Origin of the sequence: Cupriavidus sp. UBA2010, assembly GCF_002335265.1 — a bacterium.
Classification (GTDB): Bacteria; Pseudomonadota; Gammaproteobacteria; order Burkholderiales; family Burkholderiaceae; genus Cupriavidus; species Cupriavidus metallidurans.
In genome coordinates this window covers 57,172-171,709 of the sequence record NZ_DDCI01000033.1, presented here as the reverse complement: position 1 = coordinate 171,709, position 114,538 = coordinate 57,172, and the positions used below count along the sequence as shown (strand labels likewise).

Here is a 114,538-nt window from a genome sequence, read left to right as displayed (position 1 = left end):
GCACGCCGGGCAGTTCGCACGCGGTCACCGCGTTGGCCAGCGCTTCCATCGCGGGAAGCCGCGTAAAGCTCTTGCGCCAGGCCAGCACCACGCGGCGGTCCGGCACGGGCTCGGCGAACGGCACGTAGGACAGCATGTCGTTGTGCGGCTTGAGATCGGGCACCGAGGTGCGCGGCAGCACGGTGATACCGACGCCGCTGGCCACCATATGGCGGATGGTCTCGAGCGACGAACCTTCGAACGTCTTCTGGATGCCGTCGGCCGCCTGCGAGAAGCGCGACAGTTCCGGACACACGCTCAGCACGTGATCGCGGAAACAATGGCCGCTGCCGAGCAGCAGCATGGTCTGCTGCTTCAGTTCGTCCGGATCCACCTTGGTCTGCTGGGAAAGCTGGTGTCCGCGCGGCACGGCCACCACGAACGGCTCGTCATACAGCGGACGCACCGTCAGGCCGGAGTCCGGGAACGGCTCGGCCATGATCGCGCAGTCGATTTCGCCCTGCTTGAGCAGTTCGATCAGCTTGTTCGTGTAGTTCTCCTGCAGCATCAGCGGCATCTGCGGCACGGTCTCGATCATCTGCTTGACCAGTGCCGGCAGCAGGTACGGCCCGATCGTGTAGATCACGCCCAAACGCAGCGGCCCGGCCAGCGGGTCCTTGCCCTGCTTGGCGATCTCACGAATCGCCATGGTCTGCTCAAGCACACGCTGCGCCTGCGCGACGATCTGCTCGCCGATGGCCGTCACCGACACCTCGGAGGTGCCCCGCTCAAAGATCTGCACGGTCAGCTCGTCCTCCAGCTTCTTGATGGCGACCGACAGGGTCGGCTGCGACACGAAGCAGGCCTCGGCAGCCCGGCCGAAATGGCGCTCGCGCGCCACGGCGACGATGTACTTGAGTTCGGTGAGCGTCATGATTAATCAATTCCGGTTAGGCGATAGATTTTAGCTTCGATTCCCGTCCTTGTCAGATCGACAGACAAAAGGAATTTATTCGCCACTTTCAGGCATCTCCAATATGGCGAAGGCACGACATCAGGCCTTCAGGAAGTGCTCCCGGCCACCCAGCCAGCGAGACAGATGCGCCTCCACCGCTTCCGGGTACCGCTCCAGCATCAGCTCGGCCGCCTCCTGGGCGTAGTCGACGAGCCAGGCATCGGTTTCGAGATCGGCGAATCGCAGCATCGCTTCGCCCGACTGCCGGGCACCCAGGAATTCACCAGGGCCGCGAATCTGCAGGTCGCGCCGTGCGATCTCGAAGCCGTCGGTGGTTTCGCGCATCGTCGCCAGCCGCTCGCGCGCCGTGGGCGACAGCGGCGCCTGGTACATCAGCAGGCAGACCGACTCGGCGCTTCCCCGACCAACGCGCCCCCTTAACTGGTGGAGTTGCGCCAGCCCGAAACGTTCGGCGTGTTCGATCACCATTAGCGATGCATTGGGAACATCGACGCCCACTTCGATCACGGTGGTGGCCACCAGCACCTGCAGCCGGTTGGTGGTGAAATCGTCCATCACGGCGGCCTTCTCGGCCGGTGGCAGCCGCCCGTGAACCAGCCCGACACGCAGATCTGGCAGCGCCGCAACCAGCGTTTCGTACGTCTCGACTGCCGTCTGGAGCTGCAGCGCCTCGCTTTCCTCGATCAGCGGACACACCCAGTAGACCTGGCGCCCTTCGGCGGCCGCATGGTGCACGCGCTCGATCACCTCGTCGCGGCGCGCGTCATTGACCAGCCGCGTGACGATTGGCGTGCGGCCGGGCGGCAATTCGTCGATCACCGACACATCGAGGTCGGCGTAGTAGGTCATCGCCAGCGTGCGCGGGATCGGCGTGGCCGACATCATGAGCTGGTGCGGCACCACTTTTTCCTCCGCCGGACGCGCCGGCTCGCCCGGCTGCTCCGCTTCTCCGGCCTTGCCGCGCAGCGCCAGCCGCTGGGCAACGCCGAAGCGATGCTGCTCATCGACCACGGCCAAGCCGAGCCGGGCGAACCGGACGGTGTCCTGGATCAGCGCATGGGTGCCGATCACTAGCTTCGCCTCGCCCGATTCGGCGCGCGCCACGGCCTCGCGCTTCTCCTTTGCCTTCAGACTGCCCGCCAACCAGACCACCGGCACGCCAAGCGGTTCGAGCCATGCGGACAACTTGCGGAAATGCTGCTCGGCCAGGATTTCGGTCGGCGCCATCAACGCGGCCTGATAGCCGGCGTCGATCGCCTGGCACGCGGCCAGCGCGGCCACGATCGTCTTGCCGCTGCCCACGTCGCCCTGAAGCAGACGATGCATGGGGTGCGGACGGGTCATGTCGGCGGCGATTTCCTCGACCACCCGCTGCTGCGCGCCCGTCAGGCGGAACGGCAGCGCACCAAGGAAGCTGGTCAACAAGCCCCCCGCACGACGCGGCATCGACGGCGCGTTCTTCTCCTTGCGCGCGGCCTGCGAGCGGCGCAGCGAAATCTGTTGCGCGAGCAGTTCATCGAACTTGATCCGCACCCACGCCGGATGCGAGCGATCGGCCAGCGCGGCCTCGCTTTCCTGCTGTGGCGGGTTGTGCAGCAGGCGCAGGCAATCGATCAGCGGCGGCAGCTTCAACTGCGCCAACGGCCCGCGCAGCACCGCCTGGGGCAGGGTTTCCGGCATCGGCGTGCGCTGCATCGCCCCGCCGATGGCCTTGCGCAGGTAGGCCTGCGAAATCCCGGCGGTGGCCGGATAGACCGGCGTCAGGCGGTCCGGCAACGGCTCGCCCGGCGCCACCGCCCGCACGGTTGGATGGACCATCTCGGCGCCGAAGAAGCCGCCGCGAATCTCGCCGCGCACGCGCAGGCGCGTGCCTTCGGCCATCTGCTTGGTCTGGCTGCCGTAGAAATTGAGGAAACGCAGCGTCAGTTCGCCGGTTTCATCGGCCACCTTCACCACAAGCTGGCGGCGCGGGCGGAACGTCACCTCGTTCGAGATCACTTCGCCCTCGATCTGCGCTGGCAGGCCAATGCCCGCGCGGTGGATCGCGTCCCGGATCGGCTCGAGCGTGGTTTCGTCCTCGTAGCGGAGCGGCAGGTGCAGCACCAGGTCGACGCTGCGTCGCAGGCCGAGCTTGGCCAGCCGCGCCGCGGCCGTAGACGGCTTGGCATCGGCAGCCTTGGCGGGTTTCCTGGCGGCGGAGGCGGGTTCGTCGATCGGTTCGGTGGCGGAGCCTGGCATCAGCGCGGGAATATGGGCGGCAACATGGGCAAGCAGGCGAAGCCTGGCGCCCAAGCCTTACAATGTCGGATTCGCCGATTTTACCCATGCCGTACCGATCACCGCGGTAGCACGCTCACAAAGCTTGCCGCCGTGCACGGTTTTGGCCGTTGTATCCAGCCATGTTGACCCTGTCCGATTTCGATTTTCCGCTGCCGCCCGAACTGATCGCGCAGTCCGCCCTGCCTGACCGCAGCGCCAGCCGCCTGCTGGTGGTGGAGCGGACCGCCCCGGAGGACACCGCCGAGGCGGTGCGGCTGGTCGACCGCGCCTTCAGCGACATCCTTGAATACCTGAATCCGGACGACCTGCTCGTGTTCAACGACACGCGCGTGATCAAGGCCCGTTTTTTCGGCCACAAGCCGAGCGGCGGCCGGATCGAAGTGCTGGTGGAACGGGTGGTCGATACCCACACGGTGCTGGCCCAGGTGCGCGCGTCGAAGACGCCTGCCGAGGGCAGCCTGCTGCACCTGGCGGATGACGCCTTCGCAGTGACCGTGGGCCCCCGCGTCGACCAGTTCTTCACCCTGCGCTTTCCCGAGCCCGCGCTCGACCTGATCGAACGTTTCGGCCGCCTGCCGCTGCCGCCGTACATTACGCACGACCCCGACGCCTACGACGAAACGCGCTACCAGACCGTCTACGCGCGCAACCCGGGCGCCGTGGCCGCGCCCACCGCCGGATTGCACTTCGACGACGCCCTGTTCGCCCGGCTGGACGCCGCCGGCATCCGCCGCGCCTTCCTGACGCTGCACGTTGGCGCGGGCACGTTCCAGCCCGTGCGTACCGAAAACCTGTCCGAGCACAAGATGCATTCGGAGTGGTATGCCATCTCGCCCGAACTGGCGGATGCCGTGCGCGAAACCCGCGCGCGTGGCGGACGCGTGATCGCCGTCGGCACCACGTCGCTGCGCGCGCTGGAATCGGCCGCCGCCGAAGATGGCACGCTGGAGGCGGGCAGCGGCGATACCGACATCTTTATCACGCCCGGCTACGCCTTCCGCATCGTCGACGCGCTGATTACCAACTTCCATCTGCCCAAGTCCACGCTGCTGATGCTGGTCTCCGCGCTGGCCGGCGTGGAGGCGATTCGCGACGCCTACCGCCATGCCGTGGACGCGCGCTACCGTTTCTTCAGCTACGGCGACGCCATGCTGCTCACCCGCCGCGACCGCCGCGACTGACCGCCCCCGAGAACACACCATGCTCAATTTCGAACTGCTGACCACTGATGGCAACGCCCGCCGTGGCCGCGTCACGCTGAACCACGGCGTCGTGGAAACGCCGATCTTCATGCCCGTGGGCACCTACGGGTCGGTCAAGGCGATGTCGCCGCTCGAACTCAACGAGATCGGCGCGCAAATCATCCTCGGCAATACGTTCCATCTGTGGCTGCGCCCGGGGCTCGACGTCGTTGACACCCACGCCGGCCTGCACAAGTTCATCGGCTGGGACAAGCCGATCCTGACCGATTCGGGCGGCTTTCAGGTGTTTTCGCTAGGAGAACTGCGCAAGATCACCGAGGAAGGCGTCACGTTCGCATCGCCGGTGAATGGCGACAAGCTGTTCCTGTCGCCCGAGATCTCGATGCAGATCCAGCGCACGCTGAACTCGGACATCGTGATGCAGTTCGACGAGTGCACGCCGTACGAGATCGACGGCCGCCCCGCCACGCACGACGAGGCCGCCCGCTCCATGCGGATGAGCCTGCGCTGGGCCAAGCGTTCGCGCGACGAGTTCGACCATCTGGCCAATCCCAACGCGCTGTTCGGCATCGTGCAGGGCGGCATGTTCGAGGACCTGCGCGACGAATCACTGGCGGGCCTGTCGGAACTGGACTTCCATGGTTACGCGATCGGCGGCCTGTCGGTTGGTGAGCCAAAGGAAGACATGATGCGGGTGCTGGAGCATGTGGGCCCCCGCTTGCCGGCGCACAAGCCGCACTATCTGATGGGCGTTGGCACGCCCGAGGACCTGGTGGCCGGTGTGGCGCACGGCGTCGACATGTTCGACTGCGTGATGCCGACCCGCAATGCCCGCAACGGCTGGCTGTTCACGCGCTTTGGTGACGTGAAGATCCGCAACGCGGCGCACCGCAACGACCCGCGCCCGCTGGACGAACAATGCGGCTGCTACACCTGCCGCAACTTCTCCCGGGCCTACCTGCACCACCTGCACCGTGTGGGCGAGATCCTTGGTGCGCGCCTGAACACGATCCACAACCTCTATTACTACCTGGAACTGATGCGCGAGATGCGCACGGCCATCGAGGAGCACCGCTTCGAGGCATTCCGCCGCCAGTTCGCCGAAAATCGCGCGCGCGGCACACGCTGAGTGTCTCTCTGGCCAGGCCGGCTGAGAACTTTCGGCGCGGCCAAGGTCGAATAGCTGGCCTGAAATCGGCCGCTTCGGGGTGGCTTTCCGCATCCTCCGCAAAGTACGCGGAACGCACCCCGAACAAACCCGCAATTCGCCCTAGAATGCCAAGGCGGGACAATGACCGGGTGATAGAATGCCCGATTCCCTGAATGAACTTTGTGACGGAGAAGTAACGTGTTTATCTCTAACGCTTTTGCCCAGACTGCTGGTATCGGCGGCGGCGCCGGTGGCCTGATGAGCTTTCTGCCGATCATCCTGATGTTCGCGGTGCTGTGGTTCATCATGATCCGCCCGCAGATGAAGCGCCAGAAGGAAGCCAAGGCGATGATGGAAGCGCTGGCCAAGAACGACGAAGTCGTGACGGCAGGCGGCATCCTGGGCCGTGTCACCAAGGTCAACGAGAACTATGTGACCCTGGAAGTGGCCGAAGGTACGGAAATCACCGTGCAGAAGAATGCGGTGACCAATGTGCTGCCGAAGGGCTCGCTGAAGTCGCTCTGATCCGGCACGTTTTCCGCCTGAATCAGGCATGGACGTGGCGCGCGACGCCTCCGACCATGCCCTGCGCAGCCGCCTGAATCCGCACAGGGGTCCCGTCCGGACCCTCCTACGGGTTGCCAGGCGGCTGTTTGCCAACCGGTCCGGCCGATCCGGCGCGCGATGCGCGCGATTATCGACCACGCCAACCGCAATGACTGGCCAACGATGAATCGTTATCCGATTTGGAAATACATCGTGATTCTGGTGGCTCTGGCCATCGGCATCACCTACACCCTGCCGAACTTCTTCGGCGAGGCGCCCGCCGTCCAGGTATCGTCGGCCAAGGCCACGGTCAAGGTCGACCTGTCCATGCAGAAGCATGTCGAGGAGATCCTGGCGCAGAACCAGTTGCAGCCTGATGGGGTGTTCTTCGACGTGTCCGGCCAGTCCGGCTCGGTCAAGGCGCGCTTCCGCACCACTGACGAGCAGCTCAAGGCCAAGGACGTGCTGTCGCGCTCGCTGAATCCCGACGCGAACGATGCGACCTACGTCGTGGCGCTGAACCTGTTGTCCGGTTCGCCGCACTGGCTGACCGCGCTGCACGCGCTGCCCATGTACCTGGGTCTGGATCTGCGCGGTGGCGTGCACTTCCTGCTGCAGGTGGACATGAAGGGCGCCGTCGACAAGAAGCTCGACAGCCTGGCCGGCGATGCGCGCACGCTGCTGCGCGACAAGAACATCCGCCACGGCGGCATTGACCGTGACGGCGAGCGCCTGACGGTGCGCTTCAGCAATGGTGACGACGCGGAACGCGCGCGCGGCATCCTGGCCGACAACCTGCGCGAGCTGGCCTTCACGATGGACGGCACGAACATCGTCGGCACGTTCACGGAAGCCGCCCGCAAGACCGTGCAGGACGGCGCCGTCAAGCAGAACATCACCACCCTGCACAATCGTGTGAACGAACTTGGCGTGGCAGAGCCGGTGATCCAGCAGCAAGGCTCCGACCGCATTGTGGTGCAGTTGCCGGGCGTGCAGGACACCGCCAAGGCCAAGGACATTATCGGCCGTACCGCCACGCTCGAAGCGCGCCTGGCCGACCCGGACGTGCGCAACCCGCGCCCGGGTGACCCCGTGCCGTTCGGCGACGAGCTGTTCACGCAAGGCAACAGCGCCCCGGTGCTGCTGCGCAAGCAGGTGATCTTCACCGGCGACCGCATCGAAAGCGCCTCGGCCGGTTTCGACCAGAACCAGCGCCCGTCCGTCAACATCAAGCTCGATGCCCAGGGCGGCCGCATGCTGCGTGACGTGTCGCGGGAGAACATTGGCAAGCCGATGGGCATCGTCCTGTTCGAAAAGGGCAAGGGCGAAGTGCTGACCGTGGCGACGATCCAGTCCGAGCTTGGCTCGAGCTTCCAGATCACCGGTTCTTACTCGACCGAAGCCGCCAACGACCTGGCCCTGCTGCTGCGCGCCGGCTCGCTGGCCGCCCCGATGGAAATCATCGAGGAGCGCACAATCGGCCCGTCGCTGGGTGCGGACAACATCCAGAAGGGCTTTGACTCGGTGGCCTACGGCTTCGCCGCAATCGCCGTCTTCATGGTGCTGTACTACATGCTGTTCGGCGTGTTCTCCGTGATCGCGCTGGGCGTGAACCTGCTGCTGCTGGTGGCGGTGCTGTCGATGCTGCAGGCCACGCTGACGCTACCTGGCATCGCCGCTATCGCGCTGGTGCTCGGCATGGCCATCGACGCGAACGTGCTGATCAACGAGCGGATCCGCGAGGAACTGCGCGCGGGCGCATCACCGCAGATGTCGATCGCCATTGGCTTTGAGCGTGCCTGGGCCACGATTCTCGACTCGAACGTGACCACGCTGATCGCTGGCCTGGCGCTGCTGGCCTTTGGCTCGGGCCCGGTGCGCGGCTTTGCCGTGGTGCACTGCCTGGGCATCCTGACCTCGATGTTCTCGGCGGTGTTCTTCAACCGCGGCCTGGTCAACCTTTGGTACGGCCGCAAGAAGAAGCTCCAGGGCCTGGCCATCGGTCAGATCTGGAAGCCGGACACCACCGACACCCCGGTCGCCAAGTAAGCCAGGACACATCAGGAACCCATCATGGAATTTTTCCGCATCAAGCGCGACATTCCGTTCATGAAGCACGCGTTGATCTTCAACGTGGTGTCCTTCCTGACGTTTGCCGCCGCTGTTTTCTTCCTCTGGCACAAGGGCCTGCACCTGTCGATCGAGTTCACCGGCGGCACGGTGATGGAGGTCAACTACCAGCAGGCCGTCGATCTCGAGAAGGTTCGTGGCCAGGTCAGCAAGCTCGGCTACTCCGATGTACAGGTGCAGAACTTCGGCACCTCGCGCGATGTGATGATCCGTCTGCCGCTCCAGAAGGGGCCGGACGGCAAGCAGGTGACCTCTGCGCAGCAGAGCGAGCAGGTCATGGGCGCGCTGACGGCGGCCTCGCCTGACGTCAAGCTGCAGCGCGTGGAGTTCGTCGGCCCGCAGGTGGGCAAGGAACTGGCCACGGACGGCCTGTTGGCGCTGCTATGCGTGGTGGCCGGTATCGTGATCTACCTGTCGTTCCGCTTCGAATGGAAGTTCGCGGTCGCCGGTATCATCGCCAACCTGCACGACGTGGTGATCATCCTGGGCTTCTTCGCCTTCTTCCAGTGGGAGTTCTCGCTCTCGGTGCTGGCGGCGATCCTGGCGGTGCTGGGCTACTCCGTGAACGAGTCCGTGGTGATTTTCGACCGGATCCGCGAAGCCTTCCGCAAGTACCGCAAGATGTCCACGCATGAAGTCATCGACCACGCGATCACCAGCACGATGTCGCGGACCATCATCACTCACGGCTCGACCGAAATGATGGTGCTGTCGATGTTCTTCTTCGGCGGCCCGACGCTGCACTACTTCGCCCTGGCCCTGACGGTGGGTATTCTGTTTGGTATCTACTCGTCGGTGTTCGTGGCCGCGGCGCTGGCGATGTGGCTCGGCGTGAAACGCGAAGACCTCGTCAAGGGCGACAAGAAAGGCGGCGACGCAACCGACCGCAATGACCCGAACTTCGGCGCGCAAGCTTGACGCGGCGCTTGGGTTGAAAGAAAAAGGCACCTTCGGGTGCCTTTTTCGTTTGACGAGAGATCCGGGACCGCAATCCCCATTGGTACCCTTGGCTGAAAGCGCTGCGCGGGGTAACGAATACGCCAGCAAACCCGCCCTTGGTTTAAGCACTGTCAAATCAGATTGGACATTGCGTCAATCACCATTGTGATTGTTCTAATTATTTATGCGGGCAAGAATGTCCGATTAACCACAAGCAGATGATCGCCACATCACGGCATCCGTGAATGGCGGAGGCAGGAGACAAGCCATGCAGCAGACCATTGAACCATCCAAGGACACCGAACTGCCTCTCGATGGCGTGCGGGTACTTGACCTGTCCCGCGTCTTCGCAGGTCCGTTGTGCGGGCAAGTCCTGGCCGATTTCGGTGCCGAGGTGGTCAAGGTGGAACATCCCGGCCGTGGCGATGACACCCGTGATTGGGGGATGCGCATCGGCAAGACGGAGACAACCTACTACAACAGCATGAACCGCAACAAGCGGTCCATCACGCTGGATCTGCAGAGGAAGGAAGGCGTGCAGATCGTCTACGAATTGCTGCCGAAGTTCGACGTCGTCATCCACAACTTCAAGACGGGCGGCGCCGAGAAGCTGGGCCTGGGCTACGAGCAGCTCAAGGCCATCAAGCCCGATCTCATCTACTGCGCCATTTCTGGATACGACACCAGCGGCCCGGAAGCGAAACGCCCCGGCTACGACCTCGTCATCCAGGGCGAGGCCGGCCTCATGGCGCTCAATGGCGAGGCCGATCAGCCGCCGCTGAAATTCGGCGTCGCGGTCGTCGACCTCATGACCGGCATGTATGCGGCGCAAGCCGTACTGGCCGCCCTCTTCCGCCGCGAGCGAAAGGGCCTTGGCCAGCTGATCGAGATGGCGCTGTACGACTGCGGCGTGATGGTGACGGGCTACTACGGCCTGGATGCCATGCTGCTGGGGCGCGACCCGGCACGCTATGGGAACGCCCATCCGTCCATCGTGCCCTATGGCATGTTCGAGGCTGCCGATGGTCCTCTGATCATCGCGGTCGGAAACAACAACCAGTTCGACAAGTTCTGCCGCCAGGTCATCGAGCGCCCCGATATCGTCGAGGATCCGCGCTACGCCACGAACGTCGAGCGCGCGAAGAACCGCGTCACTCTGACACCGCTGATCACGGGTCTGATCCATGAGTTTCCCCGCGACCTTCTGCTGGAACGCATGACCGCTTGCGGCATCCCGTGCGGCAGGGTGGCTGGGCTGCACGAGGCACTGACCAGCGAACGGACTCGCAGGGGTGGGCTGCTGCGTGAGATGCCGCATCCGGTGGCAGGCACGACGCATGTGTTTGCGCCGCCGTACCGTCTGGACGGAAAGCGCCCGCCGATTCGCAATGCACCGCCGACGCTTGGCGAGGGCACGCGCGCGGTATTGCAGAGTCTTCTGAATATGAGTGACGCGCAACTGCAGGAGCTGCAGGCGCTCGGCGTTCTCACGCTGCCCGAGGCACCTGCCAACTCCTGAGTCCTCTCCGCCCGCCGACATGGTCCGCGCAGGACCGCCCGGCGAGGGGGACAGGCTTTGGAAGCCGTTTCAAGACGATTCCGGCGTCGTTGCGGGGCCTTGCCGTACTACTTGTACCGTCTGCGGCCCCGCGCCTAGCCAGAACCGCTTCGCTTCATCTTGAAACAGCGTCTTGGCTAGAGACTTTCGATGACCGCGCCGGCCCGCGCGGCATCGGTTCAAGCCCCCTCCCCCGCGTTTGCGGAGAGGGAAGCCTTTACGCTCACGTGCGCTTAGGCTTCCGTCAGCTGCTCGATCCACACGGCCAGCCGGTCCTTGGCAAACGACTCCGTCCGCGTTGTCGCGCGTGCCGTGATCGCGTCGCCTTCGCGCTGCAGTTGCAGCGCCCCACCAGCCTCTTCCAGCCACAGCAGCGCCGCCAGCCATGCCGCGTGCTCGTCGGATACGGCATCGGCCACGGGCTTCGCCACGAACTCACCGAGCGCGTCCGGCGCAGACCAGGTGACGACATCGCCGTCACGGCGTACCGCTGCACCCAGCACTTCCGCCAGCACCGCCGTCGCGTCGGCAGCGCCACGACCAGCCAGGCGCGCGCGCAACTCCGCCAGCTTAGTGCCGACTGCATGGCCAAATACACCGCAGCGCTGGCTTTCCGCGCCGACCAGATCTGCATAGTCCAGACGCTGCCAGTCGGGCTCGGCATTGCGCGCACCCGCCAGCGATGTGCCAGCCAGATAGGTCTCCACCGGCTGGAAACGCCCCGGGCCGATCAGGCTGGCGCAGATCGCGTGGACCATGCCTACGCGCGTGGCCACGGTCTGCTTCTGCAGCACCATAAGCTTTTCACGCACCAGTTGATCACGCTCCCTGCGCAGGCCGGACAACTCCAGCGCCTGCTTCATCTCCATGCGCAGCGCGGTAATGTCCCACGGCTTCTTGATGTAGCGGTGGATCTGGCCCTGGTTCACGGCCTCGACGGTCTGGTCGAGTTCCGAGTACGCCGTGGTCAGAATCCGTACGATATGCGGATAGCGCTCGCGCGCGTAACGCAGCAGCTCGTTGCCATATTCGCCCGGCATGCGTTGGTCGGACACCAGCACGGCCAGGCTGTCGCCATGGGCGTCGAGCAACGCCTTGCCTTCTTCAACGGATCCCCCGGTTACCACCGGGGCAAGCTGGCCAATGGCGCGCTGGAAATACTTGACGGCCGTGGCCTCGTCATCGACGAACAGAATTGCCGGGGGTGCCTGCGTGGTATTCGGTTCGCTCATCGATCACTCCTGTTCATACGAGTCTTCATATTGGGGAAATCGAGGGTTACGGTGGTGCCTGCGCCCGAAGCCGAAGCGATCCGGATGCCGCCACCAAAAGATTGCATGACGCGGTTACAGAAGATCATGCCCATCCCGCTGCCGCCCGCCGAGGCGTGCGTGGTGACGGGGTCGACGAGCAGACGATCCATCACCTCCGGCGGAATGCCGGGCCCGTTGTCCGCGATGCGGATTTCCGGACGATCTCCAGCCACCACGACAAAGCGCAGCGACGGGTTGTCCACATCGGCCAGCGCGCGCAGCGCATTGCTCATGACCGACGACAGCACCAGCGCCACGCAGTTCGGCAGCGTTGGCACGGGAAAATCGTCGTGCAACTCGACTTGCACCCAGTTACGTTGGTTATCGGCAAAGGGATAGCTATCCAGCAGGGATGCCACCAATGCCCCCGCACTGACGTCATTGCCTGGACCCGGCTTCGGCTTGGCACCGCCCGCGCTGCTGCGCACGGACTGCAGGAACGACGACAGCACCGCAAGGCAGTACTGGGCGTTGTCATGCATGGCACCGGCCGCGCGGCCGATCTCGGCATTACGCTGCTGGTTGTACTCGCCAGCCACGCGCGCCTCGATCCCGCGCGCGAAATTGGCAATCGCCGCCAGCGGCGTATTCAGTTCATGGGCCAGAAAGGCCAGCGTCTCGTCGATCGCCATCAGCCTTTGCTGACGCACCGCGCGCTCGCGATAGCGCTCTCCGGCCAGGCGCAGCACCTCGCGCACGTCGGTCACGGTGATCGGCTTCTCGAGAATCTTGAAGACTTCGCCGCTATTGACGGTCTCGAGCAGCATGTCCTTGTCGGCATAGGCCGTGACCAGTATCCGCACGATCTGCGGATACTCCAGCGCCACCTGCCGCAGCAGGTCGCCACCATCGCGGCCCGGCATCCGGTAGTCGGTGACCAGCACCGAGATCTTCGCCTGATGCTCCCGCAGGATGGCTATCGCCTCATCCGCGCCAGTGGCGGACAGCACTTCGTGTTCGCTGCCGGCCGCGCGCGCGAAATACTTGCACGCCATCTCCTCGTCATCGACGTAGAGGATGGTCGCGCGCGGCTGGCTCGTATCGGTCGTCACGGCTTACTCCGCACGCGGCAGGTCGAAGCTGAAGGCGGCCCACTGGCCCACCTCGCTCTCGGCGTACAGCACGCCGCCGTGACGTTCGATCACGGCGTAGCTGATCGACAGGCCAAGACCCAGGCCCTGGCCCACTTCCCGCGTGGTGAAGAACGGTTCGAACACGCGGGCGAGATGCTCTTGCGCAATGCCAGGACCGTTGTCGCGCACAGTCACGCGCAGGCGCTTGTCCTCCCACCGCACCGTCGTATGGATCGCCGGATTCTGCGTACCCGCCTTGCGCATCGCCAGCGCGGCGTTCGAAAACAGGTTGATCAGCACGCCGATGATCGCGGCCTCGTCGCCAAGGACGAGGGTGTCGTCTGGCATCTCGCGCGTCATCTTGACCCCACGCAGTTCGTGCGCAGTCAGCCGTTGTGACGAATCAAGTGCCTTCTCGAACAGGAACGGCGTGCCTTCCACCTCGGCGCCCGGCTTGCGGTAGGCGAATGTCTTGAGGTCCGAGACGATATGCTGGATGCGCTGCATACCCTGCTTGGCATCGACCAGACACTCCTGGATGCCCGGTTCGGACTTCGCGGCCGGCTCCTCCATGGCCACTTCGATCGCCATCAGGCAGAAGTTGACCGGATTGTTCACCTCGTGCAGCAGGCCCGCCGCCAACGTGCCGATGGCCGCCATCTTCTCCTGCTGAAGCATCTGGCCCTTGATGTCGACCAGTTTGCGATTGATGACCTCGAGCTCCGCGTTCTTGTCCGCCACCTCGGCCTTCAAGCGGAACAGCATGAAGCGCGCGCGTTCATTGAAGAACGTGTACACGCCACTCGCTGCCGCAGCGAACAGCAGGAACAGCGAATTGACGATGAACGTCCCCACGGGCTCGATGCCACCCGGGTGCAGCAGGCACGCGGCGGCATAAAGCACATACGACAGGATGCCGAACACCAGGTTTTGCCACAGCCCGAACGGCAAGGCGATGCCCGAGGCGAAGATCGCGAGATTCAGCCCGACGTAGTACGGCGATTCGACGCCTTCGGTCTGCGAGATCATCCAGGCGATCATGATCTGCGGCAGCAGCAGCCACGTCATGGTGAGCCACGGCGCGAAGCGGCGGCCAGCCTGGCTGTAGAGCGCGACCACCACGCCCGCGATCAGCAGCGAAACGACGATGCGCGCCGCAGCGAATGGCACTTGCCACTGCGGATACTGGCCGTAGTCGAGCCCAACCCCGAGCAGCACCAGCACGATAGCCGTGTACGCGCCGCCCCGGCTGAATGCCAGGCGGAAATCGGCCAGTTCGGACTGGTATCCGGCGTATAGCTGGTTCGAACTCATCGCCTTCGCCGGTTGGGCGGCCGAATCCTCAACGGATAGCGGCTTCGGCGAAGACATTGACGCCGGTTTCATCGACATAGAGTCGGTGGGCATGCGAGTTCTCCGGCAACAGCGAAGCCATACCGGCCTCGTCGCGATAGATCAGGTACCACTCCAGCAGATGCTCCATCCCGAACTTCTCGGGGTTGTCGGAGTGGACGTTGGTGACGAGCAGATGACCGCCCGGCCTCGTGCGCGAGGCGAAGTACGACAGCAGGCGCGAGCAGACCTTGTCGGAGAGATAGTCGAACAGGCCGGCGCAATACACCGCGTCGAATTCGCGCACGCTCGGGTCGTCCGCAGTGATGCGACGCTTGAGCAGGTCGTGCACGGACTGGTGCACCATCTCGACCGATACCTTGTGCCCGGCCGACGCGGCGGACCGTTCGATCGAACCCCGCGTGTACTCGAGCGTCTCCGCGCTGAAGTCCACGAGTTGGAACGACAGCAGCTCCGGATTCGCATACTCCCGCACGAAGCGCTGGATCTCGAACGCGGGGCCGCAGCCGACGTTGAGCACGCGGAACGGGCGGCCCTCGGCACGTGCGCGTTCGGCCTGGCGCGTCAGGAAATCGACCAGCAGGTCGATCCGGTTGCGGTGCGCGGTGGCCACGGCCGCCTTCAGGAACGCCGTGTTGACGATCTGGAAGTAAGTGGTGGGCCCCTGCTGCGGATCGCTGAGGATCTGGTTCACCATTTCATAATCGCCGGCATAACCGAGCGGCTTGGTGAACGTGCGATAGACGAACGGCGCGCGCAGCAGCAGCGGGTGCAGCGCGGCCTGCGCATAGGTGCGGTGGACCGGCGCCAGTTCGGGATCGACGCGCTGCGCCTCGTCCTCGAGCCAGTCCAGATAGACCTTCACCTTGCCCATCAGCGGCGTGGCCAGTTCGTAGAACACGTCCTCGCGCAGGCGTCCTTCCCGCTTCGGCAGCGACTCGGTCAGGTCCACCTGTTCGACCCATCGGGAGACTTCCGAGAGATACGCGCGCATCTCGTTGACCACGATCTGGTAGTCGCGCCGGATGTTGAAACGTGTGTCCCAATCCTGCACGAACAGCTCAGCCTCGCGCGCCACCGATTTGGGCGCATCGTTGACGTCGGTGAGCTCGCGCCACTCGTCGATCAGCGTCAGGGACACCACCGCGGTCAGGCCGGTATTCACCAGACTCATGACCACGGCCTTGCCCAGGTACGCATTTTTCGCGCCCATGCGTACGCTCAGTTCGCTCAATACCTCGCTGACCTGAACGATGGAATAAGGATTGTAGATTTCCATCACCAGCGACTTGCGCTGGAGATTGATGATCGTGCCACGCACCTGCTCGCCCTGCGAGTTGCGGAAGCTAACTACCGGATCGATTTGGGTTTTGGAGTACACGGTATCGCGCCAGGGGAAATCCGAAAAACGCTGCGCACCGTGGCGCCAATGGGCACCGGCCGGGTACAGCTCAGGCAAGGGGCCTTGCGGCGGACAACCAACTCAGGGAATGCAGCCAATGCTCATAGCGATGCGCGTGACCTGTTGCGGGGACGGGCTCGAGCGGCGCAGGCCGATGCGAACGCCGTCCCGGGGGTGGGACTGCGGCGAACCATTGTACTGTGGCTGCCCGAAACCGTACAACTGTGCACCTGCGGTAATTGAGTAGGGTATGCAATCCCCAAAAAAAATGAGCCAGCACACGGCTGGCTCATTCAGATGGGGCCGGAAATGTCCCCTTGTACGTTCATCGCTACTGCAGCAGGCTCAGTCCGCCTTGACCGCTTCCACCTGGATGGCAAGCTTCACGTCCTGCTTGAAGCCGTACTTGACGCCGTAGTCGATGCCGAAATCGGCGCGGTTGATCTGGGCCACGGCATCGGCGCCGCAGGCTTCACGCTTGAGCATCGGGTGCTGCATGCACTTGAACTCGCGGATTTCCAGCTTGACCGGCTTCGACACGCCGTGCAGCGTCAGCACGCCGTCGACTTCGGTCGGGACGTCGCCCTTGAACTTGGAGAACTTGCCCTTGTACGTGGCTTCCGGGAAGGCCTGCACGTCGAACATTTCGGGGCCCTTTGCGTGCTCGTTGAGCTTGCCGTTGCCGAAATCGATCGACGACGCGTCGATCTTGATATCCACGGTGCCCGTCTTGCCGGCACGGTCCAGCGTCACGACGCCCGACGACTTCTCGAACTTGCCGCGCCACGTCGACAAACCGCCCATGTGATCAGCCTCGAAGCTCGGGTAGGTGTGGGTCGGATCGATGTTGTACGTCGACGCATTGGCCAGTGCGGAACCGGCGGCGAGCGTGGCGGAAGCGGCCGCGACAGCGGCGAAAAGGGTGCGCATCTTCATATAAGGTCTCCCGTCTGGGGGTTGGATAGGAAGGTCTGATGAAACCGGAAAAAGGATGACTTCAGGTGAACCGGGCGGTCCGGGGACCGCTGGCGCCTCACCCCTTCTTGACCGGGGTAACGATACGGAACTTGATCTGCACGTCGTCGGCTACCACGGAAGTGTCTTTCCATTCGCCGTCGCCGATGTTGAACACGGTGCGCTTGATCGGCAGCACGCCTTCGAAGACCTGGCCGCCGGCGTCCTGCTTGTACGAGGCCGGCACCACCACGTCCACGGTCTTGCCCTTGATGGTCAGCTTGCCGGCAACGTCATACTTGCCCGCTGCGCCGGCCTTGATGCTGGTGGACTGGAACACGGCCTTCGGAAATTTCGCAGCATCGAACCATTCGCGGCCCTTGACCTCCTTGGTCGTTTCCGCGTCGCCGATCTCGAAGCTCGACACGTCAATCTCGACCTTGGCCGCCGACGTTGCCAGCTTGGCGGGATCGAAGTCGACCGTGGCGTCGAACTTCTTGAACTTGCCTTCCATTGGCACGCCGATCTGGCGAGCGGTTGCGGTGACCGAGCTCTTGGCAGTGTCGATCTGGGCCCAGCCGATATTGGCGGCCAGTCCGGCGGTGACCAGTGCGGCCGACACGAGCATCACGCCAGGGCGAGACATGCGTTTCATCTTTGACTCCAGTGCGAATAGATGGATCAAGCGGTTAGCGCAGGAACGGGATCATGCGTCCGAGCGTGCCATCGCGGTCGATCAACTGGTGCTTGATCGCGGCGGCTGCGTGGACGACGACGATCGCCGCCATCAGGTAATTCAGCCAGATATGGGCAAATTTCAGAATCGGCTTGAGCGTGTCGCTGGCCTCGATCAGCGGCGGCAGCTTCCACAGGCCCAGGTACACCACGGGCACGCCCGCCGAAGAGCTGTAGAGATAGCCCGTAATCGGCACGATCAGGATCAGCAGGTACAGCAAATGATGCGCGCCAGCAGCAGCCTTGGCCTGCCAGGCCGGCGTGCCGGGCGCCACGGGCGGCGCGGCATGGGTGGCGCGCCAGATCACGCGCAGCACAGCCACGACGAAGATCGTCACGCCGATCCATTTGTGCCACGAGAACAACTTCAGCTTGGTCGGCGTCAGGCCGGGAATCCCGGTCATGTAGAGGCCCAGGCCGAACGCGGCGAAGATGCCGAAGGCGATCAGCCAGTGCAGACCGATGGCGGTGGCTGTGTATCCGGCGGGCCGGCCGGCCGGAATGGAGCCTTTGGAACTCATGTCTATCAATCCCTTCGTTGATGCATTCGTTGTGCGCGCGACGTGAATGTTGCAGATCCGGCCAGTCCCGTCGCAGCGAATCCTCGCATTATTGGGGCCCGCCCATAAGCTGGGAACGGCCGAACTTCATTAAGTTGTTCAAATCATTTGAAGCGACCAGATGTCGCACCCGCCGCAATGCCGGTGATCGTAACCCGTCATCCGGGTCACATGTGCCGGCAATTGACCGCACAGCGGTAATTACTGCCCCAACCCTGACGGCTGACAAGAACAAAAAGGGCTGGCACCAGGCCAGCCCTTTTTGTTTCTTAACGCGTCTCAGGCGTCAGATGCGATTCGCCAGTTCCACGGCGCGGCCGATGTAGCTGGCGGGCGTCATCGCCAACAGCAGCGCCTTGGCATCGTCAGGAATCGCCAGACCCTGCACGAACGTCTGGAGCGCCTCGCGCGAGATGCCCTTGCCGCGGGTCAGCTCCTTCAGTTGCTCGTACGGATTGGGCACGCCAAAGCGGCGCATCACGGTCTGCACCGGCTCCGCCAGCACTTCCCAGCAGTTGTCGAGGTCTTCGTTGAGGCGTTCGGGGTTGGTTTCCAGCTTGCCCAGGCCGCGTAGGCAGGCCTCGTAAGCCAGCAGGCTGTAACCGAACGCCACGCCCATGTTGCGCAGCACGGTCGAATCGGTCAGGTCACGCTGCCAGCGGGACACGGGCAGCTTCTCGGACAGGTGGCGCAGCACGGCGTTGGCCAGGCCGACATTGCCCTCCGAGTTCTCGAAGTCGATCGGGTTGACCTTGTGCGGCATGGTCGACGAGCCGATCTCGCCAGCCTTGGTCTTCTGCTTGAAGTAGCCCACCGAGATATAGCCCCAGACGTCGCGGTTCAGGTCCAGCAGGATCGTGTTGGCACGAGCGACGGCATCGAACAGCTCGGCCATGTAGTCGTGCGGTTCGATCTGGATCGTGTACGGATTGAACGTCAGGCCCAGGCGCGTCTCGATCACCTGCTTCGAGAACGACTCCCAGTCGAACGTCGGATAGGCGGACAGGTGCGCGTTGTAGTTGCCAACGGCGCCGTTCATCTTGCCGAGCAGTTCCACGCGTTCCACACGCTCGATGGCGCGGGCCAGACGCGCGGCCACGTTGGCCATTTCCTTGCCGAGCGTGGTCGGGCTGGCCGGCTGGCCGTGCGTACGCGACAGCATCGGCTGGGCGGCGTTCAGCTTCGCCAGTTCGACCAGACGCGCGTGCACGCGCTTGAGCGCCGGCACGATCACGCCGTCGCGGGCGCCCTTGAGCATCATGCCGTGCGACGTGTTGTTGATGTCTTCCGACGTGCAGGCGAAGTGAATGAACTCGCTGGCGGCCTCGAGCTCCGCGTTGCCCTTGACCTGCTCCTTGAGCCAGTACTCGACGGCCTTCACGTCATGGTTCGTGACGGCTTCGATTTCCTTGATCCGGGCGGCGTCGGCCTCGGTGAAATTCTCCACCAGTGACAGCAGCTTTGCCTCCGATGCGGCCGAGAACTTCGGCACGTCCGGCAGGCCGGCCTGGGCCAGCGCGATCAGCCAGTTGACCTCCACCTTGACGCGGTTGCGCATGAAGGCCGCCTCGGACAGCCACTCGCGCAATGCATCGGCCTTGGCGGCATAGCGGCCATCGATGGGAGACAGGGCGGTAAGCGGCGAAAGGGAAGACGTGGACATGCTGGCAACCAGAAGTAAGGGAGGTATGGGCGCGTTCCGCACATGGCGGGTGCGGGGGCGAGGCACGTGCGAAGCGATCAATGCGCCGCACGGCGCGATTTGTGCGATCACCGGGCAACATTGGCGTGCACGGGGCCGCGGAAAGCGTAACGCGCGATTTTATCATCGGACCATGGCGCTGTGCTGCACGCCATGACCAATGCCCCGTGATCCGTGCGCCAGGCCGCATTGGTGGCGCATCCGGCGCCCGGCGCGGGTATACTCGCGCTCGCTCATCCATTAGCCTGTTATGAAGTGCATCGGGCAAGCGGCCCGTCTGCCAGCGTGGAAATCCGCCTGCCAAGGAGCGCCGATGCACTTCATAACAAGCTCAAGGGGAGAACATGAAGCTGTATGCGTCCCAAACCAGTCCGTACGCGCGCAAAGTGCGCGTGGTGCTGGCGGAGAAGAAAATTGACTACGAGATGATCGAGGAGAACGTCTGGTCGCCAGACACCACGATCGGTCGGTTCAATCCGCTCGGCAAGGTGCCTTGCCTGGTCATGGAGGACGGCGGCGCGGTCTTCGATTCGCGCGTGATCGCCGAGTATGCCGACACGCTCTCGCCAGTCAGCCGCCTGATTCCGCAGGGCAGCCGTGAGAGGCTGGAAGTCCGCTGCTGGGAAGCCCTGGCCGATGGCCTGCTGGACGCCGCCCTGCTGGCGCGCCTGGAAGTCACGCAGCGCAAGGAAAGCGAACGCAGCGAAAGCTGGGTACAGCGCCAGCGCAGCAAGATCGACGCCGCGCTGACGGCGATGTCGACCGGCCTGGCCGACAAGACCTGGTGCACCGGCACCCACTACACGCTGGCCGACGTGGCCGTTGGCTGCGCGCTGGCCTACCTGGACTTCCGTTTCCCGGACATCGCATGGCGCGACCGCCATCCGAATCTGGTGGCGTTCCAGGAGAAGATCGAAAAGCGCCAGTCGTTTATCGACACCGAGCCGCCGCAAGGCTGATCGCTCACACGCGGCTGTCTGCGTGTGATCTTGCACGGCGCTTCACACTGGGTGTGAAGCGCCGTGTTGCATTCAGGTGCCGCCCAATCTGCCGGCCCCCTCCAGCCTTACTGGATAATCCCGCCACCCAGGCAGACATCCCCGTCATACAGCACGGCCGACTGCCCCGGCGTCACCGCCCACTGCGGCTCCGCGAACGACAGCTTCAACGCATCGCCTTCGGCTGCCACCACCTTGCAAGGGGCATCGCTCTGCCGATACCGCGTCTTGGCGGCCATCGTGGCACCCGCCGCAGGCGGCTCGCCGGCCACCCACGACAGATCCGCAGCGTTCAGTTCCGACGTCAGCAGCCACGGATGGTCGTGGCCCTGCACCACGTAGAGCGTGTTGCTGGCCATGTCCTTGCGCGCCACGTACCAGGCATCGCCACTGCCATCGCGGCTGCCGCCCAGGCCGATGCCCTTGCGCTGGCCCAGCGTGTAGAAGGCCAGGCCGATATGTTCGCCCACCACCTTGCCTTCGGGCGTCATCATCGGGCCCGGTTGGGTCGGCAGATAGCGGTTCAGGAAGTCGCGGAATGGACGTTCACCGATAAAGCAGATACCGGTGGAGTCCTTCTTCTTCGCGTTCGGCAGGCCGATTTCCGCGGCGATTTCGCGCACGCGTGTCTTCGGGATCTCGCCTAGCGGGAACAGCGTGCGCGAGAGCTGTGCCTGGTTCAGGCGGTGCAGGAAGTAGCTCTGGTCCTTGGTGTGATCGAACGCCTTGAGCAATTCGAACTTGCCGTTGGCCGCCTGCCGCACGCGCGCGTAGTGGCCCGTGGCGATCGTATCGGCGCCCAGCGACATCGCGTGATCGAGGAAGGCCTTGAACTTGATCTCGGCGTTGCACAGCACGTCCGGATTCGGCGTGCGGCCGGCAGAGTATTCGCGCAGGAAATCGGCGAACACGCGGTCCTTGTACTCCGCGGCGAAGTTGACGGCTTCCACGTCCACGCCGATCACGTCGGCCACGGACGCCACGTCGAGCCAGTCCTGGCGCGTCGAGCAGTATTCGCTGTCGTCATCGTCTTCCCAGTTCTTCATGAACAAGCCGATGACTTCATAACCCTGCTGCTTCAGCAACCATGCGGTGACCGACGAATCGACGCCACCGGACAAGCCCACCACCACGCGCTTGCCGCTCATGATGCCGCTCCTGCCTGCGCCGGCGGATTCGTCGGCGCGGCGGTGTCGCCCGGCGCGATCGACGCGGCCACGGTGCTCGGATGCGTATGGATCATGTCGAGCGCGAAACGCTTGCCGGCCAGATAGTCGTCGACGCAAGCCATCAGCAGCGGCGAGCGATGGCGCTCGGGGCAGCCACGCAGTTCCTCGGCGGTCATCCACACGGTACGGACGATGCCGGTATCCAGCTGGCGCCCGGCGTCGAGTGTGCCGATATCGCCGGTAAAGGCGAAGCGGATATAGGTGGTGTCGCCCTGGTCGCGCGACGAACGGCCGCGGCTCGTGTAAACGCCCAGCAGCGCGCGCGGTTCGAACGAATGCGCGGTTTCCTCGAGCGTTTCGCGCACGACGGCGCGAATCAGGCTCTCGCCCGCTTCCAGATGGCCGGCGGGCTGGTTCAGACGCAGACCATCCGCGGTTTCCTCTTCCACCAGCAGGAAGCGGCCACCCCGTTCGATAACGGCGGCTACCGTGACGCTGGCATTCCAATCACGTGACATGGTGCACATTTTTTAAGCAATCCGGCATTTTACCGGTTGCCGTGCGAACGTGCATCGCGCGATGGTTCTTTCGGGCCACCTCGGCCCAGGCGTCTGCCAGTTTCCCCCGCAGGTCAGCGCCCGCTCAGGCGGCTTCCCGCGCGACGACAGGCGGCAGCAGCGCAATCGCCGCGTCGAGTCTCGCCACAAGTGACTTCGACGCCGGCATCAACGGTCGACGCACCTCCGGGCGCGCCAGACCACACAGCGCCAGCGCCGCCTTCACCGGGGCGGGGTTGGGCTCGTCGAACAGCAGTCCGATCAGCGGCGACAGTTGCCGGAACAGCGCGCGCGCCGCTTCCTCACGCCCCGTGCGGGCAAGTTGAATAAGCCGCACGAACAGATCGGGCCGGATATGGGCCGAGGCCGGCACGATTCCCGCGCCGCCACGCAGCAGATGGTCGAGCATGGCCGCATCATCGCCACAGAACACGTCAAGACGATCCTGCCCTGCCAACGCGCGCATTCCCGCCGCATCGCACTCCTTGAGCGCCACGATCTGCGGATGCGCGGCCAAACGCCACGTGAGGTCGGGCGAGATCGCGCAGCCCGTGCGCTTCGGCACGTTGTACAACATCAGCGGTCTGGCCGTATGACTGGCGACGCTGCGCATATGCCACGCGATCCCCTCATCGGACACGCGCAGGTAGTACGGCGGCGGCACGAGATAGCCAGCAAGATCGATCCGTTCGAGCCGACGCACCTGCTCGCAGACCGCATGGGTTGCCACACCGCCAACCCCGGCGATCACGGGCACGGCGCCTTGCACGGCCTCGAGTGTAGCGGCGGCGACCTGAAGGCGTTCCACGTCGGTCAGCAGTCCACCCTCCCCGGTCGTGCCGAGCACGATCAAACCGTCGACGCCAGCATCCGCGTAGTGCGCGGCAAGCCGCTGCACGCCGTCTACATCGACCTGACCGTGATGCAGCGGCGTAACCATCGGCAGCCATAGCCCATCGACGATGCGCGGGCGAGCGAACTCAATGCGTGGCATGGTCGTCTCCGAGCATCGTCGTCACGCCAAACTCGGCGGCGGGCAGCGCGGCCATGATGGCGTGCATGGCTGCCTCGCGGTCTTCGCGCCCCACCTCCACGTGCAGCGTGGTCTCGCCGTGGCGATGATCCACCTCCACCACGTAGACACGCGCAAGATTACCGATAGCACGATGCAATGTCTGGCGCAGCATGAAGACCTGCGCCGATGACACGGCAAGCCGCAGGCGAATCCACTGCACGTTCGAAGCGATCCGGCGTCGGGGCACCGACGCATAGGCCACGGCGAGATTCGAAGACTGTCGCATGTCGCAATGATCCGCGTCTGGCGGATCGTCTGTTGAACATGACATCCATGCTAGGGATGGCGATCTCAATTTGGCGCAGCATTCCGCGAGCGGGTCATCAACATCGCGTAAAGATGATGGGCTCAAAATGTCTTGGTGATCGACGCCCACGCTGCTGCCTTGCCGAGATATCGCCCACGATTGGCGCTGGTGTAGAACGACGCCTTCGCGTTGGTATCCACATAGGCCACCGCCAGCGAGAAGCCCTTGCCCAGATCCTTGGTCAGGCCGAGTTTCCAGTCTGTGTACGACGCATCGCTGTGATGGGCCACGCCCTGATAGCCCACGTGCGCATTGAACGTGAGACCCCAGAAGTTCAGCGGGACATTCGCCGACAGGTCGACGTAGTAACTGTTCTTGCTGTCGTCGATACCGAACAGATTGGTCACCGCATGCGAGTACTTCAGGAACACCGGGCCATAGCCGATGCCGGCGTACAGCTCCGTGGTGTACGGGCGCGTAGTGGTGTACCCACCTGGGTAGTAGTACTCCAGCACGCCGACGTCGTAGTTGAACTCGAGGTCAGACAGCTTGAAGGTGTTCCTGAAGCCACCGTAGAAATCCATTTCCACGGGCGATGACACCGACGAATCGGCATCCTCGAGCCAGCTGATACTCGAGTTCCAGTTGCCGACGTAGAAGCCGCTGGCGTGGGAATAGTCGAATCCGCCCTGGATGGCCGGGCGCAGATTGGTCTGGCTGATGCCGCGATAGCGGTAGTCGGACACCAGCGACACATTGGCCGTGAACGTATGGGGCGTGGAAGGTTCGGCCACGGGCGCAGAGGCTTCCTGCGCAAAGGCCGACGAAAACGGCATGGCGAACAGCACGGCAGCGGCCAGTCCCGCCGGCGCCGAAGTGAGCAGACGTGTTGCGATCATGAGGAATCAGTTGTGCGTTTGGAGAGACGCCTCGAAAGAGACGTGAACGCCACGATACGCAGCCGCGCGTCAAATCGGCATCAAGAATGGACAGGCCACCGAAGCAAATCCATCAAGGTGAATTGCGAAGCAATCGCCGCCCGATGAAAGAAGTCATTTCATGAGGCGCAAGAATGAGTCTCTGTGACGCCACAAATCCCCGACCGCCCAGTCACCACCGAATGTAAGTTTCGGGTAAGCTGCGCAAAAAATGGTGCGCCGCACGCGGTACACCAGGGGCGAGGACGTCTGCCCAACCAATCAGATACGACGCCATCAAAAGGAGAAATGGACGATGCATATCGGCATCCCGCTCGAGACGCGGGCAGGTGAGGCGCGAGTCGCTGCCACCCCGGAGACCGTCAAGAAGTACGTTGCGCAGGGCCATCAGGTAACGGTGCAAGCCGGCGCCGGTGTCCGCGCCAGTGTTCCCGACGCAGCGTTCGAAGCGGCAGGCGCGCGCATCGGCTCCGCGGCCGACGCGCTCGGCGCGGAACTCGTGCTGAAGGTCCGCGCACCGGACGATGCCGAACGTGCCCAGATCAAGCCGGGTGCCGTGCTGGTCGGCATGCTCAATCCCTTCGATATCGAAAACAACGCGCGTATGGCCAGCGCCGCGATCACGGCGTTCGCGCTCGAAGCCGCGCCGCGTACCACGCGCGCGCAGAGCATGGACGTGCTGTCTTCGCAGGCCAACATCGCCGGCTACAAGGCCGTGCTGGAGGCCGCGCACCACTACCAGCGCTTCATGCCGATGCTGATGACGGCAGCGGGCACGGTCAAGGCCGCGCGCGTGCTGATCCTCGGCGCTGGCGTGGCGGGCCTGCAGGCCATCGCCACGGCCAAGCGACTGGGCGCCGTGATCGAAGCCTCCGATGTGCGCCCCGCCGTGAAGGAGCAGATCGAATCGCTCGGCGCGAAATTCCTCGACGTGCCGTTCCTGACTGACGAAGAGCGCGAGATCGCGCAAGGCGTGGGCGGCTATGCCCGCCCGATGCCCGCCGACTGGATGCGGCGCCAGGCCGAACTGGTGCACCAGCGCGCCACGCAGGCCGACATCGTCATCACCACCGCGCTGATCCCGGGCCGCCGCGCGCCGGTGCTGCTGCAGGAAGAAACCGTCAAGCAGATGAAGCCCGGCTCGGTCGTCGTCGACCTCGCCGCGGCACAAGGCGGCAACTGCCCGCTGACCGTCGCCGACGAAGTGGTCGAGCGCCACGGCGTCACCCTGATCGGTCACACGAACCTTGCCGGCATGGTTGCCGCCGATGCGTCCGCGCTGTACGCGCGTAACGTGCTGGACTTCCTCAAGCTAATCATCGACAAGGATGCCCGCTATACGCTGAATCTTGAGGACGACATCGTCGCCGCCTGCCTGATGTGCAAGGACGGCCAGGTCATCCGCGAGGCAGCCTGATCCGACACCGGCGCCAGGCCATCACGCCCTGGCGCCGGTCCGCCGATGACCTTGCAGCGGCGCGGGGAGCCATCCGCGCTGCAACCCGCCATCGGCGGACCCAGATCTCGCAGCCTCGATCCGACGCAACGCGAAGCGAAGCGCATCAGCAAGTATTCAAAAGCAACGGAGGAGAAGTCGATGGAGATGGTTAACCACACGGTGATCAACCTGATCATCTTTGTGCTGGCGATCTACGTGGGATACCACGTGGTCTGGACGGTGACGCCCGCGCTGCACACCCCGCTCATGGCCGTGACCAATGCGATCTCGGCCATCATCATCGTCGGCGCCATGCTGGCGGCCGGCCTCACCGAAGGCGGCGTCGGCCGCATCATGGGCACGGTGGCCGTGGCCCTGGCCGCGGTGAACGTGTTCGGTGGCTTCCTGGTGACCCAGCGCATGCTGGAGATGTTCAAGAAGAAGGAACCGAAGGCGAAGGCTGACAACAAGGGAGGTGCGTGATGGAAGCCATCAGCATGAACCTTGTGACGCTGCTGTATTTGGTGGCATCGGTCTGCTTCATCCAGGCACTGAAGGGCCTCTCGCACCCGGCATCGGCCCGCAAGGGCAATGCGTTCGGCATGATCGGCATGGCCATCGCCGTGGTGACCACGCTGGCGCTGATCGTCAAGATCAAGCACGAGTTCCTGGCGGTAGGTGCGGCGCAGTCGTCGGTTGGCACGGGTCTGGCGCTGATCTTCGGCGCGCTGGTGGTCGGCGGCGGCATCGGCGCCTATGTGGCGAAGAAGGTCGAAATGACCAAGATGCCCGAGCTGGTGGCCGCGATGCACTCGCTGATCGGTCTGGCCGCCGTGTTCATCGCCGTGGCCGCCGTGGCGGAGCCTGCCGCGTTCGGCATCACGCCGGCTGGCTCGCATCTGATTCCGCTCGGCAACCGCATCGAACTGTTCATCGGCTGCTTCGTCGGCGCGATTACGTTCTCCGGTTCGGTGATCGCATTCGGCAAGCTGTCGGGCCGCTACAAGTTCCGTCTGTTCCAGGGCGCGCCGGTGGTGTTCCCGGGCCAGCACTGGCTGAACCTGCTGCTGGCCATCGGCATGATCGGCTTCGGCGTGATCTTCTTCCTGTCGCAGTCGTGGCTGCCGTTCCTGATCATGCTGGCCATCGCGTTCGTGCTCGGCGTGCTGATCATCATTCCGATCGGCGGCGCTGACATGCCCGTGGTGGTGTCGATGCTGAACTCGTACTCGGGCTGGGCAGCGGCCGGCATCGGCTTCTCGCTGAACAACCCGATGCTGATCATCGCGGGCTCGCTGGTGGGCTCCTCCGGCGCGATCCTCTCGTACATCATGTGCAAGGCGATGAACCGCTCGTTCTTCAACGTGATCCTGGGCGGCTTCGGCGCAGATGCATCGGCCGGCGCAACGGCGGGCGCGCAGGCGCAGCGCAATGTGAAGTCCGGATCGGCGGATGACGCTGCCTTCGTGATGAGCAATGCGGAAACCGTGATCATCGTGCCCGGCTACGGCCTGGCCGTGGCCCGTGCCCAGCATGCGCTTAAAGAATTGACCGAGAAGCTGACCGAGCACGGCGTGACGGTGAAGTATGCGATCCACCCCGTGGCGGGCCGGATGCCAGGTCACATGAACGTGCTGCTGGCCGAAGCCGAGGTGCCGTACGATCAGGTCTTCGAGATGGAGGACATCAACAGCGAGTTCGGCCAGGCCGACGTGGTGCTGGTGCTAGGCGCCAACGACGTGGTCAATCCAGCCGCCAAGACCGATCCGAAATCGCCGATCGCCGGGATGCCGATCCTGGAGGCGTACAAGGCCAAGACGATCATTGTGAACAAGCGTTCGATGGCAGCCGGCTACGCGGGCCTGGACAACGAGCTGTTCTACATGGACAAGACGATGATGGTGTTCGGCGATGCCAAGAAGGTGGTCGAGGACATGTTCAAGGCGGTCGGATAATCTGCCGTTAATCTTCCGAGCGGCAGCAGGTCTGCGAAGTGAATAAAACAACTCGCAGACCTGAAATCAACGAAATCGAACGAGTGCGGCCGGCAACCAACGCCGGCCGTTTCGTTTTCCGGATTTCGATTCCTGCGCGCGGGTTCGGCGCTATACTCGCCTAGCCCCGGCCTCTCACGCACACCGTCCACCGCCGACGGCAGATTTGATCGCACCATGACATTCAGTTCGCATGACAGGAATCTGTCGGTCTTCCATCACCCCGTGCTGACGGTGCTGGTGGACGACAGCAAATCGTTCATCGACAGCCTGGCATTCCAGATGGATGCATCCCGCGCAGTGGTCAGCTTTACCGACCCGCGCGAGGCACTCGCGTGGATTCGAGAAGCGTATGCCACACGGCACCCGGCGTTCCTGCCGGTGCACGTTACCCATGATGACCTGACTTTCCTGTCCGAGCGCCGCACGGTGCAGCTCGACGTCGATCGCATTCATCGCCAGATTCACGATGTGAAGCGCTTCCTGCAGCCCGGCGTGATCGTGGTCGACTACTCGATGCCGCAGATGGACGGCCTCGAGTTCTGCCAGGCACTGGAAGGCCTGCCCTGCAAGACCATCCTGCTGACCGGCACGGCCGACGAAAGCATCGCCGTGCAGGGCTTCAACCACGGACTGATCGACCGCTACGTAAAGAAGCACGATCCAAACATGGTGGCGCGGCTCAACGAGGAAATCGACGCGCTGCAGCAGCAGTACTTCGCCTCGATCTCGCGCACGCTACGCGACCTGCTGACTCGCCATTCGTACTCGTTCCTGTCCGACCCGGCGATGGCCGACCGCGTGCGCCAGACGGCCGCGCGCTATGGCTTTGTCGAGTACTACCTGTATCCGAATCCGGTGGGCATGCTGCTGCTGACCGCCCAGGGCCATGCCACGCTGATGGTGATCGAAACGCGCGCGGGGCTGATGAGCCAGGTGGAATCCGCCGAGGCCTACGAGGCGCCAGCCGCGCTGATCGAAGGCCTGCGCGAGGGTCGCATCGTGCCGTTCTTCTGGCCCGGCAACGGCATGTACACGCCGGCCTGCGTGGACTGGGAACAGTACTGCCTGCCCGCCGAGCGTTGCGAAGGTCAAGAAGAGTACTTCTACGCGCTGTTCGACCTGCCCCGCCACATGCTGCAGGAACCCGTGGTCAGCCTGCAGAGCTTTCTGGCGGAATTCACGCGGAATCCGGAATTGATGACGGGGCGGAACAAGCGCGACTGATTCGACAACACTGGAAGCACCATTTGTTGTCACCCCTCCCCCTCACGCGGGAGAGAGGCGTAGAACCATCGCTCAATCCTTCTTCTGTTCCCGATTCCCGCCCCGCACCATATCGAACCGGAACAACCTGCATTCGATATTGCCGTTGTACAGCGGCGTGCGGCGCGATTCTTTCAGGCGTAGTCGCTTCGGCATCGTCAGATCGCCAGTGAATACCCACGCCTGCCAGCCCGAGAAGCTCTGCTTCAGCGTCGTCGCAAACGCCGCAGCGAACTGGTTGGCGGCGGCTTCCTCGGCCTCGTCGCGCGGCGCGTCCTGCATGGCACCCCGGCGATCGCCACGCACGGCAATCCGTTCGCCGTAAGGCGGGTTCATCAGCATCAGCCCTGCATCGGCAAAAGGCGGCTGGACGAAGCGCGCATCCACCTGTTTCAGTTGCACATCGCCCGGCAGGCCGGCGCGTTGCCAGTTGGCCTGGGTCATCGACAGCATGTCCGTGGAAATATCCGACCCGGCGATCTTCAGATTCGTGGCGCGACCGGCAGCTTGCTCGCGCGCGCGCTGTGCATCGGCACGCAGCGCCTGCCATGCCTTGGTGTCGCAGCCCTTCAGCCACTCGAACGCAAACGTGCGAGCGGCGCCCGGCGCGAGGCCCAGCGCCACCTGCGCGGCCTCGACGAGGAACGTGCCGCTGCCGCACATCGGATCGAAGAACGGACGATCGGTCTGACCCGCCGTCCAGCCGGCCAGACGCAGAATGCCGGCGGCCAGGTTCTCCTTGAGCGGTGCCTCGCCCTTTTCCATGCGCCAGCCGCGCTTGAACAGCGGCTCGCCGGTGGTGTCGAGGTAGACGGTGCAATCAGTTTCGGTCAGGTGCGCGTAGATGCGGACATCCGGGCTCACCGTATCGACGCTGGGACGCGCGCCCAGCCGCTCGCGCATTGCGTCGCAGACCCCGTCCTTGACGCGCAGTGCCGTGAAATTCAGGCTGCGCAGCGGCGACTTGTGCGCCGTGACATCGACACGCAGCGTCTCGTCTGGCGAGAACCACTGTTCCCAGCGCTGCTGGCGCACCAGCGAGTAGATGTCGTCCTCGTGCCGGTAGCCACGCTGCGCCACGCGCAGCAGCACACGGCTGGCGATGCGAGAGTGGAGGTTGACGGCATAGGCGGCCGCCATCTCCCCCGAGAACGTCACACCGCCCGGCACCTCCCGATGCACTTCGAACGGCGCGGCGGCCACCACGGCCGGATACCGCGCGATTTCGCGTAGTTCCTCGGCAAGGGCGGGTTCCAGGCCGCGCGGGCAAGGTACAAAGAAGGCTTGGGTCATGGCGTGAAAATCCTGCAAACAAAAACGTCCGCCATGGCGGACGGAAGGTATCGGTGACCGTCCCCCGATCAGCCCGCCGCGAGCGCGCGGTCGAGGAAATCGAGTCGGTCCTGGCCCCAGTATGGCTGGCCGTCATGAACGAACCACGGCGCGCCGAACACGTTGGCGGAGATGGCGTCCTGGGTGTTCTGCGCATACGCGGCCTGCACCGCCTGCCCCTCGCTGGCCTTGAGCAGGCTCGCGCCGTCGAGACCGCATTCCTCGGCGATCAGCGACAGCGTGGCGGCATCGGCGATATTGCGCTGGTCGGCCCACACCGCGCGCGAGATCGCGCCGGTCAGTTCCAGCGCGCGCGCCGTGCCGTTGGCCAGTTGAGCGGCGATGATCAGGCGTGCCGCGGCATCGCCTGAAACCGGGAAGAACGTTGGGTGCAGGTTGAGCGGGATGCCGAGGAACTTGCTCCAGCGTTCCAGTTCGACCAGCCGGTAGGCCTGACGCTGCGGCGGGCGCTGCGCCAGCGGCAAGCCGCCCGACACCGCGAACACCTTGCCGATATCGCAGGGCTTCAGCAGCACCTGGGCCTTGTGACGGTTGGCAATCTCGACAAAGCGCGCGTGTCCCAGATAGACAAACGGGGAAGGCGGCGCCAGAAAATACTCGACCTGCTTGCTCATCACGACCTCACGGTAGAACGAATTGGAACGTCAGCTTAAAACGGCTTTACGACAACCAGGATGACAACCGCCAGCAATACCAGCACCGGCAGTTCGTTGAACCAGCGGTAGAAGGTGTGCGAGCGCGTGTTGGCGCCGCGTTCGAACTTGCGCAGCAGCACGCCGCAGCCGTGGTGGTAGCCGATCAGCACCAGCACCAGCGCCAGCTTGGCATGCATCCACCCCTGCCCCGCGCCACGGCCAATGCCATAGCCCAGGAACAGCCAGAGGCCGAACACGATGGCCGGAACGGCCAGCATCGTCATGAAACGGAACAGCTTGCGCGCCATCAGCAGCAGGCGTTTCACGCTGGCCGCATCGGTCTCCATCGCCAGATTGACGAAGATGCGCGGCAGGTAGAACAACCCCGCGAACCACGAAGTCACGAACAGGATATGGAACGCCTTGACCCAAAGCATGTGCTGATCCGCCTCCGGTTACGTACGAATCTCGCCGTGACCGAACACGACGTACTTGAGCGAGGTCAGCCCTTCCAGGCCCACCGGGCCGCGAGCGTGGAGCTTGTCGTTGGAGATGCCGATCTCCGCGCCGAGGCCGTACTCGAAGCCGTCGGCAAAGCGCGTCGAGGCATTGATCATCACGCTGGCCGAATCGACTTCACGCAGGAAACGCATCCCGGTGGTGTAGTTCTCGGTGATGATCGAATCGGTATGCGCCGACCCGTAGGTGTTGATGTGTGCGATGGCGGCGTCCAGTCCGTCCACCGTGCGGATCGCCAGCACCGGCGCCAGGTACTCGAGACGCCAGTCCTCTTCGGTGGCGTCGACCAGACCCGAGAAGCCGGCGGCTTCCAGCGTGGCACGCGTTGCCGGGCAGACGCGCAACTCGACACCCTTTTCCTGGTAGATACGGCACAGCGGCGGCAGCGCCTTCGCAGCGATCTCGCGCGACACGAGCAGCGTTTCCATCGTGTTGCACGGCGCATAGCGCTGCGTCTTGGCGTTGTCGCACACACGCACGGCCTTTTCGAGGTCGGCGGCGTCATCGACATAGACGTGGCAGATGCCGTCCAGGTGCTTGATCATCGGCACGCGCGCCTCTTCCATCAAACGGGCGATCAGGCTCTTGCCGCCGCGCGGCACGATCACGTCGACATACTCGGTCATCGTGATCAGGCGACCAACCGCGGCGCGATCGGTGGTTTCGATCACCTGCACGGCTTCGGAGGGCAGCCCCGCCGCGGCCAGTCCCTCGGCCACGAGCGCGGCCAGGGCAGTATTCGATTCGATCGCCTCGGAGCCGCCACGCAAAATCGTAGCGTTGCCCGACTTCAGGCACAGCGCCGCCGCATCGATGGTCACGTTCGGACGCGATTCGTAAATGATGCCAATCACACCGAGCGGCACGCGCATCTGACCCACCTGAATGCCGGTGGGACGGAACTTCATGTTCGAGATTTCGCCGATCGGGTCCGCCAGCGCGGCGATCTGCTCGAGGCCGGCTGCCATCGTGGCGATCGCCTTGTCCGACAGTGTCAGGCGATCAATGAAGGCGGCGTCCTGGCCGTTAGTGCGGGCGCGTTCGACGTCGCGGGCATTGACGGCCTTGAGCTTGTCCGCATCGCGGCGGATGGCCGCGGCAATCGTCAGCAGCGCGCGGTTCTTGTCGGCCGTGGAAGCACGCGCCATGGCGCGCGATGCCGCGCGGGCCTGCTGGCCGACGCGGGTCATGTAAGCGTGGAGATCGAACTCGGTCATGATGGTGTCCGGGCCTGTGCCCGGTCTGCTATGAGTGCCGCGATGTCGATGCGCCGGCGCGGCTGCCGGCGATTGTTCTGGTTCGGTGGTCCGGTCACCTGTCCGGACCCTGGGGGCCCGGAGGCCTCATGCAGGTCTGGCGATCATCAGCGCAAGCTGCATCAGGCCGTCCCAGGGCTCGGCTGGCAACGCGCCGGCCGCTCCGCCGGCGCCTGGCAGGTCGGACAGGCCCTTGACCTGCCGGTCCAGTCGCGCGGCCATGGCAAGCGCGGCTTCCAGTTGCGGCATCGACAGCCGTTGCGCGGCCTGTGGTACGAGCCGCTCGCGCGGGCCCCAGACGCGCAGTTCGCGCATCAGCACGCCCGCCGGCTTGCCGCCCGCCAAGCCTTGCCGGACCTTGGATAATACGCGAATTTCCTCGGTCAGCGCCCACAGCACCAGCACCGTAGCCTCGCCCTCGCCACGCAGCCCTTCGAGCATACGCACCAGGCGCGGCACGTCGCCGCCGAGCATCGCTTCGGACAGTTTGAACACGTCGTAGCGGGCCACGTTCAGCACCGCGTCCTGAACCTGGTCGAAGGTCAGCGCGCCGGGCGGATAAAGCAGGCCGAGCTTCTGAATTTCCTGATGCGCGGCCAGCAGATTGCCCTCGACCTTCTCGGCGATGAACTGCAGCGCGCGCCGCCCTGGCTCGCCCGGCTCCACCCGCTGCTGCTGCAGGCCGAGTCGTTCGCCCACCCAGGCGGGCAGCCGTGTGCGGTCCACGGCATCGACCTTGATCGACACCCCCGCCGACTCCAGCGCCTGGAACCAGGCCGATTTCGTCGTGGCGAAATCCAGGCGCGGCAGCGTGACCAGCATCACCACATCGGGCGACGGCTGGGCGGCCGCGGCGCGCAATGCCTCGCCGCCGTCCTTGCCCGGCTTGCCCGATGGAATACGCAACTCGACGATCTTGCGGTCGCCGAACAGCGACATCGACTGCTGTGCCTCGATGACCTGGCCCCACTGGAAGCCACGTTCGGCCACCAGCACGTCGCGCTCGGAGAAACCGGCCTCGCGCGCCGCGCGGCGCAGGCGATCTACCGCCTCCAGCACCAGCAGGTGCTCGTCGCCGTGAACGACGTAAAGCGGCGCCAGGCCCTTGGCCTGCGCCTGCCTCAGATGTGCCTCGAGTCCGTCGAGCTTGAGCTGCATTGTCGCCCTATGTTTCCTGTGTCGGCCTGAGTCGCGCCGATACCCGGCGCGTCAGATCGTCTTGACCGAGGCCAGCCGGCGCATGAGCTGATTCACAACGTCGCGCTGCATGTCGCGATAGAGCTGCTGCTCTTCGTAGTCCTTGGCCAGCGTGTTGGCTTCGTTGTAAGTCAGGTCGCGCGTCAGCAGCAGCGTCGACGGCGGGATCAGCTCCTTGCCACTGGCATCGCGCAGGCGGAAGGTAAAGCGGTAGGTCAGACGGTATTCCCGCACCACACCCTCGGTGGTAATCGAGAGGATCGACTTGGCCCGCGTATCGGCCAGCACGTCGAGCAGTGCGTCCGCTTCCTTCGGGTCGGTAACGATCTGCGTGTCCGAGCCATTGCGGATGTTGCGGCGCAAATCCGCACCCATCAGCGAATTCGCGGGAATGCCGATGTAGAGCCGCTTGAACGCGAAATCGGCGTTACCGCGCATATGGAAGCCGCAGCCACCCAGCAATGCCGCCGCCGCTGCCGCGGCGCCGATGGCGAAGAAACCGCGGCGTCCCATGTTCGGTCGATCCATTCGTTATCCCTGTCTGCTGATTCCAGTCCGCGTGCTTCAGAGCACGACGTTGACGAGACGGCCCGGCACCACCACGATCTTCTTCGGTGCGGCACCGGCGGCGAACTTGGCCACGATCTCGCTGGCGGCCGCGGTGGCCTCGATCGCGGCACGGTCAGCATCGGCCGGCACCGTCAGGCTGCCACGCACCTTGCCGTTGACCTGCAGCACCAGTTCGATCTCGCTGCGCACCAGCGCGGCTTCGTCGACTTGCGGCCATGCGGCGTCGAGAATGTCGACCGTCTCGGCGGCGTAGCCGAGTTCCTGCCACAGCCCGTGGGCGATGTGCGGCACCACCGGGTACAGCACGCGCAGCAGCACGCTGAAGCCTTCACGGCGCCCGGCCGGCGAAGCGGTCTTCGCATCTTCCAGCGCGTTCAGCATCTTCATCGTGGCGGACACCACGGTGTTGTACTGGATGCGCTCGTAATCGTAGTTGGCCTGCTTGAGCACGGTGTGGATCTCGCGGCGCAGCGTGGCGTCATCGGCCGTGGGCGCGGTGCCGGCGCCATCGCGGATCGCCTGGGCGTTCGCATAGCCGTAGTTCCACACACGGCGCAGGAAGCGCGACGCGCCCTCCACACCCGAACCGCTCCATTCGAGTTGCTGCTCGGGCGGCGCGGCGAACATCACGAACAGGCGTGCGGTATCGGCGCCGTACTGGTCGATCAGCGCCTGCGGGTCAATGCCGTTGTTCTTCGACTTCGACATCTTCTCGATGCCGCCGATCACCACCGGCTGACCGTCGGCCTTCGCCGTGGCGCCAGCCGGGCGGCCGCGCTCATCGGTCTGCACGTCCACGTCGGCCGGGTTGTACCAGGTCTTCTTGCCGGAGGCGTCCTCGCGGTAGAACGTCTCGTTGAGCACCATACCCTGCGTGAGCAGGTTCGTGAACGGCTCGTCGAACTTGACCAGGCCCATGTCGCGCATGACCTTGGTCCAGAAGCGTGCGTACAACAGGTGCAGAATCGCGTGTTCGATGCCGCCGATGTACTGGTCCATCGGCATCCAGTAATCGTTGCGCGCATCGACCATCGTGCCAGCGTCGGGGCACGTATAGCGCATGTAATACCAGCACGAGTCGATGAACGTATCCATCGTGTCGGTCTCGCGGCGCGCCGGCTTGCCGCACGACGGGCAGGTGCACTCCAGGAATCGCGGGTCCTTGGCCAGCGGGTTGCCCGTGCCGTCCGGCACGAGGTCCTCGGGAAGCACCACCGGCAGATCCTTCTCTGGCACCGGCACCACACCGCAGCTGTCGCAGTGGATCAACGGGATCGGCGTGCCCCAGTAACGCTGGCGCGAAATGCCCCAGTCGCGCAGGCGCCAGGTCACCTTCTTCTCGCCCAGGCCCTTGGCGGCCAGATCGGCGGCGATGGCGTCGACGGCGGCCTTGTAGCCGAGACCGTCGTACTTGCCACTATGAATGCAGAGGCCGTGTTCCTTGTCGCCGTACCACTCGAGCCACGCGTCGGTCGAATAGGCCTGACCCTTGACGTCGATGACCTGCTTGATCGGCAGGTTGTACTTGAGCGCGAACGCGAAGTCGCGCTCGTCATGCGCCGGCACGCCCATCACGGCGCCGTCGCCATAGGTCATCAGCACGTAGTTGCCGACCCAGACGTCGACCTGCTCGCCGGTCAGCGGGTGCGTGACCTTGAGGCCGGTCGGCATCCCCTTCTTCTCCATGGTCGCCATGTCGGCTTCCATGACGGAACCGTGCTTGCATTCCTCGATGAACGCGGCCAGCGCCGGGTTGCTCTCGGCGGCGTGCGTGGCCAGCGGATGCTCGGCGGCCACGGCGCAGAACGTCACGCCCATGATCGTGTCGGCACGCGTGGTGAACACGTAAAGCTTGCCGTCATTGATCGGCTTGCCATCCGCGCCCTTGATCTCATGCGGGAAGGCGAATCGCACACCTTCACTGCGGCCGATCCAGTTCTGCTGCATGATCTTGACGCGCTCGGGCCAGCCGAGGCCTTCGAGGTCGCCAAGCAATTCCTGCGCGTAATCGGTGATGCGCAGGTAGTACATCGGGATTTCACGCTTTTCGACCACCGCGCCCGAACGCCAGCCACGGCCGTCGATGACCTGCTCGTTGGCCAGCACGGTCTGATCCACCGGATCCCAGTTCACGGTACCGGTCTTGCGATAGGCGATGCCCTTTTCCAGCATCTTCAGGAACAGCCACTGGTTCCAGCGGTAGTACTCGGGGCTGCAGGTCGCCACTTCGCGCGACCAGTCGATCGCCAGGCCCATCGACTGCATCTGCTTCTTCATGTAAGCGATGTTGTCGTAGGTCCAGGCGGCCGGTGCCACGCCGTTGTTCAGCGCGGCGTTCTCCGCCGGCATCCCGAACGCATCCCAGCCCATCGGCATCAGCACGTTACGGCCGTTCATGCGCAGGTAGCGCGCCATCACGTCGTTGATCGTGTAGTTGCGCACGTGGCCCATGTGGAGCTTGCCCGACGGGTAGGGCAGCATCGAGCAGGCGTAGAACTTGGACTTTTCCTTGCCGTCGGGCCCGACCGCGTGCTCCGACACCTTGTAGGCATCGATCGCTTGCCAGTGCTGCTGGGCGGCTTGTTCAACGGCGGACGGAAGATATTTGTCTTGCATGGTCGGGACGACGGTCTGGGCAGCGGTCCGCGGGCGACTGGCGCGCCGGGCGACCGGGGGGATCGGAAATGCGAAAGAGACGATTATAACCGTGGCGTATGTCCGCCACGGCTCGCACGGAAAGGCTGGAACGGCCCGCCTCTGGGCCGCGCCGGGCGTGCTTGCGGGCTTACTTCAGGCCCAGCACATCCTGCATGTCAAACATGCCGCTCGGCTTGTCGGCCAGGAAACGCGCCGCACGCACCGCACCATCGGCATACGACTGGCGGCTGGACGACTTGTGGCTGATCTCGATGCGCTCGCCAATGCCGGCGAACATCACCGTGTGATCGCCAACGATATCGCCGCCACGGACCGTCGCGAAGCCAATCGACTTCGCGTCACGCGGGCCGGTATGGCCTTCGCGCGCGTAGACCGCGCATTCGTCGAGATCGCGGCCGATGGCCTTGGCGATCACTTCGCCCATCGCCAGCGCCGTGCCCGACGGCGCGTCGACCTTGTGACGATGGTGCGCTTCGATGATCTCGATGTCGTAGCCCGTGGACAGCAGCTTGGCCGCCACTTCCAGCAGCTTGAACGTGGCGTTGACGCCGACGCTCATGTTCGCGGCAAACACCACGCCGATCGACTTGGCCGCATCGGCCAGTGCCTGCTTGCCGGCGGCATCGAAACCGGTGGTACCGATCACCATCTTCTTGCCCAGGCGCTTGGCCACCGCCAGGTGCGCCAGCGTGCCCTCGGGGCGGGTGAAGTCAATCAGGCAGTCGGAGGCCGAGAGCACGGCCTCGATGTCGGAGGAGATCTTGATGCCCGTCTCGCGGCCCAGAAACAGTCCGGCATCCTGGCCCAGCGCCGCAGCACCCGGCACGTCGAGCGCGCCGGCCAGCGTCACGCCGTCGGTATTGAGCACCGTTTCGATCAACATGCGACCCATGCGGCCGGAAGCCCCTGCAATGGCGATTTTCATGATTGGGTATGTCGGAATGAAAACCGTCCGGCATTCGACCGGACGGCTTGGGTGTCTGAAATGGACCCGCCGCCGCGTTTAGCTGGCAGGTTTGGCCGGAACGTCCGAAGCCGCGTTGGCTGGCGCCTCGGCCGGCTTTTGCTGAGCGGCCTCGGCGGCAGCAGGTGCCACGGCCGCCGGCGCGGCGGCCGGTTCGCTCGCTGCCGCGACGGGCATGGCAGCCGGCGCCGATGCCGGCATTGCCGCCGGCGCGGATGCTGGCGCTGCCTCGCCGCCAAAGATGAGCTTGCCTGGCGTCTGATTCTTCTGCGCCGCCTTCATGCCGTCAATTTCGGCAATAAGCTCGTATTCGGACGGCAACTCGTTGCCCACCCACCGCACAAGCTTGTCACCCTCGAAGTACACGGTGAACTGGCGCGATTGCACGACCGGCCGGCTGCCGCGACGGAAAGAGAAGTAATAGTCCCATCGATCCGCGTGAAAGACGTCCGTCAGCAGCGGAGTGCCGAGCAGGAAGCGCACCTGATCGCGCGTCATGCCTTCGCGCAATTGCGACACGGCCTCGCGCGACACGAAGTTGCCCTGGACGATGTTGATCCGATACGGCGTGATGGCATCGGCCACCTTGCGCGAGGTGCTGTCGTAGGCGGAACAGGCACCGGCCAGCAGTGCCGCCGCCAGCAGGGAAGACACCAGCGCGGGGCGCATGGCGGACGAACGGAATGAACGCATGTATCTCGCTTCCAGACGGGAATGGGTAGATACCGGCACCGGCACACCCCAAAGACTGCGGAGGCATCCGGCACGGCCAGGCGCATTCTGGTCACTCCGCGGAGAGCGGCGTGTACGCGTCATGGCACCGGGGCGACATTTGCCGCCAAAACCCTTATGATTCAACTATCCAGACATTGTACTCTAGGGAGTCACGCCCATGCCGAGTCCGGCGGACCTCAAAAATATCGGCCTCAAGGCGACCGTCCCCCGCCTGAAGATCCTTGAGATCTTCCAGACCAGTGAACAGCGCCATCTAAGCGCGGAAGATGTCTATCGCATCCTGCTCAACGAGCATATGGACATCGGCCTCGCCACGGTCTATCGCGTTCTCACGCAGTTCGAACAGGCTGGCCTGCTCTCGCGGAACAACTTCGAGTCGGGCAAGGCGATTTTCGAACTGAACGAAGGCAAACACCACGATCACCTGGTGTGCCTGGATTGCGGGCGCGTCGAGGAATTCTTCGATGCCGATATCGAGCAGCGGCAACAGAGCATCGCCCGCGAGCGCGGCTTTGCACTGCAGGAACACGCCCTGTCGCTCTATGGCAACTGCACCAAGGACGATTGCCCCCACAGACCAAGACGATAACCCCGCGGCGGTACCCGCCCAGCGGCAGGCAATAAAAAACCGGCGCCAAGGCGCCGGTTTTTTATTGGGTCGACACAGCGTTACTCCTGCGTCAGATCCTGCTCGGCCACGACGCGCAGGCTACGCGGCGCGGCGGCGGCTGCCGCAGGCAGGCCCAGAAACTCGCCAACCACCTGACGGAAGAGACCACGTGCCCAGACCAGCATCGGATGGGTATTGCGGCTGCGGTGCCAGAACATATTCAGGCCCAGCATCGTATTGAGCTCCGCTGGCAGCGGGTAGGCCTTCAGGCCATACGTTTCACAGGCCATGTCCTTGGTCAGCGCGTTGACCGTGAAGATCATGTCGGTCTGGGAAGCCAGTTCGGCCTGGGCACGCCACGAATGGACGGTCAGCGTGGCATTCCGCTTCAGGCCCCGCTGCTGCAGCGCGTAGTCGAGCGGAATCAGTGCCGGCGCCGGACGGCCCGCGCCACCGGAATGCGCCATGAAGATATGGCTGCAGTCGAGGTATTGCTCGAGCGTGCAATCGTTCTTCAGGAGCGGATGATTCTCGCGCGCGCAAACCCACAGGTTCAGCGACGTCACCACTTCCTCGACGATTTCGGGATGGCGGGTCGGGAACGGCGAAAAGGCCAGATCGAGTTCGTTGGCACGCATCGACGCGACGTCGGCTTCCCACGAATGCGATTCGACCAGGCGGATATGCAGATCCGGAGCCAGTTGCTTGATGCGCAGGACAAAGCGGTTGAAAACCGTGTCGCCAAGTTCGGCGGCAAAACCGATATTCAACGTGCCGGTGGCGATGGCCGGATCGAAATTATCGGCATCCCCCTCGTTGATCGACGACCAGAGGTCGAGCATGTCCCGGATCTTCGGGCCCAGTTCCAGCGCGCGCGGCGTTGGAGTCAGACCATGAGGCACCCGAATGAAAAGGGGATCGTCGAAGATTTCGCGCAGTCGGCCGAGCGAGTGAGAAACGGCCGGCGCGGTCATGTGCATCTTTTCCGCCACATAGGTGGCGTTACGCTTGCTGAGCAACTCGGTGAAGATCACGAGCAGCTTGGTATCCACGTTCACCATGATCAGGCCCGGTTTGTTATGTCTTACGCTTCGATGGCCCCACCACTTTCACGGGCTGCACATCAGACATTAATAGATCCTTCCGAGTGTAAGAGAAAATAACAGGAGCGAAAAGCAAATTCAGCATTTCTCGCATTACTGAACGCGAACTTTCGCGGATTTTTGACAACTTTGAGACAGATAATGTCAAAAATCGCCGTTCATTGAATTACATGACCCGCTATAGTGCATGAAGGCGCTCCAATTCTGCCTCGCAGCCCGCCCCGTCTTGTTTCAGATCAAGCCATGCCTTCCCACCGACTCGACGTTGATCTCGCCAAAGCCTATCGCCTGCTGAATCACGGTCCGACCGTTCTGGTCAGTGCCGCGCACAATGGGCAACGCAATATCATGGCAGCGGCATGGGCCATGCCGCTCGATTTCGCCCCGCCGAAGGTGGCCGTGGTGCTGGACAAGTCCACCTGGACGCGCCAGTTGCTTGAGGCAAGCGGCGAATTCGCGTTACAGGTTCCCACCGCCGCCCAGGTCGATATCACGCAGGCACTGGGCTCCAGTTCGGGACGGGCCCTGACGGAAAAGCAAGGCATCGACAAGTTCGCCGCGTACGGCTTGCAGACCTTCGCTGGCAGCGTGATCGGCGCCCCGCTGCTCGAAGGCTGTGCGGCGTGGCTGGAATGCAGGCTGTTGCCAGAACCCGCGATCCAGAACAGCTACGATCTGTTTCTCGGCGAAGTGGTCGCCGCCCACGCCGACGGCCGCGTCTTCAGCAATGGCCGCTGGCACTTTACCGGCCAAGACGACCTGCGCACGATCCACCATGTCGCGGGTGGCCACTTCCTCGTCGATGGCGATGCTATCGATGCGCGGCCGCTGACGCCACCAGTCACCCCACCTGCCGCCTGAGCAATAAAAAACGCGCCCGAGGGCGCGTTTTTTATTCAGCGAGGATGGCTTACTTAGCCACGACGCGTGCCATTTCCAGGCACTTGTTCGAATAGCCCCACTCGTTGTCGTACCAGCTCACGACCTTGATGAACGTGCCGTCCAGCGCGATACCGGCTTCAGCATCGAAAATCGAGGTGCGGGCATCGCCGCGGAAGTCCGTGGCCACAACCTTGTCTTCGGTGTAGCCCAGCACGCCCTTCAGCGCGCCCTGGCTCTGGGCCTTCATCTCGGCGCAGATTTCTTCGTACTTGGCCGGGTTTTCCAGTTCGACGGTCAGGTCGACCACCGAAACGTCCGAGGTCGGCACGCGGAACGACATGCCCGTCAGCTTCTTGTTCAGCTGCGGGATCACCACGCCAACGGCCTTTGCGGCGCCAGTCGACGACGGGATGATGTTTTCCAGGATGCCGCGACCACCGCGCCAGTCCTTGTTCGACGGACCATCCACGGTCTTCTGCGTGGCGGTAGCAGCGTGCACGGTCGTCATCAGACCGCGCTTGATGCCCCACTTGTCGTTCAGGACCTTGGCCACCGGGGCCAGGCAGTTGGTCGTGCAGCTTGCGTTCGAGATGATCGCTTCGCCCTTGTACGTCTCGTGGTTCACGCCGAACACGAACATCGGGGTGTCGTCCTTCGACGGGGCCGACATGATCACCTTCTTGGCGCCCGCGTCGATGTGCTTCTGCGCGCCTTCCTTCGTCAGGAAGATGCCGGTCGACTCGATCACCACGTCGGCGCCGACTTCGCCCCACTTCAGCTCGGACGGATCCTTGACGGCGGTCAGGCGGATCTTCTTGCCATTGACCACGAGCGTGTTGCCTTCCACCGACACTTCACCGTCGAAGCGGCCGTGGACCGAGTCGTACTTCAGCATGTACGCCAGGTAGTCCGGTTCCAGCAGGTCGTTGATGGCGACGACTTCAATGTCCTTGAAGTTCGCGGCGGCGGCGCGGAACACCATGCGCCCGATGCGGCCAAAGCCGTTGATGCCGATCTTGATGGTCATGTCTATCTCCTAGAGAGCAATCGCGATAAAGCTGGGGCCGCGCCGCAGCCGGCGCCTCGCGCCGGCCTACCGCGCTGGCGAGAATTACTGGGCGAGCGTGGCGCGCACCGTATCGGCCACGTTTTCCACGGTGAAGCCGAAGTGCTTGAACAGCACGCCTGCCGGAGCCGATTCGCCGAACGTGTCGATACCGACGACGGCCTGAACCTGGTACTTCCACCAGAAATCGGTGACGCCCGCTTCCACGGCGATGCGCGGCACGCCGGCCGGCAGCACGCTGGCCTTGTAGGCGGCGTCCTGCTTGTCGAACACGGAGGTCGACGGGACCGACACCACGCGCACGTGCACGCCTTCCACGGCCAGCGCATCGGCAGCGCCCACGGCCAGACCGACTTCCGAGCCGGTGGCGATAATCACGGCATCCGGGCGCTTCTTGCGCGGATTCGTGCCATCGCGCAGCACGTAGCCACCGCGCGCGATGTTGGCGCGCGTGACATCGTCACGCTTCTGGAACGGCAGGTTCTGGCGGCTGAAAATCAGGCAGCTCGGGCCGTTCTCGCGGCGGATCGAGTACGCCCAGGCCACGGCGGTTTCGGTGGTGTCGGCGGTACGCCAGACATCCATGTTCGGGATCAGACGCAGGCTGGCCACGTGTTCGATCGACTGGTGAGTCGGACCGTCTTCGCCCAGGCCGATCGAATCATGCGTGAACACGAACAGCGAGCGGATCTTCATCAGCGCGGCCATGCGCAGCGCGTTGCGACTGTAGTCCGAGAACGTCAGGAACGTGGCGCCGTAGGGGATGTAGCCACCATGCAGCGCGATGCCGTTCATGATCGCGCTCATGCCGAACTCACGCACACCGTAGTTGATGTGGTTGCCCCACGAGTCGAAGCGAACGGCCTGCGTGCCCGACCAGTTGGTCAGGTTCGAACCGGTCAGGTCGGCCGAGCCGCCCAGCAGTTCCGGCAGTACCGGCGCCAGTGCCTCGATCGAGTTCTGGCTGGCCTTGCGGGTAGCGATCGTCTCGGCCTTCTCCTCGCACTTGGCGATGTAGGCGTCCACGGCCTCATCGAACGCGCCCGGCAGCTCGCCTCGCACGCGGCGCTTGAACTCACCGGCTTCGTACGGATGCACTTCGGCGTAGGCGTCGAACAGCGCGTCCCAGGCCTTTTCCAGCGCGTGGCCGTTCGGCTTCGCATCCCAGGCGAGGTACGCGTCCTGCGGCACCTCGAACGGGGCGTGGGTCCAGCCCAGCGCTTCGCGGGTGGCTAGCACTTCGGCGCCGCCCAGCGGCGCGCCGTGCACGTCGTGGCCGCCGGCCTTGTTCGGCGCACCCTTGCCGATGACGGTGCGGCAGCAGATCAGGGTCGGCTTGTCGCTGGCCTTGGCCAGCGCGATGGCGTTGTCGACGGCAGCCACGTCGTGGCCGTTCACGGCGCGGATCACGTTCCAGCCGTAGGCTTCGAAACGCTTCGGCGTGTCGTCGGCAAACCAGTGCACCACGTCGCCGTCGATGGAGATGCCGTTGTCATCCCAGAAGCCGATCAGCTTGTTCAGCTTGAGCGTGCCGGCCAGCGAGCAGGCTTCGTGGCTGATGCCTTCCATCAGGCAGCCATCGCCCATGAACACGTACGTGTGATGGTTGACGATGTCGAAACCCGGGCGGTTGAATTCCTCGCCCAGCAGGCGCTCGGCCAGCGCCATGCCGACGGCATTGGTGATGCCCTGGCCCAGCGGGCCGGTCGTGGTTTCCACGCCCGGGGTAATGCCATACTCCGGGTGACCAGCGGTCTTGCTGTGCAACTGGCGGAAGTTCTTCAGTTCCTCGATCGGCAGGTCGTAGCCGGTCAGGTGCAGCAGCGCGTAGATCAGCATCGATCCGTGGCCGTTGGACAGCACGAAGCGGTCGCGGTCAGGCCAGTGCGGATTGACGGGGTTATGCTTCAGATGCCGGCCCCACAGCGCCACGGCCATGTCGGCCATACCCATCGGCGCACCGGGGTGACCGGAGTTCGCTTGCTGGACAGCGTCCATGGCAAGCACGCGGATGGCATCCGCCATCAGTTTGACGGGTTGGTTGGCGTAAGGACTTGTGGCGGGATGGGCGAGGGCAGACATGCGAGAACCTGACGGCGGGAAAACCGCAATTTTAGCAGAAGCAGGGGGAATTCCCGGGACGGATCCGGCACTCCGAAGGGGGACTCAAGCCTGGACCGAATGGTTGATACCCGGCGTGGGCACCACGCTGGGCGAAATCACATTGCTAGCGGCCGCCTGCAGCCCTTATCAGCAGATAGAAATCGGGGAAAGCGCACATTTTGGCCGGATCTTCCGGCTCGATGGCCGCGTGATGAGCACCGAAGCCGACGCCTGGATCCAGCATGAACTGATGGTGGCACCAATGGCGGCCACCCATGGCGCACCGCGCAGCGCGCTGGTGGTGGGCGGCGGCGACGGCGGATCGGCATTCGAACTGCTGCGTATCCCCACCATGCGAGAGGTGGTAGTGGCCGAACTCGACGGCGAGGTGGTCCGGCTGGCGCGCGAGTGGCTGCGCGGCATCCACCAGGGCGCGCTCGACGAACCCGGCGACCCACGCCTGAGCCTGGCGATCGGCGAAGGACTCGGCCTGATGGAAGCTTTCGCGCGCGCCGGACGCCAGTTCGACCTGATCGTCTATGACCTGACCGAAGCTGACGACGGCAGCCCCGCGGCCGCCCTGTTCTCCCCGCATGGCCTGCATACCGCGCGCCGCTGCCTGGCGCCCGGCGGCGCGATGTCGCTGCACTTGGGGCCGCCGCTGCATCGGCCAGAAACGGCGCGGCGGCTGCTGGCACGGCTGCGGCATGTGTTCCGGCATGTCGCGCCGCTGACGACCTTCGTCCCCGCCTATGGCGCGCTGTGGGGCATTGCGCTGGCCAGTGATGCGCTCGATATCGCCGCGCAGCCTGCCGACAAGATCGCAGCGCGCCTGCAGCAGTGGCAGCTCGAACACAAGCTACGGGCCTATCACGCGCACCTGCACCCTGCCCTGTTCGTCCATCCGCGGCACGTGCAGGCGATCTTCGACAGCGGCAGCCGTCCCGCGTAACATGCACGGACGCGCCTCGCGCCAAGCAGCGCGGGGACGAGATTCGTTCCATCCGGGAGATCATCATGTCCAGACCGCCCAACACGCCCTGGCTCACACCCTATCTGACGGTCGCCAGCGGTCGCGCCGCCCTGGATTTCTATGCGCGGGCTTTCGGCTTCGCGGCCGGCCATGTCGTCGATGAAAACGGCGTGCCCATGCACGCCGAGATGCATTACGAGGGCCAGTTGGTGATCATGTTCGCGCCTGAGGGCGCGTGGGGCAGCACGGCACGCACACCCCGGTCGCTAGGTGTGGAAGCCCCGCAAACGTTCTATGTCTACTGCGCTGACGTGGATGCGATCTACGCAAGGGCCGTGGCCGCTGGCGCCGCAAGCGTCACGCCGCCCGCCGACCAGTTCTGGGGCGACCGGTACTGCATGCTCGAAGATCCCGATGGCTACCGCTGGGGCTTTGCGACGCCGCTGCCCAAGACCCCGGATTCCAAACCCACTCCCTGATGCCACCCAGATTTTTTGTCGATGCGGCGCTCGCCGCGGACACCGTATTGGAATTGCCCGACGCCGTTGTGCGCCACGTCCACGTGTTGCGCCTGGCGCCCGGTGACGCCATCACCCTGTTCAACGGCCAGGGCGGCAGCCACCCGGCCACGCTGACCGAGATCGCCAAGCGCCACGCCAGCGCGACGCTTGGCACCCACGACGCATCTGAAGCCGAAACCCCATTCGCCGTCACGCTGGCCCAGGGCCTTGCTGGTGGCGACAAGATGGACTGGCTGATCGAAAAGGCCGTGGAACTCGGTGTATCCGCCATCCAGCCGCTTCAGGCTGCCAGATCCGTCGTCCGGCTATCCGGCGAGCGCGCCACCAAGCGCCAAGCGCACTGGCAGGCACTGATCGAGGCCGCTTGCGAACAATGCGGCCGTAACCGCTTGCCGGCGTTGGCGCCCGTGGCTAACGTGGAGTCGTGGCTGGCCAGCGCGCCAGCCACTGCTGCAAAGCTGCTGCTCTCGCCACGCGCATCGGCATCGCTGCCCGAACTGGCGCAAGCCGAGCGCGAGGCATGGCGCGCCGGTGGCGTGACGTTGCTGATCGGGCCCGAGGGCGGCTTGTCGCCGGAAGAAGAAGACCGCGCGCGCCGCGCCGGTTTTATCGGCGTGTCATTGGGACCGCGCATTCTGCGAACGGAAACCGCCGGGCTGACCTGCCTGGCGACACTGAACGCCATCCTTGGCGGGTTTTGACCTAAAAGGAGTCAAACATGGGACTACTCGATAGCGTGCTGGGCGGTGTGCTCGGCCAACTGGGCGGTGGCCAGCACGGCGAACAGGCCGGAGGCGGCCTGAATCCCAAGATGATGATGGCGCTGGGCCTGCTGGCAATGATGGCGATGCGCCACAAGGGCCAGGAGGCAGACGGTGGCGCGGCATCCGCAGGTGCGGATGCGGGCGCCGGTGGCCTGGGCGGCCTCGGTGGGCTTGGCGGCGTCCTGGGCGGATTGCTCGGTGGCGCTGGCGCTGGCGGTGCCTCGGCCGCGGGTGGACTGGATCTCGGGTCGCTGCTCGGCGGCCTGCTTGGCGGTCAAGGCGGTGCGGGCGATTCGGCGCAGGCGATGGGCGCCGCCGCTGGCGGCATCGGCGCCCTGCGAGACGTCCTGGCGCAAGCGGGTCTGGGCCAACAGGTCGATTCGTGGATTGGCACAGGCGCGAACCAGGCCGTGAGCGCGTCGGATTTGTCCTCCGCGCTGGGCGGTACGGGTGCGCTCCAGTCGCTCGCGGAGAAAACCGGGCTGTCGGCCGACGACGTGGCTTCAAGCCTCAGCGAAGGCCTGCCCGAACTGATCGACCGGCTGACGCCGCATGGAGCAGTACCGCCGGCTGCGTAACATCGGCACCGCAAACAAAAATGCCCGCTTTGACAGCGGGCATTTTCTTGACCGGAACACGGCGCCGATCGTGCGCCTGGAGCACCGCCAGATCCGTTCAGGCGAACGAGTAGAACACCCGGAACTGCACCTTGCGCTCGCCCCAGAACTCGGCGGCATCGCGGAACACGTCGAGCAGTACCTCGCGCGCTTCCTTGTCGAACTTCTGCGCGATCGGCAGGCCTTCCAGCACGATCACAAAGCCCGGTTGCGGTCCGGCCTTGTAAATCATGTCCGTCAGGCAATCGGACAATGCATCGAAGTTCTTGCCGAAATGCTTCGGGAAGGTGAATTCGGTGGCAATGCGATCGAGGATCTCGGCCTTGCTGGCGCAATCCGCGCAGTTCGCATAGAGGAAGTGCTGATTCAGTGCGGCGGCTGCCTGGGCCAGCTCCGGCACGCGGAACGCGCGGATCGACTGGACGATGTTTGGACGCACCGTCTTGAACAGGTTCATGGCTCCCTCATTGGTGCCGTTGTCATCGCAAGCCACCATGGCGGGCGCGCATGCGGGCGGAAGTCGATGCGGCAGATCCTGGCGCGGCATCATCAGCACATTGTCGTATAGGTTCTGGGCCTGATGGTGGGCCCTTTGCCAGCCATCTCCGGCGCCGCGCTCCTCGCGGGCGGCAAGGGCGTCGCCCAATCCGAAAATGTCAGTCATCATTTGGTTATCCGTTTGAAGCTGTTGTAGTGGTCTTCCGTGTAATAACAGTCGTTGGCGGCGCGTTGATCACCACCGCAAACGATCCGCTTGGCTCCCCGGTTCCGGCTATTGCTGTTCTTGACGGTGTACTCGCGGTAATACCCGCGAGATTGCTGCGGCAGGCTGCGCTCGTAGTTGCCAAAGCGCGAACCGTCCTTGTCATACGGGAACGGCCCACCGGCCTCGATACGCTCCAGCGTCTGCCGTGCCTCGTTGGGCAGTTGCTGTGCGGCGATGGTTCCCACCACCCCCTGCACATCGTCGGGCGCCTGCCTGGCCATGGCGCCTTGCGGCGCCAGGGTCAGCGCGATGGATACCGCCGCGCCCGCCAGCACGCGGCCCAGGCTTCGGGCCAGGCTCAGGGACTGCCAATGTGACTGCCGCTGCGACTGACTCGACAAAATCCGGGAACCCACGTTATCGAAAAGTTGGCGAAATGTTATTTGCGGGTCACTCCGGCACCTGTTAATCACCCCTCGCAGGCCCGGCGCACGCTTCAGGCGAACGCCCGCATTCAAAGGCGTAAGGTTACGCGCATGTCCATCATTAATCAATCCCTGCGCCTTTGCCCGCCCGTTTTCTTCAATTGTTTCAACATGTTATCGATATGTGTGCGCATACTAACCTCACAAGCAGCGAGATCATGCGGGCATGAAAAAAGCCGGGCGAGCCCGGCTTTTTTGGCACTGCATCAAGAAGGCTGAAACGCTTCGTCCGCTCAGACCTTGGCGGCCGCGTCCACGACCACCAGCGCGGTCATGTTGACGATACGGCGCACCGTTGCCGAAGGCGTCAGGATATGGACCGGCGCCTTCACGCCCAGCAGGATCGGACCGATCGCCACGTTGTTGCCAGCCGCCACCTTGAGCAGGTTGTACGAGATGTTGGCGGCATCAATGTTCGGGCACACGAGCAGATTGGCTTCGCCCTTGAGCGCGCTGTCCGGCACCAGCGAATCGCGCAGCTTTTCGTCGAGCGCGCTGTCGCCATGCATTTCGCCATCCACCTCGAGATCCGGCGCGCGGTCGCGCAGGATCTTCAGCGTGTCGCGCATCTTGCGTGCCGACGGCGCTTCCGACGTACCGAAGTTCGAGTGCGACAGCAGCCCCACCTTCGGCTCGATACCGAAACGCTTGAGCTCCTCCGCGGCCATGATCGTGATCTCGGCCAGTTGCTCGGCGGTGGGATCGACGTTGACGTGCGTGTCCACCAGGAAGATCTGGCGGCCCGGCAGAACCAGGCCGTTCATCGCGGCGTACACGCAATTGGTGCCGCCGATGACCTGATCGATATAGCGCAGGTGGGCCGCGGTGGTGCTGACCGTACCGCAGATCATGCCGTCGGCTTCGCCCTTCTTGACCAGCATCGCGCCGATCAGCGTGGTACGGCGGCGCATTTCCAGCTTGGCGTACTGCGGCGTGATGCCTTCACGCGCCATCATGCGATAGTACGCGTCCGAGTATTCGCGGAAACGCTCGTCGTGCTCGGGGTTCACCACCGTGAAGTCCTCGCCCATGCGCAGGCGCAGGCCGAAACGCTCGATGCGGTGAGCCAGCACGGCCGGGCGGCCGATCAGGATCGGGTTGGCCAGCTTCTCGTCGACGATCACCTGCACGGCACGCAGCACGCGCTCTTCCTCGCCCTCGGCGAAGACGATGCGCTTCTTCTCCTTCTGCACCTTGCGGGCGGCCGCATAGATCGGCTTCATCAGCGTGCCCGAGTGGTACACGAACTGCTGCAGTTGCAGGCGGTACGCGTCCATGTCCTCGATCGGGCGCGACGCCACGCCCGATTTGGCGGCGGCCTCGGCCACGGCCGGCGCGATCTTGACGATCAGGCGCGGATCGAACGGCTTCGGAATCAGGTATTCGGGGCCGAACGACAGGTCCTGGATGCCATAGGCCGACGCGACGATATCGCTCTGCTCCTGGCGCGCGAGCTCCGCCACCGCGTGTGCTGCGGCGATTTCCATTTCACGCGTGATCGTCGTGGCGCCGCAATCGAGCGCGCCACGGAAGATGAACGGGAAGCAAAGGACGTTGTTGACCTGGTTCGGATAGTCGGTGCGGCCCGTGGCGATCACGGCGTCCGGGCGGACTTCTTTGACCAGTTCCGGCATGATTTCCGGATTCGGGTTGGCCAGCGCCATCACCAGCGGCTTGTCGGCCATCTTCTGCACCATCTCGGGCTTCAGCACGCCCGCTGCGGACAAGCCCAGGAAAATGTCGGCGCCTTCGATGACCTCGGCCAGCTTGCGCTTGTCGGTCTTCTGCGAGAAGCGCGCTTTTTCCGGGTCCATCAGTTCGGTACGGCCTTCGTAGACCACGCCGGCCAGGTCCGTCACCCAGATGTTCTCGATGGGCAGGCCCAGGTCGACGAGCAGGTCCAGGCAGGCCAGCGCGGCGGCGCCGGCGCCCGAGGCCACCAGCTTGACCTTCGAGATGTCCTTGCCCACCACGTTCATGCCGTTGATCACGGCGGCGCCCACGACAATCGCGGTACCGTGCTGGTCATCGTGGAAGACGGGGATCTTCATCCGCTCGCGCAGCTTGCGCTCCACGTAGAAGCACTCCGGCGCCTTGATGTCCTCGAGGTTGATGCCGCCGAACGTCGGCTCGAGCGAGGCGATGATGTCGACCAGCTTCTCGGGGTCTTTCTCGTCGACTTCGATATCGAACACATCGATGCCGGCGAACTTCTTGAACAGGCCGGCCTTGCCTTCCATCACCGGCTTCGACGCGGCCGCGCCGATATCGCCCAGACCCAGCACGGCGGTGCCGTTGGTGATCACGGCCACGAGGTTGCCACGCGCGGTGTAGCGGAACGAATTGGCCTGGTTGGCCACGATTTCCTCACACGCTGCCGCCACACCCGGCGAATAGGCCAGCGCCAGGTCGCGCTGGTTCGACAGCGGCTTGGTCGGGGTGACCGAGATCTTTCCGGGGGTGGGAAACTCGTGGTACTCGAGCGCGGCCTTGCGCAGCGCCTCACGCTGCTGCTGTTTCAGATCGTCTTGGGACGGGGACTGCTGAGGGCTTGTCATCTGCGCATCTTCCGATCGGTGGAGCCGCACTGAATAACGCTGGCGATTGAGCGCGGGCCGGCTCCACGAACCCGCTGTCTCCGCTGTAGGCGCTTTTGGAAGTGTGCATTTTATATTGTGAAATACTATTTCACAATAAGCCTTTTGCTTGGGGCACCTTTGCGTTTCGGTACAATATGCCCCATGCCGATGGGCTTTACCAGCCGAGTCTCCAGCGGAATTTCCGCGGCATGTTTCCTCCCAGGTTCCCCGCCCCGTCATGCCCCAATCCTCCCCCGCGCTTTCCGAGTTTGACCTGATCCGACGCTATTTCACGCGCCCGGTCCATAAGGCCGCGCTGGGCGTGGGCGATGACTGCGCGCTGATCGAGGCGCGGCCGGGCCACCAGCTCGCCATCAGCACCGACATGCTGGTCAGCGGTCGGCACTTTTTCCCGGACGTTTCACCGCGCGCGCTGGGCCACAAGGCCCTGGCCGTGAACCTGTCCGATCTGGCGGCAATGGGCGCCGAACCCCGCGCATTCACGCTGGCGCTGGCGCTGCCCGAGGCGGATGCCGGCTGGCTTGCCGAATTCGCGGCCGGCATGTTGGCGCTGGCCGACGACCACGGCTGCGAACTGATCGGCGGCGACACGACCAAGGGTCCGCTGACGCTGTCGATCACGGTGTTCGGCGACGTGCCCCCGCGTCAGGCGCTGCGGCGCGACGCGGCGCGCCCCGGCGACGATATCTGGATCTCCGGCACGCTCGGGGACGCGCGCCTGGCCTTGGGCGACTGCCGCGGCGAATGGCTGCTGCCCGAGCCCGACTTCACGCTGATCCGTCCCCGGATGGAAACGCCGACGCCCCGCGTGGCACTGGGACTGGCGTTACGTGGCGTGGCCCATGCGGCACTCGACATTTCGGATGGGCTGATCGGCGATCTCGGCCATATCCTCGAACGCTCATCGGTCGGCGCGATTGTCGACGTCGATGCGTTGCCGCGCTCGGAGATTCTTGGCGCCCAGCCGGAAGAATGCCAACGCGCCTGCGTGCTGGCCGGTGGCGACGACTACGAACTCTGTTTCACGGCGCCGGTGGGCGCGCGCGAAACCATTGCCAGCATCGCGCGCCAGCTTCGCCTGCCGCTCACGCATGTCGGATCCATCACACCGGAGGCGGGCCTGCGCCTGGTGGATCGCGAAGGCAATCCCTACGTGTTCAAGGGCGCCTCGTTCGATCATTTCGCCGCGCCCTGACACGCGGCACGCAACCCATGTCATGATCCCCCATGCGCGCGGGAGAAATATCTGAAAGTGCGCCTTGAAACCTATAAGACTGACGAGCCAATCCTTGATGTCCGCCTATCCCCCCGGGGCCGCGCCGAGCGACCCCGTTGACCCCGTCACGCTGGAAGCCGGCCAGACCACCAAGGTCACGCGGCCGACCGGCCGGTTCATGCTGGGCCACCCGGCCCGCCTGATTGCGCTTGGATTCGGCTCTGGCCTGTCGCCGGTCAGCCCCGGCACCGTCGGCACGCTGCTCGGCTGGCTGTCGTTCATCGTGATCTCGAAGTGGATCGATCCGACCACCTGGCTGTGGATCATCGCTGGCGGCTTCGTGATCGGCATCTGGGCCTGCCTGCGCACGGCACGCGACATGGGCGTGTATGACCACGGCAGCATGGTCTGGGACGAGATCGTTGCGTTCTGGCTGGTGTTGCTATTCGTGATGCCAACGGGCTTCTGGGGCCAGTTCGCCGCGTTCGTGTGGTTCCGGTTCTTCGACATCGTCAAGCCGGCACCGATCCGCTACTACGATCGCACGCTCAAGGGCCCGGGATTTACCGGCGCCTTCGGCGTGATGTTCGATGACATCTTCGCGGCGTTCTACACGCTGCTCGTGTTCGCCTTGTGGCGTTCGATCTGACACGCAGAAACACCGAAACACCCCGGGAATTTCAGGAACCGCCGTTATGTCTGTCAGCCGACTGCTCGACCAGCTTGCCATCCAGGCCGGCGCCGCTCTATCGGAAAACTCGCTCATGCTTGCCACCGCAGAGTCCTGCACCGGCGGGCTAGTCGCTGCCGCGATCACGGATGTTTCTGGGTCTTCGGGATGGTTCGAGCGCGGCTTCGTGACCTATTCGAACGAAGCCAAGACGACGATGATCGGGGTGCCGGCCAAACTGATCCGGGACCATGGCGCGGTCAGCGAGGAAGTGGCGCGGGCGATGGCTGAAGGCGCGCTGCTGAACAGCCGCGCCCAGGTATCGCTGGCCATCACCGGGGTAGCCGGCCCGGGCGGCGGCACCCCCGAGAAACCGGTCGGCATGGTCTGCTTCGGCTGGAGCAACCGCATCACCACGCATACGGAAACGCAGCGCTTCAAGGGTGACCGCGCCCAGATCCGCCGCCAGGCTGCCGAGCACGCGATGCGCGGCCTGCTGGAACTGATTCGCAACGAAGCCTGAATCTGCTCCCCTCTCCCACGACTGGGAAAGGGAGAACCCTTCACGCAGATCAGCCGTGACGATAGCGATTGATCGTCTCGCGCGTCTGCAACGCCACGTTTCGCGCTGCCAGCGCAAAGTCCTTCTCGCGGCTGGCGTACAGGATGGCACGCGACGAATTGATCATCATGCCCGTGCCGTCGGCCGTGCGGCCGGCCTTGACCGTGGCCTCGATGTCGCCGCCCTGGGCGCCGATGCCCGGAATCAGCAGTGGCATGTCGCCGACGATCTGCCGGACCTTGGCGATCTCGTTCGGGAACGTCGCGCCCACCACCAGACCCATCTGCCCGTTGGTGTTCCAGCGTTCGCGCGCGGCTTCGGCCACCACCTGGTACAGCGGCTTGCCGTCGACCTGCAGGAACTGCACGTCAGACCCACCGGGATTCGACGTGCGGCACAGCACGATCACGCCCTTGCCCGGATACGCCAGATACGGCGACATCGAATCGAAGCCCATGTACGGGCTGACGGTCACGGCATCGGCCTTGTAGCGTTCGAAGGCCTCGACTGCATAGTGCTCCGCCGTGGAGCCGATATCGCCGCGCTTCGCATCGAGGATCACGGGGACGCCGGGGTGCGCGTCGTGGATGTACTCGACGAGCTGTTCGAGTTGGTCTTCGGCGCGCTGCGAGTGGAAATAGGCGATCTGCGGCTTGAACGCGCAGACCAGGTCGGCCGTGGCATCGACGATTTCGCGGCAGAACGAGAAAATCGCGCCGCCCGTACCGGTCATGGACAGCGGCAGCTTGGCCGGGTCGGGATCAAGCCCGACGCACAGCAGGGAATCGTTACGCTGCCACGCGGCGGACAGCTGCTCGGTAAAAGTCATGGGATGCTCGGAATTCGGGTGAAGCCGGCGGCCCGGCTGTGAACCAGTGTCTACACAGCATAACGCGGGCAGGTGCCGACCGGTTGGCTGCAACGGCACCCGGTCGGGTTCCGCACTGCAGCATATGGGACGTTGGCGGCAATTTTACCTGTTGGCGTGATATTGTTTGCAGCTTCCGCTTAAAAAGAGCGACGGCGACACCTGGGTTGCAGGGCGTCCGCACGCCGCCTGTCTCCCGATTCATGAAACTCGACCGCCGCGGTCTCATCCTCCTCGTCATCCTGACCCTCGCCTGGGGCATCAACTGGCCGATCATGAAGCTGGGCGTGGCGCACTTTCCCGCCATGGGTTTCCGGCTGCTGTGCATGGCCGGCGGGCTGGTGGCACTGGGCCTGGCGCTGACGTTCCGGGGCGACTCCCTGCGCGTGCCGCGCGCGGCGTGGGGCACGGTACTGAAGCTGGCGATCCCGAACATGGTGATCTGGCATCTGTTCGCCATCTGCGCGGTCAAGATGCTGTCATCGGGCCGTGCGGCGATTCTCGGCTACACCATGCCGATCTGGGCCGTGGTCTGGGGCCTGGTGATCTTTCGTGACCGTATTGCCTTGTCGGCCTGGATCGGTATTGGCTGCGCGCTGGCCGGCACGGTCCTGCTGCTTTCGGGCGAGATTGCCGCGCTGACCGGCAGCCCGGCCGGCACGCTGCTGATGCTGGTAGCCGCTGCCGGCTGGGGTTTTGGCACACAACTCATGAAGCGCACCCACACCGACGTGCCGATCGGCGCCATGACGTTCTGGATGCTCGCCATCACCCTGCCATTCCTCGGTGCGGGCACGCTGCTGTTCGAGAGCGGCTGGCGCATGCCGACCGCGATCGAATGGGGCGCCATCGCCTACAACGCGGTGGTGGTCTTCGCGTACTGCCATTTGGTCTGGTTCGCGCTGGCGCGCAGCCTGCCGCCGGTGGTCTCGAGCCTGTCGATCATGTTCATTCCCGTGGTAGGCGTGTTCTCCGGGATGTGGTTTCTCGGCGAAACGCCCCACTGGCAGGACTACGTGGCCATCGTGCTGATGTTCGCGGCGCTGTCCTCGGTCATGCTGGCGCCGCTGTTGCGCCGACGCATGTGAACCGGCTTGTGAGCAGCAACGCCGCCGAGATTTCACTTAACAAGCCACCCCGCGTTGGGCTACACTCGCGGCCATCAGAATCCCGGAGAAAGTACGTGGGCAGTAGCATCGGGTGTTCGAGTTGCCGCGACAAAGTTGCGACACCGTCGAATGCCATGTCACTGCGGGCTGCGTAACGTCGATCCGTGTGGGGCACAGTCCCCGCCCTTCGCCGTCCTTGCCCGCAGACACCTGCGGGTGAGTGTCTTTCCGTTTCCCCCAGCGGCCGCCGCACCGGCTGCCGTGTCGCGTTTCGGATCCTCCCTCCCCCGGCTTGCCAGCCAAATCCAGGCAAATCGCAGGCAAACGCCATCGCGTAGCGGCCCTCGAGTCGCAGCGCGATCACGCTTGCCCGGCCGCGCCATGATCACGTTGCTGGTGAGCCTTGCCTGCGCCCGTCTCCGACGTAGACCCAGCGCAATCGGCAGCACCATCGGGATGCATCGACGCATCCTGGCGGCGCCGCCAAGTAACAAGGAATCCAAGGGATGATCAATCTGTTCGTCCTGCAGAAAGGCCGACTTGCCCAGGAGCAGGTCGACGAGCGCAACGAGCTGCTGCAGCACAAGCCCATCTGGATCGACGTGGTAAGCCCCGACGACGAGGAACTCGCGTGGATCAAGGAAGCCTATGGCGTGGTCCTGCCCGAACTCGAGGACCTGGGCGACCTGGAAGCCTCGGCACGATATTTCGAGGGCGAGGACGAGAACATCCACATCCGCACGGACTTCCTGCTGGCCGAGGACGACGCCTCGCGCAACGTCCGCGTGGCCTTTGTGCTCACGCGCGACGTCCTGTTTTCCATCCACGATGAAGACCTGCCCGTGTTCCGGCTGGTGCGGCTGCGCGCCCGGATGCGTCCGGGATCGGTGCGCAACGCCAAGGACGTGCTGATGGACCTCTACGCGACTGACGCCGAGTATTCGGCCGATTCGATCGAGGAGATCTACGAACGCCTGGAGGAAGCCAGCCGCCGCGTGCTGGCCGAGAACGTGACCGATGCCGCCGCCGCCGACGTGCTGGAAACCATCGCGCGCGAGGAAGACTTGAACGGCCGCATCCGCCGCAACGTCATGGATACGCGCCGCGCGGTGTCATTCCTGATGCGCAGCCAGTTGCTGTCGGCTGAACAGCAGGACGAAGCGCGCCAGATCCTGCGCGATATCGACTCGATCGAGAACCACACCGCGTTCCTGTTCGACAAGATCAACTTCCTGATGGATGCCACGGTCGGTTTCATCAACATCAACCAGAACAAGATCATCAAGCTGTTCTCGGTGGTGTCGGTGGCGCTGATGCCGCCCACGCTGATCGCCAGCATCTACGGCATGAACTTCAAGGTGATGCCCGAGCTCGACTGGGCCGCCGGCTATCCATGGGCGATCGCGCTGATGGCGGTGTCCGCGGCGATTCCGCTGGTGTATTTCCGCAGGAAGGGCTGGCTGAGCTGAAGGACTTCCTGGTCCCCTCTCCCACAAGCATGAGAGGGGGAACCGCCCTAGTCCGGCAACGTTGCCGCGCCCATCCGCCTGGCGATGATCGACGCCTTGACGCGGAAGTTCACATGCACGTTGGCGCAGTACTGCTTCTTGTCGAAGCACTTGGGCGCCGGTAGCGCGGCCGCCAGCCGGGCGGCCTGCCCCACGCTGAGCTTCGAAGCCGAGGTATGGAAGTAGTGCTGCGCGGCAGCCTCGACGCCGAACACGCCTTCGCCCCACTCCACCGAATTCAGGTAAATCTCGAAGATGCGCTGCTTGTCGAGCCACAGCTCCAGCATCCACGTGATGGCCAGTTCCTGGCCCTTGCGCAGATAGTTCTGCTCCGAGGACAGGAACAGGTTCTTGGCCAGCTGCTGCGTGATGGTGGAACCGCCGCGCACGATTCGCCCACGCTGCTTGTTGCGTTCCCAGGCATCGAGCATCGCATCGAGTTCGTAGCCGGGATGATTGACGAAGTCGGCATCCTCGCTGGCGATCACGGCGCGCTTGATGTTGCGCGAGATATCGTCGTAACGCACCCATTGCCGCTGCACCGGGCAGCTCCAGAAATTGAAGCCGCACAGCCGCCAGCGCTCGGCACGCATGAACGTGGTGGACGACGGATTGATGACCTGCCAGGCAGCGATCTGCAGGAAGAAATAGACCTGCATCGCCACCACGCCAATGATCAGGCAGCCGGCCAGATAGGCCAGCCAGCGCAGCGGGTTCGCCCCGCCGGCGCTACTTGCCGACGATCGTGGTGACGATCTGGCGGATGCGCGGGCCACGCTGCGTCAACGCCGCCTTAGCGGGCGGCTTCGGCCTGCAGCGCCGCGCGCAGCTCGGCCAGCACGGGGGCGGTGCTGGGCCGCACGCCGCGCCAGTTGTAGAAGGCTTCGGCGGCCTGTTCGACCAGCATGCCGAGCCCATCCGCCGTGCGCGCGCCGCATTTGGCCGCGTAGGCCAGGAACACCGTCGGCTGCGCGCCGTACATCATGTCGTACACCAGCACGCCTTCGCCGAGCAGGTGCTCGGGCACGGGCGGCACTTCGCCTTGCAGGCTGCTGGACGACGCATTGATCACCACATCGCAGCGCTCGTCCTCGGACAGCGCATCGAGCGCGTCGAGGCCACCGGCCCACAGCTCCACGTTGTACTGGTCCGCCGCTTCCACGAATTCCTCGACCATGTCGCTGGCGCGCGAGGCGGTCCGGTTGGCCACCACGATGCGCGCCGGACGGCATTCGATCAGCGGCAGCATCGCGCCCATCGCGGCGCCACCGGCGCCAAGCACCAGAATGCGCTTGTCTTCGAGCAGCACATCAAGGTTGTCCTGGATGTCACGCACCAGCCCGATGCCGTCGGTGTTGTCGCCATGGATCAGTCCGTCCTCGATCCACATCGTGTTGACGGCGCCGGCAGCCTCGGCACGCGGCGTGAGGCGATCGGCCAGGTCATACGCTTCGAGCTTGAACGGCACGGTTACGTTGAAGCCATGGCCTCCGCCGGCCAGGAATTCGCGCATCGTATCTGCGAACGCATCGAGCGGGGCTTCGAGCCGGTCATACTGCACCGCCTCGCCGGTCTGGCGCGCGAAGGCGGCATGGATCGCCGGCGAGCGGCTGTGCGAAATCGGATTGCCCACCACCACGTAGCGGTCGACGCTATCGGCACGTTCGGCGGTGTTGGGCTGGGAATTCTGGTCTGCGGTCATCAGCGGCCTTGCAGGCGGACATCGAGCCCGCTGCGGGTGAACTTGAAAGTGGAAACGACTTCGAGGATATCCTGCTTCGCCTGCATCTCCGCCGTGAACGCCCCGAACGGCGCGGCCGCACGCACAATGGCCACGGCCTGGCGGTCGAGCGCCGGGTCGCCGGAGCTCTTGGCCACGTCGATGGCCTCGACGTTGTAGCCGTCGCGGTTGTAGCCAAGCTTGCCCTGGCGATTCACGTTGATCACGAGGATCAGTTGCCCATAGATCGGCTTGCCGTTGCGCTGCGGGAAATCGCTCGTACCCCGCGTCTCGATCTTGCGGCGCAGGCGGTCGTAATACTGTGCGTAGTCAACGCCCTGCGCGCTGGTCGCGGTCAGTTGCATCCGCTTCGGGCGCTTGGCGTAGTGCTCGAGATTGCGGCCGATCTCGGCTTCGAGCCGGGCCATTTCATCGTTTGACGTGCGGTCGTCCTGGCCGCGCGTGGGCTGGTCGGAGCGCTGCTCGCCTGGCTTGACCGGCTGGCTGCGCACAGCGGGCGCCGCCTCGCGCGATTGCGTCATCAGCCGGCGCTGCTCTTCCTCGAGTTGCTCGACGCGCCGCTGCGTCATCTTGATGAGGTCGCCCTCCTTCGATTCGGTCTGCGCGGGCAGCGGCGTGGTAGCGCGCTGGGCGTCGTGCTCGCCGCCACCGTCGAGATTGGCCTGCGCCAGCACGGTCGGATTGCGCGGCTTCACCGCCGATTTCGAATTGACCAGCACGACGTCGAGCTGCGGGTCGGAACGCTTGATCTCGAACACCTCGGGCGCTGCAACCCGCACCATCAGCAACAGGGCGTGCACGGCCACGGAGATGGCCAGGGCCTTGGTCAGCGTGCTGCTGGATTGCCACCATTCGCGCGGATGGCGCGGGAGACGGGGAGCAGGAAGGACGGCGTTCACGATTGGGATGGGCGGACGGCGGCGAGAAACGATCGAAACGCCGGCCACCCCACTATCGGGGGGCGGCCGGAACAGGCTTCGATTGTAAGGGAGTCGACCCGTTTACCGAAGACTCAACGAAGACTCAGGCAGCCGGATTGGCGCCAGTGTCGCGTGGCGCAGACGGCTCGTCGTCCTGATCGCCCTCAGAAGCCTCGGAATCGGCATCCTCCGGCGCCGCATCGGCCCCTTCCGCCGCGCCTTCCGCAGCGTCTTCAGCCGCTTCCTCGGCGGCGGCATCGGCGGCCGCTTCCGCGGAAGCCTCGTCCAGCTCCTCGTCGGTGTCGAGATCCTCATCGGGCATCGCGCCCTCGCCGGCAAAGACTTCCAGCACCCGGCACGACACCTCGAGCGAGATTTCGTCCGTCGTGGCGATCTCCAGCAGCACCTGCGTACCACGCACCGCCTGCATCAACTCCGGCACACGGGTGACCAGCGGGATGTCGGTAAAGCGCACCGCGCCATCCTTGAGCACCGTGGCCATCATCCGGTCACGATTCTCCTGCTTGAGCCAGCGCAGGCACCAGTAACGCTCCATGGTCGACTGGTGGTCGGCGTAGGCCGCATAGGTCCCTTCGAAGTCAGCCACGGCCGCCAGCAGGTCGGCGTCCTTGGGCTTGAACGGCGCCACGAGCTTGGCGGTCACGCCATGCTGGGCCACGGCCATGATCTGCCATTGATTGACCAGGTCGACGTAGCGGCGCAGCGGCGACGTGCTCCACGCATACTGCGCGACGCCCAGGCCCTCGTGCGGCGCGGGGTACGTCTGCATCCGCGTGCGGTGCATCCCCCACGCCTTCTGCGTGCGGTAGATGCCCGGCACGCCGTGGTCCGCCAGCAGCTTGCCCCACGTGCTGTTGGCCAGAATCATCAGCTCGGCCACGATCTGGTCCAGCGGCGAGCCACGACGGCGCTGCTCGATACGCACACGCTCGCCGCCACCCTCGATCGGATCGATGTAGAAATTGAAATCGGCGCGGTTGTGCGCCTCCGGGCGCAGGCCGCTGGCAAGACGCGCGCGCTGGCGCTCGTCGTGCAAGTGGTTGGCCAGCCGGTACAGCTCGGTCAGTTCATCGCGGAACGGATAGTCGCCCGTGCCCGCGGCCAGCGCAGCTTCCGTCACGATATCGTCGAGCAGGTTGTGCCGCAGGTTCGCGGCAATCGGCACCAGCTCGGCGCGCGTCTCGCTGCCGACGATGGTCAGGCCATCCACGCCGTTCGGGTCGATCGTCACGTAAAGCGACAGCGCCGGGCAAGTGCGGCCTTCCTGCAGCGTGTAGCGGTCCACTACGCTGTCGGGCAGCATCGTGATCTTGTCGCCGGGGAAGTAGACCGTGGACAGTCGATGGCGCGCGATGGCGTCGAGCGGCTCGCTGCGGCGGATGCCGAGCCCTGGCGCGGCGATATGGATCCCCACACGCAGCTTGCCGTCGCCCAGACGCGTCACGGACAGCGCATCGTCGATCTCGGTCGTCGTAACGTCGTCGATCGAGAACGCCTGCACATCGGCCACGGGCAGATCGGTGGGCGGCTCCGGCACATCGACATCGGGGAAACCAGTGCCCTTCGGGAAACAATCGGCCAGGAACTTGGCCTCATGCAGCGCGCGCGGGCTTTCCACGCCGCCAACCGCCACCATCAGCCGCATCGGCGTCATGCCGAGCGCTGTGCAGGCGGCATCCATTGCCTTGTATTCGAGACTGTTCTTGTCAGGCTTGAACAGCAGTTGCAGCGCCTTGCCGCGGAACGCTTCGGGCAGGGTCAGCGCCTTGAGTTGCTCCTCGTACTCGCCCTGCACCAGCGCCTGCTGCTTCTTGCGTTCCACCGCGGCCAGCGCGGCCTTGAGCTGGTCTTCCGGCGCGCGCATGTAGCGGCCCCGTCCCTTGCGGCGGAAATAGATCGGATTGCCATGCAGCGCCATCGCCAGCGCGGCCTGCTGCACCGGGCCCGCGTCGGCGCCATAGTATTCGGCGGCCAGTTCGGCAAAGCCGAATTCCTCGGCCGGCGCGCATTCCCAGAGGAAGTCGAGATCGATCTCGGCGATCATGTCGCCGGTCTGCCGCACCATCTCAATTGCCGACGGTTGGGCGAACTGCAGCAGCACATCCTTGGCCTTGACCTTGGTGCGCTTGCCCGCAGGCAACTCGACCTGGTAGGCCTCGCCCTGCTGGGCGAGCACGGTGCCGGCGCGGATTTCGCCGCCTTCTTCGAACAGCAACTGCATTGGATTGGACTTTCAGAAGTGCCGGGCAAGGCATGAGGAATGCCCGGACGGATACTCGACCGGGGATGATACCGCACCCCGCCGCCGCGGCCGCCGTGGCCGCCGTGGCCGCATCGGACGGGGTGCTTCAGGTCAATGCGATTTCGGAGTCAGATTACAGAGACATGCCGCCGCTGGCTTCGATCGTCGTGCCGTTGACGTAGCTGGCGTCGTCGCTGGCCAGGAACGTGTAGATCGCGGCGATCTCCGACGGCTCGGCCAGGCGGCGCATCCAGCAATGTTCCTTCATGCCATCGAGCACCTTCTCAGGCACGGTCTGCAGGATCTCGGTATTGACGAAGCCCGGGCATACCGCGTTCACGCGCACGCCCTTCGGACCCAGCTCGCGCGCCCAGGTCTTGGTGAAGCCGATCACGCCGAACTTGGATGCCGCGTAATTGGTCTGGCCGAAGTTGCCATACAGGCCAACCACGCTCGATGCATTCAGGATCACGCCGCTGCCCTGCTCGGACATGATGCTGGCCACGGCCTGTGAGCAGTTGAACACGCCCTTCAGGTTGACGTCGATGACCGCATCGAACTGTGCCTCGGTCATCTTGGCGAGGCGCGCGTCCTTGGTGATGCCGGCGTTGTTGACGAGAATATCGATGCGACTGTGGCGGGCCAGCGTGGCTGCCACCATGGCATCGACTTCGTCGCGGCGCGTGACGTCGACCTTGTGCGCCTCGACCTGCGCGCCCCTGGCGGCCAGCCGCTCGGCGGCCTCGCGCACACGGGCCTCCTGCACATCGCACATGATGAGCTTCGCGCCTTCGGCGGCGAAACGTTCGGCGGTGGCAAAACCGATGCCGGCGGCGGCGCCGGTGATGATCGCTACGCGTCCCTGCAATTTCATGATTCGGGTCTCTCTTCCTGCTTGGATGGTGTGTGATGTGTGTCGATACGGCGGGGCAGTCTGGTGCCGCCCGCGCCGGTGTTCTCAGGCGCTGCCCGTGTCAGCAGGTCCGGCAAGAAGACCTCCGTCACGAGCATGGCGCCGCCGCCACGCCGGAACACCGACCGCCGCGCGGGCAACATCGGCTCCGACGACAGCGCCGGCAATACCCGCTGCAGCGCCTGACGCAGCGGGTGGCACGGGGTCAGCCGTGCAAACTGGAATGGGTCGCGCCGCACGCGCGGATCGACGAACAGCGCGCCGCCGAGCGGCCGGTTGCCCAGCCCGCGCAAGAACGGCCAGTCGCGCCGCGCGTACCGGGGGTCGACGATCGTGTGAGCGAATACGGCTGGCGTCTCGTCGCAGATCAGCAGCACTTCGCGCGTGATGGCCGGCAGCGGACGGATCAGGCCGAGCGCCCGCCATTCATCGGCGAACGGCAACTGCGGCGCCTGCGCCAGTCGCCGCACGCGAAAGGCGGCGGACGCCGACATCAGCCGAGCCGTCAGCGAGCCTTCGCCAGTGATCCAGCGGCGCTGGTTCAGCGGAATCGACGCGTCATACGGCAGATGCGCGTGCCATGCCGCACGCAGCTTTTGCATCCCTGTTACGCCACTCATGCCACGGTCTTTCCGTTAGGGGTATAGCCACAGAAAGCCAGTACGTCGTCGACGTATTCCTCGAACTCGCTGATGCCGTGATCGCTGCCCTCGATGACCCGGATGCGCGCGCCCGGACAGGCCGCGATCATCTCGCGATAATCGAGCACTTCGTCGCCGGTGGCGGTCAGCAGGTAGTAGCGCTCGGGTCTGGTGATCGCGTCCACCCGCAGGTCCAGCAGTTCCTGCAGGTGCTTGCGTTCGACCACCACCGAGCCGCCGCCGTGATAAAGCGGCTGCTCGCCCAGATAGCGCTCCAGATCGGTCCACGGGTGAATCGCCGGATTCAGCAGCACGGCGCGGCAGCCGTGCTTTTCCGCCAGCCAGCGCGCGTAGAACCCGCCCAGCGACGAACCGATGATGGCGATGTCGGTTTCGCCGCCGGCTCGCGCGCCACGGATCGCGGCTTCAGCCTGGGCAATCGCCAGCGTGGGCGAGACATTGAGCATCGGACAGGCGAAATACTTCTCCACGCCCCAGGCGCGCATCCGGTCCTGCACGACCCGCGACTTGAACGACTGCGGCGAGGAACGGAAACCGTGCAGGTACAGCAGCATGTGGATTCCCGATCAGGACTTCGCGCCGAGCGCGTCGAGCAGTTTCTGGTGTACCCCGCCGAAGCCGCCATTGCTCATCACGAGCACCTGGTCGCCGGGCTGGGCGGCCGCGCGCACGGCTTGCACCAGCGTGCCGAGGTCCTGGAACGCCGCGGCCTTCTTGCCGAGGGGGGCCAGCGCTTCAGCCAGGTTCCACCCCAGCGCGTCCTTGCCCGAGGGCGCGCCATATCCGAACACAAGGTCAGCCTCGCGCAGGCTGGCCGGCAATTGGGCAGCCATCACGCCAAGCTTCATGGTGTTCGAACGCGGCTCCAGTACGGCGAGGATGCGTGCGTCCCCCACCCGGCGGCGCAGCCCGTCGACCGTGGTCTGGATGGCCGTAGGATGGTGCGCGAAGTCGTCGTAGACCGTCACACCACCCGCCACGCCACGTACTTCCATCCGGCGCTTGACGTTGGAGAAACGGCCAAGCGACTCGATCGCCTGCGCCGGCGGCACGCCCACGTGGCGCGCGGCGGCAATCGCGGCGATGGCGTTCAGGCGGTTGTGGGTACCCTGAAGGTCCCAGACCAGCGTGCCCTGCAGCGCCTCGCGGAACCAGATGTCGAAGGCATCCTTGCCCTCCGGCGCGGTGGTCTTCGGATCGGTCTCGCTCCAGTCGCCCACGCCGAACTGCTCCACCTCGCTCCAGCAGCCGCGCTCCAGCACGCGTGCCAGTGCGGGCTCCTGGCCGTTGACGACCAATCGTCCTTCGCCCGGCACGGTGCGCACCAGATGATGGAATTGGGTCTCGATCGCGGTCAGATCCGGGAAGATGTCGGCGTGATCGTACTCAAGGTTGTTGAGGATCGCCGTACGCGGACGGTAGTGGACGAACTTGCTACGCTTGTCGAAGAACGCGGTGTCGTACTCGTCGGCCTCGATAACGAAGAAGTCCGATTCCGTCAGGCGCGCCGAAATGCCGAAGTTCTGCGGCACCCCGCCCACCAGAAAGCCCGGGTTGTAGCCGGCGTCTTCCAGAATCCACGCCAGCATCGACGTGGTCGTGGTCTTGCCATGCGTGCCAGCCACGGCCAGCGTCCACTTGCCGTTGAGCACGTGCTCGCCGAGCCATTGCGGCCCCGAAACGTACGGCAGGTTGCGGTTCAGGATCGCTTCCATCAGCGGATTGCCGCGCGAGACCACATTGCCGATCACGAACAGGTCCGGCTTCAGCGAAAGCTGGTCGGGGTCGAACCCCTCGATCAGGTCGATGCCCTGGGCTTCGAGCTGGGTGCTCATGGGCGGATAGACATTGGCATCGCAGCCAGTCACGCGGTGCCCCGCCTGGCGGGCCAGGACAGCCAGGCCGCCCATGAACGTACCGCAGATGCCAAGGATATGAATATGCATGGGAGCTCGGGAAAATGCGTGGGGCCGCGCCGGGCGCGATGCGTGGCGCGGCAACTGAACAAGGTCCCGATTGTACCGCGTGGGTCGAAGGGCCCGACTGCGTCCGCGCGGGTATCATCGCAGCATGTCCCGACGTATGCCTTCCGACCCCATCCGTCTGCGCGAGGAAATCGCCCAGGCCGCAGCCCGCATGATCGCCGAAGATGGCGCCGACTACGCCACGGCCAAACGCAAGGCCGCCCGCCAGATCCTGGGCGACGCGCGCGTGGCCGGCGAATGGCTGCCTGACAACGAGATGATCGAGGATGAGGTGCGCGCCTACCAGGCGCTGTTCCACGGCGACCACCAGCCGCGCATCCTGGCGCTGATGCGCCAGTTGGCACTGCTGGCGATGGACGACCTGGCCGCATTTCGCCCCTATCTGGTGGGCGCGGTGCTAAACGGCACGGCCACCGAGCACTCGGACGTCTATATACAGTGCTTCTGCGACAGCCCCAAGGATGTGGCGCTGCACCTGCTCAATGCCGGCGTGGATTTCGACACCAGCGAAAGCCGGCACTTTGCCGGCCGTGGGGATGTCGAAACGCTCAGCTTTCTGTGGCGCGGCCAGTGGCCGGCCACTCGCGAGGCCCGCACGCTCGCAGGAGAAGTCCGCGCCACATTGGGTGCCCCAGTCGGAATTCACCTCGCGCTGTATGATGCCGACGATGCACGCGGCGCGGTCAAGGCCGACGCTTCCGGGCGTGTGGCCCGCGCCGATGCCGACGCCGTACGCGCGCTCATTGCCTCGACCGACACCGGGGAATGAGCATCCGGCCCCGGTGTCAGCCCTGGCCTATCGCCTCAATCGCCCGTTATCTAATTAGAACTGTCCTCTTCGCCGCCCGAACATGACCGCATCTGCTCCCACCCGCCGTTCGCCCTTTGTCTTGTGGATCATCATCGCCATCGTCGCAGCGGCCGCCGGCGCGCTGGTGGCCCACTTCGCGCTGGCGCCGAAGGCCGTTTCGGATCAGGCAGTGGAAACGCTGTTCCATACCAAGATGCCGGACCCGGCTGGTGCGGAAGTCGATTTGTCGAAGTTCCGCGGCAAGACTCTGGTGGTCAATTTCTGGGCGCCCTGGTGCGGTCCCTGCGTCGAGGAAATGCCCGAGCTGACCGCGCTGCACGGCGAATATGCCCCCCGCAACGTCGAATTCGTTGGTATCGGTATCGATTCGGCCAGCAATATCCAGGATTTTCTGAAAAAGGTACCGGTGGCGTACCCGCTCACGGTGGCAGGCTTTGCCGGCACGGAACTGTCCCGGACCTTTGGCAACACCCAGGGCGGGCTGCCGTTCACGGTCGTCATCACACCTGACGGCACTGTGAAGTACCGCAAGATGGGCCGCGTGCATGCCGACGAACTCCGCGCGGTACTGCCTGGGGCTTGATCCCGCGCAAGGCCAAACCCGCCGAATTTCATCGATCTGAAGCCGAACGTTCATCAATTGACCGCGAACGTGCGGACAAACCCTCAGCCGACAACGGTTTATGCCTCAAAAGGCACTCGACGGCTGTGATATGACCCCGGATCGACATTTCGCCTTGTATCCCACGCTAGACAAATCCCTCTAAGCTACGGTAATCTCCGCGCAATTTCGTTGATCTGGTCGAGCCGCCGTGTCTTCTACTCCTGCCGTCAGCCGCCCCGTCCGTTACCGCAAGGTGCTGGTTCTGCATGGTCCGAACCTCAATTTGCTCGGGACGCGCGAGCCGCAGACGTACGGACACACGACGCTGGACGATATCAACGAAGCGCTGACCAAGCGCGCGGCCGAAGCGGGCATCGGGCTGGATACGTTCCAGTCGAATCACGAGGGAGCCCTCGTGGACCGCATTCAGGCAGCGCGTGGCGAGGGGGTGGACTTCATCATCATCAATCCGGCGGCCTATACCCATACGAGTGTGGCCATGCGCGATGCGCTTGCCGGCGTGGCCATTCCCTTCGTCGAGGTGCATCTGTCCAATGTGCATCGCCGCGAGCCGTTCCGTCATCACTCCTATTTCTCTGATCAGGCGATCGGGGTGATATGCGGCCTGGGCTGGCAGGGTTATCTGCTGGCGCTGGATTACGCGCTTGCACAGGAACAGACCGCATCATCTGGCTAACGCCGCAAGAATCAAGCCGCACCCGGGAGGCTGTTTCAGAATGAAGCGAAGCGGTTCTGGCCTGACGCGGGGCCGCAGACAGTACAAGTACCCGCAACAATGCCAGAATCATTCTGAAACCGCCTCAAGCAAGAACGACATAACAAGGGGCTGCCGCCGTGCCTGTCGCGCATGGCAAGCCAATCAACGATTCACCGCCGCCGTCGCCTCCGAGCAGGAGCGTGACCGGACAACCCGATTCTGGAGGATAAGAAGATGGACCTGCGCAAGCTGAAGACGCTGATCGACCTGGTGGCCGAATCCGGCATTTCGGAACTCGAAGTGACCGAGGGCGAAGGCAAGGTACGTATCGTCAAGCAACCTCCGCAGGTCATGGCCGCTCCGATGGCCATGCCCCAGTACCAGCAACTGCCCGCCGCCGCCCCGGCCATGAACGTTGGCGGCGCACCGGCCGCCGCCGCTGCGGAAGCACCGCAAGTCCCGGCTGGTCACGTGGTGACCTCGCCGATGGTCGGCACGTTCTACCGCGCGCCGTCGCCGGGCGCCGCGCCGTTCGTCAACGTGGGCGACACCGTCAAGGAAGGCCAGACCGTCTGCATCATCGAAGCCATGAAGCTGCTCAACGAAATCGAGTGCGACAAGGCTGGCGTGATCAAGGAAATCCTGGTCGAAAACGGTCAAGCCGTCGAATACGGCCAGCCGCTGTTCGTGATCGGCTGATTCCGGCCCGTCCGGCGCTGACGCGGCCTGGCCCAATGGCCCTGCCGCATGCGTCAGCCCGACGCGCCGAAAGCCGGTGCGCCGGGCCCGCCCCTGTTCTCGCAGAGAGAGACCATGTTTGATAAAATTCTGATCGCGAACCGCGGTGAAATCGCCCTTCGCATCCAGCGCGCCTGCCGCGAGCTGGGCATCAAGACTGTGGTGGTGTACTCGGAAGCCGACAAGGACGCCAAGTACGTCAAGCTGGCCGATGAAGCCGTCTGTATCGGCCCGGCCCCGTCGCCGCTGTCATACCTGAACATGCCGGCCATCATCTCGGCCGCCGAAGTGACCGACGCCCAGGCGATCCACCCGGGCTATGGTTTCCTGTCCGAGAATGCGGACTTCGCCGAGCGCGTGGAGAAATCCGGCTTCGTGTTCATCGGCCCGACCTCCGAAAACATCCGCCTGATGGGTGACAAGGTGTCGGCCAAGCAGGCCATGATCAAGTCCGGCGTGCCGTGCGTGCCCGGCTCCGATGGCGCGCTGCCCGATGACCCGAAGGAAATCCTGGCAACGGCCCGTCGTGTGGGCTACCCCGTGATCATCAAGGCCGCTGGCGGCGGTGGTGGCCGCGGCATGCGCGTGGTGCACACCGAAGCCGCCCTGCTCAACGCCGTCAACATGACGCGCGAGGAAGCCGGTCGCGCCTTCGGCAATCCCGAGGTCTACATGGAGAAGTTCCTCGAGAACCCTCGCCATGTGGAAATCCAGATCCTGGCCGACCAGCATCGGCAGGCCATCTGGCTGGGCGAACGCGACTGCTCGATGCAGCGCCGCCACCAGAAGGTGATCGAGGAAGCGCCGGCACCGCACATTCCGCGCCGCCTGATCGAGCGCATCGGCGACCGTTGCGCAGAGGCCTGCAAGAAGATCGGCTACCGTGGCGCCGGCACGTTCGAGTTCCTGTACGAGAACAACGAGTTCTACTTCATCGAGATGAACACGCGTGTGCAGGTCGAGCACCCGGTCACCGAGATGATCACGGGCATCGACATCGTGCAGGAGCAGATCCGCATCGCCTTTGGCGAGAAGCTGCGCCTCCGCCAGAAGGACGTGGAACTGCGCGGCCACGCGATCGAGTGCCGGATCAACGCCGAGGACCCGTTCAAGTTCACGCCGTCGCCGGGCCGCATCACCGCCTGGCACATGCCCGGTGGCCCCGGCGTGCGCGTAGACTCCCATGCGTACGACGGCTACTTCGTGCCGCCCAACTACGATTCGATGATCGGCAAGATCATCACGTATGGCGCGACGCGTGACCAGGCCATCGCCCGCATGCGCATCGCGCTGTCGGAAATGGTGGTGGACGGCATCCTGACCAACGTGCCGCTGCACCGCGACCTGATGCTTGACGCCAACTTCGTGGAAGGCGGCACCAGCATCCACTATCTCGAACACCGTCTGGCCCAGAAAGCCAACGTCCAGGGCGAAAAGGCCTGAAGCGTGGCCAATCGGCCGGCAAAGCAGTAACAGAGGAATCCCGTGGCTTTCCAGGAATGTGTGATCGAAATTGCGCAGGAGCAGGCGGAAGCCTGGTCCGACGCATTGTTCGACCTCGGCGCGCTGTCGGTATCGGTGGAAGACGCCGATGCCGATACGCCCGACGAACAGCCGCTCTTCGGAGAGCCCGGGCTGGAGCCGACGCGGCTCGCGTGGAACCGTTCGCGCGTGGTGGCGCTCTTCGATGAAGAGACCGATCCCGCGCTCGTGGTAGCCGCGGCCGCTAACGCGCTCAAGGTCGACCCGGTGCCGCCGTACGAACTGCGCGGCGTGGAGGACCAGGACTGGGTACGTCTGACCCAGTCGCAATTCGAACCGATCCGCATTGGTGAAAAGATCTGGGTGGTGCCTTCGTGGCACGAAGCGCCAGACCCCGATGCCGTGATTCTGGAGCTCGACCCGGGCCTGGCATTCGGCACCGGCAGCCATCCGACCACGCGCCTGTGCATGCAGTGGCTGGAAGCCAACGTGCGCGCCGGCGAAACCGTGCTCGACTATGGCTGCGGCTCTGGCATCCTGGCCATCGTCGCGAAGAAGCTCGGCGCCGGTGACACCGTTGGGATCGACATTGACCCCAACGCAGTGGATGCGTCGCGCTACAACGCTGAACGCAACCGCGTGGAGGCCAGTTTCGCGCTGCCGGAATCGGTCTCCGAGGCCACCTACGACCTCGTGGTGGCCAACATCCTGTCGAATCCGCTCAAGCTGATGGCGGCGATGCTCAGCGCGCGCGTGCGGCCGGGCGGCCGCCTGATCCTGTCTGGCGTGCTCGAACGGCAGGCCGAGGAAGTGGCCGCCGCCTACGCGCCCTGGATCCCCATGTCGGTCTGGCGCAGCGAGGAAGGCTGGGTGTGCCTGCATGGCACGCGCCCTGCCGCACCCGCCGACCGTTCCTGATCTTTCATCATGGCCGCCGCCAAGCTCGTCACGCGCTGCCCGGCCTGCCGCACCGCGTTCCGGCTTGTGGCGGACCAGTTGCGGCTGCGCCAGGGGCTGGTCCGCTGCGGCCAGTGCGACACCGTCTTCGACGCCCGTGAGCACCTGATCGAGGTGCCAGCAGCGCCGACGCCGGCTGCTGCGCCCACATCCTCCCCCGCTTCCACACCCACACCGGCGCCCGCAGCTGCGGCATCGTCAGTCACGCTGGCTGCGGCGCTTGCTCACGCGGAGCAGACCCAGGCCGATGCCCAGGCGCGCGAGGACGAGGCGCCGTTCGACCCGGGCTTCGACCCAGGCTACGACGTGCCCGCGCTCGATTCGCCCACGACGATGATGTCGGAGCCCGAGCGGGAAGAAGCAGCCGACGCGAAAGCGGAGGCGGTGGCAGAACCGGAAACAGGCGCCGATCGACAAGTGGTTGATACGGCCACGGAAGAGGCACCCGCCGAGTCCGTCGAGGCCAACGAACCGGAAGCGGCCGACGAAACGCACGAAAGCGCCGCACCCGCCGCTGCCGAAGCTGCCGACGAGGCGAAAGACACGGAAACCGCCGCGCAGACGCCGCCGGTCGAAGCCAGCCAGGAAGCACTGCCTGACGCCGAACCCACCGACGTCGAGACGCCACCGCAAGTACCATCCGAGCCGTGGCCCGCGCTGGACCATGGCGTGTTCGATGATGATGCATTGCCGCGTCACTCATCGCTCGACCCGGCCGCAGCGTTCGCGCCGAAGACGCCGGGCGAAATGCCACCAGCCGGCGCCTACAGCGCCAAGGCGATGTGGCCAACGTCCCCCCAGCGCGAGGCACAGACGGCCGCTGCCGGTAGCGAGCACAGCAAAGACAGCGATAGCACCGACGACACCGCCGCCGCGCCGCCGGAAGCCCATCCGCACCCGCACACCGAACCGGTACGCAGTGCGAGCGAGTATCTGCGTGCGGCAGACCCGACTGACGCCGAAACGGAAGCCTGGACAAGGGACGCCGCCGACAGCAACGATCACGGACCGACATCGCGGGACGGCACGGTCGATGCCGTAGCCCGCGAGACAGCCACGCGTCACTGGCAACGCGACGATACCGGACCGGTGACCGGCCCCGGCTTCGCCCCCGATTTCCTTCGTCACACCCGCGAACGCGAACAGGCGAGTGCTACCACCACCAAACGCAAGCTGCCGGGTAGTCGACGTCTCTGGACCCGCGTGGCGGTCGTCGTGCTCGGCCTTGGCGTGCTCATCCAGGGCGCCTACCTTGGACGCAGCCAGCTAGCGGGAAACATTCCGGTACTGCGCCCGTTGCTGGAAGCCGCGTGTGAGCCATTCGGCTGCAGCGTGCCGCCGTGGCGCGATCTCGAGGCACTGCGCATCGACACATCGCAACTGCAGAAGCAGGACGAATCCGACGACGTTTATCTGCTTGCGGTCACCATGCGCAACCAGGGCCGCGCCACCACGGCACTGCCCGCCATCGAACTCGTGATGACGGACCTGCAGGACCAGTTGCTGCTACGGCGCGTGCTGTTGCCGGCTGATTACCTGCAACCGGACCAGCGCGCTTTTGCCACCACGGGCCTGCGCGCAGGCAGCGAACTGCCGGTTCGGGTACGATTCCGGACGCAGCAGGCGGCAGCGAACTACCGCGTGCTGATCTTCTACCCCTGAATTCCAACGCCCCCCTGCCATGCCGTCGATGCGCGCATCGGACCGGCTGGCCGTATTCCATTCCAGACAGGAGAGACCATGAGCAATGTGACCCTAGGCGGTAACGCCATCGAAGTTGGCGGCAAGTTTCCTCATAGCGGCGACAAGGCGCCCGCATTCTCGCTCGTCGGCAAGGATCTGAAGGATGTCTCGCTGGCCGACTTCGCAGGCAAGCGCAAGGTGCTGAACATCGTGCCGAGCCTCGATACGCCCGTGTGCCAGGCATCTGCCCGCAAGTTCAACGAGGCCGCCGGCAACCTGAACAATACCGTCGTGCTGACGATCTCGGCCGACCTGCCGTTCGCGATGGGCCGCTTCTGCACCACCGAAGGCCTGGCCAACGTGGTAACGCTGTCGACGATGCGTGGCGCCGAGTTCAAGAACGCCTACGGCGTGGACATCAAGACCGGCCCGCTGGCCGGCGTATGCGCTCGCGCCGTGGTCGTGGTGGACGAGAACGACACGGTCAAGTACAGCGAGCTGGTGCCCGAAATCAAGCAGGAACCGAACTACGACGCCGCACTCGCCGCATTGAAGTAATTTGTTTGATTCGGCACAGTAGTCCAACATTCCGCCCGTCATGCACGGGCGGAATTCATTAACGTATCTGTTACAGCCCTTGCCAGGGCCCTTGGAGAGAGAATGTCCAGCCTGATCTGCGGCTCCGTCGCATACGACACCATCATGACGTTCGACGGCCGCTTCCGCGAACACATCCTGCCGGACCAGATCCATATGCTGAACGTCTCGTTCCTGGTGCCGGGTATGCGCCGCGAGTTTGGCGGCTGCGCGGGCAATATCGCCTACACGCTCAAAATGCTGGGCGGCGACCCGATCGTGATGGCCACGGTGGGCCAGGACGCCGAACCGTATCTGCAGTACCTGCGCAATCTCGAGATCCGCACCGACCATATCCGCGTGCTGCCCGAGACATTCACCGCGCAGGCGATGATCACGACCGATCTGGACAACAACCAGATCACGGCCTTCCACCCTGGCGCCATGGGTCAGTCGCAACTGAACCGGGTGCAGGACGCGCTGGCCACGGGCAACCGCCCGGCAGTCGGCATCGTCGCGCCGGACAGCCGTGAAGGCATGCTTCACCATGCCCAGCAGTTCGCCGCCGAGGGCATCCCCTTCATCTTCGACCTGGGTCAGGCCATGCCGCTGTTCAACGGCGAGGACCTGCGGCAGTTCATTGAACTTGCCAGCTACGTGACGGTCAATGACTACGAAGCGCAGGTCCTGCTGTCACGCACCGCATGGACCAGCGCAGAGGTAGCCGCCAAGGTCCGCGCGTTCATCGTGACGCACGGCGAGCGCGGCGCCAGCGTCTTTGCCGACGGCAAGCAGTACGCCATTCCCGCCGTGCCCGCCGAACGTGTGGTCGACCCCACCGGATGCGGCGATGCGTTCAGGGGTGGCCTGCTCCACGGCATCGAGAACGGGATGGATTGGGAAACCACCGGCCGCCTCGCTTCGCTGATGGGCTCTCTCAAGATCGCCCAGCAGGGTCCCCAGAACCACTGGATGTCCTGCGACGAAATCGGCAGCCGCTTCCAGTCCGTCTTTGGTTACCGTTACGCTTGATCTGGTGCCGGGTGCGTCACCCCCGGCACAGCAACGCAACGCGGAATCTTTCACGGGAAGAAGTCATGAACAAGATCCTACGTATCGGCGGCGTCGCCGTGTTGGCAGCGGCGACGCTGCTTGCCGGGTGTTCCACCCAGTCAAACTCCAATAGCGTCTACACGGGTGGCCAGGCCCAGCGCGAGCAGACCGTGCGCTTCGGCGTGGTGGAAGGCGTGCGTGACGTCATGATCCAGGGCGAGGCCACGGGCGCCGGCACGCTTGCCGGTGGCGCGCTCGGTGGTGTTGCCGCCGGCAGCACGATCGGCGGCGGCAATGGCGCCATCGCAGCAGGCCTGCTCGGCGCAATCCTGGGCGGCATGGCCGGTAGCGCCGCCGAGAACAAGATCGCGCAGCGTCGCGGCCTGGAGATCACCGTACGCCTGGAGAATGGCGAGATGCGCGCCATCACGCAGGATGCGGACGAGATCTTCCGCCCTGGCGACCGTGTGCGGCTGCTCTCCTCGGGCGGCGTGACGCGCGTTACGCACTAAGTCACGCGCTGGTCGACCCGACCCCAGCAATCGAACGCCGCGTGCCGTCAGGCCGCGGCGTTTTGCTTTTGCGCGAACCCCTGACCTGGCTACTCCTGATCGTCATCCAGACCGACTGGCGCCGCTCTCGCACGTCCACCCAGAAATAAAAAACCCGCCGGGCACGGATGCCATCGGCGGGTTGGCAAGACTGCCGTCTTGCGGACCGGATACGCCGTATCCGGTCAGTGCGGCACGCGATGCGTGCCCTGGCGATTCCCGGTTGTGATCGCTCGCACGAGTGCGAGGCGATTACGGACGGTTGCCCGTCGGGAACGGCCAGGCTGCAGCCGGGTTCAGCGCGGTCTTGGCTGCGGCCGCGGGGGCAACAGCAGGAGCAGCGGCAGGCTTCGCAGCAGCCTTCTTGGCAGCAGGCTTCTTGGCAGCCGGCTTCTTGGCAGCCGGCTTCTTGGCAGCCGGCTTCTTTGCAGCAGCCTTCTTGGCGGCCGGCTTCTTGGCGGCTACCTTCTTGGCTGCGGCCTTCTTGGCCGGTGCTGCCTTCTTGGCGACGACCTTCTTGGCGGCCGGCTTCTTGGCAGCAACCTTCTTCACTGCAGCCTTCTTGGCCGGTGCTGCCTTCTTGGCGGCTACCTTCTTGGTTGCGACCTTCTTGGCAGCAACCTTCTTCACTGCAGCCTTCTTGGCCGGTGCTGCCTTCTTGGCGGCTACCTTCTTGGTCGCTACCTTCTTGGCGGCTACCTTCTTGGTTGCGACCTTCTTGGCAGCAGCCTTCTTGGCGGCCGGAGCAGCCTTCTTGGCGGCGACCTTCTTCACAGCAGCCTTCTTGGCGGCCGGCTTGGCGGCCTTCTTAGCCGCCGGCTTTTTCTTTGCAGCAGTTGCCATGGATAACTCCTTCACTAACGTGAAATATCGAATGACCTAAATTGGCGACCCGACCGACCCGAGGCGTGTTTTGCACGTGCCCCAATCGAGCGAGCGATTCATCGGCGCACGACGCAACATCGACCGCACGCTAATGAATTCGGTGGCAGGGGACAGCCGCGTCCGGCGCGAACTTGCGCGCTCATGGCGGTGTGCCCGCGGCGGCCAGGCATCCGCGAGCGAGCTGCAAACCCAGCGCTCAAGCGGATTCCCGGGCTAAGCCGCGCCCTGGAAAATTCGATCTGCCCGCACCGCCCGTCATGTCGGCGCGCAGCCTGGAAAGAGGAGATATCGGTCAGCAGGTCCACAGTGCGGGCATGGCCTCGCGCACTGCGGACGGCAATCATTCGGGGGTAACTCGCCCATACCGTCACTGGGCAACTGGAGACCGCACGCGTTTTAAAAAGCCATTTCGGCTCAGTCTGCGTCAAAGTTCTGGTGCTCCTCGGCTACCCGCCATCACTGCATCGAAGCTTCGCTTCATCGTTCCTTCTCGCTCGCGTTCTTGCTTGCCTTCGTGCGCGCTACTCGGTCGATGCAATGAAGTGAGACTCTTGTCAAGGCGAATCATAATTCGTTTGTTCGATGATGTTAAGAAAAAAGTGCAAAAAAACTTGCGCGCAATTACGAATCGATCTACTCGGCGCGCACGTCTCGATGACGACACCATCGACACACATGTTGATCTCGACTTTCACACACGCTCCAGAGTTCCTTCATCGGGTCTTCGCACGATGAGTCGATGCGCGGCGGATCGTGTCGATGACGCGTGATCGCACACCCGCGAAGGCATCGCACATACCTGCTCAGACACGCTTGCGATGCCGTGTGAAGTGCGGTGGCGCGTTCACGCCCGCAAGCCGGAAAGCCGCATGAGCATTGGCTTTCCGGTCCTCCATCGATGTCGTTCCATGCACTGCGGATACTTGTGCGACAGCGTTCCGCGCAGCGCTGCCGCGTCGCGTTCCCGCGAGTGGCAACGCATGCGAACACGCTCCGACTTGCGCCACCGTCGAACCATGCGCGCGCGATGCCCAGCATCGGCGTGCAAGCTTCAGAGAGTTGCGCGTGAGCGACGAAAGAGTGATGCGTCAAAGCAACGGTTTGTGTCGTCGTTGCGAAGTCGCACGCTCGATTTCGATGCTGTCGAAGTTCCTCGCCACGTCGAAACGCTCCGTGCGCGTCGCCACATCGCGACTGGCGATGTGGTTCGTGATGGTTGGAGGAGGCACGACGCAAACGCATCAGTCGTGCAACCGAGCACGATGTTCGCCACGTCGACCCGCTGCGTCGTCAGACAATGCAGCTGCATTCGAGCGATGCGCCGCATCCGGGTTCCTACTGAGACGAATGCGATGCAGGCGTGGCCAATTTCCGAAGCACTGTGGCGACATCGCTGCAGCTGGACGATGGCTAGAGGAAAATCTCGGAACCGCCGCTCATGCTGGCGTTGTTGCACGACAGAATCCGCGCCAGGCCGCGCCGGGCGGGCGATTGCAGCAAGCGCTACATTGCGCGCCAGTGCGTACGCAAACGGATGTTGGAGATTGCGGCGCGCGGCATCCGACAGTAGATTGGCGTCGCGCCCGCCGTTACCCGATCGAGCGAACCAACTTTGCAACACCGAACATTGAACTCTGAACTGGAGACCACCACCATGCGCATGACCGCCCCTCGTACCCTGCTGCGTGCCGCCGTGTTCGCCGCTGCTTTTGCTGCCAGCGCAGCGGCAATGGCGCAAGCCACGCCGACCGGCACCTGGCAGACGATTGACGACGCCACCGGCAAGCCGCGTGGCGTGATCGAGATCAGCGAGAAGGACGGCGTCTACAGCGGCAAGCTCACGAAGAGTCTCGTGCCGCATGAAGGCCCGCCCACGGTGTGCGACAAGTGCACCGACTCGCGCAAGGATCAGCCGATCATCGGCATGACGCTGCTGACCGGTCTGCGCAAGACGGCCGACAACGAGTGGACCGGCGGCGAGATTCTGGATCCCGAAAGCGGCAAGCTGTACAAGTGCAAGATGTCGCTGGCCGAAGACGGCAAGAAGCTCAACGTGCGCGGCTTCATCGGCATTAGTCTGATCGGCCGGACCCAGACCTGGGTGCGCGCGCAGTAAGCGGCGATTCGTCAGCAATTCACTGCCTCACTGACGCCTGCGCGAACGGTGAGGCGGCTCCCCTGAGCACGCTTCGCACACATCACCTGGTGTACAGGCATGTGACAGCTTCCTTCGGTAAGATCGTTTGCCTTCACAACGACATCCGGAGACTTTGAGCATGCGCTTCTCCCCACGCGGCCGCGTCATGGCCCTCGCACTCGCCACCACTTCCCTCATCGCCGCAACCGCTCACGCCGCGGATGCCTGGCCGAATCACGTCATCAAGTTCGTCGTGCCGTTCACGGCAGGCGGTGCCAACGACCTCGTGGCACGTGCCGGCGCCGAAGCCGTCAGCAAGCGCATCGGACAGCCGGTCGTCATCGAGAATCGCCCGGGTGCGGGCGGCATCGTTGGCGCCGACTACGTGGCAAAGAGCAAGCCCGATGGCTACACGTTCCTGGTCGGCGCGGTAGGCACCGTGACCAACGGCCTGATCCGCTCGAAGATGCCGTACGCACCGGACGATCTCGTTCCCGTCGGCCTGATCGCGGTGAGCCCGTCGGTGATCGTCGCTTCGCCGTCGGTGCCGGTGAACAACGTCAAGGAACTGATCGAGTATTCGAAGAAGCAGGGTGGCGTGCCGTTCGCTACCGCCGGCAGCGGCAGCACGCCGCACTTCGTCGAGGAAATGCTCAAGGAAAAAGGCGCGGTGCTGACCGTGGTGCCGTACAAGAGCGGTTCGGAGAGCATCACGGCTGTGATCGGCAATCAGGTCGTGGCAACGTCCGAAGCGTCGATCGTGGTGCTGCCGCAGATCAAGGCGGGCAAGCTGAAGGCGCTGGGCGCGACGTGGGACAAGCGTATGCCCGCTGCACCGAACATCGCGACCACTGCGGAACAGGGTCTGCCCGAAGTTCGCATCGGGCATTGGGCCGGCATCTTCGCACCGAAGGGCACAGACCCGGCCATCATCAAGAAGCTCAACGCGGAACTGAGCGCGGGCATGCAGAGCCCCGATATTCGCGAGCGCCTGATCCAGAACGGTATCGAGCCCGCAGGCGGCTCGGTGGAGAGCTTCGTCGCGTTTATCAAATCCGAGCGCGAACGCCTGGGTCGGATCGCGAAAAACGCGAATATGAGCGCCGATTAAAAAATCCGGACGCGGTCACCTGCCAGGGTGACCAAATGTATGCATACGGCCCGCCTTGAGCGGGCCGTTTGTTTTGCATCACCGCCGCTACAAAAGCGCATTAATCAGCATACGTAACGCCCAAAACGCCATCCACACGGCCCCTTTCGTAGTTATTTGTATTTTTATTAAGTCATTCGAGAGCACATAACATTGTCTGTGAACAGGTAACAACGCAAATTGCAACGCGAATCGTTCGCATTTATATTGCGCCACGCCCGCACACATGGACTGGACAATGACTCGCCGCACGCCCCTGGCCACCGCCCTCGTAGCCCTTTTTGCCGTTCCTGCCGCCCCTGCCGCCCTGGCCCAGCAAGCGCCCGCCACGCCCGCTCCTGCGCCGGCCAGCGCGTTGGAAACCGCGCCTGCAACGCTGCGCGAGATCACGGTCCAGGGCTCGGCCATTCGCGACGATTTCAGCCCGGCAGGCAGCCAGCTCTCGAAGCTGCCCGCTGAATTGCGTGACGTCCCCCAGTCCGTGACGATCGTGAATCGCGCGGTAATGGATTCGCAAGGTGCCACCTCGCTGGCCGATGCACTGCGCAACGTGCCCGGCATCACGATCGGCGGCGCCGAGGGCGGCCAGATCGGTACCAACATCAACCTGAACGGGTTCTCGGCGCGTACCGACATGTACCTCGACGGCTTCCGCGACCGTGGCCAGTACTACCGCGACACATTCGCGCTGGATCAGGTCGAAGTCATCATGGGCCCGTCGTCGATGCTGTTCGGCCGTGGCTCCACCGGCGGCGTGGTGAACCAGGTCACCAAGAAGCCGCAGATGAAAGCCGCCACGGAGGTAACCGGCTCCGTCACCACGAACGGCCTGGTGCGCGCCACCGCCGACGTGAACACGCCAACCGGCGATACCTCCGCCTTCCGCATCTCCGCGATGGCGCAGGACGGCAAGCCGAGCACGCGCGACGAAATGACGGTGCAGGACTTCGGCATCGCGCCGTCCTGGCGCTTTGGCATCGGCACGTCCACCGAGATCACGCTGTCCGCCCTGCTCCAGCACAACGAGGACATGCCCGACTATGGTTTCCCGGCCATCAACGGTCACCCGGTCAACGTCAATCGCAACACGTACTACGGCTTCAACAACGACCGCACGCGCCAGGACATCGCCTCACTTTCGGCCGGCGTCACGCACAAGTTCTCGCCGAACCTGCGCTTGCGCAACCAGACCTCATTCAACTACGTATCCACCGATGCGCGAGAGACGGCGCCCAATGCCGTGGGCTCGATCGATGCCTCCGGCAAGTTCACGGCGCTGACCACGACCAACCTGCCACTGTCGCAGCTCTATGTGCGCCAACAGAGCCATGACCGCAACATCCGCGATTACTCGATCTTCAACCAGACCGAACTGACCGCTGACTTCAACACCGGTCCGGTCAAGCACACGCTGCTGACGGGCCTGGAGCTTGGTCATGATGGTTACAACAACCAGAACTACTACCGGAACGGCAGCTGCGGCAGCACGCCGCTGAATGCGAACGGGGCCACCACGGGCTACGTCGCCTGCACGCCAGTGGTCGATCCGGTCTACCAGGACTCACCGTCGAACGTCGCCTCGAGCGTCGGCAACCTGCAAGGCGGGTCAGCCAACACGGTCGCCGTCTACGCCAACGATTCGATCGAGTTCAGCAAGCAGTGGAAGGCTGTTGCCGGCCTGCGCTACGACCGATATATCGCCAGCATCAGCAACTCGATCAACTCCTCCAACACCAGCGGCAGCACCGTGCTGCCGTATGCCAACCAGACCGTCAACTTCACGAGCGTGCGTCTGGGCGGCATCTGGCAGCCGACGGAGCAGCAGTCGTACTACGTGTCGTATGGCACGTCGTTCAACCCGTCGCTCGAGCAACTGGTCGGCACGGTGGGCCAGCAATCGCTGGACCCGGAGAAGAACAAATCGTACGAACTGGGTGGCAAGTGGGATCTGCGCAATGGCGACCTTCAAGTCAACTCGGCGATTTTCCGCATCACCAAGGACAACGCGCGTAGCCAGATCGACGCCACCACTTACGCGCTGACGGGCAAGATCCAAGTAGACGGCTTCCGCCTGGGCATGACCGGCCGCATTACCCAGAAGTGGCAGGTGTTCGCCGGCTACACATACCTCGATGGCGTGATCGAGAACGGCGTCGCCGCCGGCACGCAAGGCAAGGTGCCGCTCAATACGCCCAAGCACACGGCCACAGCCTGGACCAGCTACGCGATCCTGCCGAACTGGGAAATCGGCGGCGGAGCGTTTTATATGTCGCAGCGCTATGCCAACAACACCAACACCGTACAGGTGGGCGGCTACGTGCGCTGGGACGGCATGATCGCCTACCATCAGCCGAAGTACGATGTGCGCCTGAATCTGTTCAACATCTTCGACAAGAAGTATTACGATGCACTGATTCAGTCCGACGGCGGGCGTTCGGTGCCGGGTACGGGCCGCACCGCAATGCTGTCGTTCACATACCGCATGTAAGTGCCGCCGGGGCCGCAGCACCGGGCGGCTCCGATTTTCGCTCACTATCTATATAGATACGATGCTCGTCCGCATTCCGCAGGTTCTCAACGCCGAGCAACTGGCCATGCTGCGGGAGCAGCTCGATCACGCGGGCGACGCCTGGATGGACGGCCGCGTTACCGCCGGATACTCCGGCGCGCCGGTGAAGTTCAACCAGCAGATCGACGAACGCTCCGAGGCGGCGGCGCAGTGCCAGCATCTTGTACTGAGCGCGCTCGAGCGCAATCCGCTGTTCATCAGCGCCGTGCTGCCAAACATCGTCTATCCGCCGATGTTCAATCGCTACAGTGAGGGCATGACGTTCGGCCTGCACGTCGATGGCGGCGTCCGCCTACACCCGCACAACGGCCGCAAGCTGCGTACCGATGTTTCCGCCACGCTGTTCCTGTCCGACCCGGCCAGCTACGACGGCGGCGAACTGCAGATCGAGGACACCTACGGCGTGCACTCGGTCAAGCTCGCGGCCGGTGACATGGTGGTCTACCCGTCCACAAGCCTGCACCAGGTCACGCCGATCACGCGCGGTGTGCGGGTTGGCTGCTTCTTCTGGATTCAGAGCCTGATTCGCGACGATGGACAACGCGCGCTGTTGTTCGACATGGACAACGCCATCCAGACGCTGAATCAGACCAACGCTGACGAACGCGCGCGCCGCACGCTAGTGGGCTGCTATCACAACCTCCTGCGCCAGTGGAGCGACACCTGATTCCCGTCCGCGATTCCCGCCCGGTCTTCCTCGCCTAGCCGAACTGCTCGGCCAGCGCCTGACGCGCCTGCCCAATGAACTCGCTCTCCCCGCGCCGGGCCCCCAGCAGATAGAACTCGGCCGAAGGCAGCGGCGGCAACTTCCAGCCCGCCGTGGCGGCCGCATCCAGCGGCGCGACACCCGGCCCGATGGCCGAGGCGTTCAGACATGACACGCCAAGGCCCGCCGCCAGAGCCAGATGCAGCCCGGCCACCCCGGATGCCGAATGGCCAATATCGAACGCGCGCCGCCGCCGTTTGAGCAACTGCACCACGAACTGGTGCATCGAACAGGTATCCGGTAACAGCACGAGCGGCAGCGTGGCCTGCGGCGACTCGGCGATCTCCGGTGCCGCGACCCACGCCAGCGCCTCCCGCCGCAGTACGACACCGGACTTGCGCTTCTCGTGCGGCGCAGCATCGCCCCCCAGACGGATCAACCGCATACTCAGGCCGATATCGAACTCGTCCATCTCGGCGGCAGCCTCGATGGCCGCGCTCTTCATGACCGTCACGTGCAGCTTCAGGTACGGATAACGGTCACGCAACCGGCGCAACATGCCGGCAATCTCGCCGGGGCGAAAGTAGTCCGTCACCGCCAGACGTAGCTCGCCATCGAGCGACTGTCCGCGCAATTCCTGCATCGCCAGTTCGTTCAGCGACAGGATGCGCCGCGCGTACTCAAGCAGCCGCGCGCCGGCCGGCGTCACTGCGGCCCCCTTCTTCCCTCGAGTCAGGAGGGGGACGCCGGCACGCTCCTCAAGCTTGCGCAATTGCTCGCTGACGGACGACTGCGACAGGAACAGCCGGGGTGCCGCCGCGGACAAGCTACCGCTGTCCGCCACGGCCACGAAGGTTCTCAGTTGATCGGTCTCGAATCCACGCATGGCTGCCCCAAATAATTCGGTATATCCGATGGATAGTATCGTATATTCCCGCTTTTCCGATATCAAGGCAGCGCCTACGATGACATCACCGCAGCGGAAAAATCATCCGCCGCACCGTGAAAACCAACCCAGTCAAGGAGCCTGTCATGCCCCACATCGCCCTGCAGATTTCCGGCCATCCCGATACGGAACTCACCCGCCGCGCGGTCGCCGCAGTCGGCGAACTGACCCAGCGGGTCCTGCGCAAGGAAGCCAGCGTGATCGCCACCACGGTCACGTACATCCCGCGCGAACAGTGGTTCATTGCTGGCAAGCCGCTGTCGGAGTATGCCGAGGGCCGCAACGCGTTCCAGCTCGACATCAGCGTGACCGACGAGACGAACACCAAGGCCGAAAAGGCGCAATATCTCGCAGCGATATTCGGGGCCTTGTCCGAGGTGATCGGCGACGTCAATCCCCTGTCCTACATCCATGTGATCGACGCGCGGGCGGCCGCCTACGGATACGGCGGCAAGTCGCAGGAATTCCGCCACCAACACGGTTGATTCGCGCATTTCAGTCAGCAGTGTCGTGCGGGCGGCTGGCTTGTACTCCGTGCCAATGTTCACTAGTGTGAAGGGCTGCAAGCCGGCATCGTCGGCGCTTCACACCGGAGTCATTGCATGAAACAAGTCACACTGCCCGGCGGCGAACGCGTGCCCGCGCTGGGCATGGGTACCTGGAACATTGGCGATCATCGCCAGACACGTGCCGAGGAAATCGCCACGTTGCAGCTGGGTCTGGATCTTGGACTGCGGCTGATCGACACCGCCGAGATGTATGGCGAAGGCTTGTCGGAGTCACTGATCGGCGAGGCGATCCGGGGGCGTCGCGACCAGACGTTCCTGGTCAGCAAGGTGTATCCGCACAATGCCAGTCGCAAAGGCACGGTGGCCGCGTGCGAGCGCAGCCTGAAACGCCTGGGCACCGACCATATTGATCTCTACCTGCTCCACTGGCGCGGCGACGAGCCGTTCGAGGCAACGATCGAGGCGTTCCTGGCGTTGCGGCAAGCGGGCAAGATCCGCCATTTCGGCGTCAGCAATCTCGACCTCTCCGACATGGAAGAACTATGGGATGTGCCGGGTGGCGATGAAGTGGCCGTGAACCAGTTGCTCTATAACTTGAGCCGCCGTGGCATCGAGTTCGACCTGCTGCCCTGGCTACGCGAGCGGGGGGTTCCCGTCATGGCCTATTCCCCGATCGAGCAGGCACGATTGCTGCGCAGCCCGGGCCTGAAGCGTTTTGCGCAATCGATTGGAAAGTCTCCGGCGCAGGTTGCGCTGGCGTGGCTGCTCAGCCGCGACGACATCATCGCTATCCCGAAGACTGGCAACCGCGAACGTCTGCGCGAGAACGTCGACGCGCTGGACCTGACGCTGAGCGCGGAACAGCTTGCCGCGCTGGACGAACTGTTTCCGCCCCCGCGCCACGTGCAGCCGCTGGCGATGCTCTGAACGCGGTCCACAAGACAAGACGGAACTGGCGCCGGCTATCCACCGGCGCCCCGATTTAGCGCTGTCCTGCCTTGTAGCGCTCTACCTCGACGTAGCGCGTGAGATAGACACGTGCCTTCTCGCGCGTATCCGTGGTCACCCGATCGGCAGCCTGTTTGGCGCTGCTACGGCCGTGGGCCGAACTCATGCCAGCCATCAGATACGACTGGAATGCGTCGTGCATGACTTTCAGTTGGTCCTGACAGGCACTAAGCGCACCGCCAGCCACGTCCGCCGGCACGGCCTTGCTCGAAACACCGTCGTCGACCTTGACCTGTACGCATTCCATGTATTTCACGCGTTCGGCCTGCCACGCCGGCGCAACCTGCACAGACTCCTGCGCGGCAGCCTGGGTTGCCGAGTCAGCCGGCGGCTGGGAGGAGGAGCAGGCGGCCAGCAAAGCGGCCATCGGCATCGTCGTCGCGGCGAGTCTGATCAGGCGCCCCCGCACTGGCGTCCGTTCGGAAGATTGAGAGGCGGCAATGCCGGCGTCTGGAGGAAAGGGGGCGATTGTCTGGTGCATGCTCCAAAGACCAGGGCGGATGATTTGAGTTTCAGAAGCCATTCCACTGATTTGCAAGAAATTGCAATAAAACAGGACTGACTTGCCTCATGTCAGATAGCAAGTCACGTATTGTCAGACAAAATCGCATTTGCGGAAGTGCATCGCACGCCTATGCTTTAGAGGCGGTTAAAACACTTCAACCCTTGGAGGAAAGCATGAAACGTCGAACATTCCTGTCCGCCGGCAGTGCGGGGCTTGTTGGTCTTACCGGTCTGGGTACGCTGGCAGGCTGCAGCGTCACGGGTCCCACCGACTCCGGTGACAATGCGTCCAAGCGTCGTGAGATCAACGTTGGCGCAACGGATACGCTCAATCGCCTCTACACGACAACCAAGTCCGCACAGGAACTGGGTGCCAAGGCCAAGGGCATCCTGATCTTCCCGAAGCTACTGTCGGCTGGTTTCATCGTCGGGGGTGAATACGGCGACGGTGTCCTGCGGGCGGGCGGTGCCGACCGAGGATACTATCGGGCGATCTCTGGTTCGTTCGGCTTTCAGGCCGGCGCGCAATCGAAAGCCTTCGTCCTGATGTTCATGACCCAGGAGGCGTACGACAAATTCGTGCGCAGCAGCGGCTGGCAGGTGGGCGCGGATGCCACGGTAGCCCTGGCGACGATTGGCGCCAACGGTCAGATCGATACCAATACGGCGCAGCAACCGATCATCGGTTTCGCAATGACCAATGCGGGCCTGATGGCTGGCCTGAGCCTGGAAGGCACCAAGATCTCGAAGCTCTCGATCTGACACAACTTGCCAGATTGCGAAGTATTGAATTGACGTCTTGATCAGGGGCGCCCGTCTCCTTACGGGCGCCCCTGATCACATCGCGACAGTCAACGCCTCCTCCTCCCCCCGCGCGTTCCATTTCTCTTCGCCGAACCTGCATCGGTATGCGCATCCGACCCCGATTGACCCGTTAGAATGCGTCCCTCCCCTTTTTCGTACGCGAGGCCGAATTCTCATGTGGTTCAAGAATCTCCAGGTTCATCGTTTCTCCGCCCCGTGGACACTCACCGCTGACGACGTTGAAGCTTGCCTGGCCAAGCACGCGTTCTACCCCGGCACCAGCCTGGAGATGCAGACGCAAGGCTGGGCATCGCCCCGCGACAACGGTCAGCTCGTACATTGCGTCAATCGCCAGATGCTGCTGGTGCTGCGCACCGAAAAGAAGCTGCTGCCGGCAACCGTGGTCAACCAGGTCACCAAGGCCCGCGCCGCAGAACTCGAAGAGCAACAGGGCTTCAAGCCGGGCCGCAAGCAACTCAAGGAACTGAAGGAGCAGATCACGGAAGAACTGCTCCCACGCGCCTTCAGCATCCGCCGCGACACACGCGTCTGGATCGACCCGGCCAATGGCTGGCTGGCGATCGACGCGGCCGGAACGGCCAAGGCCGACGAAGTGCGCGGGATGCTGTTCAAGGCAATTGATCCGCTGCCTGTGGCCAACCTGCACGTGAACCAGTCGCCCGTGACCGCCATGACCGAATGGCTGGCCACCGACACCGCCCCGGCCGGCTTCACGGTCGACCAGGAAATCGAGCTCCAGTCGAGCGGTGAAAGCAAGGCCACGGTCCGCTACGTCCGCCACCCGCTGGACCCCGAGGACCTGCGCCGCCATATCGCCGCCGGCAAGCGTTGCACGCGCCTGGCCATGACGTGGAACGACCGCGTGTCATTCGTGCTGACCGAAGCGCTGGTCATCAAACGCGTGAATCCGCTCGATGTCATCAAGGAACAGGCCGATGGCACGCTGCATGACGAGGACGAGCGCTTCGATGCCGACTTCGCGCTGATGGCGGGCGAGCTGGCGAGCCTGCTTACCGACCTGACCGACGCCCTGGGCGGCGAGCGCAAGGCCGAAGGCACCGAAGCCCCCATCGACGTCCGCAAGGCGGCCTGATCCCACGCTCGCCATCGCGCCGGCGAGTTCAATCGAGCGTCAGCACGACGCGCGTAGCCTGCTCGCCAGCGCGCCGCCAGACGTCCGCGACCGCGGACATCTGCGCCAGTTCGAATTCCGTGCCGAGGTCGCCATCGCTGGCGCAGGCAAGGATGTCGTCGACCAGCGTTTTCATGTAGCCGCACGGCGGATGGTTGGCCGGGCCGCAGCCCATGAGCTGCACGCGCGAGTCGCGTAGCGCCGCAGGCGGCAGCATCATGCTGCCGGCCCCTCGGTTCGCCGCCGTGACGATGCGCACGCCACGGTCGAACATCGACATCGGCATCCCGTCGCACTGCACCAACGCCGCCAGCAGCAGTTCTAGCGCCTCGCCCCAGACGAAATCGATCACCACGTCGATCCCCTGCTCCGCGAACGAGGCGAACGTGTACTGCAGGGTGCTCGGCGGCTGTGCGAGGTCGATCAGCGCATCGGCACCGAGTGTGGACAACTGCTCGGGCCGATGACCGGCGGCGATGACGCGCCCCGCCCCTTGCAGACGCGCCGCCTGCACCGCCAGGCGGCCCGCGATGCCCGACGCGCCAAGCACCAGCACGGTTTCACCTGGCTCGACGTCGGCCCGCGTCGCCAGCGGCAACCATGCGGCCAGCGCAGGCCCGACCAGCGCCGCAGCGGCCGCCGAACCAACATCGTCCGGCAGCGGCGCCACCCACTCGGCCGGCGCGTACTCGGCCATCGCGCCATACGGCGCGCGGCCGGCCCGGAAGTAGACACGCTGCCCGTCGGCGAGCCGCCCGACACCATCGCGCCCACAAATGAACGGCAACTGCGTCGGCAAGCGGGGATGCAGCCCCTTGGCGATAGCGAGATCGGCCGGGCAGATCACCGCGGCCCTGACCTGGACCAGGGTTTCCCCATCGCTCGGATGGGGGTCGTCAAAGGTGGTGAAGCACGGCGTTTCGCCGAATTGGTACTGGACTACGGCTTTCATCGATGGCTCTCCTTGGTGGACCCATCACGGATCCTAGGGAGCCCAAAGTCCGAAGTCTCTGAGCCGAATCTGAAAGGAGATGCGCGTAAAATCCCTCGAAAACAACGAGGAGAATTCATTGAAGCCGTCACGCCTGTCCCTGGCCGCGCTGCTGCTCGCAGCCGCCACCACCGCCCACGCCGCCTGGCCTGACCGCCCCATCAAGCTCATCGTGCCGTTCCCGCCCGGACAGGCCACCGATATCTTCGCCCGCGCGCTTGCCGAGAAACTGGGCAAGCAACTGGGCCAGTCCGTCATTGTCGAGAACCGGGCAGGCGCCGGTGGCAATATCGGCATGGAGGTTGCCGCGAAGGCACCGGCCGATGGCTATACGCTCGTGATGGCGGGCAGCGCGATGGCGATCAACCAGACGCTCTACAAGAAGGTCAACTACGACCCGCGCCAGGACTTCGCGCCGATATCAGGCGTGTTCTCGGTGCCTCTGGTGTTCCTGGCCACGCCGCAGTCGGGTTTCACCTCGCTGCGCGACCTGATCACGAAGGCCAAGGCGGCGCCGGGCAAGTACAGCTACGCGAGTGCCGGCATCGGCGGCACGCAGCACCTGTCGGCCGAAATGCTCAAGGCACAGACCGGCATCTTCGTCGTGCACATTCCGTACAAGGGCAGCGGCCCGGCGCAGGCCGATTTCCTCGGCAACCAGATTCCGCTGATGGTCGATTCGGTGACGGCCGCCATGCCGCTGATCCAGAGCCACAAGGCCTTGCCGCTGGCCGTGACCACGACGCAACGCGTGCCGCAGCTCCCATCGGTGCCAACCGTGCGCGAACAGGGCGTGCCGGGCTTCGAGGCGCTGGGCTGGGCCGTGATGATGGCGCCATCTGGCACGCCCCCGGCCGTCGTCTCGCAGCTGAATGCGGAGACCGTCAAGGCGCTGCAATCGCCCGAACTGCACAAGTTCATCACCGACCGGGGCTCGGAGCCCATGCCGATGACGCCCGCGGACACCGGCAAGTTCGTGGATAGCGAGATCCGCAAATGGGCGACGGTGGTGAAGCGGTCTGGAGCGACGGCGGAATAAGCCGCCAGGAAACAAAAACGGACATCAGGCTCTCGCCCGATGTCCGCACACTACCCATTCTGGCTGCCGTCTTCTCAATGCGGCAGCCGACCCCTCAATCCCACGACAGCGCGCCGCCCGTCTGGTACTCGATGACGCGCGTCTCGAAGAAGTTACGCTCTTTCTTCAGGTCGATCATTTCGCTCATCCACGGGAACGGGTTTTCCTCGTTCGGGAAGAGCTGCTCCAGGCCGATCTGCTGGCAACGGCGGTTGCAGATGAAGCGCAGGTAGCCCTTGAACATCGGTGCGTTCAGGCCCAGCACGCCGCGCGGCATGGTGTCCTCAGCGTAGCGGTATTCCAGGTCCACGGCCTTCTTGAACAACTCGGTGATCTCGGCCTTGAACTCGGCCGTCCACAGGTGCGGGTTCTCGAGCTTGATCTGGTTGATCAGATCGATGCCGAAATTGCAGTGCAGGGATTCGTCGCGCAGGATGTACTGGTACTGCTCGGCAGCGCCGGTCATCTTGTTCTGGCGGCCCATTGCCAGGATCTGCGTGAAGCCCACGTAGAAGAACAGGCCTTCCATGATGCAGGCGAACACGATCAGCGACTTCAGCAGCTTCTGGTCGTTCTCCGGCGTGCCGGTCTTGAACGACGGGTCGGTCAGCGTGTCGATGAACGGGATCAGGAACTCGTCCTTGTCGCGGATCGACTGCACTTCATGGTACGCGTTGAAGATCTCGGCTTCGTTCAGGCCGAGCGATTCCACGATGTACTGGTAGGCGTGCGTGTGGATGGCCTCTTCGAAGGCCTGACGTAACAGGTACTGGCGGCATTCCGGCGCCGTGATCTGGCGGTACGTGCCCAGCACGATATTGTTGGCGGCCAGCGAATCGGCCGTCACGAAGAAGCCCAGATTGCGCTTGATGATGCGGCGCTCGTCCTCGGTCAGGCCGTTCGGGTCCTTCCACAGGGCGATGTCGCGCGACATGTTGATTTCCTGCGGCATCCAGTGGTTCGCGCAACCGGCCAGATACTTTTCCCATGCCCACTTGTACTTGAACGGCACGAGCTGGTTCACGTCCGTGGCGCCGTTGATCACGCGCTTGTCAGCGGCGTTCACGCGGCGCGTGCTTTGCGCGGCGGCGGCGTTGGGGTTGTTGCCAAGGATGCCCGGCTCGGTGGCTGCCGGCGGCAGCACGCCTTGCTGGTCGACCGACGTGGCGACGGCAGCGGGTTGCAGGGCAGGCTGCGGCGCGGCCTGCGGTGTGGCTTGAACGTCGTCGTCCCAGCTCAGCATGTTGTTTCTCCGATGATTCGATCAGGGGCGGCTGTGGCCAGCTTAGGCGCATCGGCTATCGATGTGCCTGGCCCTCTCCCCCGGCCCCTCCCCCGCACAGCGGGAGAGGGGAGCAGACCGAGGGTACTTTCAGGTGTTGCTTACTGGCAGGCTTCGCACTCTTCGAAGCCAGGATCGCCCGGACGCATCGTGCAGACCGCGCCCTCGGCCTCCGGCATCGCCGGTGCGGCCGACGCCGCGGCATCAATGCCCGACTGGCCGTCAGCGCCCGACGACACCGCGTTCAGCGAACCGCGCTGCACGGTGGACTTCTCCACGTGCGTGGCGGCCATCGTGCGCAGGTAGTACGTGGTCTTCAGACCACGCAGCCAGGCCAGCTTGTAGGTGTCGTCCAGCTTCTTGCCCGAAGCGCCGGCCATGTAGATGTTCAGCGACTGGGCCTGGTCGATCCACTTCTGACGGCGGCTGGCGGCTTCCACGAGCCAGGTCGGTTCCACTTCGAACGCCGTGGCGTAGATGTCCCGCAGGTCCTGCGGAATGCGGTCGATGCGGGCCAGCGAACCGTCGAAGTACTTCAGGTCGGCGACCATCACTTCGTCCCACAGGCCGCGTTCCTTCAGATCGCGCACGAGGTAGTCGTTCACAACCGTGAACTCGCCCGAGAGGTTCGACTTCACGTACAGGTTCTGGAACGTCGGCTCGATGCAGGCGGACACGCCGATGATGTTCGAAATGGTCGCGGTCGGGGCGATCGCGATGCAGTTCGAGTTGCGCATGCCGTGCTGCTTGATGCGGCCACGCAGGCTGTCCCAGTCCATCGTCGACGACAGGTCCACGTCCAGGTAGCCGCCACGTTCTTCGGCCAGCAGCTTCAGCGAATCCTGCGGCAGGATGCCACGATCCCACAGCGAACCCTCGTAGGTGCTGTAACGGCCACGCTCTTCGGCCAGCTCGGTCGAAGCCTGGTAGGCGTAGTAGCACACGGCTTCCATCGACGTATCGGCGAACTTCACCGCGGCGTCGCTGGCGTACGGCGTGCGCAGCACGTGCAGGCAGTCCTGGAAGCCCATGATGCCCATACCCACCGGACGGTGGCGCAGGTTCGAGTTGCGCGCCTTCTCTACCGCGTAGTAGTTGATGTCGATCACGTTGTCGAGCATGCGCATCGCGGTGCGGATCGTCTTCTGCAGCTTGGCGTGATCCAGCACGTACGTGCCATCGGCCTGTTGCATCAGGTGGGCCACCAGGTTCACGGAACCCAGGTTGCACACGGCGATTTCGCTCTCGTTCGTGTTCAGCGTGATTTCCGTGCACAAGTTCGAGCTATGCACCACACCCACGTGCTGCTGCGGGCTGCGGATGTTGCACGGGTCCTTGAACGTGATCCACGGATGGCCGGTTTCGAACAGCATGCCCAGCATCTTGCGCCACAGCTGCATGGCCGGCACTTTCTTGAACAGCTTCAGTTCGCCGTTGGCGGCCTTGGCTTCGTAGCCCAGGTAGGCCTGCTCGAATGCCTTGCCGACCTTGTCATGCAGGTCCGGGCAGCTGGCCGGCGAGAACAACGTCCATTCGCCATTTTCCATCACGCGCTTCATGAACAGGTCCGGAATCCAGTTGGCCGTGTTCATGTCGTGCGTGCGGCGGCGGTCATCGCCGGTGTTCTTGCGCAGCTCGAGGAATTCCTCGATGTCCAGGTGCCACGTTTCCAGGTACGCGCAGACCGCGCCCTTGCGCTTGCCGCCCTGGTTCACGGCCACGGCCGTGTCGTTGACGACCTTCAGGAACGGCACCACGCCCTGCGACTTGCCGTTGGTGCCCTTGATGTGCGAGCCCAGCGCGCGCACGTTGGTCCAGTCGTTGCCCAGGCCGCCAGCGAACTTCGACAGCAGCGCGTTTTCCTTGAGCGCCTCGTAGATGCCTTCCAGGTCGTCCGAGACCGTGGTCAGGTAGCACGACGACAGCTGCGAGCGGCGCGTGCCCGAGTTGAACAGCGTCGGGGTCGACGACATGAAGTCGAACGACGACAGCAGCTGGTAGAACTCGATCGCGCGCGCTTCACGGTCCTTCTCTTCCAGCGCCAGGCCCATGGCCACGCGCATGAAGAACGCCTGCGGCATTTCGATGCGCACTTCGTCCACGTGCAGGAAGTAGCGGTCGTACAGCGTCTGCAGGCCCAGGTAGTTGAACTGGAAGTCGCGCGAGGCGTCCAGCGCGGCGCCCAGGCGGGCCAGGTCGTACGTGGCCAGCTTTTCGTCGAGCAGTTCGGCTTCGATACCGCGCGCGATGAACTTCGGGAAGTACTCGGCGTACTTCGTCGCCATCTCGGTCTGGGTCACTTCGGCGCCCAGGATTTCCTTGCGGATCGTGTGCAGCAGGATACGGGCGGTCACCTGGCTGTAGGCCGGGTCCTTCTCGATCAGCGTGCGCGCAGCCAGGATGGCGGAGTCGTAGACCTGCGTCATCGGCACGCCGTCGTACAGGTTCTTGAGCGTTTCCTTCAGGATCGGCTCTGCGCTGACGGCCTTGCCGAGGCCGCTGCAGGCGTTATCGATCAGCGCGTGCAACGCCGCCAGGTCCAGCTGGTACGTCACACCGTTATCGGTCACGTTGAACGACACGCCGGCCTCCTGTACGCGGGCCACCGCCTGCGCGTTGGCCTGGGCGCGTTCCTGCGTGCGCTTTTCGCGGTACAGCACGTAGGCGCGGGCCACCTCATGTTCGCCCGAGCGCATCAGCGCCAGTTCCACGTGATCCTGCACGTCTTCGATATGGAACGTGCCGCCGTTCGGACGGCTGCGCACCAGCGCGCGCACCACATTCTGGGTCAGTTGCTCGACGATCTCGCGCACGCGCGCGGATCCCGCGCCCTGGCCGCCGTTGACGGCCAGGAATGCCTTGGTCATGGCCACGGCAATCTTGTTCGGCTCGAACGACACCACGGCGCCGTTACGGCGGATCAGCTTGTAGTCCTGATAGGTAACGCCTGCAGCGACGGGGCTCTGCTGCGCAATGCCGGCTGCTGCGCCAGCAACGCCAGTCACGCCAGTGGTTTGTTGTTCGTTTTGGGCCGTTTGCATGAGGTAACTCCTGTTTTAACCCTTGTATTGAAGACTTCTGCTGAAGATGACAAAGTCCCTAGCAAAATGCGCTCCAGAAGACACTCGACACTGGCCATGCCAGGCGAGAACCAAACTGCACAGGCGTTCATTCTGCTAGGGACTCTTTTACAGCCCGACCCGGTTGAATTTTGTGACGCACACACCGCAAGCTGCTGCGGCGAGGCTTCACTCTTGGGTCGGCTCCCCGGAAAAACCACTAGATATAGTGGTCACATCGAAAATCTGGGCTAAGTATAGTGAAACGAGCCTGAATGACCAGTCTTGACAATCAGCTTTCACATTGCCGGGCCGGCGGTGCGGCAGCGCCACAATCCCGCAAAGCCCGCTGCCTCAAGGGTTCGCGGCAAGCCGTTCGGTGGCGCACAAGATCTTGAAAATATTTCTATGGGAACAGATCGGCGATAGGTGCCCCGGAATGTGGCAGCCGTCGTGACGATTCGGGGCCCGGCGCACCCTATTTGGCCCCCCTGGGAAACCTACCTTGCGTGCCGGTACGGCATCATCGCCGGCGGTAGCGCGGCCTGTTTCGCAAAGCGGCTCCAGTCGAAGTGGGGGCCTGGGTCGGTCTTGCGCCCCGGCGCAATGTCGCTGTGGCCAGCGACGCCCTGGATCGGATAGGCGGCCCGCAGGGCACTCACCAGCGCGGCCACCGTCTCGTATTGCGCTGGCGTGAACGGCTGGTCGTCGGCGCCCTCGATCTCGATGCCGATCGAGAAGTCGTTGCAGCGTTGGCGTCCGCAATAGTCGGACTGGCCGGCGTGCCACGCACGTTGTGTGCAGGCGACAAACTGAACCGGCTCGCCATCGCGGCGGATCAGGAAGTGGGCCGATACCCGGACGTCGCGAATCGTCTCGAAAAACGGATGGCGCGTGGCATCGAGCCGATTCTGGAAGAACGCCTCGATATCGTCGGAGCCGAACTGCCCCGGCGGCAGGCTGATGTTGTGCAGTACCACCACATCGACCGCCATGCCTTCGGGGCGGGCGTCGAAGTTCGGGGACGGCACGCGGCGGGCCGCGGGGATCCAGCCGTCGGCGTCGGGCTGCCAGTCACGGACCCGGCCTGCGGCGTCAGACATCTCGCCCCTCCCCTTCGGCCAGCGATTCGCTATCGTCCCGGCCACTGCGCCCATCCTCCTCGCAGATGCCAAGTTGCTCGATCCGGTACCGCAACTGGCGGAAGTTCAGACCCAGCAGCGGCGCCGCGGCGGTCCGGTTGAAGCCGGTCTGCCGCAAGGCGCGCAGGATCAGCTCGCGCTCCATCGCCTCCAGGTGCGCGGGGAGATTGATCGGGAACGTGGTGGCAGCCGGCGCGCCAGCATCGAGGGCAGGCGCGGCAACCGGCCCAGCCACGGGGATCGGGGCCGGCACGGGCGCCGGTTCTGGCATCGCCGCCACGGGCGTCGCTGGAGCGGGCACACCCCAGGCTCCGGCGGTACCCCACCGGTGATACATGGCTGCCGGCGGCACGGCAGTCAACGGCGCCGCCGCGAGGGATGGCGCAGCCGCCATGGCCGTCTGCATCAGCGCGGCACGCTCGATGCCGGTGTCGAGCGGCCCCAGGTCGGCCACTTCGATCTCCTCGCTTTCAGCGAACGCGTAGGCACGCTCGAGCAGGTTCTCGAGTTCGCGCACGTTCCCCGGAAATTCGTACGCGCAGAGCCATTCCAGCGCCGCGCGTGACAGCCGCTTGGGATGCGCATCGCCGTAGCGCACGGCCAGATGCTCGAGAATCGCGCGGGCAAGCACCGGGATGTCCTCGGCGCGCTCGCGCATCGTGGGCATCCGGAGTTCGAGCACGTTGAGGCGGTAGTACAAGTCCTGGCGGAATGACCCGGCGGCGACCATCGCGGCCAGGTCCTTGTGGCTGGCGCACATGACGCGCACATCCACGCTGTCTTCCTTGCTGGCGCCGATCTTGCGCACGCGGCGTTCCTGCAGCGCGCGCAGCAGCTTCACCTGCATCGCCAGCGGCAGGTCCGCGACCTCATCGAGCAGCAGCGTGCCGCCATTGGCGGCCTGAAAGAACCCGCCGCGCTCGGCATCGGCCCCAGTAAAGGCGCCTTTGACGTGGCCGAAGAACTCGGCCTCCATCAACGCTTCGGGGATCGCGCCGCAGTTCACGGCCACGAATGAATGCGCCGAGCGCGCGCTGATCGCGTGAATCGCTCGCGCCGCTCGTTCCTTGCCGCTGCCGGATTCGCCGCTGATCACCACCGGTGCCATGCTGCGCGCCAGACGCGGCAGCGAGCGCCGTACCTCGTGAATTGCCGGCGAGACCCCCGGTAGCAGCCCGGCCGCACGATCGCCCAGACTGGTCCCATCGGTCGCGTCGGACGAGTCCCCCGCATCGGCCTGATCGGATGTGTCGTTACCGTTCGCACCGCGCTGATGACGGCCCAGCGCGTTGAGAATCAGCGTGCGGAGTTGCTCGAGAGATACCGGCTTGGCGATGTAGTCGAACGCGCCGGCCTTCAGCGCATCCACGGCGTTGTCCGCGCTGCCATACGCCGTGATCACGGCCACCGGGGTGCGCTCGGGCGACGCCGACAACTGGCGCACGATCTCGATGCCCAGGCCATCGCCGAGCCGCATGTCGGTCAGCACCAGACTGTAGCGCCGCTCGGCCAGACGCAGGCGGGCCTCGGCCAGCGAGCCGGCCATCACCACGTCATGCCCCATGCGTCGCAGCGAGATATCCAGCAGCTCGCGCAGGTCAGCCTCGTCGTCGATGACGAGAATCGGATCGGGTGCGGACAATCTGGGAGGCATGGATATCAGAGCTTGGCCGATGGTTGAAATGGCTGGGCATTCGCGACGTCGGGCACTTCGTTGCGCAGCGTCAACACGAATGCCTTGGCGGGAAGTGTATCGCGAGCCCCGACGAGCATGCCGGTGCGGTCGAGCAGATCCTCGAGCACGATCGCGCCGTAGCGCACCTGGGCGTCGTTCGCGCCGCACAGCTCGCGCGCCATGAACAGCCCCAGCCCGGTACCCTGCGGATTGCTGGTGAAGAACGGCTCGAACAGGCTGCGCTGCTGCTCGCGCGTGACCTCGGCGCCATCGTTCCAGACAATCAGTTCCGCATGGTGCTGGTCGAGCGTATGCGCCAGCAGGCGGATCGCGCCTGGCAGCCGGCTGCAATAGCGCCATGCGTTGTCGAGCAGATTGCCGAGCACCTGCTGCAATTGCGACATGTCGAAGATCACCGGCCCCTTCAGATCGACGGTAATGCGGATCGCGTTGGCGTTCACCTCGGCGCGGGCGCCAGCTCGCGAACGCATTTCCAGCCGCCACCGGTCGACGACTTCGGGTAGCGCCTTGGCCAAATCGACGGCGCTATGCCCGGTGCGCGGGCGGCGCGACAGTTGCAGCACATCGGAAATCACCTGATCGAGCCGTCGCACGTTATCGCTGATGATGCGCAGCAGACGGGCATCGATGTTGCCCTCGCCACCGCCGGAGTCAGCCAGCAGTTCGTTAGCCTGGCTGATCGCCGCGAGCGGGTTGCGGATCTGGTGCGCGACGCTGGCCACCAGCCGGCCCATCGCGGCAAGTTTTTCCTGCTGAACCTGCTCGGCGATACGCTCCCAGCTTTCGATATGCACCAGCACCGTGTCACGCATCTCGCTACGCAGCAGCGCCTCGTCCGCCGGGCTCCAGGCCATGGCCTCGTTCTGGGCGATGGCCAGCCGCAGGCGCGCGGCGCCCTCGGGCGACATATCGTTCCAGCTGGTTGTGTCGAGGCCCGATGGCGAGGTCAGCGCGCCCGCCAGCGTCGAACGCAGCCCCGCCAGGCCGGGCAGCACGAAGCGTAGGCGCAGCCGTGTGTGCATCGAATTGCGCGCCGAGGAGGACGGGCGCGACGGCAACGGCAGCAATTGCAAGATGCGCGGGACGTCGTCCTTCATGCGGATCCAGTCGCGCAGCATCTCCAGCAGCGGTTGCAGACGCGGCATGCGGCGCAGGTCGAACAACACGTTCTCGCGCTCGCCAACACGGACCTGCCCTTCGCGAATCCGCTCGTTCTGCTGCACGCCAAGCAGCACGAGCGCGGCGGGATTTGCCGCCACGACAACGCCATTGGCACGGACCAGCATCACGCCGTCCTGCATGTCATTGACCATCAGCCGGTTCACGAGCTGCTGCAGGCGCAGTTCCTGCTCGCGCGCCAGCGCCAGTTGCTCCTGGGCGATCTGGCGGTTGGCAAGCATGTACATCACGAGCGCCGCGATCATGAACACAAGCCCGAACAGGCCGGAACCGAGCAGGTTCACATCGACCTGGCGCGTGATCAACGTTTGCAGGAGCGGCGGGCCCATCACGAGCAGCGCCGACACCGAAGCGGCAAACAGCGCAAACGTCAGGCTGGTCAGCGCGCCCGCCTCGATCACGGGCAGCAGGAAAATCATCGCCAGTCCTTCGCCCTGGCTGCCGAAGTGACCGAGCGCCGCGTAGATGGAGGCCAGCAAGACCATATCGACCAGCACCTGCACGCGCACGCGCACGTGAAAGTGGTTGCGCCACAGCGTACCGAACAGCGTGACGAGGGCGATGGCCAGATAAGGCAGCACGACCGGCATGGCCGAGGCCATGCGCGCGTTCGTCGCCACGTTGAAGACGTCGGCGCCGGCGGCGGCGCGTTCGAGCGGCAGCCAGGCATAGCCGACCAGCAACACGGCGACGGCAAGCCGCGTCCAGCAGAAGTACCGCTGCAGCCGCCAGTGGAATTCAGGTGGCTCCGACTGACGCCAGAGCTTGACCAGCACGCGCCAGCCGTTCAGACGGGACCAGGCCGACGCCGGCGCCGTCATGAACGCGTGCCGTGATCGCCCTCGCCGGGCATGTCTGGCAGATGGCTACGGCGGCAGTAATGCAGGCCGTGCCATGCGATGGCATCGCCGCGCGGAAGATGCACGCCGCAGTGCGCGCACTGGACCATCGGCTCGATGTTCTCGTCGCCAGCGCCAGCGCCAGTGCGGCGCGGCGGCGGCTCCTGTTTCTCGGCGGTCTGCCGCGTGCCGGCGCGATCGCGCAGCCACCACAAGATGCCCAGCACGATGGCCAGCAGTAGGAAGATTCTTGCCATGTCGGGGCGAAGGGATCAGGTGATACGGTGCAGCACCACTTCCATGACGAAGCGGCTGCCAACGTAGGCGAGAAGCAGGATCCCGAACGACGCGATCACCCAGCGCAGCGCGGTGCGACCGCGCCAGCCCCGGAAATGGCGTCCGACCAGGATGCCGCCGAACATCAGCCACGAGATGACCGCGAAGACGGTCTTGTGATCGATCCGGAACGCGCGCGCGAACAGCTGTTCGGAGAACAGGAAACCAGACGCGATCGTTAGTGTCAGCAGCACGAAGCCCGCGGCGATCAGCCTGAACAGCAGCTTTTCCAGCGTCAGGAGCGGCGGCAGCAGGTCGAGCCAGCGTCCGAGCCACTGGCTCGATGCCGACTCCGTCCCGGCCGGGCGGTTGAAGCCGTGCAAGCGTCGCTCGGCCATCAGCATCAGGAACGCATGGAACGCCGCCAGCGTGAACAGGCCATACGCCACGTTGGCGATCACAAAATGGAGCTTGAACAGCGGACGCGCCGCGTACCCCAGGATCAGCGTGCCCGGGAACGCCAGCGGCATCAGGCTGGCCAGCATCGCCACCGGGAAAACGACCAGGCCCAGGCCGGCCAGCGAGAAGAAGAAGCTCTCGATCCAGTAGATGCCCACGCCAAGCCAGAGCATCGACGACAGCGCGAAGGCGAACCCGAACACCATGCGATCCGCCGGAAAGATGGTTTCATGGAGCAGCACACCGTGACTGACCAGGGCCACCATCACAAGCCCATGCCACCAGGCCGGCTGGCCCTCGGCACGCCCGCCGGCAGGGTGCGGCATCAGCACTGCGGTGGCCGCCGCGCCGGGACGCCCCGGATGGCCAGGTGTGGCCCCGCCGGCCGCCGCCAGTCGCGGGTTGCGGGTCGCCCAGCCATGAAAGGCCAGGCCGCAGTAGAGAAGTGCCGTCAAGGCATACAGTACAATGGCCATTTGCGCAGTTTACCTTAGTGCCAATGCCGGTGGATTCGCTGGTGGATTCCCGCCACAATGCTGCCACGGCACCACCTGCGCCCCGCTCTCAAGCCGATTTTCCTCCCTCTTCCTGCCATGCTGGATAACCTCACTCAACGCCTGGCGCGGGTCGTCAAGACCATGCGCGGCGAGGCCCGACTGACCGAGGCCAATACCGCCGAGATGCTGCGCGAAGTGCGCCTTGCCATGCTCGAAGCCGACGTGGCATTGCCAGTCGTGCGCGAATTCATTGCCCGCGTCAAGGAAAAGGCCCTTGGCGAGGACGTCGTCTCCAGCCTGACGCCGGGCCAGGCCCTGGTGGGCGTGGTGCAGCGCGAGCTGACGGCGGTCATCGGCGGCGATGAAGCCGTTGGCGACCAGAAGTCCAACGAACTGAACCTGAACGTCCAGCCGCCAGCGGTCATCCTGATGGCCGGCCTGCAAGGCGCCGGCAAGACGACCACTTCGGGCAAGCTGGCCAAGTGGCTGAAGGAAAACAAGAAAAAGAAGGTCCTGACGGTCTCGTGTGACGTGTACCGCCCCGCCGCTATCGCCCAGCTCAAGACTGTGTCCGAGCAGGTTGGCGTCGACTTCTTCCCGTCCCAGCCCGACCAGAAGCCGGTGGAGATCGCGCGTGCCGCGCTCGACTGGGCGCGCAAGCACTATCACGATGTGCTGATCGTCGATACGGCCGGCCGACTGGGTATCGACGAGGCGATGATGCAGGAGATCGCCGCGCTGCACGCCGAACTGAAGCCCGCCGAAACCCTGTTCGTGGTCGATGCGATGCTAGGCCAGGATGCGGTCAACACGGCCAAGGCGTTCAATGACGCGTTGCCGCTGACCGGCGTGGTCCTGACCAAGCTCGACGGTGACGCGCGCGGTGGCGCGGCGTTGTCCGTGCGTCACATCACCGGGCGTCCGATCAAGTTCGTCGGCGTGGGCGAAAAGCTCGACGGCCTGGAGCCGTTCTATGCCGACCGCATGGCCCAGCGGATTCTGGGCATGGGCGACATCCTCGCACTGGTGGAGGAAGCCCAGCGCGGCGTGGACATGGAAGCCGCCGAGAAGCTGGCCAAGAAGATCAAGAAGACCGGGGGCTTCGACCTCGAGGACTTCAAGGCGCAGATCGGCCAGATGAAGAAGATGGGCGGCCTGGGCAGCCTGGTCGACAAGCTGCCGGCCCAGTTCGCCGCGCAGGCGCAGGGCGCGAACATGGACCAGGCGGAAAAGCAGGTGCGCCGCATGGAAGGCATCATCAACAGCATGACGCCGGCCGAGCGCGCCAAACCCGATCTGATCAAGGCCAGCCGCAAGCGCCGCATCGCCGCTGGCGCCGGCGTGCCGGTGCAGGAAGTGAACCGCCTGCTCAATCAGTTCGACCAGATGCAGGGCATGATGAAGAAGCTCAAGGGCGGCGGCATGATGAAGATGATGCGCCAGATGGGCGCGATGAAGGGTGGCATGAAGGGCCTGTTCAACCGCTGACCAGCGGCAAGACACCATCCACCAGCCCCCCGCAAGACAAGCAAGACAAGAACAGGACAACGATCATGATGACCGCTGAACAGGCCCGCGAACTCTGGCTCGACTCCGAGGAAATCGTCAGCGCCGAGGAAGTTCAGAACTCGCTGGACCGCATGGCCCACGACATCACGGAAAAGATGGGCGACACGTTTCCGCTGGTGCTGTCCGTGATGGGCGGCGCCGTCGTCTTCACCGGCATGTTGCTGCCCAAGCTGCAGTTCCCGCTGGAATTCGACTACATCCACCTCTCGCGCTACAACAACAAGACGGTTGGTGGCGAGATGCAATGGCGCGTGGCGCCGCGCGAATCGGTCAAGGACCGCGTGGTGCTGGTGCTCGACGACATCCTCGACGAAGGCGAGACGATGGCAGCCATCCGCCAGCGCATCATGGACATGGGCGCCAAGGAATGCCACGCCGCCGTGCTGTGCGAAAAGACGCTGACCAAGATCAAGCCGATGCACCCGGATTTCTGCGGCTTCCAGGTACCAGACCGCTACGTCTTTGGCTGCGGCATGGACGTGAAGGGCTACTGGCGTAACCTGGGCGCGATCCGCGCGCTGGTTTGATTCTTAGGGTGTGCCCTGCAAGGGCGCGGCCGCAGACAGTACAAGTGGACTGACCAAGGCCGCGCTACGACGCCAGAATCGTTTTGTTGGTGACTACCCGTGCGGGTGGGCGCCGAGAATTGGCAGCAGCGAGGCCAGCAGCATCAGGGCCATCGTCACATTGAACACGCGCAACACGCGCGGCCGCGCCAGCAGGCTGCGCAGCGCAGCACCAAACACCGCCCACGTAGCCACGCTGGGCAGGTTGATCACCGCGAACAGGCAAGCCATTGCCAGGGCATTGACCCAGATGTTGGCGTCGAGCACATAGGTGCTGCACGCCCCCACCGCCATCACCCACGCCTTCGGATTCACCCACTGGAATGCGGCCGCGCGCAGGAAGCTCATCGGCCGTGCCACTTCGCGGTCCTGCACGCCGCCAGCCGTCGCCAGCTTCCACGCCAGCCACACCAGATAGGCCGTGGCCACCACACGCAGCAGGTCCCACATCCACGGCCAGGCCGTGAAAATCGAACCCAGCCCCAGGCCGACCAGCGCCACCATGATCGAGAAGCCGATGCTGATGCCGAGCAGGTGCGGCACGGTGCGCGCAATGCCAAAGTTGACGCCGGACGCGAGCACCATCGTATTGTTGGGGCCGGGGGTGATGGACGAGACCAGCGCAAATGCGCAAAAGGCCAGCAGCACGCCGGAGCCGGCAGCCACATTGGGAAGAAAGGCTGGAAAAGTCATGGATGTACATCAGGAATTGCCGAGTACACCCAGTCTAGGCAGACTCATCGATACAGTACCGGCACACTTTGCCAAGAAAGGACCGGTACTGACCGACCTCGTCACCATGACAGTTGACGAACCGGCTAAACGGGGCAGCCGTCAGCCCAATGATTATTGCTGGACTACTCGCATGGAATGCGGCTTTGAGAAGTCCAACGTCTGTCCGTCGTAAGCTTTCACCTTCGTCATATTTTCGTTCTCAACGACGCCACTGAAAACCGCCAGTCGGTTATAGGAAAGGTTATCGTAGTCAGACAGCATGACCCCAATGCCCGGGTCCGCCTGGACCATAACATCGTGCGCATAGATCCACGCGGGCAGCGAGTACCCGGAGCGCTCGCCAGCCGGAAGACAGTATTTGTCGACCGAGACCAGACTGACGATGCAGCCCAGGGGACGGGTACTATGTGTGACACGCATCGCCCGTGGCTTTGAGAAATCCAGCGTCTCTCCGTTGTGGGCCTTGACGGCACGCAGTTTGTCGTTTTCCACGGTACCGACAAACTCCGCCAGTCGGTTATAGGAAAGGTTATCCCAGTCAGACAGCATGACCGAAACTCCGCTATCCGCCTGTACAAAGACATCGTGCGCGTAAATCCAGGCGGGCAGACTGTAGTCCGACCTTTGTCCAACCTCGAGACAGTACTTTGCACCGTTCCTCAGGCTGACAATGCAGCCCTGCGGACGGGTCTCCGAGAGGAAGCGGGCTTCCGGGTAAATCGAGCGAATCCAGTTCGCATATTTTGAGATGCGGGCACCCGTCGAGAGTTTCGAATGACCGCCATTTGTGGTGGCAACGATCACGGGCTTCGTATCCTTGATCTGCCACCATGCCGAACCGCTGTCTCCAGCCGCGACACGGGCCCAGTTGGCTGAAGGACCAACCGGTTTATAGCTTGCCCCGATGCCGTAGTCGCTCTCGAAAATCGACGTGATCTTGCTGCGGCCGTACAGTCTCCTGGCGCCGCTTTCCGGCCCATAGCCTTCGTTCAGCCCTACACCCCAGACTCCATAGCCGACAAACATGACAGCCCGGTCTTTCTCGTCCTCCCTGTCGTTCAGAATCGGCCTCTCCACCGGAATCCCTGCCCTGTCTTTCAGCGGATTGGTCAGCGGAAGCTTTACGATGGCGACATCCGTCGAAGCCCCACCCATGTAGGCAGGAACCTTGACGCGCTCCTTGGGCACATAGGCGATCCCCAGTCCGGAGGCCACGATGCTGCCGTCCCAGCCGTTGAACGTTAGCTGTACAGGCGTTTCCGTTGCCGAATAGGGAACACAATGTGCGGCCGTTAGGAAATAGGCCCAGCCATTCTTGCTGCCGAGCCAGGTTGCCGTGCATCCGTTGATCCGTCCAATGGTCAGCCAGGGCTTTGCATAACTGTACCCACGTAGTTTTTCGCTGGCGCTTCGAATGGATGCAGCGACATTTCCCGTATCGCCGCCATGCCGCTTGAAAGTATCTTCATCAATAACCACGGCATTGGCCGTCGATGACAACATCAATGCGACCAATGGTAATATCACCCTCATAAATCGACCTTTCGCAATAATACGATTGACAAACCCATACCAGAGGCGATCGCACCATTAAGCCAATCATTTGATTTATTGAAATAAATCCAAATAATCGCCACATAGCCACCACCTCAAGCGGGTCTTGCGATTTTATGAGAGTGATTTATTTAAAACATGAAGCCAGATCAATAATCATAGATTACATATATCTGGCAATTTCACTAATTGCAGGAAAATCATGAGCACGCAAAGGCAAGCGATTCAGCTACCTTGCGAATGCAGGTTCAGCCTCTGCTGCGGTACGGATGCTCGCGCAACCATTTGGTCGCGATCCATTTTTCGCCCGCCTCCACCGGCAAACCCGCGTGCAAGGTGCGCTCGTCGAGCGCGCCATCGGGCAGGCCGTAGCTGAACAGGACCGCATTGCCCTTCACCGGCGCCACCTCGAGCCCGATGCGCGGGAATGCCGTGGCACCACCAGAGGCCGGACTGTTCAGGTAGATCACCATCGTGGCAACGCGCTGTCCGCCCACGCGCAACTGGCGCGCTTCGCCGGGACGCTTGGGATTGAAGAAATCGAAATGCGGCTGATACTCGCCGCCAGGCTTGTAGTTGAGGACCTGAAAGCCTTCGCCGTGCTCGACCGGCCAGCCCGTCACGGCCGCGATCCGCGCCTCGATACGTTGCAGCAGCGCATGTTCGCCAACCTGGAACATCGCGCCCATGCTGGTACGCGCATCGATCAGGTTCTCGTCGCCAGTGTCCGGATTGACCACGGGCGAACGCTGCAGGCGGTCGCGCGCCAGCGCCACGACGGCATCGCATTCGGCGTCATCGAGCAGGTTCTGCAGCAACAGGATGCGCGGCGACTCCAGCCTGAACAGGACCGGCATCTCGCGATCCTTGTGGCGGAAGGCGTTGCCACCGGTGACCGTTGGCGTTGTGGCAGCCTTCGCTACGGGCGCGGGCGCTGCCGCACTGGCAGCGGCCTGAGGATGCCCTATTGCGGCGCTGACCGTGTCGCGCGCGAACGCAGCGTCGTAGCCGGAGCGCAGCATCGACAGCACCAGCGACTCGGCATCGAAGCCTTGCGCGATATGGCGTGTCAGCCAGTGCTCCAGCTCCGGCGAAGACGCGCTGTACCCCGCGCGGGAATCGCGCTTCATGACTTCATGACGGATTGGCAAGACGTTGCGGCGAGAACGGATTGCGGGCGGGCGATTCCGGCGGCAGCGCGCGTCGCATGGGTGCCGGGGTGACCGCGGCGGGATCCGGATCCCCCGCGATGGTCACAGTCGCCTCGGAATACTGCCACCGCTTCCATGCCGCCAGCACCGCGTTTGGATACTCGGGGCGCCCGCGGCTGCCGTTGTAGCGACCCAGCGCCAGGAACAGGTCACCGTTCTCGCGATCGAGATAATGACGCAGGATCGTGCAGCCATAGCGCAGGTTGCTCTGCAGATGGAACAGCTTGCGCGTGTCGCCATCTCCGATGCTGCGCACCCAGAATGGCATCACCTGCATCAGTCCGCGCGCATCGGCCGAACTGATCGCATATTTGCGGAAGTTGCTTTCCACCTGCACGAGCCCAAGCACCAGCGACGGCTCCAGGCCGGCGCGCTTGGATTCGTAGTAGACGGTTTCGATCAGCTCGACGCGTACCTGCGGCTCGGGAATCCGGGCTTCCAGCCGGCGCGACATCTCGCCGAGCCATTTCAGGTAGCCAAGGCGCTCCGACCCGGACGCAAAGGCCGGGCGCACCGGCCTGTTGTCGGCGATCGCGGCCGCCAATGCCCCGCGCACTGAGTCAGCAAGCGCCTCCTCCTTCTGCGCGCCGGCATGGGCGTTCGCGATCAGCGTCGCGCACAGCAAACCGCCAGCCCAGGCGGACCAGCAGTTGCGCGTCGGCAGGCCGGGAATGCGCATGATCGAGGACGCGGATCAGGCAGCCAGCTGGCCGCGCACGTGCGCAACCACATCCGCCACCGCCACCGGGGTGGCCTGGGCATCGCGGCGGCCCTGGTACTCGACCTTGCCTTCCTTGAGTCCACGGTCACCTACCACCACGCGGTGCGGCACGCCAATCAGCTCCCAGTCGGCAAACATCACGCCCGGGCGCTCGCCACGGTCGTCCAGAATCACGTCCACGCCCGCAGCCAGCAGCTCGGCGTGGATGCGATCGGCCTCGGCCTTGACGGCCTCGTTGCGATCGTAGCCAACCGGGCACACCACCACCGCGAACGGGGCGATCGCCGCCGGCCAGATGATGCCGCGCTCGTCATAGTTCTGCTCGATGGCGGCGCCCAGAATCCGGGTCACGCCGATACCGTAGCAACCCATTTGCATCGGCTGCGTCTTGCCGTTCTCGTCCAGGAACGTGGCGTTCATCGACTCCGAATAGCGCGTGCCGAGCATGAACACGTGGCCCACTTCGATGCCACGGCAGATGTCGAGCGTGCCCTTGCCGTCCGGCGAGGCGTCGCCGGCCACCACGTTGCGGAGGTCCGCCACGGCCGGTTCCGGCAGGTCGCGGCCCCAGTTCACACCGGTGTAGTGGTAGTCGCGATCGTTGGCACCACAGCAGAAGTCGCTCATGTTGGCGACGGTACGATCCGCCACCACCTTGACCGGCTTCTTCGGACCGATCGGACCGAGGTAGCCCGGAGGCGAGCCGAAGGTATCGACGATTTCAGTCTCGGTCGCAAAGCGGAAGTCAACCAGGCCCGGCACCTTCGACGCCTTCACCTCGTTCAGTTCGTGATCGCCACGGATCAGCAGCAGCCAGATCTGGGCCCCGGCGTCGCTGTCGGTGGCCAGCACGATCGATTTGACCGTGCGTTCCAGCGGGATGCCCAGGAATTCGGCGACGTGCTCGCACTTGGCCTTCTCGGGCGTCGAGGTTTTCTTCAATTCCTCGGCCGGCGCGGCGCGCGTTGCCAGCAGCGGCAGCGCCTCGGCCGCTTCCATATTGGCGGCGTAGTCGGACGTCGGGCAATAGACGATGGCGTCCTCACCGGTATCGGCGATCACGTGGAATTCGTGCGAGCCCGAACCGCCGATGGCGCCGTTGTCGGCTGCCACGGCGCGGAATTCCAGGCCAAAGCGCTGGAAGATGCGCACGTACGCGTCGTACATATTCTGGTACGACGCCTTCAGGCCGTCGATGTCACGGTCGAACGAATAGGCGTCCTTCATCGTGAACTCGCGGCCGCGCATGATGCCGAAGCGCGGACGGCGCTCGTCGCGGAACTTGGTCTGGATCTGGTAGAAGTTGACCGGCAGTTGCTTGTAGCTGCGGATTTCGGTCCGGGCGATGTCCGTGACGACTTCCTCGGAAGTGGGCTGCACCGCGAAATCGCGCTCGTGCCGATCCTTCAGACGCAACAGCTCGGGCCCCATCTTGTCCCAGCGGCCAGTCTCCTGCCAGAGTTCGGCAGGCTGGATCACCGGCATCGACAGTTCCACGGCACCAGCGCGGTTCATTTCCTCGCGAACGATGTTCTCGACCTTGCGGATAACACGCAGGCCCACCGGCATGTAGTTATAGATGCCGGCGCCGAGCTTCTTGATCATGCCGGCCCGCATCATCAGTTTGTGCGACACGATTTCCGCGTCGGCGGGGGCTTCCTTGAGGGTGGAAATGAAGAATTGCGAGGCTTTCATCCGTTGCTTTCTCGTAAGGCCGGGCGCCATCTGGCATCCCGACCGCGCCGCGATGCGGCATCCATTGGGCCGGACGCGCCGGAAACTGCCCTTCCGGTCGGGGAAAACCAGCACTCCCGCCATCAGGCCGACCCGCGCGCATCCTTTATAATCGTCGTAATTCTAAAGGATTCGAGGTGCAGTCATGCTCGATCGTGAAGGCTTTCGCCCGAACGTCGGCATCATCCTCATCAACGCACGCAACGAGGTATTCTGGGGCAAGCGAATCGGCGAACACTCCTGGCAGTTTCCGCAAGGTGGCATCAAGTACGGCGAAACGCCGGAACAGGCCATGTTCCGCGAACTGCACGAAGAGGTCGGCCTGCTTCCGGAGCATGTCAGGATCGTCGGTCGCACGCGCGACTGGTTGCGTTATGAGGTGCCGGACAAGTTCATCCGCCGCGAGATCCGCGGCCACTACAGGGGCCAGAAGCAGATCTGGTTCCTGCTGCGCATGGTCTGCCGCGATTGCGACATCCACCTGCGCGCGACCGATCATCCTGAGTTCGACGCCTGGCGTTGGAGCCATTATTGGGTGCCGCTGGACGCCGTCATCGAGTTCAAGCGCGACGTCTACCAGATGGCGCTGACCGAGCTATCGCGCTTCCTGAACCGTGGACGCGTGCCGCTGAGCCCCTACGGCAACCATGGTAACCATGGCCACCACGGAGGCCCTGGCCGGCATGGCGACCAGGGACGGCAACCGAGGCCCGTGCCGATCGAGGAGACCACCGTAACCGAGGTGAGCGTCTCGGTCACGGCATCGGTTACCATTCAGGCGACCGTGCAGGAAGCGGCACATAGCGATCTCGCGACCGCGCCCGTTTCGCCGGCCAGTCCGGCATCCACTCAACGGAGTTCCGATGATTAGTTTCAGCGGCCGGCACATTCGCGCCGGCCTGTTGCTGACAGCAGTCTGCCTGGCGCTGTCGGCCTGCAAGACCACCGACAAGGGCCTGCCCAAGGACGAGGAACAGGCGGCCGACACCCCGACTGGCGACGGCCAACCGGCCAGTTCCTGGCTCAACCCGTTCGCGGACAAGCCATTCAAGGAAGGGGCGACCACCCTGCCCGCTCTGCCGCGCGACGAAGATCTGATCCCGTTCTCGGTGAACGGCGGCAGTTCATTCCGCTTCGCGGTAGACCCCAAGTCGGTCTCCGTGGGCGACGACAACGTCGTCCGATTCACGGTTGTTATCACGAGCAGTGGTGGCGGGCGCAACGTGACCTACGAAGGCATCCGTTGCGATGCGTTCGAGCGCAGGCTCTACGCCACCTTGCCCAAGGGCGCCACCGAGTGGGTGCCCAACCGGGGAGAGGACCGCGACATGTGGCGCCGCATGGAAACGGGTGTGCGCAATGCCTACGCTGCCACGCTGGCGACGGACTACTTCTGCGAAGGTCGCACCGTGGCGGGCAAGGCGGACAAGCTGATCCGCGACCTGAAGGCGTACGCGCCCAGCCGCTGAGCGGTAATCCGAGCATGAAAAAAACGGCGGGGCCTTTGCGGGCCCCGCCGTTTTTTCATGGGTTCGTGGGTAACAGTCTCGCGCTCAGACCAGCACGAGGTTGTCGCGATGGATCAACTCGGGCTCGTTCAGATGGCCCAGCACCGACTCGATCTCCGATGACGGCTTGCGTGCAATCAGGCGGGCTTCGGCGCTCGAATAGTTGGTGATGCCGCGCGCCACTTCCTTCCCCTCCGGGCTGGCGCACGCAATGACCTCGCCACGAGCGAACTCGCCCTGCACTTCCACCACGCCAATCGGCAGCAGCGACTTGCCACCGCTGGTGAGCTTCTCTACAGCGCCCGCGTCGATGATCACGCGGCCGCGCAATTGCAGGTGATCCGCCATCCACTGCTTGCGCGCCGTCAGACGACCGGTCGGCGCCAGCAGTTGCGTGCCGATGGCCTCGCCAGCAGCCAGCCTGCCCAGCACATCGGCCTCACGACCCGAGGCGATCGTCGTATGAGCACCAGACTTCGCCGCCCGCTTGGCCGCCAGAATCTTGGTCAGCATGCCGCCTCGGCCAATGGACGAGCCTGCGCCGCCGGCCATGGCCTCGAGTTCGGGCGTGCCAGCCAGCGCTTCATGGACGAACTCGGCATTCGGGTCCTTGCGCGGATCAGCGGTGTAGAGCCCGCGCTGGTCGGTCAGGATCACCAGTGCGTCGCCTTCGATCAAATTCGTCACCAGCGCGCCGAGCGTATCGTTGTCGCCGAACTTGATTTCGTCGGTGACGACCGTGTCGTTCTCGTTGATGATCGGCACCACGCCGAGGGACAGCAGCGTCAGCAGCGTGGAGCGGGCATTCAGATAGCGCTCGCGATCGGCCAGGTCAGCGTGCGTCAGCAGCACCTGCGCGGTGCGGATGCCATATCGGCCGAACTGGCTTTCGTAGACCTGCGCCAAGCCCATCTGGCCCACTGCTGCAGCGGCCTGCAGTTCGTGGATTTCCTTCGGCCGGCGCGCCCAGCCCAGTCGCTGCATCCCTTCGGCAATCGCGCCTGAGCTGACCAACACGACTTCCTTGCCCGTGCCACGCAGCTTGGCGATCTGTGCTGCCCAGCGCGCGATGGCATCGTGGTCGAGCCCCTTGCCGTCGTTGGTAACCAGACTCGAACCTACTTTGACAACGATGCGTTTTGCCTGGGCGATGACCGATTGCATGGCGGGTCCTGTCTCCGTGGTGCCTTGTTGTAGTGCGTTACGCTTTGCTGTCGTCTCGATCGACGTTATGCAGGCGGTCGTCGAGGCGGATATCGGGCTCGGCCAGCGCGGCGGCTTCCTCTGCCTTGAGCGCGGCGAGATGGTCCTTGATCGCGTAGACCAGTTCGCGGCAGCCCTCGCCGGTCAGGGCCGAGATATGGAACACCGGCCCCTTCCACTTGTAGCGCTTGACGAAATCCTTCACGCGCGCGGCACGTTCCTCTTCCGGAACCACGTCGAGCTTGTTCAGCACCAGCCAGCGCGGCTTGTCGTACAGCGTCTCGTCGTATTTCTTCAGTTCGTTGACGATGGCCTTGGCCTCGGCAACGGGATCGACATTCTCGTCGAACGGTGCGATGTCGACGATATGCAGCAGCAGCCCGGTACGTTGCAGGTGACGCAGGAACTGATGTCCGAGACCGGCGCCTTCGGCGGCGCCTTCGATCAGGCCCGGAATGTCCGCCACGACGAACGACTGCTCATGGTCCACACGGACCACACCGAGGTTCGGATGGAGCGTCGTGAACGGATAGTCGGCCACCTTCGGACGTGCATTCGACACGTGCGAGATAAACGTCGACTTGCCCGCGTTGGGCATGCCGAGCAGACCGACGTCCGCCAACACCTTCAGTTCGAGCTTGAGCATGCGGCGCTCGCCCGGCTTGCCGTCGACCTGCTGGCGCGGCGCGCGGTTGGTACTCGACTTGAAGTGGAGGTTACCCCAGCCGCCCATGCCGCCTTCGGCCAGGCAGACCAGCTGGCCGTGCTCGGTCAGGTCGGCGATGACTTCGCCGGTGTCCATGTCGGAGATCAGCGTGCCCACCGGCATCCGCAGCGTGACATCTTCGCCCGCCGCGCCGTAGCAATCCGAGCCCCGGCCGTTTTCGCCGTTCCGCGCTACGTGCTTCTTGGCGTAGCGAAAGTCGATCAGCGTATTGATGTTGCGGTCGGCCTGTGCGAACACGCTGCCGCCACGGCCGCCGTCACCGCCATCGGGGCCACCGAAGGGCACAAATTTCTCGCGCCGAAACGAAGCGCTTCCGTTGCCGCCATTGCCGGCGATCGCTTCGATACGGGCTTCGTCAATGAACTTCATGTTGGTTTTCCGTGGTGGTTCGGGCTTGTCGCCGCCGGCCCGCGACGGGCCAGCGGCATTTTATCTTGGCAGAAAACAAAAAAGCCCCGCAGTCACTGCGGGGCCTTCGTGCTGCAAAGGCTGTATCAGGCCGCCGGAACGACGCTGACTTGCTGCTTCTTGGCAGCGCCCTTGACGGCGAACTGCACGTGGCCGTCCACCAGCGCGAACAGGGTGTGGTCCTTGCCGATACCCACGTTCTCGCCAGCGTGCACGCGCGTGCCGCGTTGACGAACGATGATGCCGCCGGCGTTGATGGCCTGGCCACCGAACACCTTCACGCCCAGACGCTTCGATTCCGAATCACGGCCGTTCCGCGTAGAACCGCCGCCTTTTTTCTGTGCCATGTCTTTACTCCTGTTGACCTATTGCGATTAAGCCTGTGTCCGAGCCGAGGCTCAGGCAACGATGGCTTCGATGCGCAGTTCGGTGTAATTCTGACGATGGCCCTGACGCTTCTGGTAGTGCTTGCGACGGCGCATCTTGAAGATCTTCACCTTGTCGTGACGACCCTGGGCGATAACGGTAGCCTTGACGGAAGCCCCGCTCACCAGCGGCGTACCAAATTTGATTTGGTCGCCAGCGCCCACTGCGAGCACCTGGTCCAGCGTGATTTCTGCGCCAATGTCAGCCGGTATCTGTTCTACTTTCAGTTTTTCGCCAGCAGCAACCTTGTATTGCTTGCCGCCGGTTTTTACGACCGCGTACATTGTCGAACCTCTCGATGTTGAGTTGAAACGTTGAATGCTGCTCCGGGAGCCCCGGAACCGGCGCCGTTTCGTGCGCCGCAGACGGTGCGCGTGACAAACGCGACCGAAAGAACCGGTGATTATAAACCAGCCGCCGGAAAACCGCAAAGAAAACAATGAGATAGCCTGCCAGCACACCGTCTGAGACGATCGCGGCACTTCCAGCGCCCGGACGATCAGGTCAGGTCGGCCAGCAGGTACCCGGCCAATGCCGCAAAAGCCACCCACCAAGCGGCGCGACGGACGGGACGACGAGATTCGCGTGACTTGTTCATGGCCGGATTATAGAAGCGAGGCCAGGCAGAAAATTGCGCCACGGCAACATCCCGTCCTGACAATCCCTTCCAGCTTGCTACCCACAACAGCCAAACGCACACCCGCATCGCATATAATCCTCGGGTTTTGCGCAACGGTGATTCATCTTGTCCCAGTCTTCCGCTACTGCCCTGCTTGCCCCGGTCGCTGCCGACATGCGCGCCGTTGACGCAGTCATCCGCCGGCGCCTGTCGTCGGAGGTGCCGCTGATCGAACAGATCGGCGAGTACATCATCGGGGCGGGCGGCAAACGTCTGCGCCCGGTCATCCTGCTGCTTTCCGCACGCGCATTCGACTACGAAGGCCATCGCCACCACGAACTGGCCGCGGTGGTCGAGTTCATCCACACCGCCACGCTCCTGCATGACGACGTGGTCGACGAATCGGAACTGCGCCGGGGCCGCGATACCGCCAATGCGGTGTTCGGCAACGCCGCCAGCGTCCTGGTGGGCGACTTCCTCTATTCGCGCGCCTTCCAGATGATGGTGGAAGCCGGCAGCATGCGCATCATGGAGATCCTCTCCAACGCCACCAACGTGATCGCCGAAGGCGAAGTGCTGCAACTGCTGAACATGCACGACCCCGAAGTCACGGTGGAGCGCTACCTGCAGGTCATCCGCTACAAGACCGCCAAGCTGTTCGAGGCATCGGCCCAACTGGGCGCGGTGCTCGCCGGCGCGGACGCGGAGATGGAAGAAGCCGCAGCGGAGTACGGCCGCCGGATCGGCACCGCGTTCCAGCTGATCGACGACATGCTCGACTACACGGCCAGCGCCGAGCAGATGGGCAAGAACGCGGGCGACGACCTGCGCGAAGGCAAGCCGACGCTGCCGCTGCTGCACCTGCTCGAACATGGCACGGCCCAGCAGCGCGAACTGGCGCGCGACGCCATCGTGCAAGGCGGCACCGAGCATTTCGATGCCGTGTTCTCGGCGATCCACGCCAGCGGCGCGCTCGATGTGACGTTCGCAGCCGCCCAGCGTGAAGCAGAGGCCGCGGAGAAGGCCGCCACGCAGTTCCCGGACTCGCCGCTCAAGCAGACGCTGATCGATCTGTGCGCGTTCTCGCTGCAACGGCAAAGCTAAGAGTGGCGCAAAGGCAAAGCTGAGGGCGGCGCAAATCTTCTCGCCCCCTCTTCCCATCCGAAAGAAACGCTGCTAAACTTTTGTTCTTTGCTGCTGACAACGCAAGTTGTTGCGGCAAACCAGAAATCGGGGTGTAGCTTAGC

The 114,538-nt window shown here is 64.2% G+C and carries 105 protein-coding genes and 1 tRNA gene (2 of these 106 running past the window's edge); 47 read left to right on the top strand and 59 right to left on the bottom strand.

The window, feature by feature from the left end; genetic code table 11:
* Positions 1-913, bottom strand: partial view of a LysR substrate-binding domain-containing protein gene (locus B2246_RS24555; RefSeq protein WP_008641927.1) — the 5' portion only. 44 nt of this gene lie to the left of the window's left edge; only the first 913 of its 957 coding nucleotides appear in the window; its start codon is at positions 911-913; its stop codon lies off the left edge, out of view.
* A 120-nt stretch (positions 914-1,033) separates the two neighbouring features.
* Positions 1,034-3,193 carry an ATP-dependent DNA helicase RecG gene (recG, locus tag B2246_RS24550; RefSeq protein WP_035884673.1) on the bottom strand — a complete coding sequence of 720 codons (2,160 nt, stop codon included), beginning with the start codon at positions 3,191-3,193 and terminating at the stop codon, positions 1,034-1,036.
* A 161-nt stretch (positions 3,194-3,354) separates the two neighbouring features.
* Between recG and queA the strand changes: the two genes are divergently transcribed.
* The 6 genes from queA to B2246_RS24520 all read left to right on the top strand — a co-directional run bounded on the left by queA (position 3,355) and on the right by B2246_RS24520 (position 10,721).
* Positions 3,355-4,416: a tRNA preQ1(34) S-adenosylmethionine ribosyltransferase-isomerase QueA gene (gene queA / locus B2246_RS24545; RefSeq protein WP_008641922.1), complete on the top strand. Its 1,062-nt coding sequence runs from the start codon at positions 3,355-3,357 to the stop codon at positions 4,414-4,416.
* Positions 4,417-4,435: 19 nt separating this feature from the next.
* The gene (gene tgt, locus B2246_RS24540; RefSeq protein WP_008641921.1) at positions 4,436-5,566 is read left to right on the top strand and encodes a tRNA guanosine(34) transglycosylase Tgt; all 1,131 of its coding nucleotides are present in this window, start codon (positions 4,436-4,438) and stop codon (positions 5,564-5,566) included.
* A 219-nt stretch (positions 5,567-5,785) separates the two neighbouring features.
* Positions 5,786-6,112 (top strand): preprotein translocase subunit YajC, encoded by a 327-nt coding sequence (yajC, locus tag B2246_RS24535; RefSeq protein WP_008641919.1) that lies wholly within the window; start codon positions 5,786-5,788, stop codon positions 6,110-6,112.
* Positions 6,113-6,316: 204 nt separating this feature from the next.
* Positions 6,317-8,182: a protein translocase subunit SecD gene (secD, locus tag B2246_RS24530; RefSeq protein WP_035884672.1), complete on the top strand. Its 1,866-nt coding sequence runs from the start codon at positions 6,317-6,319 to the stop codon at positions 8,180-8,182.
* Positions 8,183-8,206: 24 nt separating this feature from the next.
* Complete coding sequence (gene secF / locus B2246_RS24525; protein ID WP_008641917.1) at positions 8,207-9,181, top strand: protein translocase subunit SecF; 975 nt, start codon at positions 8,207-8,209, stop codon at positions 9,179-9,181.
* A 289-nt stretch (positions 9,182-9,470) separates the two neighbouring features.
* Positions 9,471-10,721: a CaiB/BaiF CoA transferase family protein gene (locus B2246_RS24520; protein ID WP_035884651.1), complete on the top strand. Its 1,251-nt coding sequence runs from the start codon at positions 9,471-9,473 to the stop codon at positions 10,719-10,721.
* 272 nt (positions 10,722-10,993) lie between these two features.
* Here B2246_RS24520 and B2246_RS24515 read toward each other — a convergent pair whose 3' ends face one another.
* The 8 genes from B2246_RS24515 to purB form a co-directional block, all read right to left on the bottom strand.
* Positions 10,994-11,992, bottom strand: a complete 999-nt coding sequence (locus B2246_RS24515; RefSeq protein ID WP_008641915.1) for a response regulator — start codon at positions 11,990-11,992, stop codon at positions 10,994-10,996.
* A complete protein-coding gene (locus B2246_RS24510; RefSeq protein ID WP_008641910.1) occupies positions 11,989-13,125 on the bottom strand; it encodes a hybrid sensor histidine kinase/response regulator in 1,137 nt (378 codons plus the stop codon). The genes B2246_RS24515 and B2246_RS24510 overlap by 4 nt, the downstream gene beginning before the upstream one ends.
* Before the next feature lie 3 nt (positions 13,126-13,128).
* Positions 13,129-14,460, bottom strand: a complete 1,332-nt coding sequence (locus B2246_RS24505; protein WP_035884671.1) for a sensor histidine kinase — start codon at positions 14,458-14,460, stop codon at positions 13,129-13,131.
* A gap of 28 nt (positions 14,461-14,488) precedes the next feature.
* Entirely contained in the window at positions 14,489-15,880 is a 1,392-nt protein-coding gene (locus B2246_RS24500) for a class I SAM-dependent methyltransferase (protein ID WP_008641906.1), read from the bottom strand.
* A gap of 366 nt (positions 15,881-16,246) precedes the next feature.
* The gene (locus B2246_RS24495) at positions 16,247-16,837 is read right to left on the bottom strand and encodes a YceI family protein (protein WP_008641905.1); all 591 of its coding nucleotides are present in this window, start codon (positions 16,835-16,837) and stop codon (positions 16,247-16,249) included.
* A 97-nt stretch (positions 16,838-16,934) separates the two neighbouring features.
* A complete protein-coding gene (locus B2246_RS24490; RefSeq protein WP_008641904.1) occupies positions 16,935-17,510 on the bottom strand; it encodes a YceI family protein in 576 nt (191 codons plus the stop codon).
* A gap of 34 nt (positions 17,511-17,544) precedes the next feature.
* A complete protein-coding gene (locus B2246_RS24485) occupies positions 17,545-18,111 on the bottom strand; it encodes a cytochrome b (protein WP_008641902.1) in 567 nt (188 codons plus the stop codon).
* Positions 18,112-18,436: 325 nt separating this feature from the next.
* Positions 18,437-19,813 carry an adenylosuccinate lyase gene (gene purB, locus B2246_RS24480; protein ID WP_008641901.1) on the bottom strand — a complete coding sequence of 459 codons (1,377 nt, stop codon included), beginning with the start codon at positions 19,811-19,813 and terminating at the stop codon, positions 18,437-18,439.
* Positions 19,814-20,196: 383 nt separating this feature from the next.
* On the opposite strand from purB, the gene B2246_RS24475 reads away from it, so the two are divergent.
* On the top strand, positions 20,197-20,811 hold the full coding sequence (locus B2246_RS24475; RefSeq protein ID WP_035884650.1) for a glutathione S-transferase: 615 nt from the start codon (positions 20,197-20,199) through the stop codon (positions 20,809-20,811).
* A gap of 107 nt (positions 20,812-20,918) precedes the next feature.
* Here B2246_RS24475 and mnmA read toward each other — a convergent pair whose 3' ends face one another.
* From mnmA to B2246_RS24450, 5 genes are all read right to left on the bottom strand, one after another.
* Positions 20,919-21,998 (bottom strand): tRNA 2-thiouridine(34) synthase MnmA, encoded by a 1,080-nt coding sequence (gene mnmA, locus B2246_RS24470; RefSeq protein ID WP_008641897.1) that lies wholly within the window; start codon positions 21,996-21,998, stop codon positions 20,919-20,921.
* Positions 21,995-22,546, bottom strand: coding sequence for an NUDIX hydrolase (locus B2246_RS24465; protein WP_008641895.1), 552 nt, complete (start codon positions 22,544-22,546; stop codon positions 21,995-21,997). The genes mnmA and B2246_RS24465 overlap by 4 nt, the downstream gene beginning before the upstream one ends.
* 115 nt (positions 22,547-22,661) lie before the next feature.
* Positions 22,662-23,570: a 4-hydroxy-tetrahydrodipicolinate synthase gene (gene dapA, locus B2246_RS24460; protein WP_008641893.1), complete on the bottom strand. Its 909-nt coding sequence runs from the start codon at positions 23,568-23,570 to the stop codon at positions 22,662-22,664.
* Positions 23,557-23,877, bottom strand: coding sequence for a hypothetical protein (locus tag B2246_RS24455; protein ID WP_008641891.1), 321 nt, complete (start codon positions 23,875-23,877; stop codon positions 23,557-23,559). Before B2246_RS24455 ends, dapA begins: the two co-directional genes overlap by 14 nt.
* A 122-nt stretch (positions 23,878-23,999) precedes the next feature.
* Positions 24,000-24,797: a TorF family putative porin gene (locus tag B2246_RS24450; RefSeq protein WP_035884649.1), complete on the bottom strand. Its 798-nt coding sequence runs from the start codon at positions 24,795-24,797 to the stop codon at positions 24,000-24,002.
* A 334-nt stretch (positions 24,798-25,131) separates the two neighbouring features.
* Between B2246_RS24450 and B2246_RS24445 the strand changes: the two genes are divergently transcribed.
* The 4 genes from B2246_RS24445 to B2246_RS24430 all read left to right on the top strand — a co-directional run bounded on the left by B2246_RS24445 (position 25,132) and on the right by B2246_RS24430 (position 29,495).
* The gene (locus B2246_RS24445) at positions 25,132-26,253 is read left to right on the top strand and encodes a Re/Si-specific NAD(P)(+) transhydrogenase subunit alpha (RefSeq protein WP_035884648.1); all 1,122 of its coding nucleotides are present in this window, start codon (positions 25,132-25,134) and stop codon (positions 26,251-26,253) included.
* 180 nt (positions 26,254-26,433) lie between these two features.
* Positions 26,434-26,757 carry an NAD(P) transhydrogenase subunit alpha gene (locus tag B2246_RS24440; RefSeq protein WP_035884647.1) on the top strand — a complete coding sequence of 108 codons (324 nt, stop codon included), beginning with the start codon at positions 26,434-26,436 and terminating at the stop codon, positions 26,755-26,757.
* Positions 26,757-28,229, top strand: coding sequence for an NAD(P)(+) transhydrogenase (Re/Si-specific) subunit beta (locus B2246_RS24435; protein ID WP_008641882.1), 1,473 nt, complete (start codon positions 26,757-26,759; stop codon positions 28,227-28,229). The genes B2246_RS24440 and B2246_RS24435 overlap by 1 nt, the downstream gene beginning before the upstream one ends.
* A 216-nt stretch (positions 28,230-28,445) precedes the next feature.
* Entirely contained in the window at positions 28,446-29,495 is a 1,050-nt protein-coding gene (locus B2246_RS24430; protein ID WP_008641881.1) for a response regulator, read from the top strand.
* Between the two features lie 72 nt (positions 29,496-29,567).
* Here B2246_RS24430 and B2246_RS24425 read toward each other — a convergent pair whose 3' ends face one another.
* From B2246_RS24425 to B2246_RS24385, 9 genes are all read right to left on the bottom strand, one after another.
* Positions 29,568-30,827 (bottom strand): THUMP domain-containing class I SAM-dependent RNA methyltransferase, encoded by a 1,260-nt coding sequence (locus B2246_RS24425; protein WP_008641880.1) that lies wholly within the window; start codon positions 30,825-30,827, stop codon positions 29,568-29,570.
* 68 nt (positions 30,828-30,895) lie between these two features.
* Complete coding sequence (locus tag B2246_RS24420) at positions 30,896-31,501, bottom strand: 2-hydroxychromene-2-carboxylate isomerase (protein WP_035884646.1); 606 nt, start codon at positions 31,499-31,501, stop codon at positions 30,896-30,898.
* A 35-nt stretch (positions 31,502-31,536) separates the two neighbouring features.
* Positions 31,537-31,959, bottom strand: coding sequence for a CopD family protein (locus B2246_RS24415; protein WP_008641878.1), 423 nt, complete (start codon positions 31,957-31,959; stop codon positions 31,537-31,539).
* Between the two features lie 18 nt (positions 31,960-31,977).
* On the bottom strand, positions 31,978-33,258 hold the full coding sequence (locus tag B2246_RS24410; RefSeq protein ID WP_035884645.1) for a glutamate-5-semialdehyde dehydrogenase: 1,281 nt from the start codon (positions 33,256-33,258) through the stop codon (positions 31,978-31,980).
* 126 nt (positions 33,259-33,384) lie between these two features.
* Positions 33,385-34,455, bottom strand: a complete 1,071-nt coding sequence (holA, locus tag B2246_RS24405; RefSeq protein ID WP_008641876.1) for a DNA polymerase III subunit delta — start codon at positions 34,453-34,455, stop codon at positions 33,385-33,387.
* A gap of 51 nt (positions 34,456-34,506) precedes the next feature.
* Entirely contained in the window at positions 34,507-35,022 is a 516-nt protein-coding gene (lptE, locus tag B2246_RS24400) for an LPS assembly lipoprotein LptE (RefSeq protein ID WP_008641875.1), read from the bottom strand.
* 36 nt (positions 35,023-35,058) lie between these two features.
* On the bottom strand, positions 35,059-37,680 hold the full coding sequence (leuS, locus tag B2246_RS24395; protein ID WP_035884644.1) for a leucine--tRNA ligase: 2,622 nt from the start codon (positions 37,678-37,680) through the stop codon (positions 35,059-35,061).
* A gap of 169 nt (positions 37,681-37,849) precedes the next feature.
* Positions 37,850-38,647 carry a 4-hydroxy-tetrahydrodipicolinate reductase gene (gene dapB, locus B2246_RS24390; RefSeq protein WP_008641871.1) on the bottom strand — a complete coding sequence of 266 codons (798 nt, stop codon included), beginning with the start codon at positions 38,645-38,647 and terminating at the stop codon, positions 37,850-37,852.
* Between the two features lie 78 nt (positions 38,648-38,725).
* The gene (locus B2246_RS24385) at positions 38,726-39,379 is read right to left on the bottom strand and encodes an outer membrane protein assembly factor BamE (protein WP_035884643.1); all 654 of its coding nucleotides are present in this window, start codon (positions 39,377-39,379) and stop codon (positions 38,726-38,728) included.
* Positions 39,380-39,578: 199 nt separating this feature from the next.
* On the opposite strand from B2246_RS24385, the gene fur reads away from it, so the two are divergent.
* The gene (fur, locus tag B2246_RS24380) at positions 39,579-40,010 is read left to right on the top strand and encodes a ferric iron uptake transcriptional regulator (protein WP_008648581.1); all 432 of its coding nucleotides are present in this window, start codon (positions 39,579-39,581) and stop codon (positions 40,008-40,010) included.
* Positions 40,011-40,090: 80 nt separating this feature from the next.
* Here the strand turns inward: fur and B2246_RS24375 are convergent, their stop codons facing one another.
* Positions 40,091-41,092, bottom strand: a complete 1,002-nt coding sequence (locus B2246_RS24375; protein WP_008648580.1) for a LysR family transcriptional regulator — start codon at positions 41,090-41,092, stop codon at positions 40,091-40,093.
* A gap of 285 nt (positions 41,093-41,377) precedes the next feature.
* Here B2246_RS24375 and B2246_RS24370 point away from each other — a divergent pair, with 285 nt between their 5' ends.
* Entirely contained in the window at positions 41,378-41,995 is a 618-nt protein-coding gene (locus B2246_RS24370) for a flavin reductase family protein (protein ID WP_035884642.1), read from the top strand.
* Positions 41,996-42,044: 49 nt separating this feature from the next.
* Here B2246_RS24370 and gap read toward each other — a convergent pair whose 3' ends face one another.
* Positions 42,045-43,043 carry a type I glyceraldehyde-3-phosphate dehydrogenase gene (gene gap / locus B2246_RS24365; RefSeq protein ID WP_008648578.1) on the bottom strand — a complete coding sequence of 333 codons (999 nt, stop codon included), beginning with the start codon at positions 43,041-43,043 and terminating at the stop codon, positions 42,045-42,047.
* An 84-nt stretch (positions 43,044-43,127) separates the two neighbouring features.
* Positions 43,128-45,164: a transketolase gene (gene tkt / locus B2246_RS24360; RefSeq protein ID WP_035884641.1), complete on the bottom strand. Its 2,037-nt coding sequence runs from the start codon at positions 45,162-45,164 to the stop codon at positions 43,128-43,130.
* Positions 45,165-45,279: 115 nt separating this feature from the next.
* Between tkt and B2246_RS24355 the strand changes: the two genes are divergently transcribed.
* The 4 genes from B2246_RS24355 to B2246_RS24340 all read left to right on the top strand — a co-directional run bounded on the left by B2246_RS24355 (position 45,280) and on the right by B2246_RS24340 (position 48,021).
* Positions 45,280-46,137 carry a spermidine synthase gene (locus B2246_RS24355; RefSeq protein WP_234707107.1) on the top strand — a complete coding sequence of 286 codons (858 nt, stop codon included), beginning with the start codon at positions 45,280-45,282 and terminating at the stop codon, positions 46,135-46,137.
* A gap of 65 nt (positions 46,138-46,202) precedes the next feature.
* Positions 46,203-46,637, top strand: a complete 435-nt coding sequence (locus tag B2246_RS24350) for a VOC family protein (protein WP_008645620.1) — start codon at positions 46,203-46,205, stop codon at positions 46,635-46,637.
* Complete coding sequence (locus B2246_RS24345) at positions 46,637-47,380, top strand: 16S rRNA (uracil(1498)-N(3))-methyltransferase (RefSeq protein ID WP_008645619.1); 744 nt, start codon at positions 46,637-46,639, stop codon at positions 47,378-47,380. Before B2246_RS24350 ends, B2246_RS24345 begins: the two co-directional genes overlap by 1 nt.
* A 17-nt stretch (positions 47,381-47,397) precedes the next feature.
* Positions 47,398-48,021 (top strand): YidB family protein, encoded by a 624-nt coding sequence (locus tag B2246_RS24340; RefSeq protein WP_035884640.1) that lies wholly within the window; start codon positions 47,398-47,400, stop codon positions 48,019-48,021.
* Between the two features lie 97 nt (positions 48,022-48,118).
* Here the strand turns inward: B2246_RS24340 and B2246_RS24335 are convergent, their stop codons facing one another.
* The 3 genes from B2246_RS24335 to B2246_RS24325 form a co-directional block, all read right to left on the bottom strand.
* Positions 48,119-48,727: a barstar family protein gene (locus B2246_RS24335; RefSeq protein ID WP_008645617.1), complete on the bottom strand. Its 609-nt coding sequence runs from the start codon at positions 48,725-48,727 to the stop codon at positions 48,119-48,121.
* Positions 48,724-49,101, bottom strand: a complete 378-nt coding sequence (locus B2246_RS24330; protein WP_008645616.1) for a ribonuclease domain-containing protein — start codon at positions 49,099-49,101, stop codon at positions 48,724-48,726. Before B2246_RS24330 ends, B2246_RS24335 begins: the two co-directional genes overlap by 4 nt.
* 383 nt (positions 49,102-49,484) lie before the next feature.
* Positions 49,485-51,809, bottom strand: coding sequence for an NADP-dependent malic enzyme (locus B2246_RS24325; RefSeq protein ID WP_008645615.1), 2,325 nt, complete (start codon positions 51,807-51,809; stop codon positions 49,485-49,487).
* Positions 51,810-52,068: 259 nt separating this feature from the next.
* Here B2246_RS24325 and thiL point away from each other — a divergent pair, with 259 nt between their 5' ends.
* The 3 genes from thiL to B2246_RS24310 all read left to right on the top strand — a co-directional run bounded on the left by thiL (position 52,069) and on the right by B2246_RS24310 (position 54,260).
* Positions 52,069-53,046 (top strand): thiamine-phosphate kinase, encoded by a 978-nt coding sequence (gene thiL / locus B2246_RS24320; protein ID WP_008645614.1) that lies wholly within the window; start codon positions 52,069-52,071, stop codon positions 53,044-53,046.
* A gap of 97 nt (positions 53,047-53,143) precedes the next feature.
* The gene (locus B2246_RS24315) at positions 53,144-53,716 is read left to right on the top strand and encodes a phosphatidylglycerophosphatase A family protein (RefSeq protein ID WP_008645613.1); all 573 of its coding nucleotides are present in this window, start codon (positions 53,144-53,146) and stop codon (positions 53,714-53,716) included.
* Positions 53,717-53,762: 46 nt separating this feature from the next.
* Entirely contained in the window at positions 53,763-54,260 is a 498-nt protein-coding gene (locus tag B2246_RS24310) for a CinA family protein (protein WP_008645612.1), read from the top strand.
* Positions 54,261-54,309: 49 nt separating this feature from the next.
* Here the strand turns inward: B2246_RS24310 and pyrF are convergent, their stop codons facing one another.
* Entirely contained in the window at positions 54,310-55,128 is an 819-nt protein-coding gene (gene pyrF, locus B2246_RS24305; RefSeq protein WP_008645611.1) for an orotidine-5'-phosphate decarboxylase, read from the bottom strand.
* 242 nt (positions 55,129-55,370) lie between these two features.
* Between pyrF and B2246_RS24300 the strand changes: the two genes are divergently transcribed.
* Together B2246_RS24300 and corA are read left to right on the top strand one after the other, a co-directional pair.
* Positions 55,371-56,255, top strand: coding sequence for a DMT family transporter (locus B2246_RS24300; RefSeq protein WP_035884280.1), 885 nt, complete (start codon positions 55,371-55,373; stop codon positions 56,253-56,255).
* 527 nt (positions 56,256-56,782) lie between these two features.
* Positions 56,783-57,745 (top strand): magnesium/cobalt transporter CorA, encoded by a 963-nt coding sequence (gene corA / locus B2246_RS24295; protein WP_008645609.1) that lies wholly within the window; start codon positions 56,783-56,785, stop codon positions 57,743-57,745.
* A 47-nt stretch (positions 57,746-57,792) separates the two neighbouring features.
* Here corA and mtgA read toward each other — a convergent pair whose 3' ends face one another.
* From mtgA to mpl, 8 genes are all read right to left on the bottom strand, one after another.
* Positions 57,793-58,494 carry a monofunctional biosynthetic peptidoglycan transglycosylase gene (gene mtgA, locus B2246_RS24290; protein WP_035884331.1) on the bottom strand — a complete coding sequence of 234 codons (702 nt, stop codon included), beginning with the start codon at positions 58,492-58,494 and terminating at the stop codon, positions 57,793-57,795.
* An 83-nt stretch (positions 58,495-58,577) separates the two neighbouring features.
* Positions 58,578-59,486, bottom strand: a complete 909-nt coding sequence (gene aroE, locus B2246_RS24285; RefSeq protein ID WP_008645607.1) for a shikimate dehydrogenase — start codon at positions 59,484-59,486, stop codon at positions 58,578-58,580.
* Positions 59,486-60,424 carry an energy transducer TonB family protein gene (locus B2246_RS24280; protein WP_029307164.1) on the bottom strand — a complete coding sequence of 313 codons (939 nt, stop codon included), beginning with the start codon at positions 60,422-60,424 and terminating at the stop codon, positions 59,486-59,488. Before B2246_RS24280 ends, aroE begins: the two co-directional genes overlap by 1 nt.
* Before the next feature lie 124 nt (positions 60,425-60,548).
* On the bottom strand, positions 60,549-62,687 hold the full coding sequence (locus tag B2246_RS24275; RefSeq protein ID WP_035884281.1) for a ribonuclease catalytic domain-containing protein: 2,139 nt from the start codon (positions 62,685-62,687) through the stop codon (positions 60,549-60,551).
* Positions 62,688-62,841: 154 nt separating this feature from the next.
* Positions 62,842-63,582 (bottom strand): 3-oxoacyl-ACP reductase FabG, encoded by a 741-nt coding sequence (gene fabG, locus B2246_RS24270; RefSeq protein WP_035884282.1) that lies wholly within the window; start codon positions 63,580-63,582, stop codon positions 62,842-62,844.
* Complete coding sequence (locus tag B2246_RS24265; protein WP_008645595.1) at positions 63,579-64,223, bottom strand: chorismate--pyruvate lyase family protein; 645 nt, start codon at positions 64,221-64,223, stop codon at positions 63,579-63,581. The genes fabG and B2246_RS24265 overlap by 4 nt, the downstream gene beginning before the upstream one ends.
* Before the next feature lie 14 nt (positions 64,224-64,237).
* Positions 64,238-64,837, bottom strand: a complete 600-nt coding sequence (locus tag B2246_RS24260) for a YqiA/YcfP family alpha/beta fold hydrolase (RefSeq protein ID WP_035884283.1) — start codon at positions 64,835-64,837, stop codon at positions 64,238-64,240.
* Positions 64,838-64,849: 12 nt separating this feature from the next.
* Positions 64,850-66,229, bottom strand: a complete 1,380-nt coding sequence (mpl, locus tag B2246_RS24255) for a UDP-N-acetylmuramate:L-alanyl-gamma-D-glutamyl-meso-diaminopimelate ligase (protein ID WP_008645590.1) — start codon at positions 66,227-66,229, stop codon at positions 64,850-64,852.
* 124 nt (positions 66,230-66,353) lie between these two features.
* Here mpl and B2246_RS24250 point away from each other — a divergent pair, with 124 nt between their 5' ends.
* The 10 genes from B2246_RS24250 (at position 66,354) to B2246_RS24205 (ending at position 75,402) form a co-directional block, all read left to right on the top strand.
* The gene (locus B2246_RS24250; RefSeq protein ID WP_035884285.1) at positions 66,354-67,037 is read left to right on the top strand and encodes a hypothetical protein; all 684 of its coding nucleotides are present in this window, start codon (positions 66,354-66,356) and stop codon (positions 67,035-67,037) included.
* 82 nt (positions 67,038-67,119) lie between these two features.
* Positions 67,120-67,662 carry a TlpA family protein disulfide reductase gene (locus B2246_RS24245; protein ID WP_008645582.1) on the top strand — a complete coding sequence of 181 codons (543 nt, stop codon included), beginning with the start codon at positions 67,120-67,122 and terminating at the stop codon, positions 67,660-67,662.
* A 229-nt stretch (positions 67,663-67,891) separates the two neighbouring features.
* Positions 67,892-68,380, top strand: a complete 489-nt coding sequence (aroQ, locus tag B2246_RS24240) for a type II 3-dehydroquinate dehydratase (protein WP_024570919.1) — start codon at positions 67,892-67,894, stop codon at positions 68,378-68,380.
* A gap of 255 nt (positions 68,381-68,635) precedes the next feature.
* Positions 68,636-69,100: an acetyl-CoA carboxylase biotin carboxyl carrier protein gene (gene accB, locus B2246_RS24235; RefSeq protein ID WP_008645580.1), complete on the top strand. Its 465-nt coding sequence runs from the start codon at positions 68,636-68,638 to the stop codon at positions 69,098-69,100.
* 114 nt (positions 69,101-69,214) lie between these two features.
* Entirely contained in the window at positions 69,215-70,582 is a 1,368-nt protein-coding gene (gene accC / locus B2246_RS24230) for an acetyl-CoA carboxylase biotin carboxylase subunit (protein WP_008645579.1), read from the top strand.
* Between the two features lie 42 nt (positions 70,583-70,624).
* Complete coding sequence (gene prmA / locus B2246_RS24225) at positions 70,625-71,539, top strand: 50S ribosomal protein L11 methyltransferase (RefSeq protein WP_035884286.1); 915 nt, start codon at positions 70,625-70,627, stop codon at positions 71,537-71,539.
* 9 nt (positions 71,540-71,548) lie between these two features.
* Positions 71,549-73,240: a DUF3426 domain-containing protein gene (locus B2246_RS24220; protein ID WP_035884288.1), complete on the top strand. Its 1,692-nt coding sequence runs from the start codon at positions 71,549-71,551 to the stop codon at positions 73,238-73,240.
* Between the two features lie 78 nt (positions 73,241-73,318).
* Complete coding sequence (tpx, locus tag B2246_RS24215) at positions 73,319-73,819, top strand: thiol peroxidase (protein ID WP_008645909.1); 501 nt, start codon at positions 73,319-73,321, stop codon at positions 73,817-73,819.
* Between the two features lie 102 nt (positions 73,820-73,921).
* Entirely contained in the window at positions 73,922-74,869 is a 948-nt protein-coding gene (locus B2246_RS24210; protein ID WP_011517569.1) for a carbohydrate kinase family protein, read from the top strand.
* A 65-nt stretch (positions 74,870-74,934) separates the two neighbouring features.
* Positions 74,935-75,402 (top strand): membrane protein, encoded by a 468-nt coding sequence (locus B2246_RS24205; RefSeq protein ID WP_011517570.1) that lies wholly within the window; start codon positions 74,935-74,937, stop codon positions 75,400-75,402.
* 291 nt (positions 75,403-75,693) lie between these two features.
* On the opposite strand, the gene B2246_RS24200 is transcribed toward B2246_RS24205, so the two are convergent.
* The gene (locus tag B2246_RS24200; protein WP_035884289.1) at positions 75,694-76,284 is read right to left on the bottom strand and encodes a histone H1-like DNA-binding protein; all 591 of its coding nucleotides are present in this window, start codon (positions 76,282-76,284) and stop codon (positions 75,694-75,696) included.
* 1,696 nt (positions 76,285-77,980) lie between these two features.
* Between B2246_RS24200 and B2246_RS24195 the strand changes: the two genes are divergently transcribed.
* From B2246_RS24195 to B2246_RS24180, 4 genes are all read left to right on the top strand, one after another.
* Positions 77,981-78,442: a DUF2147 domain-containing protein gene (locus B2246_RS24195; RefSeq protein ID WP_008645905.1), complete on the top strand. Its 462-nt coding sequence runs from the start codon at positions 77,981-77,983 to the stop codon at positions 78,440-78,442.
* Positions 78,443-78,602: 160 nt separating this feature from the next.
* A complete protein-coding gene (locus B2246_RS24190) occupies positions 78,603-79,574 on the top strand; it encodes a Bug family tripartite tricarboxylate transporter substrate binding protein (protein ID WP_011517577.1) in 972 nt (323 codons plus the stop codon).
* Between the two features lie 277 nt (positions 79,575-79,851).
* A complete protein-coding gene (locus tag B2246_RS24185) occupies positions 79,852-82,101 on the top strand; it encodes a TonB-dependent receptor (protein ID WP_035884291.1) in 2,250 nt (749 codons plus the stop codon).
* Positions 82,102-82,162: 61 nt separating this feature from the next.
* Complete coding sequence (locus B2246_RS24180; RefSeq protein WP_035884292.1) at positions 82,163-82,849, top strand: Fe2+-dependent dioxygenase; 687 nt, start codon at positions 82,163-82,165, stop codon at positions 82,847-82,849.
* 34 nt (positions 82,850-82,883) lie between these two features.
* Here the strand turns inward: B2246_RS24180 and B2246_RS24175 are convergent, their stop codons facing one another.
* A complete protein-coding gene (locus B2246_RS24175) occupies positions 82,884-83,774 on the bottom strand; it encodes a LysR family transcriptional regulator (protein ID WP_035884293.1) in 891 nt (296 codons plus the stop codon).
* A gap of 146 nt (positions 83,775-83,920) precedes the next feature.
* Here B2246_RS24175 and B2246_RS24170 point away from each other — a divergent pair, with 146 nt between their 5' ends.
* Both B2246_RS24170 and B2246_RS24165 read left to right on the top strand, forming a co-directional pair.
* Positions 83,921-84,319 carry a tautomerase family protein gene (locus B2246_RS24170; protein ID WP_008645891.1) on the top strand — a complete coding sequence of 133 codons (399 nt, stop codon included), beginning with the start codon at positions 83,921-83,923 and terminating at the stop codon, positions 84,317-84,319.
* A 117-nt stretch (positions 84,320-84,436) separates the two neighbouring features.
* A complete protein-coding gene (locus B2246_RS24165; protein WP_008645889.1) occupies positions 84,437-85,270 on the top strand; it encodes an aldo/keto reductase in 834 nt (277 codons plus the stop codon).
* A gap of 55 nt (positions 85,271-85,325) precedes the next feature.
* Here the strand turns inward: B2246_RS24165 and B2246_RS24160 are convergent, their stop codons facing one another.
* Positions 85,326-85,718: a hypothetical protein gene (locus B2246_RS24160; RefSeq protein ID WP_286881699.1), complete on the bottom strand. Its 393-nt coding sequence runs from the start codon at positions 85,716-85,718 to the stop codon at positions 85,326-85,328.
* Positions 85,719-86,029: 311 nt separating this feature from the next.
* On the opposite strand from B2246_RS24160, the gene B2246_RS24155 reads away from it, so the two are divergent.
* Entirely contained in the window at positions 86,030-86,617 is a 588-nt protein-coding gene (locus B2246_RS24155; RefSeq protein ID WP_008645886.1) for a BPSL1445 family SYLF domain-containing lipoprotein, read from the top strand.
* A 217-nt stretch (positions 86,618-86,834) separates the two neighbouring features.
* Positions 86,835-87,773: a recombination-associated protein RdgC gene (locus B2246_RS24150; RefSeq protein ID WP_017512469.1), complete on the top strand. Its 939-nt coding sequence runs from the start codon at positions 86,835-86,837 to the stop codon at positions 87,771-87,773.
* Positions 87,774-87,801: 28 nt separating this feature from the next.
* Here the strand turns inward: B2246_RS24150 and B2246_RS24145 are convergent, their stop codons facing one another.
* On the bottom strand, positions 87,802-88,764 hold the full coding sequence (locus B2246_RS24145; protein ID WP_035884294.1) for a quinone oxidoreductase family protein: 963 nt from the start codon (positions 88,762-88,764) through the stop codon (positions 87,802-87,804).
* 79 nt (positions 88,765-88,843) lie between these two features.
* Here B2246_RS24145 and B2246_RS24140 point away from each other — a divergent pair, with 79 nt between their 5' ends.
* Entirely contained in the window at positions 88,844-89,842 is a 999-nt protein-coding gene (locus tag B2246_RS24140; RefSeq protein ID WP_051705519.1) for a tripartite tricarboxylate transporter substrate binding protein, read from the top strand.
* 94 nt (positions 89,843-89,936) lie between these two features.
* On the opposite strand, the gene B2246_RS24135 is transcribed toward B2246_RS24140, so the two are convergent.
* The 7 genes from B2246_RS24135 to B2246_RS24105 all read right to left on the bottom strand — a co-directional run bounded on the left by B2246_RS24135 (position 89,937) and on the right by B2246_RS24105 (position 100,289).
* Positions 89,937-91,124, bottom strand: a complete 1,188-nt coding sequence (locus B2246_RS24135) for a ribonucleotide-diphosphate reductase subunit beta (protein ID WP_008648139.1) — start codon at positions 91,122-91,124, stop codon at positions 89,937-89,939.
* A 140-nt stretch (positions 91,125-91,264) separates the two neighbouring features.
* Positions 91,265-94,204 (bottom strand): ribonucleoside-diphosphate reductase subunit alpha, encoded by a 2,940-nt coding sequence (locus B2246_RS24130; RefSeq protein ID WP_035884295.1) that lies wholly within the window; start codon positions 94,202-94,204, stop codon positions 91,265-91,267.
* 518 nt (positions 94,205-94,722) lie between these two features.
* A complete protein-coding gene (ampD, locus tag B2246_RS24125) occupies positions 94,723-95,325 on the bottom strand; it encodes a 1,6-anhydro-N-acetylmuramyl-L-alanine amidase AmpD (protein WP_035884296.1) in 603 nt (200 codons plus the stop codon).
* Entirely contained in the window at positions 95,318-97,018 is a 1,701-nt protein-coding gene (locus tag B2246_RS24120; protein WP_035884297.1) for a sigma-54-dependent transcriptional regulator, read from the bottom strand. The genes ampD and B2246_RS24120 overlap by 8 nt, the downstream gene beginning before the upstream one ends.
* Positions 97,019-97,023: 5 nt before the next feature.
* Positions 97,024-99,060, bottom strand: a complete 2,037-nt coding sequence (locus tag B2246_RS24115; protein ID WP_035884298.1) for a histidine kinase dimerization/phospho-acceptor domain-containing protein — start codon at positions 99,058-99,060, stop codon at positions 97,024-97,026.
* The gene (locus B2246_RS24110; RefSeq protein ID WP_035884299.1) at positions 99,057-99,335 is read right to left on the bottom strand and encodes a PP0621 family protein; all 279 of its coding nucleotides are present in this window, start codon (positions 99,333-99,335) and stop codon (positions 99,057-99,059) included. The genes B2246_RS24115 and B2246_RS24110 overlap by 4 nt, the downstream gene beginning before the upstream one ends.
* A 15-nt stretch (positions 99,336-99,350) precedes the next feature.
* Positions 99,351-100,289 (bottom strand): cytochrome C assembly family protein, encoded by a 939-nt coding sequence (locus B2246_RS24105; RefSeq protein WP_035884300.1) that lies wholly within the window; start codon positions 100,287-100,289, stop codon positions 99,351-99,353.
* Positions 100,290-100,406: 117 nt separating this feature from the next.
* Between B2246_RS24105 and ffh the strand changes: the two genes are divergently transcribed.
* Positions 100,407-101,798, top strand: a complete 1,392-nt coding sequence (gene ffh, locus B2246_RS24100) for a signal recognition particle protein (RefSeq protein ID WP_008647241.1) — start codon at positions 100,407-100,409, stop codon at positions 101,796-101,798.
* A 65-nt stretch (positions 101,799-101,863) separates the two neighbouring features.
* The gene (locus B2246_RS24095; protein ID WP_035884301.1) at positions 101,864-102,406 is read left to right on the top strand and encodes a hypoxanthine-guanine phosphoribosyltransferase; all 543 of its coding nucleotides are present in this window, start codon (positions 101,864-101,866) and stop codon (positions 102,404-102,406) included.
* A gap of 93 nt (positions 102,407-102,499) precedes the next feature.
* Here B2246_RS24095 and B2246_RS24090 read toward each other — a convergent pair whose 3' ends face one another.
* The 5 genes from B2246_RS24090 to B2246_RS24070 all read right to left on the bottom strand — a co-directional run bounded on the left by B2246_RS24090 (position 102,500) and on the right by B2246_RS24070 (position 108,361).
* The gene (locus B2246_RS24090; protein WP_035884302.1) at positions 102,500-103,138 is read right to left on the bottom strand and encodes a LysE family translocator; all 639 of its coding nucleotides are present in this window, start codon (positions 103,136-103,138) and stop codon (positions 102,500-102,502) included.
* A 153-nt stretch (positions 103,139-103,291) separates the two neighbouring features.
* Complete coding sequence (locus B2246_RS24085) at positions 103,292-104,695, bottom strand: hemolysin (protein WP_234707085.1); 1,404 nt, start codon at positions 104,693-104,695, stop codon at positions 103,292-103,294.
* Positions 104,696-104,982: 287 nt separating this feature from the next.
* The gene (locus B2246_RS24080; RefSeq protein ID WP_008647245.1) at positions 104,983-105,864 is read right to left on the bottom strand and encodes a 2OG-Fe(II) oxygenase; all 882 of its coding nucleotides are present in this window, start codon (positions 105,862-105,864) and stop codon (positions 104,983-104,985) included.
* 4 nt (positions 105,865-105,868) lie between these two features.
* Positions 105,869-106,624, bottom strand: a complete 756-nt coding sequence (locus tag B2246_RS24075) for a transglycosylase SLT domain-containing protein (RefSeq protein ID WP_008647246.1) — start codon at positions 106,622-106,624, stop codon at positions 105,869-105,871.
* A gap of 15 nt (positions 106,625-106,639) precedes the next feature.
* The gene (locus tag B2246_RS24070; protein WP_008647247.1) at positions 106,640-108,361 is read right to left on the bottom strand and encodes a proline--tRNA ligase; all 1,722 of its coding nucleotides are present in this window, start codon (positions 108,359-108,361) and stop codon (positions 106,640-106,642) included.
* A 184-nt stretch (positions 108,362-108,545) separates the two neighbouring features.
* Between B2246_RS24070 and B2246_RS24065 the strand changes: the two genes are divergently transcribed.
* A complete protein-coding gene (locus tag B2246_RS24065) occupies positions 108,546-109,271 on the top strand; it encodes an RNA pyrophosphohydrolase (protein WP_035884305.1) in 726 nt (241 codons plus the stop codon).
* A complete protein-coding gene (locus B2246_RS24060) occupies positions 109,264-109,869 on the top strand; it encodes a CNP1-like family protein (protein WP_008647249.1) in 606 nt (201 codons plus the stop codon). Before B2246_RS24065 ends, B2246_RS24060 begins: the two co-directional genes overlap by 8 nt.
* An 84-nt stretch (positions 109,870-109,953) precedes the next feature.
* Here B2246_RS24060 and proB read toward each other — a convergent pair whose 3' ends face one another.
* From proB to rplU, 4 genes are all read right to left on the bottom strand, one after another.
* Positions 109,954-111,072, bottom strand: coding sequence for a glutamate 5-kinase (gene proB, locus B2246_RS24055; RefSeq protein ID WP_008647250.1), 1,119 nt, complete (start codon positions 111,070-111,072; stop codon positions 109,954-109,956).
* 37 nt (positions 111,073-111,109) lie between these two features.
* The gene (obgE, locus tag B2246_RS24050; protein ID WP_008647251.1) at positions 111,110-112,207 is read right to left on the bottom strand and encodes a GTPase ObgE; all 1,098 of its coding nucleotides are present in this window, start codon (positions 112,205-112,207) and stop codon (positions 111,110-111,112) included.
* 125 nt (positions 112,208-112,332) lie between these two features.
* Entirely contained in the window at positions 112,333-112,593 is a 261-nt protein-coding gene (gene rpmA, locus B2246_RS24045) for a 50S ribosomal protein L27 (protein WP_008647258.1), read from the bottom strand.
* A 51-nt stretch (positions 112,594-112,644) separates the two neighbouring features.
* Positions 112,645-112,956: a 50S ribosomal protein L21 gene (gene rplU / locus B2246_RS24040; RefSeq protein ID WP_008647259.1), complete on the bottom strand. Its 312-nt coding sequence runs from the start codon at positions 112,954-112,956 to the stop codon at positions 112,645-112,647.
* 509 nt (positions 112,957-113,465) lie between these two features.
* Between rplU and ispB the strand changes: the two genes are divergently transcribed.
* Together ispB and B2246_RS24030 are read left to right on the top strand one after the other, a co-directional pair.
* Positions 113,466-114,395: an octaprenyl diphosphate synthase gene (ispB, locus tag B2246_RS24035; protein ID WP_051705520.1), complete on the top strand. Its 930-nt coding sequence runs from the start codon at positions 113,466-113,468 to the stop codon at positions 114,393-114,395.
* A gap of 127 nt (positions 114,396-114,522) precedes the next feature.
* Positions 114,523-114,538 (top strand) — tRNA-Pro (locus tag B2246_RS24030) (it continues 61 nt past the right edge of the window).

Coding starts and splice junctions, on each gene's coding strand:
- recG (WP_035884673.1), bottom strand. CDS start 3,193: ATGCCAGGCTCCGCCACCGAACCGATCGACGAACCCGCCTCCGCCGCC.
- queA (WP_008641922.1), top strand. CDS start 3,355: ATGTTGACCCTGTCCGATTTCGATTTTCCGCTGCCGCCCGAACTGATC.
- tgt (WP_008641921.1), top strand. CDS start 4,436: ATGCTCAATTTCGAACTGCTGACCACTGATGGCAACGCCCGCCGTGGC.
- secD (WP_035884672.1), top strand. CDS start 6,317: ATGAATCGTTATCCGATTTGGAAATACATCGTGATTCTGGTGGCTCTG.
- secF (WP_008641917.1), top strand. CDS start 8,207: ATGGAATTTTTCCGCATCAAGCGCGACATTCCGTTCATGAAGCACGCG.
- B2246_RS24520 (WP_035884651.1), top strand. CDS start 9,471: ATGCAGCAGACCATTGAACCATCCAAGGACACCGAACTGCCTCTCGAT.
- B2246_RS24515 (WP_008641915.1), bottom strand. CDS start 11,992: ATGAGCGAACCGAATACCACGCAGGCACCCCCGGCAATTCTGTTCGTC.
- B2246_RS24505 (WP_035884671.1), bottom strand. CDS start 14,460: ATGAGTTCGAACCAGCTATACGCCGGATACCAGTCCGAACTGGCCGAT.
- B2246_RS24495 (WP_008641905.1), bottom strand. CDS start 16,837: ATGAAGATGCGCACCCTTTTCGCCGCTGTCGCGGCCGCTTCCGCCACG.
- B2246_RS24490 (WP_008641904.1), bottom strand. CDS start 17,510: ATGAAACGCATGTCTCGCCCTGGCGTGATGCTCGTGTCGGCCGCACTG.
- B2246_RS24485 (WP_008641902.1), bottom strand. CDS start 18,111: ATGAGTTCCAAAGGCTCCATTCCGGCCGGCCGGCCCGCCGGATACACA.
- purB (WP_008641901.1), bottom strand. CDS start 19,813: ATGTCCACGTCTTCCCTTTCGCCGCTTACCGCCCTGTCTCCCATCGAT.
- B2246_RS24475 (WP_035884650.1), top strand. CDS start 20,197: ATGAAGCTGTATGCGTCCCAAACCAGTCCGTACGCGCGCAAAGTGCGC.
- mnmA (WP_008641897.1), bottom strand. CDS start 21,998: ATGAGCGGCAAGCGCGTGGTGGTGGGCTTGTCCGGTGGCGTCGATTCG.
- B2246_RS24465 (WP_008641895.1), bottom strand. CDS start 22,546: ATGTGCACCATGTCACGTGATTGGAATGCCAGCGTCACGGTAGCCGCC.
- dapA (WP_008641893.1), bottom strand. CDS start 23,570: ATGCCACGCATTGAGTTCGCTCGCCCGCGCATCGTCGATGGGCTATGG.
- B2246_RS24455 (WP_008641891.1), bottom strand. CDS start 23,877: ATGCGACAGTCTTCGAATCTCGCCGTGGCCTATGCGTCGGTGCCCCGA.
- B2246_RS24450 (WP_035884649.1), bottom strand. CDS start 24,797: ATGATCGCAACACGTCTGCTCACTTCGGCGCCGGCGGGACTGGCCGCT.
- B2246_RS24445 (WP_035884648.1), top strand. CDS start 25,132: ATGCATATCGGCATCCCGCTCGAGACGCGGGCAGGTGAGGCGCGAGTC.
- B2246_RS24440 (WP_035884647.1), top strand. CDS start 26,434: ATGGAGATGGTTAACCACACGGTGATCAACCTGATCATCTTTGTGCTG.
- B2246_RS24435 (WP_008641882.1), top strand. CDS start 26,757: ATGGAAGCCATCAGCATGAACCTTGTGACGCTGCTGTATTTGGTGGCA.
- B2246_RS24430 (WP_008641881.1), top strand. CDS start 28,446: ATGACATTCAGTTCGCATGACAGGAATCTGTCGGTCTTCCATCACCCC.
- B2246_RS24425 (WP_008641880.1), bottom strand. CDS start 30,827: ATGACCCAAGCCTTCTTTGTACCTTGCCCGCGCGGCCTGGAACCCGCC.
- B2246_RS24420 (WP_035884646.1), bottom strand. CDS start 31,501: ATGAGCAAGCAGGTCGAGTATTTTCTGGCGCCGCCTTCCCCGTTTGTC.
- B2246_RS24415 (WP_008641878.1), bottom strand. CDS start 31,959: ATGCTTTGGGTCAAGGCGTTCCATATCCTGTTCGTGACTTCGTGGTTC.
- B2246_RS24410 (WP_035884645.1), bottom strand. CDS start 33,258: ATGACCGAGTTCGATCTCCACGCTTACATGACCCGCGTCGGCCAGCAG.
- holA (WP_008641876.1), bottom strand. CDS start 34,455: ATGCAGCTCAAGCTCGACGGACTCGAGGCACATCTGAGGCAGGCGCAG.
- lptE (WP_008641875.1), bottom strand. CDS start 35,022: ATGGATCGACCGAACATGGGACGCCGCGGTTTCTTCGCCATCGGCGCC.
- leuS (WP_035884644.1), bottom strand. CDS start 37,680: ATGCAAGACAAATATCTTCCGTCCGCCGTTGAACAAGCCGCCCAGCAG.
- dapB (WP_008641871.1), bottom strand. CDS start 38,647: ATGAAAATCGCCATTGCAGGGGCTTCCGGCCGCATGGGTCGCATGTTG.
- B2246_RS24385 (WP_035884643.1), bottom strand. CDS start 39,379: ATGCGTTCATTCCGTTCGTCCGCCATGCGCCCCGCGCTGGTGTCTTCC.
- fur (WP_008648581.1), top strand. CDS start 39,579: ATGCCGAGTCCGGCGGACCTCAAAAATATCGGCCTCAAGGCGACCGTC.
- B2246_RS24375 (WP_008648580.1), bottom strand. CDS start 41,092: ATGGTGAACGTGGATACCAAGCTGCTCGTGATCTTCACCGAGTTGCTC.
- B2246_RS24370 (WP_035884642.1), top strand. CDS start 41,378: ATGCCTTCCCACCGACTCGACGTTGATCTCGCCAAAGCCTATCGCCTG.
- gap (WP_008648578.1), bottom strand. CDS start 43,043: ATGACCATCAAGATCGGCATCAACGGCTTTGGCCGCATCGGGCGCATG.
- tkt (WP_035884641.1), bottom strand. CDS start 45,164: ATGTCTGCCCTCGCCCATCCCGCCACAAGTCCTTACGCCAACCAACCC.
- B2246_RS24350 (WP_008645620.1), top strand. CDS start 46,203: ATGTCCAGACCGCCCAACACGCCCTGGCTCACACCCTATCTGACGGTC.
- B2246_RS24345 (WP_008645619.1), top strand. CDS start 46,637: ATGCCACCCAGATTTTTTGTCGATGCGGCGCTCGCCGCGGACACCGTA.
- B2246_RS24340 (WP_035884640.1), top strand. CDS start 47,398: ATGGGACTACTCGATAGCGTGCTGGGCGGTGTGCTCGGCCAACTGGGC.
- B2246_RS24335 (WP_008645617.1), bottom strand. CDS start 48,727: ATGATGACTGACATTTTCGGATTGGGCGACGCCCTTGCCGCCCGCGAG.
- B2246_RS24325 (WP_008645615.1), bottom strand. CDS start 51,809: ATGACAAGCCCTCAGCAGTCCCCGTCCCAAGACGATCTGAAACAGCAG.
- thiL (WP_008645614.1), top strand. CDS start 52,069: ATGCCCCAATCCTCCCCCGCGCTTTCCGAGTTTGACCTGATCCGACGC.
- B2246_RS24315 (WP_008645613.1), top strand. CDS start 53,144: ATGTCCGCCTATCCCCCCGGGGCCGCGCCGAGCGACCCCGTTGACCCC.
- B2246_RS24310 (WP_008645612.1), top strand. CDS start 53,763: ATGTCTGTCAGCCGACTGCTCGACCAGCTTGCCATCCAGGCCGGCGCC.
- pyrF (WP_008645611.1), bottom strand. CDS start 55,128: ATGACTTTTACCGAGCAGCTGTCCGCCGCGTGGCAGCGTAACGATTCC.
- B2246_RS24300 (WP_035884280.1), top strand. CDS start 55,371: ATGAAACTCGACCGCCGCGGTCTCATCCTCCTCGTCATCCTGACCCTC.
- corA (WP_008645609.1), top strand. CDS start 56,783: ATGATCAATCTGTTCGTCCTGCAGAAAGGCCGACTTGCCCAGGAGCAG.
- aroE (WP_008645607.1), bottom strand. CDS start 59,486: ATGACCGCAGACCAGAATTCCCAGCCCAACACCGCCGAACGTGCCGAT.
- B2246_RS24275 (WP_035884281.1), bottom strand. CDS start 62,687: ATGCAGTTGCTGTTCGAAGAAGGCGGCGAAATCCGCGCCGGCACCGTG.
- fabG (WP_035884282.1), bottom strand. CDS start 63,582: ATGAAATTGCAGGGACGCGTAGCGATCATCACCGGCGCCGCCGCCGGC.
- B2246_RS24265 (WP_008645595.1), bottom strand. CDS start 64,223: ATGCAAAAGCTGCGTGCGGCATGGCACGCGCATCTGCCGTATGACGCG.
- B2246_RS24260 (WP_035884283.1), bottom strand. CDS start 64,837: ATGCTGCTGTACCTGCACGGTTTCCGTTCCTCGCCGCAGTCGTTCAAG.
- mpl (WP_008645590.1), bottom strand. CDS start 66,229: ATGCATATTCATATCCTTGGCATCTGCGGTACGTTCATGGGCGGCCTG.
- B2246_RS24250 (WP_035884285.1), top strand. CDS start 66,354: ATGTCCCGACGTATGCCTTCCGACCCCATCCGTCTGCGCGAGGAAATC.
- B2246_RS24245 (WP_008645582.1), top strand. CDS start 67,120: ATGACCGCATCTGCTCCCACCCGCCGTTCGCCCTTTGTCTTGTGGATC.
- accB (WP_008645580.1), top strand. CDS start 68,636: ATGGACCTGCGCAAGCTGAAGACGCTGATCGACCTGGTGGCCGAATCC.
- accC (WP_008645579.1), top strand. CDS start 69,215: ATGTTTGATAAAATTCTGATCGCGAACCGCGGTGAAATCGCCCTTCGC.
- B2246_RS24220 (WP_035884288.1), top strand. CDS start 71,549: ATGGCCGCCGCCAAGCTCGTCACGCGCTGCCCGGCCTGCCGCACCGCG.
- tpx (WP_008645909.1), top strand. CDS start 73,319: ATGAGCAATGTGACCCTAGGCGGTAACGCCATCGAAGTTGGCGGCAAG.
- B2246_RS24210 (WP_011517569.1), top strand. CDS start 73,922: ATGTCCAGCCTGATCTGCGGCTCCGTCGCATACGACACCATCATGACG.
- B2246_RS24205 (WP_011517570.1), top strand. CDS start 74,935: ATGAACAAGATCCTACGTATCGGCGGCGTCGCCGTGTTGGCAGCGGCG.
- B2246_RS24200 (WP_035884289.1), bottom strand. CDS start 76,284: ATGGCAACTGCTGCAAAGAAAAAGCCGGCGGCTAAGAAGGCCGCCAAG.
- B2246_RS24195 (WP_008645905.1), top strand. CDS start 77,981: ATGCGCATGACCGCCCCTCGTACCCTGCTGCGTGCCGCCGTGTTCGCC.
- B2246_RS24190 (WP_011517577.1), top strand. CDS start 78,603: ATGCGCTTCTCCCCACGCGGCCGCGTCATGGCCCTCGCACTCGCCACC.
- B2246_RS24185 (WP_035884291.1), top strand. CDS start 79,852: ATGACTCGCCGCACGCCCCTGGCCACCGCCCTCGTAGCCCTTTTTGCC.
- B2246_RS24180 (WP_035884292.1), top strand. CDS start 82,163: ATGCTCGTCCGCATTCCGCAGGTTCTCAACGCCGAGCAACTGGCCATG.
- B2246_RS24175 (WP_035884293.1), bottom strand. CDS start 83,774: ATGCGTGGATTCGAGACCGATCAACTGAGAACCTTCGTGGCCGTGGCG.
- B2246_RS24170 (WP_008645891.1), top strand. CDS start 83,921: ATGCCCCACATCGCCCTGCAGATTTCCGGCCATCCCGATACGGAACTC.
- B2246_RS24165 (WP_008645889.1), top strand. CDS start 84,437: ATGAAACAAGTCACACTGCCCGGCGGCGAACGCGTGCCCGCGCTGGGC.
- B2246_RS24160 (WP_286881699.1), bottom strand. CDS start 85,718: ATGGCCGCTTTGCTGGCCGCCTGCTCCTCCTCCCAGCCGCCGGCTGAC.
- B2246_RS24155 (WP_008645886.1), top strand. CDS start 86,030: ATGAAACGTCGAACATTCCTGTCCGCCGGCAGTGCGGGGCTTGTTGGT.
- B2246_RS24150 (WP_017512469.1), top strand. CDS start 86,835: ATGTGGTTCAAGAATCTCCAGGTTCATCGTTTCTCCGCCCCGTGGACA.
- B2246_RS24145 (WP_035884294.1), bottom strand. CDS start 88,764: ATGAAAGCCGTAGTCCAGTACCAATTCGGCGAAACGCCGTGCTTCACC.
- B2246_RS24140 (WP_051705519.1), top strand. CDS start 88,844: ATGCGCGTAAAATCCCTCGAAAACAACGAGGAGAATTCATTGAAGCCG.
- B2246_RS24135 (WP_008648139.1), bottom strand. CDS start 91,124: ATGCTGAGCTGGGACGACGACGTTCAAGCCACACCGCAGGCCGCGCCG.
- B2246_RS24130 (WP_035884295.1), bottom strand. CDS start 94,204: ATGCAAACGGCCCAAAACGAACAACAAACCACTGGCGTGACTGGCGTT.
- ampD (WP_035884296.1), bottom strand. CDS start 95,325: ATGTCTGACGCCGCAGGCCGGGTCCGTGACTGGCAGCCCGACGCCGAC.
- B2246_RS24120 (WP_035884297.1), bottom strand. CDS start 97,018: ATGCCTCCCAGATTGTCCGCACCCGATCCGATTCTCGTCATCGACGAC.
- B2246_RS24115 (WP_035884298.1), bottom strand. CDS start 99,060: ATGACGGCGCCGGCGTCGGCCTGGTCCCGTCTGAACGGCTGGCGCGTG.
- B2246_RS24110 (WP_035884299.1), bottom strand. CDS start 99,335: ATGGCAAGAATCTTCCTACTGCTGGCCATCGTGCTGGGCATCTTGTGG.
- B2246_RS24105 (WP_035884300.1), bottom strand. CDS start 100,289: ATGGCCATTGTACTGTATGCCTTGACGGCACTTCTCTACTGCGGCCTG.
- ffh (WP_008647241.1), top strand. CDS start 100,407: ATGCTGGATAACCTCACTCAACGCCTGGCGCGGGTCGTCAAGACCATG.
- B2246_RS24095 (WP_035884301.1), top strand. CDS start 101,864: ATGATGACCGCTGAACAGGCCCGCGAACTCTGGCTCGACTCCGAGGAA.
- B2246_RS24090 (WP_035884302.1), bottom strand. CDS start 103,138: ATGACTTTTCCAGCCTTTCTTCCCAATGTGGCTGCCGGCTCCGGCGTG.
- B2246_RS24080 (WP_008647245.1), bottom strand. CDS start 105,864: ATGAAGCGCGATTCCCGCGCGGGGTACAGCGCGTCTTCGCCGGAGCTG.
- B2246_RS24075 (WP_008647246.1), bottom strand. CDS start 106,624: ATGCGCATTCCCGGCCTGCCGACGCGCAACTGCTGGTCCGCCTGGGCT.
- B2246_RS24070 (WP_008647247.1), bottom strand. CDS start 108,361: ATGAAAGCCTCGCAATTCTTCATTTCCACCCTCAAGGAAGCCCCCGCC.
- B2246_RS24065 (WP_035884305.1), top strand. CDS start 108,546: ATGCTCGATCGTGAAGGCTTTCGCCCGAACGTCGGCATCATCCTCATC.
- B2246_RS24060 (WP_008647249.1), top strand. CDS start 109,264: ATGATTAGTTTCAGCGGCCGGCACATTCGCGCCGGCCTGTTGCTGACA.
- proB (WP_008647250.1), bottom strand. CDS start 111,072: ATGCAATCGGTCATCGCCCAGGCAAAACGCATCGTTGTCAAAGTAGGT.
- obgE (WP_008647251.1), bottom strand. CDS start 112,207: ATGAAGTTCATTGACGAAGCCCGTATCGAAGCGATCGCCGGCAATGGC.
- rpmA (WP_008647258.1), bottom strand. CDS start 112,593: ATGGCACAGAAAAAAGGCGGCGGTTCTACGCGGAACGGCCGTGATTCG.
- rplU (WP_008647259.1), bottom strand. CDS start 112,956: ATGTACGCGGTCGTAAAAACCGGCGGCAAGCAATACAAGGTTGCTGCT.
- ispB (WP_051705520.1), top strand. CDS start 113,466: ATGCGCGCCGTTGACGCAGTCATCCGCCGGCGCCTGTCGTCGGAGGTG.